The 115,343-nt window shown below is 43.4% G+C and carries 103 protein-coding genes, 1 tRNA gene and 6 pseudogenes (2 of these 110 only partly in view); 62 read left to right on the top strand and 48 right to left on the bottom strand.

The features are described 5' to 3' along the window. Positions 1 to 420, bottom strand: the 5' portion of a protein-coding gene (locus MHUN_RS06895; RefSeq protein WP_011448329.1) for a hypothetical protein. 54 nt of this gene lie to the left of the window's left edge; 420 of the gene's 474 nt are visible here — the first part of the coding sequence; its start codon is at positions 418 to 420; the stop codon falls past the left edge of the window. 103 nt (positions 421 to 523) lie between these two features. Between MHUN_RS06895 and rbr the strand changes: the two genes are divergently transcribed. Continuing rightward, on the top strand, positions 524 to 1,096 hold the full coding sequence (gene rbr, locus MHUN_RS06890) for a rubrerythrin (RefSeq protein ID WP_011448328.1): 573 nt from the start codon (positions 524 to 526) through the stop codon (positions 1,094 to 1,096). 142 nt (positions 1,097 to 1,238) lie between these two features. Here rbr and MHUN_RS06885 read toward each other — a convergent pair whose 3' ends face one another. Continuing rightward, positions 1,239 to 1,802 (bottom strand): YqhA family protein, encoded by a 564-nt coding sequence (locus MHUN_RS06885; RefSeq protein ID WP_011448327.1) that lies wholly within the window; start codon positions 1,800 to 1,802, stop codon positions 1,239 to 1,241. A gap of 199 nt (positions 1,803 to 2,001) precedes the next feature. On the opposite strand from MHUN_RS06885, the gene MHUN_RS17380 reads away from it, so the two are divergent. From MHUN_RS17380 to MHUN_RS06860, 5 genes are all read left to right on the top strand, one after another. Beyond that, on the top strand, positions 2,002 to 3,489 hold the full coding sequence (locus MHUN_RS17380) for a response regulator (RefSeq protein WP_052288834.1): 1,488 nt from the start codon (positions 2,002 to 2,004) through the stop codon (positions 3,487 to 3,489). A 127-nt stretch (positions 3,490 to 3,616) separates the two neighbouring features. Continuing rightward, positions 3,617 to 4,075, top strand: a complete 459-nt coding sequence (locus MHUN_RS06875; RefSeq protein ID WP_011448325.1) for a TIGR00725 family protein — start codon at positions 3,617 to 3,619, stop codon at positions 4,073 to 4,075. 89 nt (positions 4,076 to 4,164) lie between these two features. Further along, on the top strand, positions 4,165 to 5,043 hold the full coding sequence (gene htpX / locus MHUN_RS06870; protein WP_011448324.1) for a zinc metalloprotease HtpX: 879 nt from the start codon (positions 4,165 to 4,167) through the stop codon (positions 5,041 to 5,043). A gap of 100 nt (positions 5,044 to 5,143) precedes the next feature. Beyond that, positions 5,144 to 5,791: a hypothetical protein gene (locus tag MHUN_RS06865; protein WP_143709391.1), complete on the top strand. Its 648-nt coding sequence runs from the start codon at positions 5,144 to 5,146 to the stop codon at positions 5,789 to 5,791. 30 nt (positions 5,792 to 5,821) lie between these two features. After that, on the top strand, positions 5,822 to 6,106 hold the full coding sequence (locus MHUN_RS06860) for a hypothetical protein (protein ID WP_048067348.1): 285 nt from the start codon (positions 5,822 to 5,824) through the stop codon (positions 6,104 to 6,106). A gap of 35 nt (positions 6,107 to 6,141) precedes the next feature. Here MHUN_RS06860 and MHUN_RS06855 read toward each other — a convergent pair whose 3' ends face one another. Together MHUN_RS06855 and MHUN_RS06850 are read right to left on the bottom strand one after the other, a co-directional pair. Beyond that, on the bottom strand, positions 6,142 to 6,435 hold the full coding sequence (locus MHUN_RS06855) for a hypothetical protein (RefSeq protein ID WP_011448323.1): 294 nt from the start codon (positions 6,433 to 6,435) through the stop codon (positions 6,142 to 6,144). 116 nt (positions 6,436 to 6,551) lie between these two features. Further along, positions 6,552 to 7,271, bottom strand: coding sequence for a hypothetical protein (locus tag MHUN_RS06850; RefSeq protein WP_011448322.1), 720 nt, complete (start codon positions 7,269 to 7,271; stop codon positions 6,552 to 6,554). Between the two features lie 108 nt (positions 7,272 to 7,379). Here MHUN_RS06850 and MHUN_RS06845 point away from each other — a divergent pair, with 108 nt between their 5' ends. From MHUN_RS06845 to MHUN_RS06825, 4 genes and pseudogenes are all read left to right on the top strand, one after another. Then, entirely contained in the window at positions 7,380 to 10,079 is a 2,700-nt protein-coding gene (locus MHUN_RS06845) for a UPF0182 family membrane protein (RefSeq protein ID WP_011448321.1), read from the top strand. A 154-nt stretch (positions 10,080 to 10,233) separates the two neighbouring features. Then, positions 10,234 to 10,418 (top strand): annotated as a pseudogene (locus MHUN_RS18645) (AAA family ATPase); the annotation flags it as partial. Between the two features lie 258 nt (positions 10,419 to 10,676). Beyond that, on the top strand, positions 10,677 to 12,713 hold the full coding sequence (locus MHUN_RS06835) for a S9 family peptidase (RefSeq protein ID WP_011448319.1): 2,037 nt from the start codon (positions 10,677 to 10,679) through the stop codon (positions 12,711 to 12,713). A gap of 933 nt (positions 12,714 to 13,646) precedes the next feature. Next, positions 13,647 to 14,135 carry a RidA family protein gene (locus MHUN_RS06825; protein WP_204223046.1) on the top strand — a complete coding sequence of 163 codons (489 nt, stop codon included), beginning with the start codon at positions 13,647 to 13,649 and terminating at the stop codon, positions 14,133 to 14,135. Between the two features lie 36 nt (positions 14,136 to 14,171). Here MHUN_RS06825 and MHUN_RS06820 read toward each other — a convergent pair whose 3' ends face one another. The 4 genes and pseudogenes from MHUN_RS06820 to MHUN_RS19990 all read right to left on the bottom strand — a co-directional run. Next, the gene (locus MHUN_RS06820; RefSeq protein WP_048067346.1) at positions 14,172 to 15,518 is read right to left on the bottom strand and encodes an McrC family protein; all 1,347 of its coding nucleotides are present in this window, start codon (positions 15,516 to 15,518) and stop codon (positions 14,172 to 14,174) included. Continuing rightward, the gene (locus MHUN_RS17375) at positions 15,490 to 18,489 is read right to left on the bottom strand and encodes an AAA family ATPase (protein WP_011448316.1); all 3,000 of its coding nucleotides are present in this window, start codon (positions 18,487 to 18,489) and stop codon (positions 15,490 to 15,492) included. The genes MHUN_RS06820 and MHUN_RS17375 overlap by 29 nt, the downstream gene beginning before the upstream one ends. 290 nt (positions 18,490 to 18,779) lie before the next feature. After that, positions 18,780 to 19,460: an ATP-binding protein gene (locus tag MHUN_RS19995; RefSeq protein ID WP_394296014.1), complete on the bottom strand. Its 681-nt coding sequence runs from the start codon at positions 19,458 to 19,460 to the stop codon at positions 18,780 to 18,782. Between the two features lie 159 nt (positions 19,461 to 19,619). Beyond that, positions 19,620 to 20,047 (bottom strand): annotated as a pseudogene (locus MHUN_RS19990) (AAA family ATPase); the annotation flags it as partial. A 378-nt stretch (positions 20,048 to 20,425) separates the two neighbouring features. Here MHUN_RS19990 and MHUN_RS18640 point away from each other — a divergent pair. Next, the gene (locus MHUN_RS18640) at positions 20,426 to 20,788 is read left to right on the top strand and encodes an alpha/beta fold hydrolase (RefSeq protein ID WP_011448315.1); all 363 of its coding nucleotides are present in this window, start codon (positions 20,426 to 20,428) and stop codon (positions 20,786 to 20,788) included. A 283-nt stretch (positions 20,789 to 21,071) separates the two neighbouring features. On the opposite strand, the gene MHUN_RS19195 is transcribed toward MHUN_RS18640, so the two are convergent. Then, positions 21,072 to 21,338, bottom strand: a complete 267-nt coding sequence (locus MHUN_RS19195) for a hypothetical protein (RefSeq protein ID WP_204223044.1) — start codon at positions 21,336 to 21,338, stop codon at positions 21,072 to 21,074. Continuing rightward, positions 21,316 to 21,948 carry a proline iminopeptidase-family hydrolase gene (locus tag MHUN_RS06800; protein ID WP_204223042.1) on the bottom strand — a complete coding sequence of 211 codons (633 nt, stop codon included), beginning with the start codon at positions 21,946 to 21,948 and terminating at the stop codon, positions 21,316 to 21,318. Before MHUN_RS06800 ends, MHUN_RS19195 begins: the two co-directional genes overlap by 23 nt. Positions 21,949 to 22,180: 232 nt before the next feature. Here MHUN_RS06800 and MHUN_RS06795 point away from each other — a divergent pair, with 232 nt between their 5' ends. Then, positions 22,181 to 23,875 (top strand): cache domain-containing protein, encoded by a 1,695-nt coding sequence (locus MHUN_RS06795; protein ID WP_048067854.1) that lies wholly within the window; start codon positions 22,181 to 22,183, stop codon positions 23,873 to 23,875. Positions 23,876 to 24,002: 127 nt separating this feature from the next. Here the strand turns inward: MHUN_RS06795 and MHUN_RS06790 are convergent, their stop codons facing one another. Further along, positions 24,003 to 24,839, bottom strand: coding sequence for a hypothetical protein (locus tag MHUN_RS06790; RefSeq protein ID WP_011448313.1), 837 nt, complete (start codon positions 24,837 to 24,839; stop codon positions 24,003 to 24,005). 121 nt (positions 24,840 to 24,960) lie between these two features. After that, entirely contained in the window at positions 24,961 to 25,839 is an 879-nt protein-coding gene (locus MHUN_RS06785; RefSeq protein ID WP_011448312.1) for a hypothetical protein, read from the bottom strand. 337 nt (positions 25,840 to 26,176) lie between these two features. On the opposite strand from MHUN_RS06785, the gene MHUN_RS06780 reads away from it, so the two are divergent. After that, positions 26,177 to 33,238, top strand: coding sequence for a mucin 2 (locus MHUN_RS06780; RefSeq protein WP_011448311.1), 7,062 nt, complete (start codon positions 26,177 to 26,179; stop codon positions 33,236 to 33,238). A gap of 57 nt (positions 33,239 to 33,295) precedes the next feature. On the opposite strand, the gene MHUN_RS17365 is transcribed toward MHUN_RS06780, so the two are convergent. Further along, positions 33,296 to 33,934 (bottom strand): response regulator, encoded by a 639-nt coding sequence (locus tag MHUN_RS17365; protein ID WP_011448310.1) that lies wholly within the window; start codon positions 33,932 to 33,934, stop codon positions 33,296 to 33,298. Positions 33,935 to 34,367: 433 nt separating this feature from the next. On the opposite strand from MHUN_RS17365, the gene clpB reads away from it, so the two are divergent. After that, a complete protein-coding gene (clpB, locus tag MHUN_RS06770; protein ID WP_048067344.1) occupies positions 34,368 to 36,959 on the top strand; it encodes an ATP-dependent chaperone ClpB in 2,592 nt (863 codons plus the stop codon). Positions 36,960 to 37,234: 275 nt separating this feature from the next. Here clpB and MHUN_RS06765 read toward each other — a convergent pair whose 3' ends face one another. Then, the gene (locus MHUN_RS06765) at positions 37,235 to 37,654 is read right to left on the bottom strand and encodes a pyridoxamine 5'-phosphate oxidase family protein (protein ID WP_011448308.1); all 420 of its coding nucleotides are present in this window, start codon (positions 37,652 to 37,654) and stop codon (positions 37,235 to 37,237) included. Positions 37,655 to 37,910: 256 nt separating this feature from the next. Between MHUN_RS06765 and MHUN_RS06760 the strand changes: the two genes are divergently transcribed. Next, the gene (locus MHUN_RS06760) at positions 37,911 to 40,718 is read left to right on the top strand and encodes a PAS domain S-box protein (protein ID WP_011448307.1); all 2,808 of its coding nucleotides are present in this window, start codon (positions 37,911 to 37,913) and stop codon (positions 40,716 to 40,718) included. A 6-nt stretch (positions 40,719 to 40,724) separates the two neighbouring features. On the opposite strand, the gene MHUN_RS06755 is transcribed toward MHUN_RS06760, so the two are convergent. Together MHUN_RS06755 and rsgA are read right to left on the bottom strand one after the other, a co-directional pair. Then, entirely contained in the window at positions 40,725 to 41,423 is a 699-nt protein-coding gene (locus MHUN_RS06755) for a hypothetical protein (protein WP_011448306.1), read from the bottom strand. A 363-nt stretch (positions 41,424 to 41,786) separates the two neighbouring features. Further along, positions 41,787 to 42,401 carry a ribosome small subunit-dependent GTPase A gene (rsgA, locus tag MHUN_RS06750; protein WP_011448305.1) on the bottom strand — a complete coding sequence of 205 codons (615 nt, stop codon included), beginning with the start codon at positions 42,399 to 42,401 and terminating at the stop codon, positions 41,787 to 41,789. Between the two features lie 245 nt (positions 42,402 to 42,646). Here rsgA and MHUN_RS17360 point away from each other — a divergent pair, with 245 nt between their 5' ends. The 3 genes from MHUN_RS17360 to MHUN_RS06735 all read left to right on the top strand — a co-directional run bounded on the left by MHUN_RS17360 (position 42,647) and on the right by MHUN_RS06735 (position 43,724). Further along, positions 42,647 to 43,138: a flavodoxin family protein gene (locus MHUN_RS17360; RefSeq protein WP_011448304.1), complete on the top strand. Its 492-nt coding sequence runs from the start codon at positions 42,647 to 42,649 to the stop codon at positions 43,136 to 43,138. Then, positions 43,135 to 43,362 carry a flavodoxin family protein gene (locus tag MHUN_RS06740; RefSeq protein ID WP_011448303.1) on the top strand — a complete coding sequence of 76 codons (228 nt, stop codon included), beginning with the start codon at positions 43,135 to 43,137 and terminating at the stop codon, positions 43,360 to 43,362. The genes MHUN_RS17360 and MHUN_RS06740 overlap by 4 nt, the downstream gene beginning before the upstream one ends. A 122-nt stretch (positions 43,363 to 43,484) precedes the next feature. Then, positions 43,485 to 43,724 carry a hypothetical protein gene (locus tag MHUN_RS06735; protein ID WP_011448302.1) on the top strand — a complete coding sequence of 80 codons (240 nt, stop codon included), beginning with the start codon at positions 43,485 to 43,487 and terminating at the stop codon, positions 43,722 to 43,724. Positions 43,725 to 43,789: 65 nt separating this feature from the next. Here the strand turns inward: MHUN_RS06735 and MHUN_RS06730 are convergent, their stop codons facing one another. After that, positions 43,790 to 44,452 (bottom strand): carbonic anhydrase, encoded by a 663-nt coding sequence (locus MHUN_RS06730; RefSeq protein ID WP_011448301.1) that lies wholly within the window; start codon positions 44,450 to 44,452, stop codon positions 43,790 to 43,792. 182 nt (positions 44,453 to 44,634) lie between these two features. On the opposite strand from MHUN_RS06730, the gene MHUN_RS06725 reads away from it, so the two are divergent. From MHUN_RS06725 to MHUN_RS06715, 3 genes are all read left to right on the top strand, one after another. Further along, positions 44,635 to 45,345, top strand: a complete 711-nt coding sequence (locus MHUN_RS06725; RefSeq protein ID WP_011448300.1) for a 4Fe-4S double cluster binding domain-containing protein — start codon at positions 44,635 to 44,637, stop codon at positions 45,343 to 45,345. Positions 45,346 to 45,456: 111 nt separating this feature from the next. After that, positions 45,457 to 46,305 (top strand): pirin family protein, encoded by an 849-nt coding sequence (locus MHUN_RS06720; protein WP_011448299.1) that lies wholly within the window; start codon positions 45,457 to 45,459, stop codon positions 46,303 to 46,305. A 76-nt stretch (positions 46,306 to 46,381) separates the two neighbouring features. Beyond that, positions 46,382 to 46,864, top strand: a complete 483-nt coding sequence (locus tag MHUN_RS06715; protein ID WP_011448298.1) for a UPF0158 family protein — start codon at positions 46,382 to 46,384, stop codon at positions 46,862 to 46,864. On the opposite strand, the gene MHUN_RS19985 is transcribed toward MHUN_RS06715, so the two are convergent. The 8 genes from MHUN_RS19985 to MHUN_RS06680 all read right to left on the bottom strand — a co-directional run bounded on the left by MHUN_RS19985 (position 46,772) and on the right by MHUN_RS06680 (position 55,591). Then, positions 46,772 to 47,053, bottom strand: a complete 282-nt coding sequence (locus tag MHUN_RS19985; protein ID WP_011448297.1) for a type II toxin-antitoxin system Phd/YefM family antitoxin — start codon at positions 47,051 to 47,053, stop codon at positions 46,772 to 46,774. The two genes, MHUN_RS06715 and MHUN_RS19985, sit on opposite strands and share 93 nt — an antisense overlap. A gap of 91 nt (positions 47,054 to 47,144) precedes the next feature. After that, a complete protein-coding gene (locus tag MHUN_RS06710; RefSeq protein ID WP_011448296.1) occupies positions 47,145 to 47,963 on the bottom strand; it encodes an AAA family ATPase in 819 nt (272 codons plus the stop codon). 40 nt (positions 47,964 to 48,003) lie between these two features. Beyond that, positions 48,004 to 48,846, bottom strand: coding sequence for a 2Fe-2S iron-sulfur cluster-binding protein (locus MHUN_RS06705; RefSeq protein WP_239441583.1), 843 nt, complete (start codon positions 48,844 to 48,846; stop codon positions 48,004 to 48,006). Further along, entirely contained in the window at positions 48,818 to 50,506 is a 1,689-nt protein-coding gene (locus MHUN_RS06700; protein WP_011448294.1) for a NuoF family protein, read from the bottom strand. Before MHUN_RS06700 ends, MHUN_RS06705 begins: the two co-directional genes overlap by 29 nt. Then, positions 50,503 to 50,985, bottom strand: a complete 483-nt coding sequence (locus MHUN_RS06695) for a complex I 24 kDa subunit family protein (RefSeq protein ID WP_011448293.1) — start codon at positions 50,983 to 50,985, stop codon at positions 50,503 to 50,505. Before MHUN_RS06695 ends, MHUN_RS06700 begins: the two co-directional genes overlap by 4 nt. 20 nt (positions 50,986 to 51,005) lie before the next feature. Next, complete coding sequence (cooS, locus tag MHUN_RS06690) at positions 51,006 to 52,892, bottom strand: anaerobic carbon-monoxide dehydrogenase catalytic subunit (protein WP_011448292.1); 1,887 nt, start codon at positions 52,890 to 52,892, stop codon at positions 51,006 to 51,008. A gap of 15 nt (positions 52,893 to 52,907) precedes the next feature. After that, positions 52,908 to 53,513 carry a 4Fe-4S dicluster domain-containing protein gene (locus MHUN_RS06685; protein WP_011448291.1) on the bottom strand — a complete coding sequence of 202 codons (606 nt, stop codon included), beginning with the start codon at positions 53,511 to 53,513 and terminating at the stop codon, positions 52,908 to 52,910. Positions 53,514 to 53,641: 128 nt separating this feature from the next. Then, the gene (locus MHUN_RS06680) at positions 53,642 to 55,591 is read right to left on the bottom strand and encodes an alkyl/aryl-sulfatase (RefSeq protein WP_204223039.1); all 1,950 of its coding nucleotides are present in this window, start codon (positions 55,589 to 55,591) and stop codon (positions 53,642 to 53,644) included. 388 nt (positions 55,592 to 55,979) lie between these two features. On the opposite strand from MHUN_RS06680, the gene MHUN_RS06675 reads away from it, so the two are divergent. Continuing rightward, a complete protein-coding gene (locus MHUN_RS06675; protein ID WP_048067342.1) occupies positions 55,980 to 56,189 on the top strand; it encodes a hypothetical protein in 210 nt (69 codons plus the stop codon). Positions 56,190 to 56,291: 102 nt separating this feature from the next. On the opposite strand, the gene MHUN_RS06670 is transcribed toward MHUN_RS06675, so the two are convergent. Together MHUN_RS06670 and MHUN_RS06665 are read right to left on the bottom strand one after the other, a co-directional pair. Further along, the gene (locus MHUN_RS06670; RefSeq protein ID WP_011448289.1) at positions 56,292 to 56,849 is read right to left on the bottom strand and encodes an HdeD family acid-resistance protein; all 558 of its coding nucleotides are present in this window, start codon (positions 56,847 to 56,849) and stop codon (positions 56,292 to 56,294) included. A gap of 200 nt (positions 56,850 to 57,049) precedes the next feature. Continuing rightward, positions 57,050 to 57,721 (bottom strand): DUF2115 domain-containing protein, encoded by a 672-nt coding sequence (locus MHUN_RS06665; RefSeq protein ID WP_011448288.1) that lies wholly within the window; start codon positions 57,719 to 57,721, stop codon positions 57,050 to 57,052. A gap of 303 nt (positions 57,722 to 58,024) precedes the next feature. On the opposite strand from MHUN_RS06665, the gene MHUN_RS17355 reads away from it, so the two are divergent. The 3 genes from MHUN_RS17355 (at position 58,025) to MHUN_RS06650 (ending at position 61,713) form a co-directional block, all read left to right on the top strand. Then, entirely contained in the window at positions 58,025 to 60,523 is a 2,499-nt protein-coding gene (locus tag MHUN_RS17355; protein WP_052288829.1) for a PAS domain S-box protein, read from the top strand. A 78-nt stretch (positions 60,524 to 60,601) separates the two neighbouring features. Next, entirely contained in the window at positions 60,602 to 61,348 is a 747-nt protein-coding gene (locus tag MHUN_RS06655; protein WP_158498182.1) for a class I SAM-dependent methyltransferase, read from the top strand. An 80-nt stretch (positions 61,349 to 61,428) separates the two neighbouring features. Continuing rightward, positions 61,429 to 61,713, top strand: a complete 285-nt coding sequence (locus MHUN_RS06650; protein WP_011448285.1) for a hypothetical protein — start codon at positions 61,429 to 61,431, stop codon at positions 61,711 to 61,713. A gap of 196 nt (positions 61,714 to 61,909) precedes the next feature. Here the strand turns inward: MHUN_RS06650 and MHUN_RS18210 are convergent. Next, positions 61,910 to 62,251 (bottom strand): annotated as a pseudogene (locus MHUN_RS18210) (PAS domain-containing protein); the annotation flags it as partial. Positions 62,252 to 62,657: 406 nt separating this feature from the next. Between MHUN_RS18210 and MHUN_RS19980 the strand changes: the two are divergent. Beyond that, positions 62,658 to 63,478, top strand: a pseudogene (locus MHUN_RS19980) (EFR1 family ferrodoxin). 43 nt (positions 63,479 to 63,521) lie between these two features. Beyond that, positions 63,522 to 64,148 carry a GNAT family N-acetyltransferase gene (locus MHUN_RS06630; protein WP_011448282.1) on the top strand — a complete coding sequence of 209 codons (627 nt, stop codon included), beginning with the start codon at positions 63,522 to 63,524 and terminating at the stop codon, positions 64,146 to 64,148. On the opposite strand, the gene MHUN_RS06625 is transcribed toward MHUN_RS06630, so the two are convergent. The 3 genes from MHUN_RS06625 to MHUN_RS18960 all read right to left on the bottom strand — a co-directional run bounded on the left by MHUN_RS06625 (position 64,145) and on the right by MHUN_RS18960 (position 65,340). Then, on the bottom strand, positions 64,145 to 64,591 hold the full coding sequence (locus tag MHUN_RS06625) for a hypothetical protein (RefSeq protein ID WP_048067338.1): 447 nt from the start codon (positions 64,589 to 64,591) through the stop codon (positions 64,145 to 64,147). The two genes, MHUN_RS06630 and MHUN_RS06625, sit on opposite strands and share 4 nt — an antisense overlap. Before the next feature lie 162 nt (positions 64,592 to 64,753). Continuing rightward, positions 64,754 to 65,071, bottom strand: a complete 318-nt coding sequence (locus MHUN_RS19975; protein WP_394296013.1) for a hypothetical protein — start codon at positions 65,069 to 65,071, stop codon at positions 64,754 to 64,756. Between the two features lie 119 nt (positions 65,072 to 65,190). After that, positions 65,191 to 65,340 carry a hypothetical protein gene (locus tag MHUN_RS18960; RefSeq protein ID WP_158498180.1) on the bottom strand — a complete coding sequence of 50 codons (150 nt, stop codon included), beginning with the start codon at positions 65,338 to 65,340 and terminating at the stop codon, positions 65,191 to 65,193. Positions 65,341 to 65,405: 65 nt separating this feature from the next. On the opposite strand from MHUN_RS18960, the gene MHUN_RS06615 reads away from it, so the two are divergent. Beyond that, positions 65,406 to 66,071, top strand: a complete 666-nt coding sequence (locus MHUN_RS06615; protein ID WP_011448280.1) for a DUF120 domain-containing protein — start codon at positions 65,406 to 65,408, stop codon at positions 66,069 to 66,071. Beyond that, a complete protein-coding gene (gene ribB, locus MHUN_RS06610) occupies positions 66,068 to 66,787 on the top strand; it encodes a 3,4-dihydroxy-2-butanone-4-phosphate synthase (protein ID WP_011448279.1) in 720 nt (239 codons plus the stop codon). The genes MHUN_RS06615 and ribB overlap by 4 nt, the downstream gene beginning before the upstream one ends. 24 nt (positions 66,788 to 66,811) lie before the next feature. On the opposite strand, the gene MHUN_RS06605 is transcribed toward ribB, so the two are convergent. Further along, positions 66,812 to 67,912: a lysylphosphatidylglycerol synthase transmembrane domain-containing protein gene (locus tag MHUN_RS06605; protein WP_011448278.1), complete on the bottom strand. Its 1,101-nt coding sequence runs from the start codon at positions 67,910 to 67,912 to the stop codon at positions 66,812 to 66,814. Between the two features lie 90 nt (positions 67,913 to 68,002). Here MHUN_RS06605 and MHUN_RS06600 point away from each other — a divergent pair, with 90 nt between their 5' ends. Further along, positions 68,003 to 68,725, top strand: coding sequence for a glycosyltransferase (locus tag MHUN_RS06600; protein ID WP_011448277.1), 723 nt, complete (start codon positions 68,003 to 68,005; stop codon positions 68,723 to 68,725). Between the two features lie 52 nt (positions 68,726 to 68,777). After that, complete coding sequence (locus tag MHUN_RS06595) at positions 68,778 to 69,215, top strand: PPC domain-containing DNA-binding protein (RefSeq protein ID WP_011448276.1); 438 nt, start codon at positions 68,778 to 68,780, stop codon at positions 69,213 to 69,215. Positions 69,216 to 69,224: 9 nt separating this feature from the next. On the opposite strand, the gene cofC is transcribed toward MHUN_RS06595, so the two are convergent. Next, positions 69,225 to 69,878, bottom strand: coding sequence for a 2-phospho-L-lactate guanylyltransferase (cofC, locus tag MHUN_RS06590; RefSeq protein WP_011448275.1), 654 nt, complete (start codon positions 69,876 to 69,878; stop codon positions 69,225 to 69,227). Between the two features lie 79 nt (positions 69,879 to 69,957). Between cofC and cofG the strand changes: the two genes are divergently transcribed. Then, a complete protein-coding gene (gene cofG, locus MHUN_RS19970) occupies positions 69,958 to 71,655 on the top strand; it encodes a 7,8-didemethyl-8-hydroxy-5-deazariboflavin synthase CofG (protein WP_011448274.1) in 1,698 nt (565 codons plus the stop codon). A 153-nt stretch (positions 71,656 to 71,808) separates the two neighbouring features. Further along, entirely contained in the window at positions 71,809 to 72,099 is a 291-nt protein-coding gene (locus MHUN_RS06580; RefSeq protein ID WP_011448273.1) for a ferredoxin-thioredoxin reductase catalytic domain-containing protein, read from the top strand. 194 nt (positions 72,100 to 72,293) lie between these two features. Here MHUN_RS06580 and MHUN_RS19965 read toward each other — a convergent pair whose 3' ends face one another. Together MHUN_RS19965 and MHUN_RS19725 are read right to left on the bottom strand one after the other, a co-directional pair. After that, positions 72,294 to 72,482 (bottom strand): PIN domain-containing protein, encoded by a 189-nt coding sequence (locus MHUN_RS19965; protein WP_052288828.1) that lies wholly within the window; start codon positions 72,480 to 72,482, stop codon positions 72,294 to 72,296. Between the two features lie 190 nt (positions 72,483 to 72,672). Further along, positions 72,673 to 72,801: a hypothetical protein gene (locus MHUN_RS19725; RefSeq protein WP_275039204.1), complete on the bottom strand. Its 129-nt coding sequence runs from the start codon at positions 72,799 to 72,801 to the stop codon at positions 72,673 to 72,675. A gap of 523 nt (positions 72,802 to 73,324) precedes the next feature. On the opposite strand from MHUN_RS19725, the gene MHUN_RS06570 reads away from it, so the two are divergent. After that, positions 73,325 to 74,017 (top strand): DUF4013 domain-containing protein, encoded by a 693-nt coding sequence (locus MHUN_RS06570; protein WP_158498179.1) that lies wholly within the window; start codon positions 73,325 to 73,327, stop codon positions 74,015 to 74,017. A gap of 18 nt (positions 74,018 to 74,035) precedes the next feature. On the opposite strand, the gene MHUN_RS06565 is transcribed toward MHUN_RS06570, so the two are convergent. Genes MHUN_RS06565 through MHUN_RS06555 form a run of 3 tightly spaced genes read right to left on the bottom strand, consistent with a single transcriptional unit; the run spans position 74,036 to position 76,025 of the window. Beyond that, positions 74,036 to 74,491 carry a universal stress protein gene (locus MHUN_RS06565; RefSeq protein WP_158498178.1) on the bottom strand — a complete coding sequence of 152 codons (456 nt, stop codon included), beginning with the start codon at positions 74,489 to 74,491 and terminating at the stop codon, positions 74,036 to 74,038. Positions 74,492 to 74,548: 57 nt separating this feature from the next. Beyond that, positions 74,549 to 74,908, bottom strand: a complete 360-nt coding sequence (locus MHUN_RS06560; RefSeq protein ID WP_239441581.1) for a YunC family protein — start codon at positions 74,906 to 74,908, stop codon at positions 74,549 to 74,551. Then, positions 74,880 to 76,025, bottom strand: a complete 1,146-nt coding sequence (locus MHUN_RS06555; RefSeq protein ID WP_048067336.1) for a glycosyltransferase family 4 protein — start codon at positions 76,023 to 76,025, stop codon at positions 74,880 to 74,882. Before MHUN_RS06555 ends, MHUN_RS06560 begins: the two co-directional genes overlap by 29 nt. 50 nt (positions 76,026 to 76,075) lie before the next feature. Here MHUN_RS06555 and MHUN_RS06550 point away from each other — a divergent pair, with 50 nt between their 5' ends. After that, a complete protein-coding gene (locus MHUN_RS06550) occupies positions 76,076 to 77,302 on the top strand; it encodes a TM1812 family CRISPR-associated protein (protein WP_011448268.1) in 1,227 nt (408 codons plus the stop codon). Positions 77,303 to 77,329: 27 nt separating this feature from the next. Here the strand turns inward: MHUN_RS06550 and ilvC are convergent, their stop codons facing one another. After that, the gene (gene ilvC / locus MHUN_RS06545; protein WP_011448267.1) at positions 77,330 to 78,325 is read right to left on the bottom strand and encodes a ketol-acid reductoisomerase; all 996 of its coding nucleotides are present in this window, start codon (positions 78,323 to 78,325) and stop codon (positions 77,330 to 77,332) included. Positions 78,326 to 78,527: 202 nt separating this feature from the next. Between ilvC and MHUN_RS06540 the strand changes: the two genes are divergently transcribed. The 5 genes from MHUN_RS06540 (at position 78,528) to MHUN_RS06520 (ending at position 84,055) form a co-directional block, all read left to right on the top strand. Next, complete coding sequence (locus tag MHUN_RS06540) at positions 78,528 to 79,223, top strand: TIGR00266 family protein (protein WP_011448266.1); 696 nt, start codon at positions 78,528 to 78,530, stop codon at positions 79,221 to 79,223. Positions 79,224 to 79,377: 154 nt separating this feature from the next. After that, a complete protein-coding gene (locus MHUN_RS06535; protein WP_011448265.1) occupies positions 79,378 to 80,892 on the top strand; it encodes a 2-isopropylmalate synthase in 1,515 nt (504 codons plus the stop codon). Then, positions 80,864 to 82,555 (top strand): biosynthetic-type acetolactate synthase large subunit, encoded by a 1,692-nt coding sequence (gene ilvB / locus MHUN_RS06530; RefSeq protein ID WP_011448264.1) that lies wholly within the window; start codon positions 80,864 to 80,866, stop codon positions 82,553 to 82,555. The genes MHUN_RS06535 and ilvB overlap by 29 nt, the downstream gene beginning before the upstream one ends. A 1-nt stretch (position 82,556) precedes the next feature. Next, positions 82,557 to 83,060, top strand: a complete 504-nt coding sequence (ilvN, locus tag MHUN_RS06525; protein ID WP_011448263.1) for an acetolactate synthase small subunit — start codon at positions 82,557 to 82,559, stop codon at positions 83,058 to 83,060. A 368-nt stretch (positions 83,061 to 83,428) separates the two neighbouring features. Then, a complete protein-coding gene (locus tag MHUN_RS06520; RefSeq protein WP_143709389.1) occupies positions 83,429 to 84,055 on the top strand; it encodes a hypothetical protein in 627 nt (208 codons plus the stop codon). A gap of 57 nt (positions 84,056 to 84,112) precedes the next feature. Here MHUN_RS06520 and MHUN_RS19875 read toward each other — a convergent pair whose 3' ends face one another. Further along, a complete protein-coding gene (locus tag MHUN_RS19875; RefSeq protein WP_338040856.1) occupies positions 84,113 to 84,298 on the bottom strand; it encodes a hypothetical protein in 186 nt (61 codons plus the stop codon). 441 nt (positions 84,299 to 84,739) lie between these two features. Then, positions 84,740 to 85,015, bottom strand: a complete 276-nt coding sequence (locus tag MHUN_RS06515; protein ID WP_011448261.1) for a flagellin (flaB1-1) — start codon at positions 85,013 to 85,015, stop codon at positions 84,740 to 84,742. Between the two features lie 139 nt (positions 85,016 to 85,154). On the opposite strand from MHUN_RS06515, the gene MHUN_RS06510 reads away from it, so the two are divergent. Then, positions 85,155 to 86,360: an aldo/keto reductase gene (locus MHUN_RS06510; RefSeq protein ID WP_011448260.1), complete on the top strand. Its 1,206-nt coding sequence runs from the start codon at positions 85,155 to 85,157 to the stop codon at positions 86,358 to 86,360. A 22-nt stretch (positions 86,361 to 86,382) separates the two neighbouring features. Beyond that, positions 86,383 to 86,973 (top strand): TetR/AcrR family transcriptional regulator, encoded by a 591-nt coding sequence (locus tag MHUN_RS17330; protein ID WP_011448259.1) that lies wholly within the window; start codon positions 86,383 to 86,385, stop codon positions 86,971 to 86,973. A gap of 5 nt (positions 86,974 to 86,978) precedes the next feature. On the opposite strand, the gene MHUN_RS06500 is transcribed toward MHUN_RS17330, so the two are convergent. Beyond that, positions 86,979 to 87,824, bottom strand: a complete 846-nt coding sequence (locus MHUN_RS06500) for an MBL fold metallo-hydrolase (protein WP_052288826.1) — start codon at positions 87,822 to 87,824, stop codon at positions 86,979 to 86,981. Positions 87,825 to 87,862: 38 nt separating this feature from the next. Continuing rightward, on the bottom strand, positions 87,863 to 89,521 hold the full coding sequence (locus MHUN_RS17325) for a PAS domain S-box protein (RefSeq protein ID WP_011448257.1): 1,659 nt from the start codon (positions 89,519 to 89,521) through the stop codon (positions 87,863 to 87,865). A 69-nt stretch (positions 89,522 to 89,590) separates the two neighbouring features. Between MHUN_RS17325 and MHUN_RS06490 the strand changes: the two genes are divergently transcribed. Together MHUN_RS06490 and MHUN_RS06485 are read left to right on the top strand one after the other, a co-directional pair. Further along, complete coding sequence (locus tag MHUN_RS06490) at positions 89,591 to 90,196, top strand: membrane protein (protein WP_011448256.1); 606 nt, start codon at positions 89,591 to 89,593, stop codon at positions 90,194 to 90,196. A gap of 60 nt (positions 90,197 to 90,256) precedes the next feature. Next, positions 90,257 to 91,177 carry a PHP domain-containing protein gene (locus MHUN_RS06485; protein WP_011448255.1) on the top strand — a complete coding sequence of 307 codons (921 nt, stop codon included), beginning with the start codon at positions 90,257 to 90,259 and terminating at the stop codon, positions 91,175 to 91,177. Here MHUN_RS06485 and cls read toward each other — a convergent pair. Then, a complete protein-coding gene (cls, locus tag MHUN_RS06480) occupies positions 91,163 to 92,677 on the bottom strand; it encodes a cardiolipin synthase (protein ID WP_239441580.1) in 1,515 nt (504 codons plus the stop codon). The two genes, MHUN_RS06485 and cls, sit on opposite strands and share 15 nt — an antisense overlap. 94 nt (positions 92,678 to 92,771) lie before the next feature. Here cls and MHUN_RS06475 point away from each other — a divergent pair, with 94 nt between their 5' ends. The 11 genes from MHUN_RS06475 (at position 92,772) to MHUN_RS18200 (ending at position 107,124) form a co-directional block, all read left to right on the top strand. Next, positions 92,772 to 93,617, top strand: a complete 846-nt coding sequence (locus tag MHUN_RS06475; RefSeq protein ID WP_011448253.1) for a GNAT family N-acetyltransferase — start codon at positions 92,772 to 92,774, stop codon at positions 93,615 to 93,617. A 191-nt stretch (positions 93,618 to 93,808) separates the two neighbouring features. Continuing rightward, the gene (locus MHUN_RS06470) at positions 93,809 to 96,298 is read left to right on the top strand and encodes a PKD domain-containing protein (RefSeq protein WP_143709387.1); all 2,490 of its coding nucleotides are present in this window, start codon (positions 93,809 to 93,811) and stop codon (positions 96,296 to 96,298) included. Positions 96,299 to 96,410: 112 nt separating this feature from the next. Beyond that, on the top strand, positions 96,411 to 97,019 hold the full coding sequence (locus MHUN_RS06465; RefSeq protein ID WP_011448251.1) for a hypothetical protein: 609 nt from the start codon (positions 96,411 to 96,413) through the stop codon (positions 97,017 to 97,019). Positions 97,020 to 97,194: 175 nt separating this feature from the next. Further along, positions 97,195 to 98,190, top strand: coding sequence for a hypothetical protein (locus tag MHUN_RS06460; protein ID WP_048067334.1), 996 nt, complete (start codon positions 97,195 to 97,197; stop codon positions 98,188 to 98,190). A gap of 115 nt (positions 98,191 to 98,305) precedes the next feature. Next, positions 98,306 to 99,325 carry a hypothetical protein gene (locus tag MHUN_RS06455; RefSeq protein ID WP_011448249.1) on the top strand — a complete coding sequence of 340 codons (1,020 nt, stop codon included), beginning with the start codon at positions 98,306 to 98,308 and terminating at the stop codon, positions 99,323 to 99,325. 119 nt (positions 99,326 to 99,444) lie between these two features. Next, positions 99,445 to 100,464: a hypothetical protein gene (locus MHUN_RS06450; RefSeq protein WP_011448248.1), complete on the top strand. Its 1,020-nt coding sequence runs from the start codon at positions 99,445 to 99,447 to the stop codon at positions 100,462 to 100,464. Positions 100,465 to 100,563: 99 nt separating this feature from the next. Further along, positions 100,564 to 101,571 (top strand): hypothetical protein, encoded by a 1,008-nt coding sequence (locus MHUN_RS06445; RefSeq protein ID WP_011448247.1) that lies wholly within the window; start codon positions 100,564 to 100,566, stop codon positions 101,569 to 101,571. A gap of 114 nt (positions 101,572 to 101,685) precedes the next feature. Continuing rightward, positions 101,686 to 102,705 (top strand): hypothetical protein, encoded by a 1,020-nt coding sequence (locus MHUN_RS06440; RefSeq protein ID WP_011448246.1) that lies wholly within the window; start codon positions 101,686 to 101,688, stop codon positions 102,703 to 102,705. Between the two features lie 114 nt (positions 102,706 to 102,819). Next, positions 102,820 to 103,803: a hypothetical protein gene (locus MHUN_RS06435; RefSeq protein WP_011448245.1), complete on the top strand. Its 984-nt coding sequence runs from the start codon at positions 102,820 to 102,822 to the stop codon at positions 103,801 to 103,803. A gap of 114 nt (positions 103,804 to 103,917) precedes the next feature. Next, positions 103,918 to 104,952 (top strand): hypothetical protein, encoded by a 1,035-nt coding sequence (locus tag MHUN_RS17320; RefSeq protein WP_011448244.1) that lies wholly within the window; start codon positions 103,918 to 103,920, stop codon positions 104,950 to 104,952. Between the two features lie 1,236 nt (positions 104,953 to 106,188). Continuing rightward, positions 106,189 to 107,124 (top strand): IS66 family transposase, encoded by a 936-nt coding sequence (locus tag MHUN_RS18200; RefSeq protein WP_011448243.1) that lies wholly within the window; start codon positions 106,189 to 106,191, stop codon positions 107,122 to 107,124. Between the two features lie 355 nt (positions 107,125 to 107,479). Here the strand turns inward: MHUN_RS18200 and MHUN_RS06420 are convergent, their stop codons facing one another. Together MHUN_RS06420 and MHUN_RS06415 are read right to left on the bottom strand one after the other, a co-directional pair. Then, complete coding sequence (locus tag MHUN_RS06420; protein ID WP_011448242.1) at positions 107,480 to 107,866, bottom strand: type IV pilin; 387 nt, start codon at positions 107,864 to 107,866, stop codon at positions 107,480 to 107,482. A gap of 169 nt (positions 107,867 to 108,035) precedes the next feature. After that, entirely contained in the window at positions 108,036 to 108,422 is a 387-nt protein-coding gene (locus MHUN_RS06415; RefSeq protein ID WP_011448241.1) for a type IV pilin, read from the bottom strand. A 597-nt stretch (positions 108,423 to 109,019) separates the two neighbouring features. Between MHUN_RS06415 and MHUN_RS18195 the strand changes: the two are divergent. The 4 genes and pseudogenes from MHUN_RS18195 to MHUN_RS19960 form a co-directional block, all read left to right on the top strand. Next, positions 109,020 to 109,645 (top strand): annotated as a pseudogene (locus MHUN_RS18195) (AAA family ATPase). 20 nt (positions 109,646 to 109,665) lie between these two features. Continuing rightward, positions 109,666 to 109,965 carry an AAA family ATPase gene (locus MHUN_RS06400; protein WP_048067332.1) on the top strand — a complete coding sequence of 100 codons (300 nt, stop codon included), beginning with the start codon at positions 109,666 to 109,668 and terminating at the stop codon, positions 109,963 to 109,965. A gap of 1,292 nt (positions 109,966 to 111,257) precedes the next feature. After that, the gene (locus MHUN_RS18190; protein WP_158498176.1) at positions 111,258 to 111,467 is read left to right on the top strand and encodes a hypothetical protein; all 210 of its coding nucleotides are present in this window, start codon (positions 111,258 to 111,260) and stop codon (positions 111,465 to 111,467) included. A gap of 35 nt (positions 111,468 to 111,502) precedes the next feature. Further along, positions 111,503 to 111,742 (top strand): annotated as a pseudogene (locus MHUN_RS19960) (type II toxin-antitoxin system RelE/ParE family toxin); the annotation flags it as partial. 474 nt (positions 111,743 to 112,216) lie between these two features. Here the strand turns inward: MHUN_RS19960 and MHUN_RS06385 are convergent. Further along, a tRNA-Thr gene (locus MHUN_RS06385) sits at positions 112,217 to 112,289 on the bottom strand. A 139-nt stretch (positions 112,290 to 112,428) separates the two neighbouring features. Here MHUN_RS06385 and rnhB point away from each other — a divergent pair. The 3 genes from rnhB (at position 112,429) to MHUN_RS06370 (ending at position 114,998) form a co-directional block, all read left to right on the top strand. Beyond that, positions 112,429 to 113,067 (top strand): ribonuclease HII, encoded by a 639-nt coding sequence (rnhB, locus tag MHUN_RS06380; protein ID WP_011448240.1) that lies wholly within the window; start codon positions 112,429 to 112,431, stop codon positions 113,065 to 113,067. A 49-nt stretch (positions 113,068 to 113,116) separates the two neighbouring features. Continuing rightward, complete coding sequence (locus MHUN_RS06375; RefSeq protein WP_011448239.1) at positions 113,117 to 114,409, top strand: site-2 protease family protein; 1,293 nt, start codon at positions 113,117 to 113,119, stop codon at positions 114,407 to 114,409. Between the two features lie 67 nt (positions 114,410 to 114,476). Then, positions 114,477 to 114,998, top strand: coding sequence for a hypothetical protein (locus MHUN_RS06370; RefSeq protein ID WP_143709385.1), 522 nt, complete (start codon positions 114,477 to 114,479; stop codon positions 114,996 to 114,998). A 4-nt stretch (positions 114,999 to 115,002) separates the two neighbouring features. Here the strand turns inward: MHUN_RS06370 and MHUN_RS06365 are convergent, their stop codons facing one another. Next, a protein-coding gene (locus tag MHUN_RS06365) for an RDD family protein (RefSeq protein WP_011448237.1) crosses the window boundary here: on the bottom strand, positions 115,003 to 115,343 show its 3' portion. The gene runs 190 nt beyond the window's last position; only the last 341 of its 531 coding nucleotides appear in the window; the start codon falls outside the window, past its right edge; it ends in the stop codon at positions 115,003 to 115,005.

Here is a 115,343-nt window from a genome sequence, read left to right as displayed (position 1 = left end):
GGTAAGAATAACTGGTTTTTCACTTTGAACCTCATATTCATACACATGTGTCCAGAATGCACTGCTTTTTTGTCGGTACCGTAATGATCCCCAGGGGATGAGGGCACTCTTTCCACTCTCTGAATGAATGAGGGATAAAAGTCTGAAAGGAAACCCTAATGAGATGAAGAGTCCTTCCCTGGAGATCACGATCTTCACACAGTTCTTATACCAGACCTTTCCCAGCCCAAGGGTCTGACGTGAAAACAGCGTGCCCGTAGGTTCCTGACTTGCTGGCCATTGCTCAACCAGTATGCTATATCCACCCGATTTATCAAGGTTTTTTAACATATAGAAAACAACGAAAAATAGGACGATCACCAGTATGGAGAGGACGATAAAAAAAGGGGCGATTATAAAGACGAAAGGATCGGCTATCATATAACCTCTATTGTATATCGTTATCTGTCATCTATTTATTGACCCAGAGCAGATTATTATCTGTACGACATAACAGATCATGTTATGGTAGAGGCTGATCAATATGGAGTTAAAAGGAAGCCAGACCGAAAAGAATCTCCTTGCAGCATTTGCAGGGGAATCCCAGGCCCGGATGCGATACAACTACTTTGCAAGTGTTGCTAAGAAGGAAGGATATGAACAGATATCTGCAATCTTCACCGAAACTGCAGATAATGAGAAGGAACATGCAAAGCTCTTCTTTAAACTTCTGCCTGGTGGAGATGCAGAAATAACTGCATCCTATCCGTCAGGAATGATAAAAACAACCCCGGAGAACCTTAAGGCCGCAGCAGATGGTGAGAGCCATGAGTGGGGGGCCCTCTATCCCGGATTTGCAGAAACTGCAGAAAAGGAAGGCTTTAAGGAAATTGCAGAGACATTCCGTCACATCGCGAAAGTGGAAGTATCTCATGAGCAACGGTTCCGCAAACTCCTTGCAGCGGTTGAGCAGGGAACCGTGTTTAAGCGGAACACTCCCACCAGGTGGAAATGCAGAAACTGTGGGTATGTCCATGAAGGATCAGAAGCACCAAATCCCTGCCCGGTTTGTGCACATGCACAGGCACACTTTGAACTCTGGTGCGATAACTATTAATACCCATTTTTCTTATCCCTTTAAATAACTCTTTTTTTCGAATCAGAAGTTCTCTAAACGAAGATAGATCTCCAGTCATACTGGTGAAATGCTCTGATAATTCGTACGATCCAAAAAAGATGTGAGGGTTTTTCCACCCGTTTTAATGTTCTTTTGTCAGGAAGTATGACCCGATACAGAGGGCAAGTATCGCGAGTGCAAGGAGCAGGGCATCACTGACTGCAATCATCTTCATTGATATGACATTCTTGAAGAATGCAACCATCAGGATGATGATGATAACTTTGATGATTTTACTTTTCAGTTCATCCAGTGACGTAATCTGAAGAAGCGGGTGCTCGACGTCATCGCATGCATCACGTGCAACATCTATCTTCGAAATAATCAGCTCGTATAAACCGAAACTGAAGATTAGGAAGAATACTGCAATCAGGTACAGATCAAGTGCACCGATAAAGCCTTTCAGTATCTCTTCATTTTCAAGACTTGCATGTTCTGTTGCAACACCCGCAATACTCAGCAATATTTCCTTAACCGGGTGGATGATCTCCAGAGTGCCCATGACAAACAGGGCCACTGACGCAATGGCACAAAATATGACTGCAAGAAATGATACATACCGGAATTTCCAAAGCCAGTACTCAATCGGATTGAGAATTTTACATTCAAATGATTCTTTATCGGTTGATAAAATCTTCTTGATCATGATATCTTCCTCCATTATGAGGAACACGAGAGCAATAAGTATTTGCCCTGCATGGAGGGAAATGTGAGATCAGAATCCTGATGTATCCGAAAAAATTTTCGAATATTATGTGTCCAAGTCTCCTCTCCTTGGTCGGGAGGCATATGCATATATATTATGAAGGAAAAAAGATGGATAATTTATAATTAAATCCGGGCATGTGAACACGATACAGGGGGATGAAGGGTTCACCAGGTCGGATAAAAGTGGATACGGTGGGGGGAGTCTTTTGGTTTCGGTATTATATGTAGATGACGAAGAGGATCTCTGTATTGCCTCATCTCTTTTTCTGACCCGGAAGGGGTTTTCTGTAACAACCTGTTCTTCAGCAAAAGAAGCATTGGATTCTCTTTCACAGACCCGATATGATGTCATCGTTTCCGATTACATGATGCCGGGAATGGATGGTATCTCTCTCCTTACCGAAGTCAGAAAGAACCATGGGGATATCCCTTTTATTCTCTTCACCGGAAAGGGTGATGAGGAGGTTGTGATCCATGCCATTGAGCAGAAAGCGGATTATTACGTCAGGAAAGGGAATGATCCAATAACGGTTTTTTCTGACCTGGCCTATACCATTGATAAGGTCGTCGAACGGTACAAAACAAAAAAAGACCTTTTTGAGAGTGAGGAGAAATACCGGTTCCTGGTGACCCATGCCTTAGAGCCCATACTCATTGTTGATCTGTACGGAAGGCTTCTCTTTGCGAATAATGCTGCTGCACAGATGATTGAAGTGGCAGATATCCCTGGCAATCTCGGCCGGAATGTCATGGAATTTATCTCTCCTGAATCACATGAAGCGGTCATTCGTGATTTTTCTGAAGTTGCACAGGGGCATGATTCCTATATTGCCGAATATGAAGCGGTTACGTCTCATGGCCGGCCTGTCACGGTAGAGAGTATTGGAAAACTGATTCAATATGAGGATAAGCCTGCAATCCTTCTCTCACTTCGTGATGTTACTGACCGGAAACAGATAGAAAAATCCCTGCGGAAGGCATCACGGCAGATAAATCTCATGAACAGCATCACCAGGCATGATATTCTGAACAAGGTTACCATCATACTGGGTGCAATTGAGATTGCAGAGATGGAATGCAGTGATCCCACAATTTCCCATTACTTCAAAACCCTTGAAGCTGCCACAACTGCAATACAAAAGCAGATTGAATTTACCCGTCTCTACCAGGATCTGGGAATCCATGAACCTGCCTGGCAATCCCCGGCCATGATCATAAAGGGGCTGCAGATTCCCGAGGGCCTGACATTGGATGTTACTCTGGAAGATATTTCTGTTTTTGCTGATCCGATGCTGGAAAAAGTCTTTTTCAACCTCCTTGATAATTCCCTTCGTCATGGGGGAACAATATCTCATATTCTGGTTTCTGGAACCAGGCATCCTGACGGGTACACTATTTCGTGGGAGGATAACGGGACCGGTGTCAGGGATGATGAGAAAGAGGCAATATTTGAACGTGGACATGGGAAACACACAGGTCTTGGACTCTTTCTTGTCAGGGAGATCCTTGCTTTAACCGGGATATCAATTACCGAGACGGGAACAGAAGGGAAAGGTGCCAGGTTTGATATCAGTATTCCAAACGGGATCTATGCAGATGCGATTGCATCACCGGTTATAGTATAGTATTCCGATATCCGGAAAAAGAAGGTTCATGGGTAAATTTTTCGGGTAGTGCATAAACGAATTATAACGTTCGGATCAGCCGGATAGAGGATAAATCTCTTACCATTTGAAGGAGTCGTGGGTGTATATGGGTGACGGGACAAGAAATACTGGAAAACAGGTCGCTGTAATCGGAGGATCCCATGCAGGAGAGCAGGACCTGATCCATGCAGAACGGGTCGGTGTGCTTCTTGCACACAAAGGAATTGTTCTTCTTTCCGGAGGAAGGGGTGGAGTTATGGAGGCCTCATGTCGTGGTGCTTCCAATGCAGGAGGCATGGTGGTCGGGATTGTTCCCGGTTCAGAAGGCAATTCCTATCTATCGGCAATAGTAAAAACCCGGATGGATCATGCTCGCAATGTCATCCTTGTTGGATCAGCTGATGCGGTTATCGCCATTGGTGGAGAATATGGGACACTATCGGAGATTGCTTTTGCTCTCAAATCAGGGATCCCGGTATATGGAATTTCAACCTGGGATATTCCCGGAGTGATACCCTGCGAAAACCCTGATGAAGCAGTGCATCGGGCGATAATTGATCCCTGAATAAATCCTTTCTTCTTGTGTTCCGGCAGGAATCCCCTTTTGGATGGTATAACTCTTTATCCTCAAAGATAAAAGTACCTTAGACCGATATGAAGTGGAAACGTGATGCAGGCCTGACAGGACGAATTTTCCTGACCTGGGCACTGCTCTTACTCGTGTATCTTGTGTTCATGGGTATCCTGATGGCCCTGGGACTTCCGTCCGGATTTATTATCCTGATTGCAGTCGTCATGGGTCTTGTTCAGTATTTCTTCTCCGACAAGCTGGTGCTCATGACCACCGGTTCAAAGATTGTTGAATATGATGAAGCACCGGACCTTCACCGCACTATTGAGAAGTTATGCCAGGAAGCAGATCTTCCAAAGCCACGGATAGCTGTCATGCACTCCCCGATGCCAAATGCATTTGCAACCGGCAGAAGCCCGAATCATGCCGTGGTGGCAGTGACGGATTCCATCATGCAGACCTTAAACCGCGATGAACTTGAGGCGGTCCTGGCACATGAACTCTCTCATGTAAAAAACCGTGATATCCTGACCATGACGGTTGCCAGCTTTGTTGCCATGATTGCATCCATGATCATGAACAATTTCCTGTTCGCATCAATATTCAGTAACCGGGAACAGGGAGGAGCATGGATCATTGCAGGTATTGTTGCAGCAGTGGTATGGGTTATTGCAACGCTTTTGATGATGGCACTCTCCAGGTACCGGGAATTTGCAGCCGACCGGGGAGCCGCATATATTACCAATAATCCCGATGCCCTGATCTCAGCTCTTCAGAAGATCAGCGGTAAGATGGAACGTCTGCCAACACAGGCAAAAGTTCAGGCAGAAGGAGCAAATGCATTTTACATCATCCCCGCTCTGTCTGGAAAAACTCTTGCAGGGCTCTTCTCAACTCACCCGGCTCTTGAGAAGCGGATTGAAAACCTTGAAAAAGTCAGGGCAGAAATTCGCGGATATTAATTTTTTCCTTTTTTTTCACTATTACCGATAGTTATTAGAATTTCCAGATAATATCAGGGATGATATGATCTTCAAGTGGTCAATGTTCATTTGGATACTTATGTTATTGTCTCTCCTGGGATGTTTTGGTACTGCAGATTCAGCCAGTAATGAACTTCAGGTTATATATCCGGTTTCCATCGATTCTCAAATGGAAGGAATTATTGCACTCTTCGAAGAAAACTACCCGGATATCCAGGTTCATCCGGTGAAAACTAACGGGACCGGTGAGCTGGTTTCCATGGTTAAGAACAGTGAATCCGGTTATGATGTTCTCATTGTTCCAGATTATGTGTCCTTTGAAAAAGGGCTGATGCCATCTCAAATCACATGGGATATCAGGTATGGCAATTGTGCTATGGTGCTTTCATACACCTCGGACAGTGCCTGTGCTGAAATGATAACGTCTGACAACTGGTATGATATTTTAAGCCAAAAAAATGTAACAACTGCCATTGTGCACCCTGATGCAGATGCCAGGGGTTGGCGTTCGCTGGTGACTATGAGCCTTGCAGATGATTATTATGAAAAACCAGTCTTCAGTACTATTATTCCATCAGAGTCTGATATAACCCGTTTAGAATCAGAGAATGGAACCGTGCTGTCAGCAGTCACTCCCCACAGTCATGGTAATTTCAGGGTTCTGAATACAACAACCGAGCTCATCGAATATACAAAGAATGGCACGGTAGATTATGCCTGGAATTAACAGGGGGGTGCATTTCAGCATGGTTTACATATGATTCACCTTCCAAAAGAGATCGACCTGTCGGTTCCTGATTTTCAGGAGGAATACTGGAGTGTTGGAGTTGACACCGGTTCAGGAATGAAACACTCTCCACCCATTGTCTTTACAGTTTCCATCCCGGTCAATGCTCAAAACAGGGGTGCCGGAATTGATTTTATCAGGCTCATGCTGAGCGAAAAAGGAAAAGACGTGTTACAGGGATTAGGTCAGGATCCTATCCAGCCTGCTGAAGGTATTGGTGATATACCGCCTGAATTATCCTCTCTTGTACCATAGGGAAAAGGTCCGTCGCAGACCTCACTCCCCTTTTTTTATATCTCCCGTATTTCAAACCAGGGCAGATCATTATCTGCATGAGTCGGATGATTTTCTGAAGGGTAAATAAGATTCTTATTGATTTCAAACCATGGAAATGGTTCATCCGGATGTGTCGGGTGATCAGGGGATGTAAAAATTTCCTGGTTCCGTATTATATACCATGAGACTGGTTCCTGGGGATGAGTCGGATGGTACAGGGTTGTATAAATCTCGTTCTCAACGATTTCATACCATGGAACCGGTTCATCAGGGCTTTCCGGATGAAATGATGTGGTGTATATATTCATCTGTAATAATCATCCCCACTCCCTTCTTAATGTATGCATAAGAGATGATCATACCAAATCCACAGGATTCATTCGATGACGAAACGGGACTCGCAATCACCTGTGGGAAAAAGAGATTATAATCCGGGTGGATACACAATCTGGGACGTATCATAGATGATCTGTGTAGGTATAGGAGTCCTTTTTCCTTCAAATGTCTCCTGATAATCAGTTATAGCATCAAATACCGTGGGCGACCAGCTATCACCACCATCCAGAGAGAATCTGTCATATCCCTGCTCTACCATCCTGTTATTCCACTCACCACTCGTCATTGCATTCCATTCCAGGGTGGTTCCCCCGGTGTATGATCCATTGTTGGTAAATGCTGCTTCCCATGGATCAAAGACATACCAGTTGCCATTATACTGAATCATTGCAGCGATGTGGTTACAATTCATCATGGTAGCCAGACAGTCCGCATCATCTGCAGCAATATAATAGATATCGGTGCTTGGAATTCCAAGTCCTTCAAATAATCCCATGAGGTTTTCGGTGTGGAATTCACAGGTATAATCAGTCCCGTATGTTGCCCGGGTTTCCAGGTTTGAGTTCAGGGGAGCATTCTGGTTTGTCATTGTGGTGCAGTAATAGTTGTACGCCATAAATGCTTTGCCAAATGAATCTAAAGAGGAAATTTTTTGATTCACCAATAAAAGTTCAGTCCCTTTATTTTTCCAAGAGGAGCGGTCAACCGAAGACCCGTACCCGATTGCACTCAAAAGACAGATACAAGTAAGAATCGCGATGATTCGCATCATCGTTTTTCTATGGGAATGCATGTCTCTCTCTTTCATGGTATTCATTCCTGATTGAATACATGATGACCGTATGAGTTTAAATATTTCTTCCGGGGTTTTTCCAAAAACCTTATTTCATCTCAAAGGGAAGATGCATACGTCACTATGCGACTTCGAAAACTTCTGATATTCATCCCGGCAGCAGTCATCCTGCTCTTTTTTCTGCTCACCGATCTGCTCTCCGATCTCTTCTGGTATGCGTCAGTTGGATACTCCCCTGTCTTCCTGACCATCCTGATCACATCGGCAGCCCTCTTTGTGATCGGAACACTGCTCTTTTTCGCGTTCAGTTATGGAAATGTCATCCTGGCCGCCCGCACCGGAGCAGGGGCATTCGGAGTGGAAAAAGAGATCCAGTATCTTGGAGGAATTGCTTGTGCTGTTGCAGCCGGTATTACCGGTCTCTCCCTCTCATCATCATGGGAGATTATTCTGGCATTTCTTGATCAGACACCTTTCCATATATCCGACCCGGTGTTTGGCCTGGATATCAGTTTCTACATCTTCTCGCTTCCGTTCTATACCATTTTGATCCAGTACCTCCTGGCCCTTTTTGTCTTTACTCTCATCATCTCTTCTGTCATGTATGCTGCTCATCGTGCAGGTGTCAGAATTGATGAGTACGGTGTATTCCAGTATATCCCCGGACCTTTTCCGTTCGGATTATCATGGAAAGATACGGTCGGGAGATTCCTTCCCCAGGTGAACTGCCTGTTATTTCTCATCTTCACCACCCTTGCAGCATTTCTCTGGCTTACCCGATATTCAACCTTGTATACCTCGAAAGGGACTGTAATCGGTGCAGGATATACCGATGTTACCATAACCATCCCTGCACTCACTATCCTGACCGTCATAGCCTTCCTTATCGGGCTTCTCTTCCTTTTGAATGAGAAGATAAAGCGTTCGGAGATGATAGCCTACGGAATAGGTGGATTTTTCATAATCGCTATTCTTTCAGCCGGGGCAGGATTTCTGGTTCAGACCCTCATCGTTGAACCGAATGAATTCAATCTTGAACGGACGTATCTTGGATACAATATCAACAGCACGCTTGACGGATACAATCTTGCAAATATCAATGCACGGGATTTTCCCGTTCTTTACAACCTCACTGAAACAGATATCAGGAATAATAATGCCACAATATCAAATATCCGTCTCTGGGACTGGAGGCCGATGAAAACGACCCTTGAACAACTCCAACTCTTCAGGACCTATTATACCTTCAATGACGTGGATGTGGACCGGTATTGGCTGGATGGCAATTATAAACAGGTGCATATCTCTGCCCGTGAGATGAACTCATACAATCTTCCACAGCAGGCACAGACCTGGGTGAATCGTCATCTTGTTTTTACCCACGGGTATGGGGCGGTTATGAGTCCGGTTGACCGGATAACGACCAATGGTCTTCCTGAATTTTTTGTTAAAGATATACCGCCATCATCTCCGTTCCCGTCCCTTTCCCTTGATCATCCACAGATCTACTATGGGGAAGGAGACATCCCTTATTGCATTACCAATACCCGGACTGAAGAGTTTGATTACCCATCCGGCGATGAAAACATCTATAGTTTGTATGACGGGAATGCAGGGGTCGAACTTTCGCTCCTTCCCCGGCTCGTGTATGCCATTCAGTTGGGATCAGTAGAGCTCCTTGTTTCCGGCTCTTTGACACCGGATAGTAAACTTCACCTGTATCGGAATATTCTGGAACGGACTTCTAAAATCGCTCCCTTCCTTACCTATGACTCTGATCCGTATGTCGTCATGAGTGATGGAAAATTATCCTGGATCATTGATGCCTATACCACATCTGATCGGTACCCCTATTCAGAACCGGTCAGAACGGGGGAATTATCTGCCAAATCCATGAATTATGTACGGAACAGTGTAAAAGTTATTGTTGATGCATATACCGGAGATATCAGGTATTATATCGTTGATCCTGATGATCCGGTCATTCAGACCTATGCAAAGATGTTCCCAGGTCTGTTCCGTCCGGTTGATGATATACCTGATGATCTCCGTTCCCATTTACGGTATCCACATGGATTATTTAACATTCAGGCAGAAATTTATGGAATATATCATATGACTGATCCCCGTGTCTTTTACAACCGGGAAGATGCCTGGGTTATTCCTGATGAGATCTATCGGAAAACGCAGCAGCGGTTTGAACCATACTATGTAATCATGAAATTGCCGGGTGAAGAGAGAGAGGAATTCATCCTGATGCTGCCTTTCACACCCCGAAATAAGCAGAATCTCATCGGATGGATGGCAGTGAGATGTGATCCTGACCGATATGGTGAGATGATAGTATACCAGTTCTCCAAGCAGGAGCTGACCTATGGGCCGATGCAGATTGAAGCGAGAATCGACCAGGATACCGATATTTCACAGAGTATTACGCTCTGGTCACAGGCAGGGTCATCCGTCGTCAGGGGGAATACCCTGATCATTCCGGTTGAGCAGTCCCTCCTCTATGTTGAACCCCTCTATCTTGAAGCGACTCAGAAGGGAACTCTTCCCCAGCTCCAGCGGGTTATTGTATCATACGGGGATAAGCTGACAATGCAGCCCACCCTGAATGAGGCTTTGCAGGTCATCTTTGGGGGAAGACAAGCCAGGCAGGATATCACCAAACGAGTGGAACAACCGGGTGATGATCAGTCATCCTCGATTCTCGGGCAGATATCTGGACTGTACAAGCAGGCACAGCAGGCATTGAGTTCAGGAAGTCTGGGAGAATATCAGCAGTTTGTTGACCGGATTGGGACCCTGGTTTCAGGATACTGACCAGTACCCTTTTTCTTGTGAGTACTAATTCTGGCTCCTGATGGGTAATGCCATGGTTCTGTGAATGGTGTATGTGCATCCATGGTGGAGTTTGCTTTGGTTCTTCATTGCAAGCTGATATATTCTCATACTTTCTATATCATCCAAAACGTGCATGGTACTCCATAAACTTCCGATCGGTATCCAGTCTTACTCCGAAATACGTACTGGTGGCTATGTATATGTTGATAAAACTCCATTTCTGGCAGATCTCGTTTCTTCAGGAAAATATTACTTTTTATCACGCCCCCGCCGGTTTGGGAAAGTCTTTTTCTGGACACTTTGGCATATAATTTTACGCCTTCCGGCTGAATACGATGGCCTGGTTGCAGGGGATGCCCTCCTCCGATCCTTTGAACCTGAGCGGATTCGGACTGAAACTCTTCTTTTTCAGGCAGTATATCTGACGATTGAACCTTATATGGTGATAAGGTCTTCAAATATGAGATCCCTCTCCCCCTGATACTTATAAATGATACCATGATGGAGTAGTAATGTATCACTCAACAAGAGGGTAGGGTGGAAGGTATCGTATTATCGTGAAACCGAGGTTATGGCATGTCCAGACTGAACGTAATTTTTATCCTGATGGTAATAATTGGTTGTGGAGCGGTGGTATTCCCGGTTGTTTCAGCTGAGCCTTTTGGAAATCTCGATTATGATGATATCCTGAAGATGGATTCTCTTCGTCATTTTGCACTCACATCTGATGAAGAAAATATTGTGTTCATGCTCATAACCGGAGATGATTTTACACCCCCGGCTGATAACGGGACCCTGATGATGGTGAATACATCAACCGGAAAAGTGGTCACCCTTACCGGTCCTGATGAATCGGTTACGGTATGGGCATTATCTTCATTGAGACCGCTTCTTGCCTACGCATCAATGCCCCGGAATGGCGGGAAAGAGATATTGACTCTCCTTGATCTCTCCACGATGCAGCGGGAGAAGAAACAAAAGGTATCTGATGAGCTCCTCTCCGGTTTTGCATGGCTCGGAGATCATTCTCTGGTATATGCAGGAGCTTCTCCTGATACTCCGGAGGATACCCGGCCTGGTGATGTCATCATCATGGATGAGATCCCTGACCCGGTGATTTTGAAGTCCTATGACATCAGGAGCGGAGCAGTAACAGAGCTGACATCCAATACTGATATTATCTACGCATATCATCCGTCTCCTGACGGGAGGTATATTGCATATAAATCGTCCATCTATCCTGAAGTCTGGACAGAGAAACCATCATTTTCCTATTATGTGCTTGACACGACGACCGGGACTGAAGATGAAGTCATGACCCGTATTGAGGGATACCAGGATGAGAATGAGTTTGCCTGGTCTCCGGATAGTTCAATGGTCTATATCGGACGAAATCTGAATGGCGGCCTTCGATATCCTGTTTCGTATGCGAGTGATATCGTGGTATATACTCCTGCAACCCGGATATTGGAAGAGATCCCTCTCCAATGGGAGAAAAAAATGCACAAAGATCTCTTCAATGATGATGTAGAGATGAGACCTTTTGACGGAGGTGTGTATGTCCTTCTTGCTGACGGAACAAATCCACAGTTGGCAAGGTATGATAAGAACGATACGGGCTGGACAAAGACCCTGCTTTCCGGTGAGCATCAGGGGAACATCTTTGCCCTGGAATCAAGCAGAGATGGTTCACGGATCTTCTATAATTTTAATTCAGCATCAGTGCCGCCACAGATCTATGCAGCGGATGTTATCGCAGGGGAGATACGGAATCTGAAAAGAATGACAAGCCTGAATGAAGACCTTCTGAAGAAACCGCTCGGAACCTCGGAGGTTATTGAATGGACCGGTGCAAGGGGTGATACGGTTCAGGGTATTCTCCGGTTCCCTCCGGGTTACACACCAGGAACACCGTATCCGCTCGTCTTTGTAATCCATGGCGGACCGACATATACTGATTTTGACAGTTGGCGTGATACCTGGGAGTTTCCGTACCATCTGATCACCGACCGGGGAGCAATTACCCTATCTACGAATTATCATGGAAGCAGTAACTGGGGCTTTGAGTTTGCACAGTCCATTGAGGGCGGTCATATCCACGATTACCCGACAGAAGATTTCATGAAGGGTATTGAATATCTCTCAGAACAGGGGATTATTGATAAGAACCGGGTTGGTGTGACCGGATGGTCAAATGGAGGAATTCTCACTCTCTATTGGATTACCCAGGATCCATCCCTCAAGGTAGCGGTTGCTGGTGCCGGATATGCAGATGAGAACTCACAGGTCTCAAATACCAATGGTATTGTGATGAACCTGATGTATCATGAATATACGCCCTTTGAGAATCCTGAATATTATATTCCGATCATGGGGGTGTATAAAGCAGAGCATGTACAGACTCCTCTTCTTATGCTTCAGGGAACAGAGGATAATGCTGTTGCTCCGGCAAGTGCTCTGTCCACGTACCGGGCATATAAGATGGCAAGTAAAGCGGATGTACGGATGATTCTCTTCAAGGATCAGCCTCATCATATGACAACGTATCCAAATCAGCTGAGAAAGGTGAGTGAAGAGATAGACTGGCTATCAAACGGCCTCGGCCTATCTTAATTTAGCCTTCTTTTTAAATCAGAGTGTCAGTTCTCAATCAATAAAATATTTGCTTTTGTGACATAATATCGTTGGTTCATGAATTTTTTCTGATATTTTGCATGTTACGCGACGATACTTCAGATGAGAGTACTGGTAAATATGGATTAGGGCTATACTTGAAATGAGGATCAGGTATCTTCCTCTGATCTGTTTCCTTATCCTTATCTCTCTAGTATTTGGATATGTCTTTTTTTCGTTAGTGTTGTGAGTCTGACGTTTATGCAGCCTGAGGTTCAGTTCGTCTATGCAACATCAGAAATTATGCCCCATCTCCTGAATACCAGTTAGGTTGATGGTTTTTTTTGAGGGGTAGTTCTTCTCATTTTAATCTGTCTCCTTTTCATGTATTCTTTGGTTGAGGTCTTCAAATTCAATCTTTCGCCTCTCGTCTTTCTTTCCTGGCTTTTGGGAATTCTTAATCAATGCTCCTGTGGTATCACCAGAAACATTCAAAGAATCCATTTTTGACCACTGGGTGGTACAGGGTTCCGGGTATTCTCCATCTGTTAAGCATTATCATTGTGCTGCTTTCGGTATACCGGGGTGCTGTGTTTTACCGGATCTTTCTACAGGAGATGGTCTGTCTTGATCCCGTCAATACCGGATTGATCCTGATAATTCATGGAATTACCTTTATTCCCCTGGTTTGGTTGATTGGTTCGTATACACAATTATGGCAATGAAACAATCAATCATAGTATTGATCCCGATGCATCCAGATAGTCTTTTCTGTGGTACTCCCTTCTCCACTCCTAATGAACTGAAAATCTTCAGTCCGGTAGATAAATCCCTTTTCATGATGAGTTTTCTGATATGATGATACTCACATCATTTCTGCATGGTTCTTGAGTGACAGAGTATGTATATTATGAAAGAAATATGACATTCTTTATGGATTTGAAAAACGATAAAAATACTTTCCTGCTCGCAATTGCATGTATTATCCTTGGAATGGTTCTTATGAGTCTGATTATGGTACTGATCAATATGCCACATAAGGAGACTATCTACACCGATCAGGCTCCAAAACCAATCGGGCCGTATAGTCAGGGGGTTGCCGTGAATGATTATGAATATACATCAGGTCAGATCGGGATTGATCCACAGACGGGAGTTCTCCTGGATACATTAGAGGATCAGACTCATCAGGTTATGAAAAACCTCCGGGCAATTCTTGCTGTATCAGGGCTGGAGTTTGATGATGTTGTCAATACTCATATCTACCTGACGAATATCTCTGACTTTCCGACGGTGAATGCGATATATTCCGGCTATATGGGAAATGAAACTCCGTCACGATCAACGGTTGGGGTGGCGAGCCTTCCGAAAGGGGCACTGGTTGAGATTGAGATGATTGCGGAAAAAAGTAAAAATCTGTAAAAATTATGGGTTAATCGTGGTCAATAGGATTTCATGTCATACATGGATCTGGACTGGAATTGATGTATCCACCTGTGCATAGTGGGAAGCCCGATCATACATATCATGCATAATTCCTCTCAGTTCCTCTAACCACATTTCCCATTGCACTGGGTCAGCGAGATCATACGTCAGTGTTATGGACCGTATCAATAATGCAGATAACCGGCAATTGTCATATGAAAATTCCAAGTCAATATCAATTTTCTCTCCAATGTCCGGGTAGAGGAGCATCAGGGCTGGAACATTCTTTTTCGCTCCATATCCAAACATCTGGTAAATGTCGGATTGTTTAATACCAGAATTCGAAGATGATTTTTTAGGCATTTTATATTTCGTGTCAATGATGACCGGAATGCGAGGATGATCAATAAAGATATCAGGCCTCAATTCAAAAATACCTCTTCCGTCAAGGGTTTGAGCGAGATGTCCCCCTGGGTATTGTGAATAAACAGTTGCTCCTTCAGGAAGGAGGTGTGACTGCTCTGATAAAACTCCTGAAATGAATTGTTCAAAGACTCTTTCCATTGGGATAAGAAGAGAGAAGATCTCAACCTGTGATGCCTGTAAGGTAATGGTGCTATGCCTGAGATAAATCTCACAAAACCGGAGCAAAGGGGCAAACTGTTCTGTCAACCGGTCAAGAATGACGAATCTGGTTTCTGATGAGGTAACATGAGTATACGTAACTGGTTCCAGGATCTGTAAAATTCCCTTTAGATGCTCCTTCGTCTCCTCATTTTGTGTGTGCCGGGACATCAGAGTGGCGCAAAACTTAAAGATCCTGTTGAGAAGAGTATCCTGTGTCAGTTCTTTAAAAGTGCAGGGAATTCTCTCCAACTGTGCGGGATTCCAATATTTATTGACCTGAATTCGACCCTTAATAAACTTCAGATGTTCATCCCTGTTCAGATATTGCCGGTGTTGACACCGAAAGAGAAGATGGTGGAGTTGCTCTGAAAAGATCCGGAGGAATAATTCAAGCATGTCTATATCCTCCTGATCCATGGATGTAAGATCGCTCGATAAGGGTTTGAGATTGGTATAACTGAGCATGACTGCAAGGTTTCGAAATATGGTCCCTTTATGCTCATTCAGATGGTCGCGAAATAACTTTGGTAAAATCTGGATAGTTACGTCACCAATCCGAATTACTCCTACCATATTGATGGGGGTAAGCGTTTTTGTCGTTCTTGCAAATATTTGCTGCTTTGGATCACATTCATCCAGAATATCAAAAAATTCCTGGGGAAGAGTTAGAACTCCATCAGTAATCTTTGGGTGGGATCCAATGGTGACCGGATATTCCACCCATTCAAAGAGCGTCAGTGGAGGATAACCCATTCAGATCATAACCCTTTGAGATCGATTTGCATGCAGACAGGAAGGATTCACCTTCTTTTTCCGGGTAAAAGTAGATGCATTTTGGATCTGACTTCATAAACTCAGGTCCTATGACCTTGAATAATTTCCTGGGAGCATCGTAAAAATATTCATGGAGGAGGGGGATGATTTCATGATACCAGATCATGGACAATTCTGATATAGCCTGGTCCCTTGTCCTGGCATCTTTGAGTTTCAGGAGGAAACTATGCCCTATCTGGTGCTCTCTATCATGCTCTTCAAGAATCCTTTGATTGATTGTTCGAAGGAGTGCAATTGCGATGGAATATACTTCAAGAAGACTTTCATCATCGCTGGATAAGGTCCGATAGAGGAGATCATAATCCGGCATCATTTCAATAAATCCGAATCTTCTCCGTAATGCGATGTCAATGAGGGCAATAGATTTGTCAGCGGTATTCATCGTTCCGATCAGGAAAAGGTTAGGGGGGATTCCAAATCTCGTCCGGGATGAGGGAAGTTTTGTCGTGATCTCATGTGGGGCAAGTAAGCGTTTATCTTTTTCAAGCAATGTGATGAGTTCGCCAAAGATTCTGGAGATATCTCCCCGGTTAATCTCATCGATAACAAGGTAAAATGGGACTTTTGGTGCGAGAGAAAGTGCATATTGAGTCTCTTCATCAGTCAGATGTGGAACGTCCTGATCTTCATTCCACCTTTTATCAATGTTTGCAAGCGTAAGTAAGGTGTTGTATGCAGTTCTACATAAATCCTTGAATATTCCTTCTTTCACCGAATAACTGATCCGGCCATCCGCATCGGTTATGGGTCGTAAGCCTTCAATAAATTCTTCATAGGAGAATGATTGATGAAATGTAATGAACTCTGAAGGATATTGAATAATTTCATTTCCAGTTATCTTGATTCCTAATTCTTCATATTTTATTCCAGAAAGGAAAATGAGTCTTTCAAATTCTTCATTCTCTAATATGGTGATGCGTGCATTCCCTTTGGTGCGGATTATCTTTCCTTTGCTAAATTCAGGATCTGACTTAAGTATTCCATATTTCGGTCCATCAAGTAAGGTGATAAATTGATATTGAAAAGATTCTTCATCTTTTTTGATACATTTTGCATATCCAATAATTTTATTCTCATCCCAAAGGTAAATTGCAAAATAGTCTCCCTCATTAATCATGTAGAAATATTTGGAATAATTATAATTTGATTTCCATTGATAGGTGTAAATTGATTTAGAATTTATCGTAGAAATATCGTCATATTTGTCTTTATAGGTAATTAGCCAAAAGAATTGGATATTTCCATAATCCTTTGTAGTTGATATATAGGGTGTTGATGCTGTTTTTTTAATTAATGATTGAACCGAATAAGTTTTTCCAGTTCCAGGAGGCCCATAAAGTATAATCTGTCCCTTTCTCTCTAATAACTGAATTATTGAATCTAGATTAGTAGAAAAACCGCTCTCAATAGATGTAATAATTTTTGAGTAATCATCTAATGATAGTTTATTTAACGCACTAAGAAAATTACCACTTACTTCTGAAGGGATCGGAATATTTAGATCATCATATTCCCAATGCACTTCTCTAATCACAGGACAATCTTCAGAATCTTGAAATAAGACATTCGATTTTATTGTTCCAATGCCATATATTCTACTTTTTCCAGTAGATGCGATAATAGTGTCTCCGATTTTCATTTCATGAAAATAAGACCAAATTGTATTTTGGTGACTAATAGAGAGATCAAAATTTGAATTTTCAGGATGAACTATTCTTGCTAATTCTTTCAAGCGAGTTTTAAATGAGTCCCTGTCAGTTATTTGGTCCAGTTCATTGAAATATGGTTTGTATTCAGGTATGTTTAAAGAACAAATATTCGCATTTCTCCATTCTTCCCAATAAATTCCCTTTTTACCCGGAGACAATCTCCAAATAATTTTAGGTTTTTCACTGCTATTAATAACCTGAAATAATAATTGTAGGGCATTAGAGAGGCTTTGCTCTATATCCTCTTTGAGAGCCTCTAAAGAGGTATCAATATTTTTAATATCAACAGAGAATTCTTTGAAAATTCTTGATTTTGGATATCGATTTGCTATTGCATCAGATACATTAATGTCAGAAAATCTTGGATAAATTTTTTGAATATCGCTAGGCCAATCGTATTTTTCTTGGATGTCTTCTTTAATGCCTAGAACAAGAAAAAGTTTACCGAATTTATCATAATAAAAAGAAACAAAATATCGCTTCTGTTGTTCTGAAGAAACACTTAGTGATAACCATGAAACCTTAGCAGGAGTTCCTTGTCCAAATGATTTTGTTACTTGGAATTCTCCAAAATATTCAATATAACTTTTTGTGGTAAGATCATGCGAATGAGATTGCGCAACGAACTTTTTAATGTCTGAAAAAAGTTTTAAAAAGTCTTCTGAAGAAAAGGGGATGTAATCATTCATAATATCATCTCCAATGAAGTCAATGTTCAATTCATTTTTTTCAAGATTTATGGTAATTTCCATTTTTGGGCCGTTGTCAATTTTCCCTCGATATTCTCTTAATTTTTTCGCAGCATAGGGATATTTGTTTCTTATTTCTACCATGAAGTCGTTATAATATTGTAAAGCCTTGTAACTTTTTTGTGCAGTAAAATATGCTTCAAATTTTTTATTTCTATAGATTATTGTGGTTGGTTTTCTCTGATTTGATTGTAAATTTTCAATTCCAAAATATTTATACGACTTTTTAGGTATTGCTAGGCCACCTGCAAAAAAAGTTGATTTGTCAAGTGTTTTGAGAGCAACATTTGGAGATATAATCTCCAATGAGCTAATTCCATAGGATTCATCATTGTTTTTATCAAAAGCAATCTCTTCTGTCAATTTTTCCCCCTTATTATTGGCAAAATAAAATGGAACATCATCTTCATGGAGAGCGTGTATAAATTTCACGCGAAAAGCAATAAATCGCGAATCTTGAATCTCAATTTTTCATTCATGTTATGCATAGAAAATTTTAAAATTCGACCATGTGCTATAACTGTTATGATTGCTGCTTAGTAAATGAGTTAATATCCAAGTTATTTATATCGATATTTGATTGGTAAGTGATAGATTATGGTGTTCAAAGAGTGAATGATGAACCCTCTGGCATTCGATGAATACCGGGACATGAAATGGACTTGAAATAACCTGTTATATAATTGGGGCGGTAATAGAAAGGATAACAGATCCATTCTTTTTTACTCGGGAATATAGTTCAGGAGCCACCGCCAGACTGGCATAATAATTATTCTAACCTCACCCATTACCAGAAGATCCTCTTCATCGTTGGTCAGAATAAACCCTTCTTTTAAACCAAAGAATTCTATAGCCTCCAATATCCCTCCAATCTCCCGGTCCCGGTTTTCATTCGTCAGTTCGAAGCATACCTGAAGTGCTCCAGTAATATGTGGGCCATCTTTTGTGATAAAATCACATTCTCGTTTTTCCTGAAAATAATACACGTCCATTCCGCGTCGAAGCAGCTCCACATAGACAATATTTTCTAAAAGCCACCCTTTATTAGGTGAAAGTGAGAAACCCCCAAGTATCCCAAATGCAGTATCAATACAATAGCATTTTCTTGGTGAATTGAGTTGTTTTTTTACTGAATAATCAAATCGAGACAGTTCAAAGAAAATGTACGCACTATGCAGGTAGGTGATGTATTCCTTGACTGTAATGGCATTTGTCAGCCCCAGAGTTTTTTTAAGTGAGTTATACGTAAAGGGGAGTGAGATGTTCGATATCAGAATTCCCACGAGTTCACGAATGAGTCGTTGTCTCCGAATTGCATACCTGGCAATAATGTCCCGATACAGGATATTATCATAGAGTGTTTTAATATATTCAGGGTCATAATGAATGAGATATTCCGGCATTCCACCATTCTCAACATATTTTGCGAATGATGTAATCAGGGTGACCCGTTCATTTGGTATGTACAGGGAGTCCTTTCTCACGTTTACCTTTTGAAAGCAGAGGTATTCAGCAAAAGAGAATGGAAATATTTCGAAGAGTTTATATCTCCCTGTGAGCCTGGTTCCAAATTCCCTGCTGAGAAGGGATGCGTTTGAACCGGTGATAACTATCTTTTTTCCCTCGTCGAAAAGCCGCCGCACGAATGTCTCAAAACCGGCAATATTTTGGATTTCATCAAAAAAATAGATATCAGATGGTCCATATACCTCTATCAGAACTTCGTTTAGAATTTCGAACTCTTCTGCAGGAAATGTAAGGAGTCGTTCATCATCAAAATTCACATAACAGGAGTGGATTTTGTCTGCATGATCTGTTTCAGGAGCGTTGATTTCCCGCATCTCCTAATACCGGTAAGAATGATTACCCGGTTATCCTCAAACGAATTAAGGAGCTGATCAAGGATATTACGGCGAACTGAATCATCTTTCTGATCAATCCGTGTCTTCTGCTGGCGAACCAGATGTCTCAGAAGCTCCTTAGAAACCATACTAATTACTAATTAGTAAAATGATATATCGTTTCTCATTAGTAATGAGCACTATATCTATGGTTCATTGACCCAATTTCTGAAATCAGGTTGTTTTTTTCATGCCAGATGGTCCTCTCTCATAATCAAGTGCCATCACTCACTCACTCTCTTCCCCATATTCAGTGTTTGATATTCAGGTTTCCACATGAAAATAATCCGATGGGAAATTTTGAATATAATCGGGGAATCAAAACCGATTTATATAACTGAAGGCATCATTGAATGCATACAGGAGACAATATGGTATCATTCATCTGTGTTCATGGGGGGAATATATCCACAGAGGCCTGGAATGAACGCACCACCTGAGATCCGGTACATACTTCCGATGGCCTGATGGGAGGTAGGATCTGGGATACAGCACTATCTGCCCTTGCTGATCAGGGCATTCAGGGATATGCTCCCACCCTTGGAGATGAGAAGATTTCCAACCTCACTGATCATATAACCCAGATCTGTTCGCTTGTTCATGAGCATGATCTGGATACCATTATCCTGGTCGGTCATAGTTATGGAGGGATGATCATAACTGGGGTTGCAGCCAGAATGCCTGAAAAAATCTCCCACCTGGTCTATATTGATGCAGCATACCCGGAATCCGGACAATCGCTTTATGATATGATGCTTTCAGGCGGTCAGGATCCCTCATCATACGCGGGTTTTGTCCCGGATCCCCCCTATGTAGAGAATTGTATTTGATCCCCAAACGATTGCATCAATACCAAAAACGCATGTGTATTGTTCAAACAGTAATTTCTCCATTCTTTCTCATGCTGTTAAAGAAAAAATTGCATTGTCTGACGGAGAGTGGACCTGGTATGAGGTCCCAGCCTCTCATGTTCCGATGGCTGAAATGCCGGGATGAAGTGAATCGGATTTTGTTTATGGCAGCCTTCGGAAAGTGATTACTTTTTTTGGATTCAATAAGAACTCCCAGGGAAGGCCAAGGAAATGATACATGGGAATGTGAACAATATAAGCATCATTCTCCGGATGACAAAAATTCCCTGACCGTATTGAGATATGCGGCCTCCTGTTCAAGATGGTGGGAATGGGATGCATCCTCAAAAATGACAATTCTGGAGCCTGGGAGCATACTCTGATAATACGTGGTTGATTCTGGGGATGCTTCATCATAACGGCCACACGTAAAGAGAGTGGGTATTGTTATGTTTTTTAAGTCATTAGCCCGCTCATAATTTTTCAGAGTTCCGGTTATGGTATATTCACTCGGCCCACATATGTTCATACACATCAAAAGCCATTTTTTCCATGGACTTTTGAAGACATTCGGGCCAGGAATCCATCCGGCAGACATGTTTCCGGTAAAATACCATCATCGCTTCCTGGTATTCCGGGGTATCACAGGTTCCCTCTCTTTCACTTGTCAGAATTATCTCCCGGACATCTGCTGGAAGTTCATTGATGTACCGACGTTGATCATCATGCCACCGGGACGCTGAAAGACAGGGGGCTGATAGGATAAGTGAACGAACTCCCTGCGGATCCATAGTCAGGATATAATGAACCGCCAGCATGGTACCCCAGGACTGACCCAGAATATGAACTTCTTTCAAATCAAGTGCCCGGCGAATCGCTTCAAGTTCCTGCGTGAAATAGTCCAGGGTATACAGTGATACGTCTGTTGGTTTATCAGAATTTCCACATCCCAGTTGATCATATAGGATGACCGGTCGATCTCCAGAGAGGGCCGAGAGGGGGGTAAGGTAATCATGGGGAACACCCGGTCCTCCATGAAGAATGAGAAGTGGAATCCCGGAATTACGTGCTCCATCCATTCTGAACCAGATATTTCGCCCCTGAAATTCCACGAATCCTTCCCTGTGATCAAGCGTCATACTTCCCTCTTTGCACGTGAAATGATGAAAACCTTCGTTCAGGGAATTGGGAAAAAAAATTTTTTGGGTAGCCAAACGATATGGAAATGGCTGCATCATTTATAATCTACATGGGGAGCCTCCTCATTTTTCCGGATGATATGGGCTTCAATCTTCATTTATGCCCACATGTCCTTTTCATCCCTGTGATCTGAATCGAAGTTTTTATCTCCTGATCAGAAGATGGATGAGTATGAAACGATGGTCCGTACTCATCTTTCTCATATTGATCTTTCTGAATCCCGCGTATGCAGATGATATTGCCCCAGATTCTTCATTAAACCAGAACCTGGTTCCCCCTTCGGATATGCTTTCAGCACTGGATCGAATTACTGGTGAGATATCGAATGATCTGGCAATTATCAGAGAAGAGAACCAAAAAAGTGCTGAATCTCTCCGGACCATTGGAATATCGGGAGAAAATGCAACCTCTGTATTGGAAAGAAAGTTAGAATCCGTTCACTATGGACATTCCTCTCTTATTATTTCTCCAGATAATATCGTTACTGCTGCAGCTCCGGTCACGTTTTCAGGTCTTATCGGTACTGATCTGAGTTATCAGCCAGAAACCAGCTTTGCGAACGAAAGACAAGAACCAGTCATAAGCAATATTTTCTACCTTGAAGAAGGATTTTATGGAATCTCTATCAGCTATCCCATTTTTTCAGAAGGCGATGAATATCTTGGTTATACTGATGTTACCATCCGTCCTGAAGAGTTCTTCAGACCGGTTATCGGTCCCTTTACTGAGCAGACCGGCTATGAAGTTTTTATCCTTCAGACAGATGGTATGACGGTCTATGCAACAAATGAATTTGAGGTTGGGAAAAATTTCCTGACCGATCCCATCTATGATATCCCGGAGATGCGAAATGTATCGCATGCTGTACTAGAGAATGAGGATGGAACCGTCACCTATACGTTCTGGGATAAAAACTCGAACCGACAGGTCCCCCGTCAGGCAATCTGGGATACCCTTTCCCTTGATAATCAGGAATGGCGAGTAGCTGTCGTCAGAAACCTAGAAGAGGCAGAGAAACAGAAGGGGGCCGAAGACCAGGAATTAGGGTCAGATAATCTGAATGCAAGCCTGACCAATCTCACTCAGTTTGTTCAGGATGCAGCCATATTTGCGCGGACAACAGGGCAGGAATCTGCCTGTGCTGCTTTTAACAATCTTTCAGGTCCATATGTCTCCGGAGATCGGTATATCTTTGCTTATACGATGAATAGTACCACCCTCGCCCTACCTTATCAGCAGGGACTGTTAGGAAAGGATCGGCCTGATCTTTTCGATATGAATGGCTTTTCCATCATGCCTGCCCTGATTGATACCGCTGGGCAAGGAGGGGGCTTTATGTATGGGGTTTACCCTAATCCTGATCAGGATTTTCAGAACCAGTTGAAAATCTATTATGTTGAACCGGTAGATTCAGACTGGTTTATTGGCTCCGGATTATATATCCCTTGGATTCAGGCAGAATTCGGATCTGAAGAGATTGATGCCCTTATAAGCAGGGTGAGACAAGCCGTCCGTCATGCAGATCTGGTCGGAAAGGAACAAGCGATTATGGACTTTAATGACCTGAACCAGTCCTTTGCAGATGGCGGGTCATACATCTTTGCCTATGGGTATGATGGGACTACCCTGGCTCTTCCCCATCAGCCTGAACTTATTGGTACGAACCGGATGAACTTAACTGATGTCTATGGAGTTCCGATAATAACTCAGGAGGTACGAGCTGCTGAGCGGGGTGGAGGATTTGTTTATGTTGTGTATTACAATCCGGATTCGGGGAACAATGAACTGAAACTCTGTTATGTTCTTCCGGCAGGGGAGGACTGGTTTGTTGGGTCTGGGATCTACCTGGGAAGAGGTCTTACCTGAACCCTTTTTTATAGTGGAATTATCCTGAAGAAATCTGCTCTGTGAGATATCCGAGTTATTATGCCCTCAAAAAAATAGAATCAGGGTTCTTATCGATCCTTCTTCTTATGATCCCTTTCCATATAAATCAAATTTTTAATCCCGATTCATAGGTGAATTTCTTCTGGAACTTCTCTATTCCACCGGTTGCAGTTGTTGAGTCTTTCCAGGAATTCGTAGCAGAAACATTATTGGACTGATTCCTTGCCTCCATAATGGCCCCTCCAAAGTTTGTCTTAATCGTGCCCGTTGCCGGACTATTCATGCTGGAATCTGGTCTGACTGCTATGAGATAATTCAGAGCCGCCGGGTATTGTGCATAATACGTCACCGCTCTAGATACTCCTTTTGTGGTAAGTTGTCCGGTGTTCAGATTTACAATGCTGCTTCCTGCTTTGACAATGGTACAGAATGCAGGGAAATAATTCGGTTCTATATCTGCGAAGACACATCGGATATTTTCACGCTTCAGATCCCAGTCGCCAGCAACATCGAGCGACCACGACTCCTCACCGAAAAGATGTGATCCTTCTTTTGTCCGGTATGTCAGAACTTTTTCAGCTTGCAGATTATATCGCGAGGATGCCTTATTTTTCGAATTATAGGAGATTTTTTTACCCATTGCGATACTCCCGCCAGAACTACGGAGTGAATCATCCCATTGGAGTATTGCAATGCTCTCGGTTCGATTGAGTTTTCCATCATGGATATTTCCATAATCGTATGTTCCATTCACAAACAACCGCTGATAATCAATTATCCAGTCAACTGAACTCTCCTCACTTATTATTCCAATTGCTTTGATTTCAGTATCAATAGAAAATATCTGGTTTTCATCAGTTTCTGTTGGCAATCGGTCAGCACTGGCAAAAAAAAAGAGGTTTAATCCTACTAAAAAAAATAAACAGACAGAAATTATTTTCATGATATTCTTCTTATTCTCATGATTAGGTTTCCAATTGATAATTGATCGATTCTGTATGTTCTTTTATTGTGTTTTTCCTTTTTTAGCATTTGTTCATAAATGATAATATATAAAAAAGCATTTATGATGTTTTATTCTCCATTGAGTGCATCGTCACCAGATGACGGAATATCATAGTTCCTTTCGGCATTGTTTGTTTTCCGGTGATTGACGAATTTCTAACAAATGGTTCGGTTGCAGTGTGCGTCAATAACCGTGATGTGACTCCGATACCGTCTACCAAGGTTAATTCCTCAACTGATTCTACTGGTACATTTGCGATAACATGAGGTCCGACAATTCTTACCTTATAGCCATCATACGTTTTTCCAGCAAAAGGAACAGGTTCTTCTGATATGGTATAGGTTCTTTTTCTCAGTTTAGATCCATCTTTGTCCGGATTAAATGGCCCCCAGTACTCAACCCAGGTCTGTCCTTCTGCCAAGTGACCACTTATCCAGGTTCGTGGATATAGTGTTCCATCAACAACATACCAGCCAATATTATTTGCAAGATCATTTTCATGAGGAGTTAAATTAGGATTATATTTTCCCTTGGGGGTTGAAGCAACCTGAGCCAACATATCATCTCCAGTCACCGGATTTTTCATCTCGATTAACCATGGCATCGTTTCAATCCCCTCATGATAAATCGCATATGCTGTTTTGTTTGGGAAGAGTGGTGGGTTTTCGTATGCAATTATTCGAATGACATGTTCTTTTCCAACACCATACATCTCCCAGTCTTTTTCAGTAAACGGTCCAAATGCATGATCGACAAGGGGATATCCTGCTTCCAGGGATAAATTTCCAATCCAGGTAATCTGTGGATCCAATGGATACGTTGGAAAATACCCTTCTTTCCATTCAGGGGGGTTGTCTGTGTCTATTTCAACAGTAGTCCCTGTTACCACAAGACTCGCAAAAAAAAATAATGTCGCAAACAGGGTTATTACTTTCATATGGTATTGTTAGAATAGGTCATATAAATTCATATCGCTCACATAGCAATAAAAAGATAATATAAAAATAAATAATTAAAAACCATTCAGCTCATTTTTAGCAAATTTTCAAAAATTGTCGATATGTATTTATGGATTGATAGCCTACTAACAGTTATCGAAAGTTTATGAGATTTCATCCTCTTGTTTTTCCATCCATGACCAACCTTGTATCATGAAATCTCTCTATCCCATGGTCATATCGTGTGAAAATGATAATTTTTTTATTCGAAGTAAGTTCTACAGAAATGAATAGACAAATAGGATGATGGCAAAGGAAACGGAAGGGGTGACCAAAATGAAAATAAATTATTACAAATTATCAGGTCCGCTATTAATATTCTTATTTTTATTAATCGGTAGTTATGCATGTGCTGATAATTTTACTGATGTTCCTACGCCCGAACCAATAGAACCTGAAGGTCAATTTGATTGGAATGAATTAATAGAGGAAGAGTTTGAAGAACCAGTCGATTGGGAGGAGATAGATATTTCCGAATCTCTCGACTGGGATGAACCAGTTCCTTCTCCAGAAACAGAACCCGCTCCGGAAACTGATACTGCTCCTGTAGAAAATCTTGAGTATGAAATCTCTCTTGCTAATGGTGCAGTTTATGGGGTCGGACTGAATGAGGAAGAAGGATTGCTGGAATTTGAATCAATTTCTTCCATTGAGTCTGTTGAAGAGGATTTTTTTGGTTCATGGGCTGATTTCGATATTGATTTTGAGCTCTCTACTGCGAATGGGGCGATATTTGGAGAAGGACTGGCATCCGAAGAGGGTCCCCCTGTAATAGAAGCTCTATCGACGATTGAGCCGGTTTTGATTGTTGAAAAGAGTGAAAATGAAATAGAGCAGGATAACTTTGAATTTTCAACAGCCAATGGAGCAATTTTTGGCGAATCTCTCTCAATACTGGAAGAAGAGTTTCAAAGCGGAATTTCTCCGTTCATGCTTCAGGTTGAAGAGCCTGTAAGTGAAATAGAAAAGAAAGGTGCCCAGGTTACTACTCCTTCCGGTTCTCAGGAGATAACCGATGAAGGTCCAACTCTAGCTACCCCGAATTATGATGGTGCAACCGGTACTAAGCCCGGTGCTCAGGTTTTACTGCCCGATAAGGATAAGAAAGAGAAACCAGAATCCGAAAAGATTTCCGAGGTAGAACCTGTTGTAACGGTCATTCCCGAAGTCACCCCGACTACTGTCCCTGTTCAGGAGACAGAGGAAGATAAGGAGAAGAAAGGTGCCCAGGTTACTACTCCTTCCGGTTCTCAGGAGATCAGCGATGAAGGTCAAACTCTTGCCACCCCCAATTATGACGGCATAACCGGGACTAAGCCTGGTGCTCAGGTTTTACTGCCCAATAAGGACAAGAAAGAGAAACCAGAAACAGAAAAGACTTCTGATGTCGAGCCTGTTGTAACTGTCAGTCCTGAAGTCACCCCGACTACTGTCCCTATTCAGGAGACTGAGGAAGAGAAGGAGAAGAAAGGCGCCCAGGTCACTACTCCTTCCGGTTCTCAGGAGATCACCGATGAAGGTACAACTCTTGCTACCCCGAATTATGATGGTACAACCGGTACCAAGCCTGGTGCACAGGTTTTACTTCCAGATAAGGACAAGAAAGAGAAACCAGAATCCGAAAAGACTTCGGATATCGAGCCAGTTGTAACTGTTAGTCCTGAGCCCACGTCAACTATAATCCCTGTTCAGGAGACTGAGGAAGATAAGGAGAAGAAAGGCGCCCAGGTCACTACTCCTTCCGGTTCTCAGGAGATCACCGATGAAGGTACAACTCTTGCTACCCCGAATTATGATGGTACAACCGGTACCAAGCCTGGTGCACAGGTTTTACTTCCAGATAAGGACAAGAAAGAGAAACCAGAATCCGAAAAGACTTCGGATATCGAGCCAGTTGTAACTGTTAGTCCTGAGCCCACGTCAACTATAATCCCTGTTCAGGAGACTGAGGAAGAGAAGGAGAAGAAAGGTGCCCAGGTTACTACTCCTTCCGGTTCTCAGGAGATCACTGATGAAGGTACAACTCTTACCACTCCGAATTATGACGGCACAACCGGTACCAAGCCTGGTGCTCAGGTTTTACTGCCAGATAAGGACAAGAAAGAGAAACCAGAATCTGAAAAGGCTTCCGATGTCGAGCCAGTTGTAACTGTCAGTCCCGAAGCCACCCCGATTATTGTCCCTGATCAGGAGACAGAGGAAGAGAAGGAGAAAAAAGGTGCCCAGGTTACTACTCCTTCCGGTTCTCAGGAGATCACTGATGAAGGTACAACTCTTACCACTCCGAATTATGACGGCACAACCGGTACCAAGCCTGGTGCTCAGGTTTTACTGCCCGATAAGGATAAGAAAGAGAAACCAGAATCTGATAAGTCATCAAGTGTCGAGCCAGTTGTAACTATTAGTCCTGATGTCACTCCGACTCCTGTTACCGTTCAGGAGACTGAGGAAGATAAGGAGAAGAAAGGAGCCCAGGTCACTACTCCTTCCGGTTCTCAGGAGATCACTGATGAAGGTGCAACTCTTGCCACTCCGAATTATGACGGTACAACTGGAATTAAGCCCGGTGCTCAGGTTTTACTGCCAGATAAGGACAAGAAAGAGAAACCAGAATCTGAAAAGACCTCCAGTGTCGAGCCAGTTGTAACTGTCATTCCAGTGGTCACAACTACAACACCAGTTGTTGTAGCCACTGTGTCTCCAACCTCTACTCCCGTAATCACTACTGGCAATTCCGGGAAATTGAATGACAAAGCCAATGTCAACAGTCAGAGGACTGCCACTCCGACTGTAATGCCCACCGTTACAAGTACACCCGTGGTCACTCCTACAACACCAGTTGTTGTAGCCACTGTGTCTCCAACCTCTACTCCCGTAATCACTACTGGCAATTCCGGGAAATTGAATGACAAAGCCAATATCAACAGTCAGAGGACTGCCACTCCGACTGTAATGCCCACCGTTACAAGTACACCCGTGGTCACTCCTACAACACCAGTTGTTGTAGCCACTGTGTCTCCAACCTCTACTCCCGTAATCACTACTGGCAATTCCGGGAAATTGAATGACAAAGCCAATGTCAACAGTCAAAGGACTGCCACTCCGACTGTAATGCCCACCGTTACAAGTACACCCGTGGTCACTCTTCCAACACCAGTTGTTGTAGCCACTGTGTCTCCAACCTCTACTCCCGTAATCACTACTGGCAATTCCGGGAAATTGAATGACAATGCTAATGTCAACAGTCAGAGGACTGCCACTCCGACTGTAATGCCCACCGTTACTAGTACGCCCGCGGTCATTCATGAATTAGGCGAAGTAGTCACCCCTGAGCCTACGGTTACTCCTGAAATCGGTGAAGAAGTTACCCCCGAACCGACAGTTACTCCGGAATTTGGCGAAGAAGTTACTCCTGAACCGACAGTCACTCCTGAAGTAGGCGAAGAAGTTACTCCAGAGCCTATGTTGACTCCTGAACTCAGCGAAGAGGTCACTGTTGAACCTACGGTCACTCCTGAAGTAGGCGAAGAGGTCACTGTTGAACCTACGGTCACTCCGGAGTTAGGCGAAGATGTTACCCCTGAACCAACAGTCACTCCTGAATTCGGTGAAGAAGTCACCCCCGAACCGACAGTCACTCCAGAGTATGGTGAAGAAGTCACCCCCGAACCGACAGTCACTCCAGAGTATGGTGAAGAAGTCACCCCTGAACCGACAGTCACTCCAGAGTATGGTGAAGAAGTCACCCCTGAACCTACGGTCACTCCGGATTTAGGTGAAGAAGTCACCCCTGAACCTACGGTCACTCCCGTAATCGGTGAAGAGGATACTCCTGAGCCAACAGTCACTCCTGAAGTAGGCGAAGAAGTCACCCCTGAACCTACGGTCACTCCAGAGTTAGGCGAAGAAGTCACCCCTGAGCCAACAGTCACTCCTGAATTCGGTGAAGTGGTTACTCCTGAGCCAACAGTCACTCCTGAATTAGGCGAAGAAGTCACCCCTGAACCTACGGTCACTTCAGAGTTAGGCGAAGAAGTCACCCCTGAGCCAACAGTCACTCCTGAATTCGGTGAAGAGGTTACTCCTGAGCCAACAGTCACTCCTGAAGTAGGCGAAGAGGTCACCCCTGAACCTACGGTCACTCCCGTAATCGGTGAAGAGGATACTCCTGAGCCAACAGTCACTCCTGAAGTAGGCGAAGAAGTCACCCCTGAACCTACGGTCACTCCCGTAATCGGTGAAGAGGATACTCCTGAGCCAACAGTCACTCCTGAATTAGGCGAAGAAGTCACCCCTGAGCCAACAGTCACTCCTGAATTAGGCGAAGAAGTCACCCCTGAACCTACGGTCACTTCAGAGTTAGGCGAAGAAGTCACCCCTGAGCCAACAGTCACTCCTGAATTCGGTGAAGAGGTTACTCCTGAGCCAACAGTCACTCCTGAAGTAGGCGAAGAGGTCACCCCTGAACCGACAGTGACTCCTGAAGTAGGCGAAGAGGTCACCCCTGAACCGACAGTGACTCCGGAGTTAGGTGAAGAAGTTACCCCCGAACCTACGGTTACTCCAGAGTTAGGTGAAGAAGTTACTCCTGAACCCACGGTCACTCCGGAGTTAGGTGAAGAAGTCACCCCTGAACCGACAGTCACTCCGGAGTTAGGCGAAGAGGTCACCCCTGAACCGACAGTTACTCCGGAGTTAGGCGAAGAGGTCACCCCTGAACCGACAGTTACTCCGGAGTTAGGTGAAGAAGTCACCCCTGAACCTACGGTTACTCCGGAGTATGGTGAAGAAGTTACCCCTGAACCGACAGTCACTCCGGAGTTAGGCGAAGAGGTTACCCCTGAACCTACGGTCACTCCGGAGTTAGGCGAAGAGGTTACCCCTGAACCTACGGTTACTCCGGAGTATGGTGAAGAAGTTACCCCTGAACCGACAGTCACTCCGGAGTTAGGCGAAGAGGTTACCCCTGAACCTACGGTCACTCCGGAGTTAGGCGAAGAGGTTACCCCTGAACCTACGGTCACTCCGGAGTTAGGCGAAGAGGTTACTCCTGAACCAACAGTCACTCCCGAGTTAGGTGAAGAGGTTACTGCTGAACCCACGGTCACTCCCGAAATCGGTAAAGAGTTTACTCCTGAGCCAACAGTCACTCCTGAAGTAGGTGAAGAGGTTACTGCTGAACCCACGGTCACTCCTGAAGTAGGTGAAGAGGTTACTGCTGAACCCACGGTCACTCCTGAAGTAGGTGAAGAGGTTACTGCTGAACCCACGGTCACTCCCGAAATCGGTGAAGAGTTTACTCCTGAGCCAACAGTCACTCCTGAAGTAGGCGAAGAGATTACTCCTGAACCTACGGTCAGTCCCGAACCCACCGAAGAGGTCACTGTTGAACCGACAGTCACTCCGGAATTCGGTAAAGAGGTTACTGCTGAACCGACAGTCACTCCAGAGTTAGGTGAAGAAGTCACCCCTGAACCTACGGTCAGTCCCGAACCCACCGAAGAGGTCACTGTTGAACCGACAGTCACTCCGGAATTCGGTAAAGAGGTTACTGCTGAACCCACGGTCACTCCGGAGTTAGGCGAAGAGATTACTCCTGAACCCACGGTTACTCCGGAGTTAGGTGAAGAAGTCACCCCTGAGCCTACGTTGACTCCTGAATCTACAGAAGAAGTTACTCCAGAGCCAACAGTCACTCCAGAGTTAGGTGAAGAAGTCACCCCTGAGCCTACGTTGACTCCTGAACCTACCGAAGAGGTCACTCCAGAGCCTACGATGACTCCTGAACCTACCGAAGAGGACACTCCAGAGCCTACGATGACTCCTGAACCTACCGAAGAGGTCACTCCAGAGCCTACGATGACTCCTGAACCTACCGAAGAGGTCACTCCAGAGCCTACGATGACTCCTGAACCTACCGAAGAGGTCACTCCAGAGCCTACGTTGACTCCTGAACCTACCGAAGAGGTCACTCCAGAGCCTACGTTGACTCCTGAACCTACCGAAGAGGTCACTCCAGAGCCTACGTTGACTCCTGAACCTACCGAAGAGGTCACTCCAGAGCCTACGATGACTCCTGAACCTACCGAAGAGGTCACTCCAGAGCCTACGTTGACTCCTGAACCTACCGAAGAGGTCACTCCAGAGCCTACGTTGACTCCTGAACCTACCGAAGAGGTCACTCCAGAGCCTACGATGACTCCTGAACCTACCGAAGAGGTCACTCCAGAGCCTACGATGACTCCTGAACCTACCGAAGAGGTCACTCCAGAGCCTACGATGACTCCTGAACCTACCGAAGAGGTCACTCCAGAGCCTACGATGACTCCTGAACCTACCGAAGAGGTCACTCCAGAGCCTACGATGACTCCTGAACCTACCGAAGAGGTCACTCCAGAGCCTACGATGACTCCTGAACCTACCGAAGAGGTCACTCCAGAGCCTACGTTGACTCCTGAACCTACCGAAGAGGTCACTCCAGAGCCTACGTTGACTCCTGAACCTACCGAAGAGGTCACTCCAGAGCCTACGTTGACTCCTGAACCTACCGAAGAGGTCACTCCAGAGCCTACGATGACTCCTGAACCTACCGAAGAGGTCACTCCAGAGCCTACGTTGACTCCTGAACCTACCGAAGAGGTCACTCCAGAAATTCAGCCAATAATTACTCCAAATCCGGATGAAGGATTATTAAGCAAAATTCCTGAAGAACCATCCCAAATTGAATCAATAGAAATTGTGAATGGTTCGATCAACCTCTTGGAACAGCCTGAAAATATTGAGGTATACATTAATGGAGAACCCCAAGGATTGACTCCCTTACTGATAACTGGAGTAGATCCAGGGAAATATCTCCTAACCTTTGAACATGAAGATGGATATGAAGACCAGGTAGTTGAGGTTCCAGATACAGGTGGGGAAGTTAAACCTAAAAGAACTGAACCTGTCTATAAGATAGCAGTCCTGGCAGGAGAAAAAGAGCCATGTAAAGATTGCTGCACGATTCAGGAAGTTCATGCAAAAACCTCTCAAATGGATTATTCAGAGGTATTTAAAATAAGTACCGTGGCAATGAAACCTGATGAGTCTGGCAGCATTCCATATACATTGTATTGGAATGGAAAACCCTGGTACAGGGGTACTTTGAAACCTGATGAGGATGAAAAAGCAGAAGGATGCGAAAATTGTGTCGTCATGGAAGATTATATCCGAGAAGTAGCCCCACCTGGAACTTTCGAGTTAAAGTTGGATGATGGCCGGTTATGTACTTCTTCAGATAATATGGGTAGGTTGACCTTCTTTGGGATTGAAGGGATTCCCCTTCCCTCCTCTCCTTAAAGAGAGAAAAATTCTAATCTAATTATTTGATGATACTCATCTGGAAAAACCATGTACCTAAATAGAAAAAACCGGATAGAGAATTTTTATATTGTCTCGCTCTCTCCTCTTTCTTTCTAATATCTCCCTAACCTGGGCCATCCGCCGGTCCATACATTCATCTTCTGACATTGACTCGTCAGGTATGCAGGATGGATTCACATATTCCAACATCTGGGTGATTGCTTTTATCTGCCTCCCAACACGAATCCAGGAAGTACATATATCCGGAGAGACGCCCTGTAATCGTGCAGCATTTGCGTTTGCTATAAGGGGATCATACCAGTCAAAGAATTCATCTATTGCATCACAGAATTCTGTATCTACAAATGGTTTTTCGACAAAACCTGCAAGATATTCACCATACCTGATGACCTCGTCGATATTGAGTTTTTTCGCCGATGCCATTATAACAGGTGTTTCTCTGCCATTTGAGAAAGTTCGGAGATGAGCTAAGGTATCCCATCCATCAACAGGGTCCATCATGATATCAAGGAGAACCAGATCATATGGTTCTCGTTTCAGTCTCATTATCCCTTTCGCTGGATCTTCCTCTGGAACACACCGATACCCGCAAGAGGTCAGCGCTCGTGTCATTGCCTCTCTGAATACCGCTTCGTCATCGATAATGAGTATTTTCTTAGGGTTTTTCCCCATGAGATGTCCCTTACTTTATCCTTATGGAGATTGATAATATTAATATTGTGGGTATGGATAACTAGTGATAATCCGGACGTTTATCAATGTATCTATTAATGTCCGTCTTTACTAGCTATTTGTCCTTATCTCCAATATTTGAGGTCATACATCCTTTTGCGATGGAAATGGAAGAATTGGGAGAAAGGGAGGATACCAGAGGTCTACCAGTTTACCCGGTTTATGAAAATCACAGAATCTGAAGAGAACTGAGAGTTGGTTGTACCTATCCTACTCCCCTTCATAAAAAAACCTTTATATCAATATTTTGGGTTTTTTTGAAAATGTACCCTATTTTATGATATTTAGTGGATCCGTTCTCTTTAGAAAAAATATGAATGGCTTACAATAACTATATATAGAATTACAAATCAATAACAAAGAGATCATGATTATGAACTTCAACAATTTTACACTCAAATCACAGGAAGCAATTCAGAAAGCGATGGATATCGCTGCTGGTAAACAGAACCAGGCGATAGAACCTGCTCATATTCTCAAAGGGATGCTTATTGTAGATGAGAATGTCATCCCCTACCTCCTCAAAAAACTCAATGTCAATCTTGACCGGTTAAACCAGGTTCTGGATCGAAATATTGAGGCATTACCAAAAATTACTGGAGGGGAACAGTACCTTTCACACGATTCATCAAAAGCCCTCCAGAAAGCGAGTGGATATGCCCAGGAATTGAAGGATGATTTCGTCTCGATTGAACATCTCCTTCTCGGTATTCTCTCGGTGAATGAGCCAACTTCGCGACTGCTCAAAGAATTTGGCGTGACTGAAAAGGATCTGAAAGAGGCTATCCGAATTTTGAGGAAAGGGTCCACAGTTAGCAGCCAGACTGCAGAAGAGACCTATAATGCCTTAAATCAGTTTGCACGGAATCTGAATGAACTTGCATTCTCCGGAAAACTTGATCCGGTCATTGGCCGGGATGATGAGATCAGAAGGGTCTTACAGATCCTATCACGGAGAACAAAGAATAATCCGATACTGATCGGTGAGCCTGGTGTTGGAAAGACTGCAATTGCAGAAGGTCTTGCACACCGGATTATTGACGGTGATGTTCCTGATAACCTGAAGACGAAGCAGATCTTCTCCCTTGACATGGGTGCCCTGATTGCAGGAGCGAAATACAAGGGAGAATTTGAGGAACGACTCAAGAGTGTGGTAAAAGAGGTTGTCTCATCAGACGGCGAAATCATCCTCTTCATTGATGAGATTCATACCCTTGTCGGTGCCGGGGCTGGTGAAGGGGCAATGGATGCCGCCAATATCTTAAAGCCCGCTCTTTCCAGGGGAGAACTGCATGTCATTGGTGCAACGACCTTAAAGGAATACCAGAAGTACTTTGAGAAAGATAAGGCCTTGGAACGACGGTTCCAGCCGGTGATGGTAAACGAGCCTGATACCCTGGATGCGATATCCATCCTCCGTGGTATCAAGGAAAAATACGAGACACATCATCATGTCCGGATCAAGGATGAAGCCATAATTGCAGCCGTTGAACTCTCGCAGCGGTATATCTCCGACCGGTTCCTCCCTGACAAGGCGATTGACCTGATCGATGAAGCAGCGTCAAAACTCCGGCTTGAGATAAACTCCGTTCCTGAAGAACTTGAGATAATTGAGCGGAAGATCAGGCAACTGGAGATAGAGCGGGAAGCCATTAAACGGGAAAAGGATCAGGTTAAACTTGATGCTCTCAATGAGGAGATTGGAAATCTTACCGAGGAGCGGAACCGGCTGAAGGCAAAATGGCAGTCAGAGAAGGATATTGTCGAACAGATACAGTTGCTGAAAAATCAGATAGAAGATCTCAAATTTGAGGCAGAAAGTGCCAACCGGGCCGGAGACCTCGGAAAGGTTGCTGAGATCAGATATGGCCGGATCCCTGAGAAAGAAAAGATCATCGAGGGTCTGAAGCAACAACTGACCGACCTGCAGAAAGATTCGGCCATGGTCAATGAAGAGGTGGATGCAGAAGAGATAGCCGAAGTGGTTTCCAGGTGGACCGGCATTCCGGTTAGCAGGATGCTGCAGAGTGAGAAACAAAAACTCCTCACCCTGGAGGCAGAACTTCATAAGCGTGTTGTCGGTCAGGATGAAGCTATCCGGGCGGTATCTGATGCCATACGCCGGAGCCGTGCAGGTCTGTCAGATTCAAAGCGGCCAATCGGATCATTCATCTTCCTCGGAACAACCGGTGTCGGGAAGACAGAACTAGCTAAAGCCCTTGCAGAATTTCTCTTCAATAATGAGAACAGCATGGTCAGGATTGATATGTCCGAGTACCAGGAACGGCACACGGTTTCCAGGCTGGTTGGTGCTCCGCCTGGATATGTCGGATATGAGGAATCGGGTCAGCTGACTGAAGCGGTCCGGAGAAAACCCTACTCTGTGGTATTACTTGACGAGATAGAGAAGGCCCATCCGGATGTCTTTAATATCCTGCTTCAGGTTCTGGACGACGGCCGACTGACTGACAATAAGGGGCGGACGGTAGACTTTAAGAATACCATCATCATTATGACCTCAAACATCGGGTCACATATCATCCAGGAAAACCTGGAACATGTCACTGACAAAAACAGGGAGGAGATCTATGATCAGACCAAAGACCTGGTGTTTGATCTTCTCAAGAAGACGATTCGTCCGGAGTTTCTGAATCGGATTGATGAAGTCATCATGTTCAGGCCACTGACCATGGATGAGATTCGTACGGTCGTCAAACTGCAGCTTGATATCGTCAGGAAGATGCTTGAGAAGAATGATGTCAGGTTCACCGTCACAGAGAAAGCAATCGGTCATATAGCAAACCTCGGGTTTGATCCCCTGTTCGGAGCACGTCCCATCAAACGGGTTATCCAGAGAAACCTGCTCAATGAACTCTCGAAGATGATACTTGCCGGAGAGGTTACGAAAGAGAAAGAGATCATTGTGGATGAAAAGGATGGGTCCCTGGTATTTCGAAATACCTGAACGGTGAGATCTAAAAACAGTCTCCTTTTTTTCCGATGAGTAATCAATCTTCATGATTTGATCCTTTTTGACATTTCTGTTGTGCCCTATTAAACCGGAAAAATATCCCTGTGCAGAGGAGTGTAATCGCTCCGGAGAGGTAAAAGACCATGAATGTTCCATTTGCAAGAGCATGCATGAACTGGTACAGGATCGGTCCCTGAAGGGTTTTATGAAAAATGATCTCTCTAAATTGGGATTGAATAGCCGGTTTTGAAGGAAGTCCGTAAGAGAAACTATATTGATTGTTCCCATCCCTGACCCATGTCTACTATCGGCCGGACTCCAGTGACCTCAAAAGTTACCAGTGCTACCATCATATCTGCAGATTCTTTCCCTATCACCTCAGCGATTTGACTTTTAAACGCATCCAAATCCCCTCCGGAGGTTGCAATCTGTAATGCAACCAGGTAAACTCGAATCCCTTTCCAGTCAGTAATTGTTGTTCCCGGTTCAATGATCAGGTAGACTGCATGGGGATTTTGCTGCAGATTCGCAAGTGTCCGGTTATTTGAAAGTCCCATGATCACCGTTTTCTCATCAGTCATCCGGGGTGATCCAAAAATACCAGAATCAACATGGCCTGATTTATCTGCCGTACTTAGTACTCCGATCCGTGGTGACTTGTTAAAATATTCTATGAGTTGTGTTGTCATAGCAGTACTTCACCTGATTCTGGATTCGGTTGGAATACCATTAAAAGTTTTGGTGATTCATACCGACATGGTCAATGCCTCTTAAAAATATTGAGGGAAATGATATTTAGATAAATCCGGTCATTTTTTTTAATTTTACTTCTGTGATAAATTGGGCAAATCTCTCAGTTCAATCTTATTTTACTCCATAGCCAGGATAAGATGGATATATTTATCCTATTATACTTTGAATGATAGATCTTTACCTACCTGATACATGAACTCTCACGAGATTCCAAAAGAAGGTTCTTCTGATTCTTCAGTTAATGAGTCCGAAGAAACGGTGTTTCAAAAAAGCAGTCATTTTATTGGAAGATTTAAATTACAAACCGTCCTCACCATTAGTTTTGCACTCATAGTTTTCCTTGCTATCTGTATCACCGGATTTTTTTCATTTCAGGCCAGTCAGTTCGCTGTTAATGAACTGGCCGGACAGGTTCAGGGTGAGGTCTCTGATCGGATAACCGATCAATTGAATGAATATCTCAAAACCCCTCATCTGGTAAACCAACTTTGTCTTGACAGTATCAGGCTCGGGCATATACATGTCCATAAAAATTCCGACCTGATCTCGTATTTCAGAGAGTTATCATTTCGATTTGATACGATTGAAGCAGTATGCTATGCTAATCAGCAGGATGGCAATTATACCATCATTTCAAAGGTAGGTGCCCCTGGATTGGTAAACGGAACCGAGCGGTTTTACGGCGTTTCAAACTCACTGACAAATCATTCCTTTATAGAGTACCGCCTGTTACCTGATGGAAGTCTAGGGGAAAAGACACTGACAATACCTGATTATGATCCCCGGACCAGACCGTGGTATCAGGCAGCAGTCAGGGCAGGGGGTCCGGCATGGACACCGATTTATATGTGGCTTGAAGGAGTGGTCAGTATCGATGCTGTTACTCCTGCATATTCTGATCAGGAAACTCTCATAGGAGTCATGGACACATCCCTGACATTGAGTGGGATTGGAGACTTCCTGCAGCAGATCAAGATCTCTGAAAACGGGCAGGCGTTCATTATAGATAAAAATGGTCAGATAATTGCAGCTTCAACCATCAAAGAACCTTATCATCAGGTTAATGGCGAGCTGGTTCGTCTCTATGCTGCTGAATGTACTGATCCGGTCATTCAGAAAGTGACGTATTTTATCAGTCATCATATGGAAAATAGTACCAATATTTCGACCAGAAAACAATTTATTTGTGATTTTGAATCGGGTCCGTTGCGTGTTGAGTTATCTCCATACCAAGACTCATATGGGCTTGACTGGCTTATTGTGGTTGTCATTCCTGAATCTGATTTCATGGGGAGTATTGAAGCTCACAATAAGACTACCCTGCTGATTTTATTAGGTTCCCTTCTTGGAACAATTATCCTCTGTATTCTCCTTGCACGGTACATTACCCGTCCTGTTCTTGCGATGAACAAGTCCGCAAAAGCCCTTGCTGATGGTGATTTCTCCTCTTGGACTGATATTAACCGAAAAGACGAACTTGGTGAACTTTCACATTCCTTCAAATTTATGGCTGATCAGTTAAAGACCATGTTTTCATCGTTGAAAGCCAGTGAAGAGCGATACATGAGTCTCTTTCAGGCCTCTGTAGATGCGATCATCCTCTGTAAAGGATATACACTTCTTGAGATGAATCATGCAGCTGAAGAGATGTTTTCTCTGTCCGGTAACATAGTTTCTGGAAGAGAAATTACTGGTTTATTCGATGAAATTGGCAAGACTATTGCCCAGATGATTGAATCTTCAATGAACGCCGGTTCGGATGGATATGAAAGCCGAACAATATCACGAACCAAAGATAATGCTGAGCAATATCTGAATATCCGAGTAACCAAGGTCACCGAAGATGGTGACATCTTAAGTCTGGTCCACATCCGTGATATCACCATTGAACGTCAGGCAATCATCTCTTTTGCAGAAAAGGAAGCTCTTCGTGATGCCTATTCACGGGTAGAGATGATCCTTGAACTCCTCCCAGATCCTACCTTTGTCATCGATAAGAATGGGGTCATTCTCTTCTGGAACCGTGCAATGGAGAAGTTTACTGGGTATGACTCGGGGTCCATGATTGGTAAAGGGGATTTCCAATACTCATATGCAATATATTCAGAGAAAAGGCCCCTGCTCATAGACTATGCATTACATCCTGAGTTATCTTATGATGGTTTATACCCGGCAATCAACAGGTCTGAAGATCTGTTATCAACAAGTCTTTGGGTTGAAATTAAGGGAAAGATGGCATATATTTCTGTTATCGCTGCCCCTTTGTATGATAAGAATGGGAATGTTGTCGGTGCAATAGAGTCGGTAAGAGATATCACCTCTCATAAGCAGGCAGAAGAAGCACTACTGGTTGCAAATAAAAAGTTAAACCTTTTATCCGGAATTACCCGGCACGATATCCTGAATAAGATTATGATCTCAAAAGCATTCCTATCCTTCCTGGATGATAATGAGTTACACCAGGAACAGAAGGACTATATTGATCGTATTAGGCGCTCATTGACTGAAATTGAACAATTTGTTGCCTTTTCAAAGACATACCAGGAACTCGGACTGAAATTACCTGAGTGGCAGGATATCGGAGAGGTGTTCAGACGGGTTGCTCACCAGATTGATACGGGAGACGTGCAGGTTCGTGTGAATGTAGCCGGGGTTTCAATTTTATGTGATCCCCTTTTTGAGAAGGTCTGCTATAATCTTATTGAAAATGCAATCCGTCATGGGGGAGATCTGACATATATTGAAGTTCGTGGAACCGAGACCAGTACCGGTTTTCTTATCACGGTAGAGGATGATGGAACCGGGATTTTGGATGATCAGAAAAAGTATATCTTTGAAAGAGGTTTTGGTAAGAATACCGGATATGGTCTGTTTCTGACACGAGAGATCCTTGCAATGTCTGATATTACAATTATCGAAAATGGACAGTATGGTACAGGATGCCGGTTTGAGATCGATGTTCCCAAAGGTAAATACAGAAAAGATAGTAAGATGGGTTAGGAAAAATTAAATTTTTATTCCATTCCAGCTATCTGTAACAGCCTGTTCGGTGAGTTCTGTTGTATATGTTCCATTAAATGTCAGACCGTCATCACTCATAATAAACGAAAATTTACCCGTTTCAATCCATGTCCCGTTCATTATTTTTCCATCTTCAGATATGACTCCGTCAATCAGTCCGGGTTCGTCAGAATCAAGGTCAAACGGTATATATGAGCCGGAGAGTGCGGTTCCATTCTGCGTAAGATTATATGTTTTACTCCCGGTTTTCCATGTTCCTGTCCAGGTGTTATTCACATCTTGTCTCGTTCCTTCTCTGGTTCCATGTATCGTATAGGTGAAGGGCTCTTCCATAAGCCCCTCCTGGTTCACCGTTCCTGTGCCGGAAAATGACTCTCCATCATCGGCAAGAATCAAAGAAACAGTGCCTGCTTCAGACCAGATTCCTGAAAAGGTACATCCGTCTTCTGATAAGGTTCCTTTGAGCAGACCAGGATCACGGGCAGTAATGTTATCCGGCGTATAACTGCCAGCGATGAATGAACCATTCTGAAGAATAAGAAGTGAGTATTCATCAGATGCCCAGGATCCATTCCATGAGTTTTGAGTGAGAATATCTATACCGGGTTTTTCTTCTGCAGTAACCATAGATGAGCTGCACAGGAGAATAATCGTTGCAAGGGCAACAAGAAAAATTGTTTTCATCTCAATAACCTCCTCTGAATATCATTCTCATCCGATAAAATGATAATGTTTTCGCCAATCCGCGGGAAGTATCCAGCCTGGCATTCCATATCTATATGAGTGTGTACTCTGATCACCAGAAAAGAAGAGTTGTTTTAAGACAAACCCATATGGCCGGTTGCCATTATACTATCAATAGCATCCGGATTACAAGAATTATGTATGTATGTCCATATGTCTGACTATGTTCTCCTTATGAAGGCCTGAATGTATTGAACCAATCGATCGTCATCCTATCATTTTAGGTAGCAGAAGAATTGAATGAATTTGTTTTTTTAGTTGATCAGTTCTATCCTGGACCGGAGAGTTCGGCTATGTCAGGTATTACCGGTATGCATCCCATTTTTTCTTCTCCCGATATTCATTCGCGAGTTGACTGATTCCTTTGTATCTGATCTTTTCAAACCGTTTTAGCCCTATCTCTGCATTTCCTCTCTCAAATGCTGCTTCTTTCAGCAATTTTTTGTATCGCTCCAGACGACCAGCGGATCTCTCTCCCTCTTCAACGGCTTTTCTGACTGCACATCCTGGTTCCTGTTCATGGGCACAGTCTGAAAACCTGCATCTCTGTGAAAACTTTGCAATGTCTTCAAATGCATCCTGAACAGACTCTTCAGCAGTCCAGATTCGGATCTCCCGCATCCCAGGCGTATCAATCAGACAGCTTCCTGAAGGGAGAGAAACCAGATGCCTGACCATCGTGGTATGCCTTTCCTTTCCATCGTCTTCTCTGATATCCTCCGTTTTCTGAACAGATGTTCCGTTGAGGGTATTGATAAGCGTTGATTTTCCAACTCCGGAAGAGCCAAGAAATATGACCGTGTTCCCTGGTGCCAGAAATGGGTTCAGATGTTCTAGGCCGGTATTATTCAGGGCACTGATGGGGATTACTGCGATTTCACCGATTTCACTAGTAAGCAGGGATACAAATTCAGACATTTATTACTCATAAAATAGGTTATATGAAAAGAATATAACTGATCTCTCTTTTTTGTTTGGATTACAAGAACAAAAACCTAATATAAGAATATAAGCAATTAATTATATGCTTTAGTGATCTTCGTGTCTAACCTGATGCTAACTTTGGATCACGGGAAAGAAAGGAAAACGCTGGGATTATGCTACCATGCCTGTTTCACAGTGGTAACATTCTGTTCAGTATGAACAATGGAAATGGTGGAAATATGAAATCGATAATAATTTATCACTCACACTCTGGTGTTACCCGCAGAGTTGCTGAAAAGATTGGTGAAGAGCTATCTGGAGATCCCATTGAGGTGACTCCGGAAAAAGAATATTCAAGCCTGATGGTGGTTCCAAAAGGATGTTTTCGGGCTATGAAGGGCCTTGCTGATAAAGTCAGACCAGAAAAAATTGATGTTACCGGCTATGATATGGTCATCATCGCGTCACCGGTCTGGGCGGGAAAACCAACCCCGGTTATCAATGGTGCTATTGAAAGCCTGACAGGATGCCAGGGGAAAAAGAGTTATGGAATCCTGACCTGTAAAAGTGCACAAAGTGGCAATGAGGCATTAGTCCCCTTTATTGCCCGGATGAAAGAGAAGGGTCTTGTGATATCGAATACTGCTGTCCTCGACAGGAATACCTCCACTGACAATGCTGCTATTGATACCATCGTTGCCGATATCAAATCCGCATGGAATAATCTATGAAGACTACCCTCTATTATTTTACCGGAAATGGGAATTCTCTCTCTGTCGCCAGAAAAATCTCTGAAAAAATTGAAGATGCAGAACTCATCTCTGTTGTTTCACAGATGAAAACTGATAAGGCAATTACAGCCCCCTCTGGCCGTGTAGGAATTATTTGCCCGGTGTATGATGCAGGAATTCCTGCCATTGTTCGCGATTTTCTCCACCCGACTAAAAATTACTGAGGGTTCATATGTTTTTGGCCCTTTTGAAGAATCTTGGATTTATTCTATGGCTGCAACCATGTTCCAGTTCAGTTTGATCCATATCCTGTTCAGGTTCTACCAGTTGTTTCTCTTGGGAAGGGATGGAATTAGATCGGATTTTCCTGAACTATTTCATATTCGGCCGGGACAGCCTGCTATCTGTTCAGGATCTCTGGAGATATTGTGTTCCGTTTGATGAGTTCAGACAGCAGTATGGTACTATAATTATGAACGGCGGGACCGGTGAATATTCAGATAACCGGATGCTGCTTCCTTATCATGGATATTGGGTATACATGACCGGAGAAGGGGAACTGGCAGGATTAAGGTACAAGCCATGATCCGAATCTTTTTTTGGAAATAATTCAAGTGATATTTGCAGGATATCTATACCTTTACACTCAAATTATCCAATCTGTTCAACTTTTCCTGAAGTCATATTCCAATATAGTCCGATTATTTGCAGGTTTCCGTTACGAAGTCCCAGACTTACGTCCGGATTAGTTTTCAGATGTTCAAGCTGCAGTCGGATATTTTCTTTTTCCAGTTCACGCAGCCATGAATCTAAATCTTCACCTGAATCTGGCTTTTCGCTTCTTGCCAAAAGACTTGAAAGAGCAGGAGCGGAATTTGCAAGCCATCCGGGAACAAATGAATCACCGTCTCCTCCACCGGTCCCGAGAGCCTTCATTGCTCCGCATTTCTCATGACCCATAACGACAATCGTATCTATGCCCAGATGTTTTATTCCGTACTCAAGCACTGTAGCAAGGCTCCAGTCATCCGGCGCTACGATATTACCTATGTTCCGGTGAACAAAGAGTTCTCCAGGACCGCTTGAAAAAATCATTTCCGGTGCACTGCGTGAATCACTGCAACTGATAATGAGTGTGTGCGGACTTTGTCCTGAAAGTAATTGTTCAAATTGTTCCTTTTCTTCGGTAAATGTCCCGTTTACGAATTTCTCGTTTCCTTCCAGTAATGTGCTGATTCCTATAGCAGAAACTCCTGAACATACGAGAAGACTGAAGAGGACCAGATAAATCGTAAAGCTTCGTTTTGCTCCCATGAGAGACCTCTCGTTGTTCAATGACTTAAATTTTATCAGAGTTCCTTACAAGAGAAATTACCTTTTTTTCACTGCGGACACAAAAAAATCCTTAAATCTAATATACATTCTGACCAGGTGATCACCGCTGGTTTTATACTGAAATACCACCCACGGTAGAAAAATTGCTACAGGCAGATAATATGAATAATTGTTTTGAAGAGATCCAGTCTCTTTGCAGGAATCATGGAACAGAATATTTAGGAGTTGCCGATCTTACTCAGGTCCATGATGAAGTGTATAGGCAGGGTGGTGATTTTGTCCGCTCATATTCAAAAGCGATAGTATTTGGAATAGTGCTCCAGGATTCTGTTGTTAATTTGGTTACCTCTGATATACAGGGAGCAAAGAGCATTTATTCCCATCATGCATATCAGGTCATAAATACCCGTCTTGATATTCTTACTTCCAGGGTTGCAGATATTATCCAGAAGAACGGATTTTCTGCTTTCCCTGTCCCTGCATCATTACGGTTTGATAATGAGAGAATATGCTCAATATTTTCACATAAACTTGCAGCACGGCAGGCAGGTTTTGGTTGGATTGGAAAGAGTTGTATGCTTATCACCCCTGAACACGGACCACGAGTCAGGTGGGGGAGTGTTCTGACCGATGCCCCTTTTCCGGCAGTTTCAAAGCCGATGGATGAGCAATGTGGGAAATGTCAGGCCTGTGTTGATATCTGTCCGGTTCAGGCATTTACCGGTGAGCCTTTCAGGGAAGGAGAATCACGAGAGGTCAGGTATGCTGCTGCTCTTTGTGACCAGTATTTCCAGAATATGAAAGAACACCAGGAAGAACCCGTTTGTGGATTATGTTTGTATGTCTGTCCGTATGGGCGTAAAAACCGGTAGCCTTTACAGGTAACACATCATGACATCTCAATACTCTTTTGAAAACTTAACAAAATATAAAAATCATTACGTTTCATTGGTATTTATTAAGTCTCACGTTGATTATGATTTATGGGGTTAAATCAGCCGGTGAAGGAGATTCTTATTGCACGTGAGACTATCGAAGGAGCCGGGGTCAGGCTGCATCGAGCCTTTGGATACCATGAGATACCCCGTTTTGATCCATTTCTGATGCTTGATGATTTCAGGGGGGATTCTCCGGCTGATTACCTGAAAGGCTTTCCCTGGCACCCCCACCGGGGCATTGAAACGGTTACCTACATGCTCGAAGGAAAGGTTGAGCACGGCGATAGTATAGGAAATTCCGGAATAGTTGGAGCAGGAGCGGTTCAGTGGATGACGGCTGGTTCAGGGATTATTCACCAGGAGATGCCAAAGCCAGTTGATGGAAAGATGGGAGGATTTCAGCTCTGGGTCAACCTTCCCCGGTCGCAAAAATATCATGTGCCCCGATACCAGGAGATATCTCCCGATATGATCCCGGTGGATACTCTTGAGAATGGTTCGAAAGTCCGGGTGATCGCAGGTACATATGGACGATTAACTGGTCCGGTTCGTGAGATCATCGTGGATCCGGAATATCTTGACGTGTCAGTCCCAGCGAATTCGAAGTTTTATCATCAGGCCCGGCCTGGTTTTACCGGAATCATGTACGTGTTTGAAGGGAGATGCACGGTAGGGGTTGGAGATCCGGTCTTTTTGAAAAACCGGAATCTTGCACTCCTGGCTCCGGGAACTGTCCTTGATCTTACATCCGGGGAAGACGGCTGTCGGTTTTTGTGGATCTCTGGAAAGCCAATAGGAGAACCAATTGCCTGGGGAGGACCGATTGTCATGAACACAAAGGAAGAGGTGGATCAGGCATTTACCGAATACCAGAATGGGACGTTTATCAAATAACACATCTAAAGTTATAAGCACAGTCTGAATTCCGGATATTTTGCTGATATCTTATTTGGGGATAATGGGGAATTCGATGGTCAAAGATAATGATGTTAATCAACGAGTCGTTCATCTTTCAATCGATGAGATAGCAGAAGCTCTGGATAATTGCACCTTTGACACCAGATATATCATTGATCTGCAGGAGGAGGAAATTATCCGATTATCTGAGTATATGATGTCTTCTGAAGAGATTCAGGAAGTTTTTGATGAGATTGATGACGATGAAACCGGAAGATATGTTCTGTTCCCAATCCGGATAGGTTCACGGGACGGGCATGCAGATATGGAACTCTTTATTGAAGAAATCAAGAATCCGGAAGTTCAGGAACTCACGAATCAGGTCATCAGGGGGCCGAAACCCTTCCGGAGATTCAAAGAGATACTCTCTAGATCCTCCTCTGCTGATTCTGTAATTTCTATCTCAAATGGCGTTATCACGCTTGAACTCTTGGATAAAGGTATGAAACGATCTGGTTTTTCCTTGTTCTACATCCTGTTCTGCAGATGCAAGTAATCTGGCAATATTCCCGGCATGAATTAATTTTTCATACTCTTTTACATCTAGCAATACAGAATCTGCCCGGCCATTGACGGTAAGGAAAACTGGCCGACCAGTTGTATGAATATGATCCAGGATCTCCCGGGTATGACGTTTCAGATCAGTAACCGATCGAATATCTTCAGAAGGTGAGAGTGCAGACATGTGATATGAAATATAGTGTATTATTAGGTATTAAATTTGGCATCTTATCCGGAGAAAAGATAAAATTATGAACTCACTCATCGGTCGTTCTTCACGCTCTCAATAGCCCATGCATCTCAAGTGACATCATCAATTCCCTGACTCCATCCACAAACTCTGACGGTTCATCGAGTATTGGCCGTACATCCGGATCAAATAATGACATCATCTCATCGTACGGAATGTAATATTTTCCAGAGAACAGTTCTTCATGGCCGGCAAGCATCCTGGTTACTTTTGTGATATCTCCTGGGGATCTAACCCGGTTTATGACAAGATGGATATCCCTTATCTCCAGCTCTCTGGCAAGTTCTGCTGCATGTTTTACAACCTGGACCGCATTAAATGTTGGATCTGCAACCAGAATTGCCTGATTAAAGCCTTTTGCAATGGCCCGGCCAAAATGCTCAACCCCTGCCTGGGTATCCATGAGAATTATCTCCCCCTCCCGAAGATTGATATGTCTCATAACTGCGTCAAGCAGGGTGTTCTCCGGACAAAGGCACCCGGTAGCAGCTTTTACTACGGTTCCCATGACCAGGATGTTGACACCGTTCGGGCCTTTCATTCCAAACCGCTCAACTACATCTGAAACATCCGGGTTGAGGGAGAACATGAGACCATATCCGGAATCAGGTCTGGCCCCGGTCTTCTCCTCTATATAATCCAGGTTTTTTGAGAGCGGAACAATCGATTCAGCATCTTCGGGAGAAACCCCGATAGCATAGGGGAGGTTCATCTGGGGATCTTCATCAACCGCTAATACAGAATATCCTCTTCCTGCGAAAAGATGAGAGAGGAGTGAGGTTATCGTGGTCTTTCCAACGCCCCCTTTTCCGGTAATAACTATCCGAAATCCTTGAGTGCTCATTATACTTTTTTACTCCTCGAATGATTTTCGTTCCATGATATTATGACCTTGGGATTCTCCCGATCTCCATTCTGGTGATGTATTTGCGCCTGCATTCAGGGCACAGGGTTCGTAGCTCTTCGATAATTGCAGGGTCGAGTTTGTCCAGCACCTTGTCCATGAGTTTCTCCGGTGCATATGACTTCTTGCATGATGAACATGTTGCAAGAGGGACGGCTGTTCCGGACCATGATTGCATGATCCGTTCTGCATCACTATCTTCAAACACTATCGCTTTCGTCGGACATACCTGAGCACAGGCAGCACACCCTGCACAGTCCGGATTGTGTTCAAAAAACGGCGTATTGATAACCGTGTATGGCCCCCGGTTTATGAAATTAATGGCACTTGTGCCCATGATTTCATTACACACCCGGACACATAATCCACATAATATGCATTTTCCGAATAGCGGGTCATCATGAACAATCTTCTTGAGAAACCGCGTCTTTGTGACTCCGTATTTCGCTGCCATCTCCCTGATTACCTCTGATTTTGGTGCTTCTGCAAGGTAGAGTTCAAAGAGCAGGCGTCGGTGTTTTATGATCTCCGGAGTGTCGGTCAGGATTTCAAGGCCATTGTGAACTTTGATGGTGCATGCGGGAGTCATTGTTGTCTTTCCACAGGTGACCACATCAACCATACAAAGACGACAGGCACCATATGGTTCCAGGGCTTTTTCATAGCAGAGGTGAGGGATGTCAATATTCAGCCTCAAAGCGGTGAGAAGGAATATCTCTCCCTCTTCAGCCAAATACTGATTTTTATTAATGGTGATGGTAACCATCCGGTTCACGGATCCGAAGAGTGACATATCAGGCCTCCGGCGAGATGAGGTCATCATACTCCTCTTTAAAATACTGCATCGTGGTCAGAACCGGATTTGGTGCAGTCTGTCCAAGGCCACAGAGTGATGTCTTCTGAACCGTTTCAGCCAGTTCTCTGAGCAGCCCGATATCCTGGCGGGTGCCTTTACCGGCGACAATACGATTCAGGATAAGAAGCATGTGTTTGAGACCTTCCCGGCAGGGGACACATTTTCCGCATGACTCACCTGAAGCGAAATTGATAAAGTACCGGGCAATGTCAACCATGTTGGTATCCTCATCCATCACCACAAGACCGCCTGATCCCATCATAGTCCCAACCTGATTCAGGCTTTCAAAATCAACCGGTGTATCAAAGAGTCTGACCGGGATGCACCCTCCTGATGGACCCCCGGTCTGGACTGCCTTCACCTCTTTTCCCAATGCTCCCCCGTTTCCGATATCATAGATGATCGAATGCAGGGATGTTCCCAGAGGGACCTCTACCATACCGATATTATCAACCTTTCCGACGAGTGAAAAGACCTTGGTTCCGGTGTTTCCTTTTGCACCGATGGATGAATACCATAACGCTCCTTTGGCTATGATAACCGGGACATTACACCATGTCTCAACATTATTCAGATCAGTCGGCTTTCCAAAGACTCCTTTCTCGGTAAGTCGTGGAGGGCGGAGGCGTGGTCGGCCGGTTTTCCCTTCGATGGATGCTGCAAGAGCGGTTGATTCTCCACAGACAAAGGCCCCTGCACCGGTCGCTATCCGGATATCAAAATCAAATCCTGTATTGAAGATATTTTTCCCAAGTAACCCATAGGTTCGTGCCTGGTCAAGTGCCAGCATGAGACGTTCAATGGCGAGAGGGTACTCAGCCCGGATGTAAATCAGTCCCTCAGAAACTCCCATGGCATATGCCCCGATGAGCATCCCCTCAAGAAGCATGTGGGGATCACTTTCCATCTCGTTTCGGTTCATGTAGGCCCCAGGGTCCCCTTCATCGGCATTGCAGACGATAAATTTCTCTTCTCCTGGTGCTTTTTTTGTGATCTCCCATTTCAGACCCGCAGGGAATCCTGCTCCTCCCCGCCCCCGAAGGCCCGATCGCTTTACCTCATCGATGATAGCATCAGGTTTCATACTGGTGAGTGCCTTATATGCTGCAAAATATCCGCCAATACCGATATACTCGTCAATGTCCTCAGGATTAATAAGGCCGCTGTCCCGAAGGATCACTTTTTTCTGATGAGCGAAGAAGGGTATCTCTCCATATTCTGGAAAAGTATCGAACTCATTCCCATAGACAAGGTTTCCGGTGATATGGTCCCAGTCGGAAATTGTACAGAGCACTCGATCAGATGGAACATCACCATGAAGAGCGAGAGAGATAATTCTCTCTACATCATCTGGTTTCACCTTCCGAAGTAAAACAAGGGCTTTTCCGGGGATGCTTACTGATACAATCGGCTCCTCTTTGCAAAACCCGATACATCCGGTCTTAACGAGAGAGATATCAAGGTTTTTCGTCTGAATTATCTCATCCAGCAGGTTATACAGGGCCATGCCTCCGACTGCTATCCCGCATGATGATGTCCCTACTCCGATCCTAAGCCTCCCCGGCTGGATCTTTTGCAGCCCTTTTTTCCGAATGGAGTCTAGATCTTCGGATGTCTGAATCCTCATCGCTTCCACCCGTACATCTCTAATATCTCCGGGATTCTTTCAGGGGTTACATATCCATGCAGTTCACCGTCAACATGGAGCACCGGAGCCATGCTGCATGCACCAAAACACCGGGCAATCTCAACCGTGAACTTGTTATCAGGTGTTGTCTGAAGATACTTGCCGTCCTGTACCTCTCCTGATAACCCAAGATGTTCTTCCAGTGTCTCTAATATTTTTTCTGCTCCTTTCACATGGCAGGGGGTTCCCATACAGACGGTGATTAGGTGCTCTCCAACCGGTTTCAGACTGAAAAATGAGTAAAAGGTGACAAGAGCAAAGAGCTCGGATAAAGGGAGGTCCAGTTTTTCAGATACCAGTTTCAGGGTATCCATGGGGATGTGTCTTTCCTGTATCTGAATTTCCCGTAAAACTCCTAACGTTCTGCCAGCAGGATAGGGATATTTTTCAATAATTTCGTCAAGCCTCTTTTCATCCATTATGCTCTCCAAAAGGAAGGTTAAATGTTTAGTGCCTTTCTCTTCCGGTTGATCTCTGCTTCAAGGAGATCAGCGGTCTTCAGGGGATCTGGTTCAACCGCGAATGCAGAATTTGTAATCCCCTTTACTCCGTCTGCGAGCAGATTCAGAACATTGCTACTGCCGAAGATCTTCGGCGGTATACCAAGAACTGTATAGACACCGGATGAAACAAAGTAGGTCCCGATTGAGATGGCTTTCTGAGAGTACCATTCCGGAGCTGCTCCACCGATTGGGAGATCCCCGATTCCAACTCCGAGCTCTTTCGCAATATTGGCCGCTAATACCAGAATTCTAGAACAGTCAACACAGGATCCCATATGCAGGACTGGAGGAATACCAAGTAGCCTGCACACTGATGCAAGTCCTTCTCCAGCGAGATCTGCTGCTTCGGGAACTAATAGGCCTGCTTTTCCGCAGGCAATGGCTGAGCATCCGGTCTCGACAACCAGGATATTGCGTTTGATAAGTTCCTTTGCAAGGGTTATATGCCCATAGTCCTGTTTAATCCGTGGATTATTACATCCGACAATACCCACACATCCTTTGATTGTACCGGCAACGATGGCATCGATGAGTGGTTTGTAGGTTCCTCCAAGAGCTTTTCTGATCGTCTCTTCAGAGAATCCTGCCATTACTTTCATAGGCCGTTCAGGGATTCTGACCCGGTCAGGATTTCTGTTCGGGAAGTTCTCTATTGCCAGTTTTATTATCTCATGAGCGGTATCTCGGGCATTTTCTGGTCTGAATTCTTTGTATATAGTTCCAGAGATCTTTCCCTTGGTGCTGGTTGTAATTACTTTGGTATGGTAACAACTGGCTGTCAGCGGAATGGAGTGATATATACATTGATAATCAACAACCATTGCCTCGACTGCCCCGGTTGCAATGGCAAGTTCCTGATCAAAGAATGAACCGGCAAGCGGAATGCCGCTTCTCATGAGGAGTTCATTGCCGGTACAGCACATGCCAACAAGATTGATCCCTTTTGCTCCCTTTTCCTCAGCCATTTTTTTCAGGTCAGGTTCTTCTGCGACATTGACTATCATCTGAGAGAGCAGGGGATTATGGCCATGAAGGACAATATTGACCTTATCCCTGCTCAGGGTAGCAAGGTTTGTGATTGATGTGAGCGGAGTTGGAGTGCCAAACAAGATGTCTGAACATTCCGTTGCTGCCATGGAACCTCCCCATCCGTCAGAGAGCGACGTTCTCATCGCATGTAGGAGCAGATTCACATAATCCGCATCAACTCCCATGTGAATGCGATGCATTGCCTCCACGATTTCACGATCAATACTTCTGGGCATGATCCCGGTTTTTCTCCAGATATCTTTCGTCTTATCCGGGGCCAGTTCCGCCAACTGGATCCTGTTTTTAATAGTACCAAATTCTTCAAGGATACCAAGAGCAAGATCTTTTGCTATATCGTTTGGACTCCGCCCATCTGTCTGAATTCCGTATTCGGTTGCGAGCCGGTGTAATTTTTCAACATCCTTGATCTGGTAGCCTTGTCCATGTCCTTCAGCAGTTTCAAGCAGAACCTGAACAACTTCCCTTCCATGATCTGAATGGGCAGCAGCTCCCACACTTAAGTCATCAAGAAGATTCCGTGCAACAATGGTGTCCACATTCGCACCACATACCCCAAGGGAAGTCTTTCCACCGAATGGATCTATTCTGCAGGGGCCCATGGCACAATTATTACAGCAGACTCCAAGTTGCCCAAACCCGCACTGAGGCTGTTGAAGGGCAAATCTATCCCAGACGGTCTGAACACCCTCGTCCAATGTTTTCCTGATTATCTCCTGGTCGGTCCGGTCTGATGCTCTCCTTTCCGCTTCTATTCTTATATCCTGTTCTGTCATATGTCCACCCTCCTCTTATGATAATGATGCAAGTCTTTCCATTACTGCCTGAAATGCTCTGATGTTCTCTGGAATGACGGGGACTTCGATTTCAGCTCCCCGTGATGTGATCATTTGGGTTGTAAAATCACTCCTCGCTACCCGGATAAGATCATTGATCTCACCAAATTCCAGAGCACCTGTCTTACATGCCTCTGCACATGCCGGAATTTTTCCTTCTCCAAGCCTTTCGATACAATTGTCACATTTTGCATTGACTTCCCGATCCGGTGCTGGCTTGATAACCTTCCGGAACTCAATAATTCCAAAAGGGCAGGCCATGGCACAGACACCACACCTGATACATTTCAGGTAATCAACAAGAACAGAACCGGTACTTTCATCCCGGCTGAGTGATCCGGTCGGACAGACCTGCATACAGGGGGCAGGGTCGCAATGTCTGCACCGGTTCGGAAATTTCAGATAATTGTCAACAGCCTCTACAAAGATGCGTGGGTAAGACTTCATTTCTTCCAAGATTGCCGGAATCAGACTCTTACTTTGCGAATGTGCAATCGCACAGGCAACCTCACAATGCCTGCACCCGACACATCGCTCCTGCCGAACAAAGACGGTTTTCATCCATGGTACCTCTGTTACGTTTTAATTTCACACACCGAATCATGAATCACATTATTTCGAGAGAGAATAATTGTGATTCTGTAGTGAGTTGGGATAAAGGTTGTTATTATCCTGGAAAAAAGGAAAAGTTAGGGAAGGACAATATTGAACCCTGGATCAAATACATCAAGCATACTGACAAACCGGTCAAACAAACCTGAATCTCCGGTTACGGTGACATCTTCCAGTGCAAGTGTCGGATTGAGGGCAAGTTGTTCAAGGGTCTTTCGAGGCATGGTCACCGTTACATCTGCTTCGGATGATTGTACATCAACCCGATAGACAAGCACATCATTTTTTACTTGTATCAAAGCCTTGTCTCCGGAGTCTGATAATATTAAATTCATCTGGTAATTCTCACCGTTGACTTTTTCCTTGTTAACCCTGACAGAGATATAATCAAGTAACTGGCTCATGGTCATGGCCTTCATAATATCTTCGGAAATCCCGCTCATCTCTTTTATCGGCTCTTCCCGTCTGAGATCCTGGGCTGCTGACAGGTATGCATTTCGTGCAGTTCCTGACTCTGTCTGATATCCGAGTTGTTCAAGTGCAGCAGCTTCTATCTCCCGTGCAGCCATATTGGTTGGATCGGCAAAGACGAGGTAATGTGCAATTGAGGCAACCAGTTCATACTCCCCAGCATCATAATGCTCCTGCAGCCGGATCATAGTGGACTCAGCCCCTCCCATGTATTCGGTCATGTATGAGGCAAATTCCTCCGGTGGAAGGCGTTTTAAGTTAATCGGATTGCCATCATAAAAGCCCAGATATTTCTGGTAGGTCGCTTTGACTCCCATGTAGATCTGGCCATAAAATCCGTAAGTGTACCAGAATTCCCTGAGAGATTCGGGAGGTTCAATCATACTCGCGATCTCATCCATGGTATATCCTTTGTTGATGAGATTCAGGGTTTGGTCGTTGATGTATTTGTATAAATCCCTCTGGTTTTCGAGGAGTTCTATAACTTTATCATTCCCGAATCTGGGCCAGTGATGGGAACAGAAGACCACCTCAGCTTGATCTCCGTATAACTGCCTGGCTTCATCAAGAGCATTTGCCCAGGCGAGCGGATCCCTGACCTGTGCTCCACGGAGTGTCAGAACATTATGGAGCGTTGCCGTGCAGTCTTCTGCCATCAGGAGGGCTTTTTTCTGGGGGAACCATATGTCAAGTTCTACCGGTGCTTCGGTATTTGTTGTCAGATGGAATTCCATGTCTATTCCATCAATGGAGACCTTCTGTCCGGTATGGGTGATATCAATGGTAGGAGCGATGAGTGAAGCAACTCCAACAGATGGACTTTTCCCAAGACCTATATCGACATTCCCTTTTGCATCCTTTGGAAGCTGAATACCGTACTGGTAGGTCGCTCTTCGTTGCATGGCATTGCCTGCATATACATTTTCACTGAGAGCATGCTCCATAAAATGCTCGGGTGCGATGATCTGGACATCACCCGTCTTTACTTCCTCCTCGGTAATGACTCCCTTTACGCCCTGGTAGTGATCAGCATGGGGGTGAGAATAGATGACGGCTTTAACGGGAAAATCTCCAAGTGATCTATTCACGAGTTCCATTGCAGCTTGTGCAGTTTCCACGGAAGTCATCGGGTCAATGACTATCCAACCGGTATCTCCTTTGATAAGGCTCATACTGGTGACATCATATCCCCTTACCTGGTATATCCCATCGGTGACTTCAAACAGACCGTTGATGTTATTCAACTGGCTCTGTCTATACAAAAGCGGGTTAATCGTATCCGGACGGGTATCATTATTCAGATATTTATATGCCTCCATGTCCCATGAAATATACCCGGGATATACCGAAGGGATAGTCAGCGGATCATCCGTCGCAATAAAACCCCTGGTTGCAAAATCAAAATCTTCATCATTGTTATCCCAGGCTGGAGTGTCATTCATTTTTTCATGGATAGCAATGGTGTACTCTGATGCATCATTCCTGTTATCCGCAAATCCTGTCCCGCATATCAAAACGAGACAGAGAATACTGATCAAAACCCTGAAAAATTTCATATGTGAACATAGCATGATTAATTTTTGTGGGTATAATAGGATCGGTTTTCTACCTGGAATCAGGAGATTTTGAGTATATACTATTTCATTGATCAAAGGTGTAAAGGATTATTATATCCAAAAACAATAGGAAACTGTGAAAATTTGTATGAGAACAAGTCTGGTTTTTGTTATTATCCTATTTATTATAGGATGTTCGTGTGGTATTGCTTATCAGCCTGCTGTTGATGAAGATCCTTCAGACATCCCCAGTCTGGTTGGTTACTGGATTGTCGAGTCAAAGGGGGCAGTTTTAATGTAAGAGGATAAAAGTGGTGATTTCACGCATCACGAAGGAAAGTTTAGCAACCTCACTGCTCATGCAGAGATCACTGAGCAGGAAGGCCGTGTGTTATATTGCGAATTCTCATCTGACAAAGGATTAAATGAGACAATTATCGGAGTAATCGGTCTTGATGATAAAACAGTTCACTTTGCCGATATGGATGTTTTTACCTCATGCGAATTAATTTCTGATGATTTCATGTATGCTATCTATGGCCATGTTACTGATAATGACTCGGTCGTTGCTGCAGGGACCTGGACACGGGTACCATAAAAACCCTCTTTTATCTTTTCTCACCGAAAAATAATGCATAGTTGAAATCAAGAAAAAAGGCTGGTTAATATTTTAAAAAATTCCGAAAAAAAAGGAGAGGGTTCAGGCCTGTGCCTTCTTGACCTGAAAAGCCACTCCTACAGAACATATCCCCGCAAGTAATGCAAATGCTCCAGCAATCAGTGGAAGAGCAAGTGCTGCTCCCCATGGGAAGATGAGTAGGATGATACCAAAGACAATACTGAGTGCTCCAAGAATACCTGCTCCGGCATCTTTTGATCGCATCGCTTCATAGAGTTTTGTTCCACCAATGAGTATACCCCAGAATCCGATGAAAAACACCAGCATTGTCACGACAATAATTGATCCAAACAGGGGTTGTGCCATGATTGCGATTCCAGCGAGGATACTGATGATTGCAAGAAAAATCTTCCATCCCATGTTTGTTTTATCACTGAACAAACTCGCAAGGGTGAATATTCCTCCAACAAACCAGTATACTCCCATGAATAGAACCAGGTAATAGGTGGTGATCAGGGGAGTAGTGATAAACATCAGACCAATTATGATAGCCATTATTCCCCAGACAAGAACGAGCCACCAGGGCATACTCCTGACAGCCGCATCTATTTCTGCGTTGGTAATATCTTCTTCGCTCATGATATCTGTCGTATATGGACTTGTATAAGAAATAAGACTTTGCTTTTCTAACTTTTCAAGACACGGTGTTCCGGGTTATCGCAGGAAGAATGCACCGCTTATTGAGAGTCGGATGAGAGAAGCTATGGAAAGGGAGAATGAGTATCTTACCAATTATTCCTCCTCCAATTAGCAGAAATGAATATGAGAACTGCTCCGATTTACCCGTTAAAATGATGATAATCGTAGATATTCTTAATATACTCCTGCTTTCGATGTTTACTTCCCTTTATTGGTGGCTTGAGATATCCGATATCCGGGGTCTGTTCTGCCGGGCAAAACGGGCAAAGGGCTGCATCAACATCATGTGACTTGGTTCGGACCGGGCAATAATACTTCCCGTCTATGAAATCGACTTTATCTCCTCCGGGGAAGGGCATGCCAACCGGATGACCTGGTATCTCCTGGACGAACATACAAAAACCTGAAAGGAGAAATTTTAAAAAACGAAGTCGGTTTCCAGGTATATCTCCGGTTGAGCATCGGTCTGCAACCATCATCCAGTATTCTTTCGCTTGATCTGAAACTGGTTCCTGAATCGTTGCAAACGAACCCTGCTGGTTCATGAGTCGGATGTTCTGGTATGTTCCGTCAAGGAATACAGCAATCGTCTCTTCAAGTTCTTTTTTATAATCCGGAGAGAGTGAATCGATCTTTCCAGAAAAATTCACTTTCATCTGTTTCAGATCGTTGGGTGAGTATGTAAGGACGATATCAGCAATTGCAAGACCTAAATCTCCTCGCATCAGGAGCGAAGAAAGTCTCCTACACGCATCAGCAATTGAATGAGTGCCGGTAACTTTCCCTTTATCGAATGTGAGTAACTTAACCATTCTATTTTATTACTCCTTTTCTTATCGGTGATTGTATATCTGAATCGAAGAATGGGAATACATCTCCTCCTAATCATATTTATAGTGCTGAGTATCTGAAAGGATATCATATACAATTCTGATTGGATGGAAGGAGTATATTTTCCATTTTAATATTTTTTGAGTAAATATTTCAACATAAAAATAAAATTAGAAATTCTTTTTTAGCACTCTTTTGAGATAGCAGATATTTTAAACCCTGTAAATGATTATATGTGTGTATCAGTTGAATTGCAGGTATGCATTCACAATTTGGAATCATCTATGATATCAGTACTCTATGTGGATGATGAGCCAGTGCTTCTTGACATATGCAGATTGTTTCTGCAACGTTCAGGAGATATGCAGGTTACCACATCGACTTCAGCTTTGGAAGGTCTAAGTCTTCTTACTTCTGGGGCCTTTGATGCGATCATATCTGATTACCAGATGCCCGGAATGGATGGAATTGAATTTTTAAAGGCGGTCAGAAGAGATAACAAAACGATCCCCTTCATAATTTTTACCGGAAGGGGTCGTGAAGAGATCGTCATTGAGGCTTTGAAAGAAGGAGCTGATTTATACCTCCAAAAGGGAGGAGACCCCCATTCTCAGTTTGCAGAACTTAAAAATAATATTGAACAGATTGTGCGGCAACGAAAAGCAGAAGCGGATCTTATTTACAGTGAGACATTATATCATACTCTCTTTGAGGCAGCACAGGATGCCATATTTCTCATGGATGGCAACCGGATCATCGAATGTAATCACCGCACTGAAGAACTGTTGTCAGCGGATATGAAGGATATCATTGGGAAGAGCCCGGTTGCTTTCTCTCCGGAATATCAGGATGACAATACATTATCCATCGATAAGGCAGGTATTCTGATACAGGAAGCTCTTGATGGTAATCCCCGGTTTTTTGAATGGAAACTTAAAAAAACAGACGGAACGTTTATTCCAGTAGAAGTGAGTCTAAACAGAATCGAAGTAAAGGGAAATTATCTTCTTTTGTCGATCATTCGTGATATCTCCGAGCATAAACGAATTCTGAATGAATTAGAAAGAAAAACAGAGGATTTGGGGGCATCATATGAGGAGATACTGGCAACAGAGGAGGAATTGCGTCATCAATACATTGCTATCTCCCAGAGTGAGAAGGCACTTCGCCAAAGTGAGGAAAAACTTCGTTCTACGCTCGCTTCGATGGATGATCTGGTCCTGACTCTGGATACACAGGGTGTATTTCTTGATGCCTATAATGAAAATACCGGGCAATATTTTATTCCTCCCGAACAGTTTATCGGGCATCATTATCGTGAGATACTCCCGCCTGATCTGTCTGATCTTTTAGGATCTGCGATGAATGCGGTGATTGTAAGCGGTCGAACCGAACAAATATACTATGACATGCATGTGTCAGGAGAGAATCGGTCATATAGTGCCAAAATGTCAATTCGTCTGGATGAAGATGATACCATATCCGGCTTTACTATTGTTGCACGGGACATCACCGATGAAAAGAGAGCACAGAGAGAACTTATCGAGAGTAAATCCAAACTTGAGGCGGTTATTCAGGGCAATCCTATTCCTCAGTTTGTAATTGATAAAAACCATATTGTGACTCATTGGAATGAGGCTCTTGCAGCGTACAGTGGTATTCCCTCATCCAGGGTTATCGGAACCAAAAATCATTGGATGGCATTTTATCTCAACGAAAGGCCATGCCTTGCAGATCTTCTTGTGGATGGTCAGGAGGATAAAATAGCACAATGGTATAAGGGGACATATTCCCGGTCTGGCCTGGTGAAAGATGCCTATGAGGCGGTTGATTATTTTCCCCGGATGGGAGAGTCAGGAAAATGGCTCTATTTTACTGCTGCCCTCATCAGAAATGAGGATGGAGAGATCATTGGTGCAGTAGAAACCCTTGAGGATATCACAGAGCAGAAAGAAGCCTACCGGAAACTGGAACAGGAGGGTCTCATATTGAACGCAGTTATTCACGAATCTCCGGTTCCGGCATTCGTGATTGATAAAGATCATAAACTTATGTTCTGGAACCTGGCACTTTCCAAGCATAGTGGCATCTCTTCTTCAGAGATCGTTGGATCCACGCAGCAATGGCGGGCTTTTTATAAAGAAGAGAGGCCTTGTCTTGCAGACCTGCTGGTTGATAATGTTCCTGATCAGATTGAAAAGTGGTATGCCGGTAAATACTCCCCATCAAAATTAATACCTGGAGCCTATGAGGCGGTTGATTTCTTCCCGTCTCTTGGTACGCATGGAAAATGGCTCTATTTTACTGCAGCTCCTATAAGAAATGAAGATGGTGGGATCATCGGGGCAGTTGAGATACTGGAGGATATTTCAGATCAGAAGAAAGCCCAGGAAGAGCTGCACTCAATCAAGCAATACCTTGAGAGTGTCATTCAGAATGCCCTGGTATGGATCATGGTTCTGGACAAGGAAACAAATATTGTCATCTGGAATAAGGCCGCTGAAGAGATAAGCGGTTATACAGCCGATGAGGTGGTCGGAAAAAAGTGGATATGGAAATCCCTGTATCCCGATGCTTCATATCGGAAAGAGATAACCAGTGAAATTGTTCATATCATTTCTGATGATAGTTATTTTTCAAATTTGAAGACACAGATACATGCAAAAAATGGAAGACTGCATACTATCACCTGGAATACCCGGGCATTACGGAACGAAAAAGAGGAGATAACCGGGTATGTGGCCGTGGGTATAGAGAACCTATGTAGTGCAGAGATACGCTGAAAATCTTACATTCCTTTCATTGGTAAAAATATGCCTTCCTTTCAAAACAGGAAATAGAACTCTGGACTCACCTGGTCCGTGAAATTGTTCAAGCCGGAAAAAAACCGAAAGAATATCGAGCAGTTTTCTCATTCGATTCCGGAATTCGATCATCCGATTCGCTTCATGGATATAGGATGTGGAGATGGTGCACTTACCTGCCGTCTCCTGGCTCATCTCATGGAATCTAAGAAAGTGCCGGAAATTGGTGAGGTCCTGCTCATTGATCCATCTCCGGCGATGATCTCCATGGCAACAGAAAAGGTGAGGAGTGCCTTTCCTGATGTGATTATTTCAACGGATAATGCTAGGATTCAGGATTGTTCATTATCGTTTGACAGACATTACGATATTGCGATGAGTTCTCTTGCATATCATCATATGCCGGTTGAGGATAAACGAATTCATCTCTCAAGGTTAAAGCCATGGATTAGCCACTTTCTTCTGTTTGAACTGGATGCGAATAATGATACACCGGAGATGTATTCCCCGGAACTTGCGGTTTCGGTGTATCAGTCATATGGGAGGATCATGGATTTTGTTTTTGCTCATGATGCCCCGGTTGAGGTTGTCACTGACTGTATCGATTCGTTCCTCATGACTGAGGTTGTATCAATTTTATCTGAACCGAGAGGGATCAGAACCGATTATCATATGCTTCGAAAAGAGTGGTTAGATCTGTTCAGTCAGGTTCTTGAACCGGAATTCTCTCTTCGCTCTGATTCGACCTGTTACGGAGATGAGTATGTCGGATTATTCACATTGCATTATGGAAGGGATGGATAATGATCTCTCAATTATTCATTTTCTGTGCTGGTTTCATGAAAGGGCTTGTACTGTCGTAACTGCGTAATCCGGAGGAAGGTATGAATAAAAAAGTAGTATATCTTACTGGTTTGGGATTTATTATCGTTGCGATTATTGTTGCGGGTATTCTTCTTACTACTTCCACCCGTCATAGCCCTTTACCGGAAGAACATGATATTCGAAATATATCTCTGTCAGTTTCTTCACTTATCAGCATTTCGGAGAATGGAGATCTGGTTACCCTGTCATATGTCCTTGAAACTTCACGGTTTGGAGAAGATGAATTAACTTTGACACGAGTTGAAGTGCTTAATAAGGAAACCGGAGAAGTATCCATGTTTTAGAAAAAGATAATCTTCAAAAAGCTCTTTCACAGGGTGATGATAGAGATAATCCCACCATCACTCTCGACTTTCAAATCAGTTCAGATATAATTCCAGCCATGATAACACACCGGTTGTACTTCATATCGGATGGCAGGGCTATTTTGCCTTTTTCGGTTCTGGGTGGAGAGATTCAGATATAAATGGTTGATAAATTTTAATGATTATCTGTTGGCACTATCTGGAAAAAAACCGCCATCGCATTTTTTCCGGTCTGAAATGCCGTTACCTTAAATATTGCACTCACGATATTCTGCCCATCATCATTAACCTGTCTTTTTCTGACTCTTTCTCCAGTGCGTACTACCTGCCGGTACAGGTCCGGTATATTCGTTTTTGCCAATTCCGGAAATGCCTCTTCAATTGGTTTCCCAATAAATCTGTTATTATCAATCCCAAGAATGGTATCCGCTGCCGTGTTGGATCCGGTAAAGATTAAACGTTTATCGTCCAGAAGTTTATAACTATGGATGCCGAATGGTGCATTCTGAATTATCGTCTCAAGATGTTCTTATCCATAAGTACCATATCAATCTCCTTTCTCAAAGAAATATCTTTGAAAATTCCCTCAACACCGCGATATTCCCCTCATTATCGTAGTAATAATGACTTGAGACTTCAACAATAAAAGGAGTTCCGTCTTTTTTTCTAACGGTTATCTCTTCATTCTCAAGATATCCTGTCTCCTGAATCTTCTTTAAAATGATGTTCCGATAATCCGGATGATCGCTTCATTATAGAGGGGGATGTAATTACCCATGCAATCATGGGAAGGCCCTGCTTTTTCGAATATGCAGTTTCTGCAGAGATTTTTCCTTCCTGATAGATATTGTGGTATCTTATGATTTGTATATCTGTGATAAGTAGCCAGTATTTATTTAAACTCTGCCGTGGATTACCCACGTATGACAACAACTCTGTATGTATTTACGGGAACCGGAAATTCTCTTGCAGCGGCAGAGTTCCTTGCACAAAAACTCGGTGACACGGTCATCGAGTCGATTCCTATTCGGATGAAAAAGGCGGGTGTAGTGATTCCTGATACGAATAAGGTAGGTTTTGTATTTCCGGTTAATTACTGTGGTGTACCATTTATACTGTCAGAATTTATTCCACGAGTCTCCCTCTCTCATGTCCCCTATATTTTTGCCGTTGCAACAGCGGGAGGTATTGGAAGATATGCCCTTCTTCAACTTGACAAGATGCTGAAAAAAAATGGGTCTTCACTTCAGGCAGGATGGCTGGTCCGGATGGTTGATAATTATATTCCGTATGGGGGAGCTCCGGATGAAAAGACTCAAAAAATCTTCTTTCAGATGCAGAGAGCTTGCTTGCCAACATCGCAAACTCCATTCAGGCAGAAAAGAAGGAGATGCCAGGATTTCCTGTACTGAGTCAGCTACTCCATTTCCTGCTTTATCCCCGGTTCATCAGGAGTCTTTCAGAAATTGATACCCGGTTTCATGTTGATGACACTTGTAATGGATGTGGTATATGCAATCAGGTTTGTCCTGCTGATAACATCCGGATAATTGACAATAAGCCGGTTTGGCAGCATCATTGTCTCTTCTGTCTGGCATGTATCAATCTCTGCCCCAAAGAGGCGATTCAACTGGAAGAGAAACACAGGAATAAACGGAGGTACCATAATCCATCAGTCCCTCTGAAAAAATTGATTCAGATCCAGAGTGCTTTTGACAGTCCCTCTGATCAGTACTATGGATAGCCCATTCATGAATGCTACTGATATTCTGAAGAGATGAAATGCGATGATATCTGGTAAAATCCCTGGTTTAATGCCCCTACGGAGAGAACAAATCACTGTTGCTGCTGACATCCTCACATCAGCCTTTGAGAATGATCCAAAAATTGCTTATCTCTTCTCTCAAAAAGGAGAAGGCCATACCATCCAATCCGAGCTCTTCCGGTTTGAATTAACATATACCCTGCGATATGGATGGGTATATACTACCCCGGATCCTTTGAGAGGTGTCGCCTTATGGCTTCCATCAGACAAATCAGAGATTACTACCTTCAGAGGTCTTATCAGTGGTGGAATACGACTTCAGCGGAAGATCGGAAAAGAAGCTATGAACAGGGTTTTGGAGTTTTCTCATCACATTGATAAAAAGCATATGACAGAGATGCCCTATATTCACCTCTATCTTTTTGTACTTGGTGTACATCCCGATTATCAGAATCAGGGTGTTGCAGGGCGACTTATCAGACCTGTTCTTGATCATGTGGAGAAAATTGGAATTGACTGTTATCTCACTACGCAGAATGAAGAAAATATCGGTTTTTATGAACATTTCGGATTTGAAATGATCTCAAATGAGTACCTGGAGTTAATGCAAGTTCCAGTAATTACTATGAAAAAAACGGGGAAATATTAGGATACTCCGGTGATACCGCTCAGTTTCCCTCTGAACTGGTTCATGTATAGGTTATAGTAAAGCCCTTTCTTATCCATCAGTTCAGTATGGGTTCCCCGCTCAATAATCTCTCCCTGATGTATGACCAGAATACAATCTGCATGTCGGATGGTGGAGAGCCGATGGGCGATAATAAACGATGTTCTTCCTTCCTGCAGATGAAATAGACCATTCTGGATAACTTTCTCTGTTCGTGTATCAACATTACTGATCGTTTCATCAAGGATGAGCTTATGGGGATGGGCGACCATGGCTCGGGCGATGGTCAGCGTCTTTTTTCCCTGAGAAAGATTGGCCCCTCCGTCTGTCAGGAATGTATGAAAAACATCGGGTTGAGCCAGGATAAATTCAAATGCCCCGGTTTGTCGTGCTGCATTGATGCAACATATCCTGACCGCTGCCACATGAAGGACAAAGAATATGAGGATGTGCTGCAGTTCTACAAGTGATTCCCAAAATTCTGGTCTAAGATGAATTTGCCTGGGTGATAAACGACAAGACAATAGTAATAATCAAAAGTGGCATCATCAGGATGAGAATGTACTGGGCAGCTGGGGTTACGTTTGTCAAATCATGTGATATGTTAAAGGGGGGTTGAGAGAAAAGTCCGAATCTAATACTGGGTCCCAAGGTTCATGGGATTTTTCATTCCCTCTGCATCTCTCACACAGATACATGCGGCAAAGATCAGGCCGTGTCTGATGGACTGTGCACATGGCAAGCTGTTCGTCATCAAACCGGAGGAATGGGCAGGCAAGTGGTCTTTGATCGAGAATTGTCGTAGAGGAAAAAATTTCTCTTTTGTCCTGATCAATGATTACAACCTGCCGAACACCGGTGATAAGGTATTGTATAAGATATTCAAACGGTCCGATCTGTTCCATGATGCCAAAAACATCGCCCATGTAACTGCAGCAATAGCCACATCGGTTGCAAGTATATGGTGGTGAATTAACTGCGGGCATGGTAGCAAATGAGATAGTCGTGTTCACTGAACTGGCAATTACCTCTGGTTTTTAGTGACATTCGCTGTGACTTCACCAATGACAGAGATGGCAGATGAGAATTTCATAGTACTCATGTTCATGGTGATATATGAAGGGATGTGTGATATGTAGTCTGGTTGGAACTCCGGAATCAATACCTGGATCATATCACTTATGATATCCTCTCCATATATGGAAACACATTAATAGGATCCATCTCACATATGATATCATGGTTACTCCGGAGGATCTGGAATGTCTGAAACGGATCGCCCTCATGGGCGGTCTGAACACTCCGGTTTTCCTCAAAACGATAAGCCTTGGTTCTGAACTTGGATTCAGTCCTCAGACGGCATCCCGAAGATTACGCTCGCTTGAGCAGCAGGGTTTTATCAGCCGGACTTTGGGAACTGACGGACAACAGGTGACCATAACACATGGCGGCGAAGATGCTCTCCGTCAGGAATACTGTGATTACTACCGCCTGTTTGGCCGGCAGGAAAAATCTCTGATGCTGAATGGAACCGTTCAGTCCGGTCTTGGAGAGGGGGCGTATTATATGAGCCTTCAACCCTACGCTGATCAGTTCCAGAGAATCCTTGGGTTTACCCCATTTCCCGGTACTTTGAATATCCGCCTTCTTCCTGGAGCAACCCTTCAGAGGAAGCGTCTTTCAAGTGCAGAGTGGAAGGTCGTGCAGGGATTTGAGTCAGAAGGACGGACATTTGGAGATGTCAGGTGTCTTCCCTGTTTTATCAGGGACGTTCCCTGTGGCATTATCATTCCCGGGCGGACCCATTATCCTGAAGAACTTATCGAAGTTGTCTCTCCTGAAGGCCTTCGAAAACGATTTTCTTTAAAAGATGGCGATGAAGTAACAATTGAGGTGACATTATGACAAAAGACGCATTTACTGCACTCAGGCAGGGTGAGATGGTCCTGCTGTATGACTTTGATGACCGTGAACGAGAGACCGATTTTGCCATGCGGTCTGATATGATAACTCCCCGCGACATCTGCCGGATGCGAAATGATGCCGGCGGACTTATCTGCACGGCAATACCCTTCCAGGCAGCTAAGAAACTAGGTCTTCCATTTGCCCGTGAAGTCCTCCGAAACTGTGCCATGGTTGAAAAACTGGGAGATATCCCCTATGATCCGTCCAATAATTCCTCGTTCTCGCTCTGGGTCAACCATAGGGATACCTTCACCGGGATTACCGACCGGGACCGGACGAAAACTGTAAATGCACTTGCTGAAGTAGTTCAGGCAGTCATGAATGGAGAGCCTTCATCATTCAAGGAACATTTCAGAACTCCGGGTCATATGCCGGTTCTCATCGCGGCTGAACATCTCTTGTCCCAGCGTCATGGTCAGACCGAACTGTCGATTGCCATGGCAGAGATGTCTGGTATTATCCCAAGTATCACCATCTGCGAAATGCTTGATGATGATTCAGGATATGCTCTCTCTAAAGAAGATGCAATACGATATGCAAAACGTCATGACCTTGCGTTCATAGAGGGTTCAGAGGTTCTGGACCGGTGGGAAAAGGTGGCATATCCAAAACCACAATGCACCGGACCAGTAACAGCAGCAGTAAACCGTATTTAATCCTCTTCGTCACCTCTTTTGATCCTATGGTTGTGGTTTGTCAGGGGTAATCTCTTTTGAATATTCTGTTCTGCAGGATATCTCCCGGTGAACAATACACATCCCTGCAATAACTCCCAGGATAATATTCAGGTAAAACGTCACAAATCGCCAGAGCAGGACAAAAATTCCGAGCATTCCTGCCGGAACAATCAATGCATACAGAGAACTGGTGGAGAGTTCGGTAATACCTGATGATCCTGGAGTGGTCGGGATCATCATGATGATGGCAATGAGAATCTGAAAGAAAAAGGAGAGGATAATATATGGGTCCAATCCGAGACCCATCAGAATAACAGATGCAACCATAAATTCAGTCACCCAGAAAAATGCTGTTGCACTTCCTCCGATAAGAAGGCCCCATCGTGCCGGTCCTGCAAACCGTGAAAAGCACGTAAAAAAGTTATCAATCTCTGTATCTGCACAGGCACAGATCTTTGACGATGAAAGCCGTGTATGCGATAATTTTTCAGTAATCCACGATACAAGACGGAGAATAAGACATTTCATGGGGACCGGGTACCGCATGGCAAGGAAGGGAATGAAAAGAAAGCTGAGTAGAAAGACCCAGGCGGCGATGATGAGGATAATAAGACTTGTGCTGAATGTGCTCCAGATCTCTCGTGTCATGAACATGATGATAACTCCCATGCCAGTCAGAACGATACCGTCCAGTACCCGCTCCATGATGACGACAGCAGTCGCATCTCCTACCTTTACTCCGGTCCGATAGAGTTCATGGACCCTGACCGGCTCTCCTCCAGCCTGACCGGGGGTTATTGTTCCGGCCAGCAATCCTGCAAGAACCATGTTCAGAGAGTAGAAAAACCCTACATGATACCCGAGAGATCGGGACATGAGGACTATCCGAAGCCCCCAGAGCGCCAGGGCCAGGATACGAAAACCGATGGCCAGAATAAGGAAGATTAGGTTAAATGAGAGAATATATTGAATAGTCTCTTCGGTGAACGTTGCTCCAAATACAATGAAAATGACCGATAAACTGAATATAAGTGATATTGCAAACAATCCACGGGATGAAATCTTCACATCATTCTCCTTCCGGACAACATCCGGATGTGTCATGAATACGGTTTCTGAATAAACCTTCTATGTAAGAGAGTAGCAGTATAAGATAATACTGGAGCATTCATATCCTTACATGCATATGATATCATGATATCCGTCGTAATTCCTGCATATAATGAAGAGAAAAGAATAAAAAGAAGCCTTGAAGCATTATCTCATCAGACCATCCCGCGTGATGAATATGAAATAATCGTTGTAGATGGGGGTTCGCATGATAAAACATATGATATTGCCGAGGATTATGCTGATATGGTCTTTGTTCAGGAGTCTGAACGGGTTGCAGGGGCAAGAAATGATGGGTTTCTTCGTGCCCGTTCCAACCTGGTTGCGACGACCGATGCAGATAGTATTGTTGCACCGGACTGGGTTGAGCATGCTGTCAGGTCTTTGTCTGATCCTCGTGTAGTTCTCTCCTTTGGGCCTGTCACACCGATTGAGAAAAATGATATTAATAAACGATATGCACTCCTGTTTAATGGCCTTATAAAATTCGGAGCTCATTCAAAACTGTATTATTATACACTTGGATGCAATACTGCTTTCAGGAAAGATGCTCTTCTTAAGGCAGGAATGTACCGGATAATGGACGCTGGAGATGACCTGGAAATTGCTGTCCGGATGCGGAAGATGGGAAAAGTAAAATTTGCTCCGGATATGAAGGTCGGGTTTGATTTCCGCAGGTATCATGAGTTCGGGTTTTGGAACACCCTGTATGAGTGGTATTATATCGTCCTCCAGGGTGGGATATCAGACAAGTACTCCTATACCAGACGGGAGTATCATGATGACGTCATCATGCAGGAAAAATGATCCTTTCTGATAAACCAGTGAACTAAAATCGTCTCATGAAAAATAATTATCGATGAAATATACATCCGGAACCTGTGGAAGGATCTTTTACCTCCATATAGAGCATGGTGAAGATCCGATACAGACAATGAACGCATTTGTCAGGGAACATGAGATCAAGGCAGGTATCATCCACTTCATTGGGGCAGTAAAGAACGCAAAGCTGGTAACCGGCCCTGAAGTTGATCATCTCCCTCCAATACCTCACTCAGAATCAGTTGTTCTGGCTCACGAACTGATCGGGACCGGTTTTATCAGAACCGGAGATGATGGTCCTGCCATACACCTCCACATCTCTGCAGGAAGACGAGATCAGGTACTCACCGGGTGTCTCAGGGGTGAGGCTAAGGCATTTATCCTGGTTGAAGTGATGATCATCGAATGTCAGGGAATGAATATCCCGATGATTTATAACAAAGATACCAAACTTATGCTGCCCGCTCCGAAATAGACGGGATGTTTACTCATACCCAGGTCTTTTCACTCCGATTCTACTCTTTTTCATAGCGATCTCAAATCCATGACTGATAAGCCATTCCCGCGAATATCCGGTATTATGGATGAACACCTCGATGAGATCATCTTGCTCATCAATATCACAATAGAGTCTGAATGAATCGATGATCTTAACCATCAGACCAGCATCAGTTCCATATCTGACATGCTTCTCATAGCTCATGCCATAATACTGGGCCTGGAACATTTTCGCAGATCGTACATAAATTGCATTGGTTCCCCCTCCCCGACCTGGAGCAATAGCAAGATCACCTCCTGATGTGAGAAGGGTAAGGATTGCTGAACGGTCTGCAAGAGCAAGATCTGCCATGACAATTGCCAGAGGCTCATCATTTCCTTCGCAAAACCCATTTATTGTTTCATTGAGACCTTCTTCCAGTATTCTGACCGGCACATCGTCAAGTTCGACCGGTGCGGTTGCAAGGATGAGGGGAGAACAGCCTGCATTTTTTACGGCATTAACCACATCCCGAAGCATCATGAAAGCAAAATCTTCCCGTTCTTCATCGGTCAGAATACAGGAGAGCCGGGTCTTGGGCTGAATGGGCTTATAGGGAATGACAACAGGTATCCGCATCTCTGAAACAAACGTTACCATCAGGAATGGAAATAAGGATCGGCATATCCCTGCAGGTTCAAAACCACCATAAGGATCTCATGCACAAAGCTGTGGTATCATGTCACCGGTAATTACATATTCGCGGAATGTTTTTGTGCCACTCACCTTTGTCTGCAGAAATATCTGCGGGTACTGTATATTCCGTCGCCCGCCTGGAGAAGGTTGTGTTCTTTCACCTGACGAGGTCATACGGGTACTGAGGCGCGGGGCAGAGGCCGGATGCACAGAGGCCCTCTTTACCTTTGGTGAGCATCCTGAAGAGGTGGCAGGTTTTATGCCTTTCCTTGAGCAGTATGGTTTCGGTTCGATCCTGGAATACTGTCATGCAATGGCAGAAGAGGCGCTCCGTCTCGGTCTTCTTCCGCATACCAATGCCGGGATCATGACTGCTGACGAGATGAGCTACCTTGCTGATGTCAATGCCAGTATGGGACTTATGCTTGAGACCACCGCCGACATCCCAGCGCACCGGAACTGCCCGGGGAAAGAACCTGCACGGCGTATCGCCATGATTGAGGATGCCGGCAGACTTAAAATACCGTTCACTACCGGCATTTTACTTGGAATTGGTGAAACCCGGTCAGACCGGCGGGAATCATTAGAGGTAATCGCCGGTCTTCACCGAAAATATGGCCATATCCAGGAGATCATCATTCAGAACTTCTGCCCAAAGCCAGGTACTGATATGAGTGCATTTCCTGGAGCAACCCTTCGTGATATGCAGGAGACGGTCCGGATGGCGAAAGAGATCCTTCCTTCTGATATTGCCATTCAAATCCCTCCAAATCTTGCCGACGCTGCACAAATCCTCCCTTGTGGGGTAACAGACCTTGGTGGCATCTCCCCGGTGACGATTGACTATGTAAATCCTGAGCATCCCTGGCCGGCTTTTGATGAACTTGCGGCCTTAACGAAAGGGTACACGCTTAAAGAACGGCTCTGTATTTATCCTGAATATATACGGAGAGGGTGGTATCACCCACGGCTCAGGGATTGTATCATCAGCCTTGAGAACACAATACATATGAGAGGTACATCCGTGATACCGGCAAAACCCCTGTATGAGGGGAAAGCAAAATCAGTTTATGCCAGTGAGAATCCTGATGAACTGATTGTTGTCTTTCGAAATGATATGACCGCCTTTAACGGGGTCAAGCATGACCAGTTTACTGACAAGGGAAGACTTAATGCAACGGCGTCGGAATTCTTCATGAAGATGCTTGAGGCCGAAGGAATTCCAACTCATCATATCCGGATGTCTGCACCTGATACTATGATCGTCCGTCGACTGGAGATGATCCCGCTTGAGGTCATTGTCCGGAATGTTGCTGCCGGTTCCATGACCAAGAAATATCCGGTTAAGGAAGGAATGGTGCTGGATCGCCCGGTGGTCACTATTGATTATAAAGATGATGAGCGCGGCGATCCAATGATCAATGATGATCTTATTGAGGTTCTGCACATTCTGACTGCTGATGAACTCCGAAAGGTTAAGGAGATGGCCTTACATGTAAACAAGGTCCTTACCCGGTTCTTTGATGAGTGTGGTATCAGACTTGTCGACTTTAAGCTTGAGTTTGGAAAGGCAGACGGCACTATCTACCTTGGTGATGAGATCAGCATGGATTCCATGCGGCTTTGGGACAAAAAAACCGGAGAGTCATTTGATAAGGATGTGTACCGGTTTGACAAGGGCGATGTCATTGCCGCGTACCGGAATGTTCTCAAACGGATAATTCCGGATTCCGGAGTATAACAGTCTGGGTATCCTACTAAGATGAACCATACCCTGACAAATCTCTTTTCTCGAAGATATGAGAATGATCTGATTCCCTGGTTAAAGTGTGTCTATAAAAAGTTTTTTACCTTATGGTCCATTATATTGAAGTCTGTGTGAGTTGACACTTACATGGGAGATCCTGTGGCAGAAACTGAAGAAGAAATAAGAAGTTGGGCTCTGGAGTATTCCCGATCGCACGGATGGGTCCTGAACCCTGATGAAAAGCAGACAAATGCCGTGATAAAAGGGCTATCCCGGAATTCTGAAAAGCATGGAGAACGATATTGTCCCTGTCGCATCAGGTCCGGGGATAAGGAGAAAGATAAGGCTATCATCTGTCCCTGTGTGTATCATGTGCATGAGCTTGAGCAGGCTGGTCATTGTACGTGTAATTTCTTTTACGATCCTGAATACCTGTGATATTCCGGTTAATCCGGAATAATTCTTTTATCTCATCTTTTCAATACCTGAAATGATAATAACAATTAAATAATTTCGCTCTAGCATGGTATTTGATTGTTGTTTTTTATGGGCTTATATGATTGAAATCTAATGTTTTTTGTATACGAAATAGTATTTTATAAATAAATAGTGGTAAAATATTTAGTAAATATTCATAGAGATTCAAAGGGGTTCATTATCTCTATCCCTTTAACTGATGTAAAATCTTTGTAATTCCTTGTTACCAGTGTCGCTGACAGGTTCATGGCTGTGGCAGCAATTACAGCATCAGGAAGTTTGATATTCGAATTTTGTCGAATATGAATGGCGTGATTTGCAACCGCTTCATCAACTGGAATCACAGTACTAAAAGGAGGTCATGAGTCATTCTGTAACTCTTTTCGGTATGTTTATTCCATCCTAAAACTTCTATCCTGCTAATTATTGAGGTAAAAAATGAGGATATCAGTATTTTCTTAATAGTCATAAGCACCTCATCGGATGCAGAACCGGTAATAAAATAAATGATGATATTTGAATCGATAAAATATCTCATAGCCTTTCCCATTCATTTCTAAGCTGTTTGACCTCTTTATCAAGATCCTCAGATGAACCAGTATAATGCACAATTCCAATATAATCTGCAGGATCGAATTTCTCCTTATTTGTAATTTTTCCCATAATAATCTGTGCAATATCCTCACTCCATGCTCATATTGGAATAACAACATCTGTCCTATTTCCATTCAGATCATACAAATACCGAATCTCTGATGCCTGGCCCATATAGTCTCAATTATTAATATTATTTTAAGCAATCCTATGTTTTGTTACCGAAAAAATTGAATGAATCGAATGTTCAAATTGTTCGGTAATTATAATGAGAATATTTCTATGTCTCTCAAAAATTTGGTTATATGAACTGATGCGATTTATTATGTGTGGGTAAGGTAAAAAAATCTCAAAAGGTTCCCTTTTCTTTTTCAGAAACAATATGAAATGTGATTTTTGTATTTCTGATACACCCTGAATCAGCATATCTCCCAAAATCCAATCAAAAAACCCAATTTACGTTCATTGACAGGTTCATGGCATACCTGGAATGCCATTGATATTTTCTCATGCTCATATATCCCTCATAATAGCACCGGATCAGAAAATTTACTATAAATACTCTTTTACCTTCAAAAATGTACTTTGTATCATGGCATCGTATTCCGCAATTATTACGAATGCATCTGATTACGTTAAAACCGGCCTTATCGATCACTGGAAACGATGGATTGTTCTCGTCATTCTATCCATTATCCAGATAATCACCATAAACATCGTGCCTCTGGTAAGTGGGTACCTTGTTCGTGTGTATGCAAATCCGGATGACATCGCCCCTGAAATTGATGAGTATGGAAAATTATTCATCGACGGCTGGAAGATGAACATTGTAACCATTCTCTACCTGATACCGGCATTTATTGTTGCGATAGCATTTGGTGCAATCGGGGTCATATCTGCTCTGGCTGGCCTTTTCTCCGAAGGAAAGATCACACACCTTGCCGGTCTTATGGTCGGGAGTATCGGCATCCTCCTTGCATTTCTGGTATTTCTTCTGATTACCCTCATCATGAATATGGCATATGTTCATTTTTCCAGATCCGGAAGAATTCTGGATGCATTCAGTATCGGTGCTATCACACGACAAATCTCTGATGGAATCGGATGGGGAGGCTACATCATCATGTGGATTATCGTCTGGATACTGATGACCGTCCTGTTCCTCATCGTATCCGGTCTTGCGATGATTCCGATCATCGGCTGGCTGGCATTAATCGTCTTAACACCACTCTGGTCAGTATTTATCGCAAAAATCAACAGTAATATCTATGACAACAGGCCCTGAAAAGGGCAAAAAAGTTTTTCAGGCTTCCGGTTTTGTAACCAGGACCGGAACAGGACTTTTATGAACGATGCCGGTGCTGACACTCCCAAGAATTAACCGATCTGCCATCCCTTTTCCTGATGATCCGACAACAATGAGATCAACTCCGGATGTCGACACATATTCTATCATGGCATCAACCGGATCACCAACGCGGGTATGAAATCCAATGGTCAGTCCTTCTTTTGCTGCAATATCCTGAACAAGATCCCGGATATGATTCTCTTCCTGCTGAAGCATACTGATAAATTTCACATCACCACTAGGCTCTTCAATTTTTACCTCACGCTCGGCCAGCTCTGCATATACCCGGGGAGGAATGGAATACATGACATCACATGTTCCGTTAAACTGCTTTGCAAGAGTCATCGCATAACTCAGTGCCCGAAAGCTCTCTTTTGAGCCATCCACTCCTATAAGAATGTGGGAAAACATACTCTTCATTCTCTCATTCTCCCATAAATAAGTGCCTTATGTACGATATTGCAAAAATTACATGAGGGTCTTGAGTGCTTCTTCACCACTCATATCCTGCATAACACCCGATTTTTGAGCAAAAGTGTTGATAACTGCAACTTTGCCGTTCAGGAGATCATCGATGTTCCTGATCGAGTCGCCTGAAGACGGACGAACTTTTACTGCAGGTATCTTAAATTTTTCAAGAGCGATGACATCAATGGCACCACACCCGACAAGACCCTGTGATGTCCGGGCAAAAACAAGATTTACGTCACCGATAGGAATGACATATCCGGTTATTTCATGTCCTTTCAGTGAGAATTTTACTTCTTCCATGATAGTATTCAACCCTGGTTTTATAAGATCATATCTTCCGGCTTCGTAGGTTTTCATCAGCCACCCGATAATATGTCTCTTCAACTGAACTGGTTATCCGGTCCCAGTCATGATTTTTTGCATATTCATTTAACAGGGGTACATCCGGAGATTGTGTGAGGAACATTCGTATACCCGTTGCAATGTCATCTGCACAAGCTCGTGCACAATACCCGCACCCCGGGAGAACATGATCGAGTGCGGCATTCAACGGATATTGTGTCGTGACAATGGGAAGTCCGCATGCCATCGCTTCAACACATACGATCCCAAAACCCTCCCGTTCACTTGGCAGCACAAACACACGGGCGGCTTTCATCAGTCTGATCACTTCCTGGTAATCACTCACAAACCCGGGCAGGTGAATGTTTTCAGATAAGCCATAATCATGTATCATCTCCACTATTCTGGTCATCATCGGACCATCTCCGATCATGGTACAGGTGAGATCATGGTAGTCCCTGATAAGAACCCGGACCGCTTCTACCACCAGTTCTGGATGCTTTTCCGGGATAAACCTGCCAATGAAGATAATGTCGGTAGTCTTATCCGCTGGGTTTATAGCCCGGATTTCCTGCAGGGGTATACCGTTCGGGATGATCTCCGGAATTCCATAATACCCTTCATCTCTCATCCGGTCTGCGGTATGATGTGATACTGCAATGGATGAACTGGAAAGGAGAAGTGCAATCTTTTCAATCACCCGGCCTCCAATTCCGGATAGTCCAAGGTACTGGTACCAGTATGCCCCCCATGCCTCATGCCAGGTAATGATACACTTTTCCTTTTTTAAAAACCCGATCAAGCGGGATACTATCACGGGAAAATAGGGAAAATTCTGACAATCGATGATGTCTACTTTCATTTTTAAAAGGACAGGAAACAGGTGAAAGGAATACCTGAGTGCCTGAATGATCGATCGCCGCCCGCCGGTGTACAATCCCATCGGCCGACATACCGGATGGATGATGAGCCCATCCCGATTTATTATGCTCACATCAGATCCATCGAACATGGGAAAAAGATGAACTTCATGTCCTCGCTCTGCAAGTCTTGTTCCAATCTCGAAAATACGTTTTTCAACCCCGCCGATAGTCTCCGGGTACAGGACATCATAGACAAATGCAATTTTCATGGACCGGCTGTGTAGTGTCTTCAAGTACATATAGGCCTGTATACAAATGAATGAATCAGATGCGATGTATCTCCTTCGCGGGTCCGGGGCGGTTCATAAAAAAACGATATTGCAGGGATACTGTCTGCATTGAAACAGAACTGGTTCAGGAAGCGATATTTCACCTGTATGGGCCTGATGAAATCATCATCTGTCTCTCTGATCCCTCTGCGGCAGGGATAGCATCTGATTTAGAGGGGCGTAATATCCCGATTCAGAAGCTCTGGATACCATTCGGGACCGATGAGCCCCAGCTCTGGGAGATATTCAGCACGATCTGTGGTGCTGTAAAAGATAAAGAAGTGGTTCTCTTTGACATCACCGCCGGGTGCCATTCCCTTCCATTCATGACATTCCTTGCAGCCTCATATCTCCAGTCTGTCTGCCATGTCACCATAGCAGGAGTGATATATGCACCAGTCACAGGAGATGATGGATTTTGCCGATTTGTCGATTTGAAACCGATGATGGGCATTCTGGACTGGATTGCCGGAGTAAAGGCAGTTACGAACTATGTTGATGCAGAGCCGATGTATTCACTCGTAAAAGATCTTCAGGGGAATATTCACCGGTCAGGCGAACATCCTGAGCCTCCCGTCAGACTTACAAGCTGGGCAAGTCTTTTGTGGCAGTTTAGTGATGCGGTCAGACTGGCCCGTCCGGTTGATGCGTTGTATGCAGCATCCGGTGCCATTCATGACATTGATGGAATAAATGAAGAACTACTTCGTTTTGCTCCCTCCCTTATCCCTGTCCTTGCAGCGACACGGGATCTTTCAGACCTGGCCGCAGAGCCGGAAATGGCGCGAAACATGGGCGAGTATGTCAGAAAACAGATCCGACTGATCGGGTTTCAGCTCGATAAGGGATTGTTTCTTCAGGCCGTCACGCTTGGCAGGGAAGTTCTGATAACGTTGCTCATGATCCGGATGAATCTTGATGCTGACTGGAGAGATGCGGATATCCGTCATGAAGTCTCACGGACCCTGACTGGTGGATCTCTTGCCATGCAAAACCGGCCCTATGAGAAAACCCGGTATTCGGATGATTTGATCCGGTATGATGACTGGAAAGAGATGGTACTGATATGGACCAGAATTTCTGATCTTCGAAATAATCTTGCACACTGTGGGATGAACCAGCGGGATGACAGTGTCAGATCGATTCGGAAACGGGCATCAGATATACTCCCGGATATCGAGCGGTTTTACCATCTCTGTCTCCCGGAAAAAAGATAAGATAGTATCCAATACCTTATTTTCGAATTACTTCAGGTCTTTAAACTGGGGCATGGTCGCCCTGATCTCTTTTCCGACCTCTTCAATCAGATGCTCTTCATCAGCACGGGTAAGAGCGTTAAATACCGGGCGGTTTACCATATTCTCAAGCATCCATTCTTTTGCAAAAGCGCCGGTCTGGATCTCCTCAAGGATCTCCTGCATGGCAAGGTATGATTCCTGTCCGATAACCCTGGGTCCGCGGGTCAGGTCTCCAAACTGTGCGGTGTTTGATATGGAGTTCCGCATCTTGGTAAACCCGCCTTCATAGATGAGATCAACAATAAGCTTGGTCTCGTGCAGCACTTCAAGATATGCCATTTCAGGAGCATATCCTGCTTCCACCAAAGTCTCAAATCCTGCCTTGATAAGCGATGTCATCCCACCACACAGGACAGCCTGTTCTCCAAAGAGATCTGTCTCGGTCTCCTCACGGAAGCTGGTCTCAAAGACCACCGCACGGGTTGCTCCGATACCTTTTGCATAAGCAAGGGCGGTTTTTTTACCATTTCCTGAGACATCCTGATGAATTGCGATAAGTGCAGGAACTCCCTTTCCTTCGGTATAGGTCCGGCGAACCATATGTCCGGGTCCTTTTGGTGCTACCATGATAACGTCCACATCTGCCGGGGGGACAATCTGACCAAAATGGATGTTAAATCCGTGAGAGAACATAAGAGTCTTACCCTTGGTAAGTCCCTGTGCAATCTGAGTCTTGTATACTGCGCCCTGTTGTTCATCCGGAATGAGGATCTGGATTATATCGGCTTTCTTTGCGGCATTAGCAACGTCCATCACTTCAAAGCCTTCACTTTTGGCCAGATCCCAGCTCTTACCCGGCCGGAGTCCGATGATTACCTTCAATCCGCTGTCCTTGAGGTTCAATGCCTGTCCTCTTCCTTGTGATCCATATCCGATGACTGCGATCGTTTTAGAGGAGATTGCAGACATATCGGCATCCTTGTCATAATATTTCTCTAACATGATAGCCTCTGGTAATGTTCTCTTTACAATCATTTGGGTGGACGTGATATCTTTTTTCCTTTCATCCGAGTATATCTAGGGCCCCGGATATTCTGCACCCGAGGTGTGGTGCATTGTCGCGCACTATTTGCACCACTGTATAAGGGGGATGGGATCAGAGTACTTATCGTATCATACATCAAGGTCATCATACAGGATTACTATGGAGTATGAGATCAAGTATAAGCCATCATATGCGATGCTTGAAGTGACCCTGGCGCCAGGGGAGTCAGTCACCGCAGAAGCCGGTTCTATGAGCTGGATGCAGCCAACCATCGAAGTTCATACCCGCATGAGGAAAAAAGGTCTCCTTGGGTCGATTGGGATGGCCCTCATAGGAGGACAGTCATTCTTTGTGAATGATTTTACTGCTACCAATGCCTCCGGAAAAGCGGGATTTTCAGCAGCACCACTCGGTGACGTTGACACAATGCAGGTTGCTCCGGGGAAGGGATATATCATTCAGAAGGCGGCGTACCTGGCATCTGAAAAAGATGTCAATCTGGATGTTGAATGGCAGGGATTTACCAAGGGGCTCTTTGGTCAGGGTCTGTTTATGATCAAAGTTTCAGGTCAGGGTCTGCTCTTCATCAATACCTTTGGAGCCATCGACAAGCATGTGCTTGCACCTGGAGAGCGGCTGATTGTTGATAACTTCCACCTGGTTGCCTTTAGTGATACCTGCCAGTACCAGGTTACGAAATTTGGCGGATGGAAAGAGACTCTGCTTAGTGGCGAGTTTCTGGTTACCGATATCACCGGTCCTGGTGAGGTATATATCCAGACAAAGAACATCCGCGAGATGGCTGACTGGATATGGACTTTGATTGAGCCCCGGGTTCAGGCTAAAGCCAGGTAAATCTGCTATCATAATCTTCGGCTGACAGATTTTTGGGCCGAGGGTGCACCATATTTCTTACTTTTTTGCACCAATATTTAAAACATACACCATTTTCATGGAAAATTTATATGCATTCTGACGACGACATAGATTTGGGAGTGACATCCTATGAGTGATTGTTTTATTGCGCGATAAAAAGTTTCGATTCCTGGATACAACGCTTCGTGACGGTGAACAGACTCCTGGCGTCTCTCTCTCTCCTGCAGATAAAGTTGAGATAGCCACGGCATTATCGGATATCGGAGTTCACGTCATTGAAGCAGGGTCTGCGGTTGCATCAGAGGGAGAACGGGAAGCCATCCGCCTTATCGCACAGGCAGGTCTGTCTGCTGAATGCTGCACCTATGTCCGGGCTTTACCACAGGATATTGATTGTGCTGCAGATGCAGGGGCAGATTCAGTTCACCTGGTAGTGCCGGTTTCAGATCTGCATATTGAGCGGAAGATGCAGAAGACACGGGAGCAGGTCTTTTCGATGGCGATGAATGCTGTTGAATATGCCAAAGAGCGTGGTCTTATTGTGGAACTCTCCGGTGAAGATGCATCCCGGGCGGATATGGAGTTTCTCAGATCCCTGTATGCAGCAGGCATTGAGCATGGAGCTGACCGGCTTTGTTTTTGTGATACGGTCGGGGTGCTGACACCTGAGGCTACCGCGGAGATCATTCCGCCACTCTGTCTTGCACCACTGAGTATCCATTGTCATAATGACCTTGGTCTGGCCCTTGCAAACACACTTGCCGCACTCAAGGCCGGGGCAAGCTGCTGTCATGTGACCGTAAATGGTCTTGGTGAACGGGCGGGGAATACTCCCCTTGAAGAGGTGGTCATGGCACTAGAGCATTTGTACAAGGTTGATACGGGAATTGAAACCCGGAAGATATACCCCTTGTCAACTCTGGTATCACGGCTGACCGGAGTCCCGTTTGCAACCAACAAACCGATCGTCGGTACAATGGCGTTTACCCATGAGAGTGGTATTCATGCTCATGGGCTCTTCCGTGATTCAAGGACATATGAACCGATAGCACCAGAACTTGTCGGAAGAACCCGGCGGATTGTTCTGGGTAAGCATTCTGGTTCAGCTTCGGTAAAGGCGGCCCTGACTGAACTTGGGTACTCACCAAATCCACGACAACTTGAGGAGATGGTAAAGCGTATCAAGGCGCTTGGAGATGAAGGGAGAAGAGTCACCGATACTGATGTTATGGCAATTGCTGATGCTGTCATGCTTCTTGAATGCAGGCCGGTCATCTCGCTCAAGCAGTATACCGTGGTTTCAGGGACGAATGTAATTCCGACAGCCTCTGTTACGATGCAGGTGAACGGAAAGGAAGTGACTGGTGCAGCAACCGGTGACGGACCGGTGGATGCAGCATTGCGGGTATTGCAGCAGTCAGTAGCTGTAGCCGGGGATATCAGACTTGAAGAGTATCATGTCGATGCGGTCACCGGTGGAACAGATGCAATGGTAGAAGTTACCGTAAAACTGAGAAAAGATGGACAAACCATAACATCACGCGGAGCCAGAACCGACATTATTCAGGCCAGCGTGGAGGCGGTCATCACCGGGATGAACCGTCTGCTGAGGGAATATCATGAAAAGCGGAGCACAAATACTGATTGAAGGTTTAAAAGAACAGGGAGTTGACATCATCTTCGGGTATCCGGGTGGTGTTGTTCTTCCGATTTATGACGAACTCTATGATGCAGATATTCGCCATATCCTCGTTCGTCATGAGCAGGCCGCTATTCATGCTGCAGACGGGTATGCACGGGCCAGCGGGAAGACCGGGGTCTGTCTTGCAACATCTGGTCCCGGTGCCTGTAATTTGGTCACCGGTCTTGCCACCGCATACATGGACTCAATACCGGTGGTTGCAATTACCGGCCAGGTCCCGACATCACTCCTGGGAAATGACGCCTTTCAGGAGTCTGATATTACCGGGATTACTATGCCGGTTACCAAGCATAATTACCTGGTAACTGACGCACGTGACCTGAGACGCATCATCCGGGAGGCATTTCATATTGCAAGTACCGGACGGAAAGGGCCGGTTCTCATCGATCTTCCAAAAGATGTATGCACTTCGATGGTACCGGATGTAGACGGCCCGGATGAGCAGCCACGACTCAGGGGATACAAACCCAAGTACCAGGGTCACAGCAAGATGATCCAGCGGGCAGTAGATCTCCTGCTTCAGGCAAAACGACCGGTCATCTATGCCGGGGGTGGTGTCATCTCATCCAATGCATCTGCAGAGCTCGTCGCCCTTGCTGAGAAGATGTGCATGCCGGTCACTACTACCTTGATGGGTCTGGGGTGTATACCGACAGATCATCCGCTCAACCTTGGTATGCTTGGGATGCATGGGACTGAGTATGCAAATTATGCCATCACCGAATCAGATCTGCTCTTCTCCATCGGAGTCAGGTTTGATGACCGCGTAACCGGAAAGATAGAGGCTTTTGCACCACAGGCAAAGATTATTCATATAGATATTGACCCCGCCGAGATCGGGAAGAATAAACAGCCGGATGTTCCCATCGTCGGAGATGCAAAGAGTGTTCTTTCTGATATTCTCAAAAAGATTCCTGAGTCATGCCCGCATCCTGAATGGTCTGAAAAAGTTGCGATGTGGAAGAAGAATCATCCACTCAGATACCGGTCTGATGGGAAACTGTATCCCCAGTTTGTAATCAAGACTCTGGCTGATATATTAGGCGAAAAAGGAATTATTGTCAGCGAAGTTGGGCAGAACCAGATGTGGACCGCTCAGTGGTTTAAGTTTACCCGGCCACGTCAGTGGATCAGCTCAGGTGGCCTTGGGACCATGGGCTATGGGTTTCCAGCTTCAATGGGGGTTCATTTTGCCTGCCCGGATCAGCCGGTTTTCGTCCTTGCCGGTGACGGTTCATTCCAGATGAACATCCAGGAACTGGGGACGGTGGCACAGTACAACATCCCGGTAAAAGTAATCGTCCTCAATAATCAGTTCCTTGGCATGGTCAGGCAGTGGCAGCAGCTCTTCTATGAGCGTCGGTATTCATACACCGAACTACCGGAAGTTCACTTTGAACGAATAGCAAAAGCTTACGGAATAGAGGCTGCTACGGTCAGGAATGCTTCTGATGTGGAAGCAGCCATAAGAACCGCACTTGCTCATCCCGGGCCGTATGTTCTTGATGTCAGGGTTGAACGGGAAGAGAATGTGTTCCCCATGGTTCCTGCAGGGGCAAATATCAGTGAGATGATTGTCGGCCACCATGCCGAGCATGAGGAGAACTAACATGACTGCACATATATTCAGTGTCCTTGTAGAGGATAGTCCGGGTGTTCTCTCACGGGTTACCGGTCTCTTCTCACGACGGGGTTTTAATATCGAAAGCCTGGCAGTTGGTCATTGTGAGCAGCCTGATACCAGCCGGATCACCATTGTTGTCACGGGAAATGATGTCCAGATTGAACAGGTGAAAAAGCAGCTCAACAAGCTGATAGAGGTTATTAAAGTTCTTGATGTATCCGAATCAGAGCATGTGGAACGAGAACTGGCTTTGATTAAAGTCAGGGCAGGGCCTGGTGAAGCTCGTTCTGAAGTAATGCAGATTGCAGGGATATTCAGAGCAAAGATCATCGATGTCGGAAGTGATACGCTGGTTGTCGAAGTGACGGGAGATAGTGGAAAAATTGCTGCAATTGAAGATCTCCTCAAACCATACGGAGTTCTCGAATTAGTCAGGACCGGAAAGATCGCTCTGCAGCGGGGATCTGCAACGGTAAGTTCTGGGAGATAATCCCTTTTTCATACCGATTTCTCCCCTCAATTGTACAAATTTTTATTGCATATATATGACTATTGAGTCTATGCACTTTTTCAGATTTGTAATCGTTTTCTTCTGAGTATAGGGGCTGGTTTTGGTTTTATCACAACCTGACTTGTATTTGATGAGTTTGAATGGGATATCTTTACTGATGAACGGGTTTTATTTATCATCCCAGTTTTACTTACCGTTACTGGTACGGAAGTTGTGGGAGGTTTAATAACAAATGACATTTTTCATAAGATAAGAAACCCCTTATGGAAACAGAACTGATTCTTATAGAGTTCAGGTTTACCGAAAAACACAACGGTATGTTATCACATGAAACAGGTGATAAATCCATGTTTCTTAAACAATTCATCATAATTGCCATGGTCATCATTGGTATGACCGGATTTGCTTGTGCAGAGGCAAATATCTCCGTGGATCCCATTGGCTCCCTTGCCGCCGGAGAAAAATTTAACATCAGCGGAACAACGACAATTGACAAAGTCAAAAAGATCGGAATTGAGATCTTCCCAAAAGAGTTCTGGGACAATCTGGTTGCATATGCAAAAGAAGATAATGCCGGAAAAGTCCGATTCAAGGAGTTGGCTTCATCAGGTGATTCAGCAAACCAAACCGGGATAAACATGGTACGATTCAATCCGGATGGAACTCAGGCATATCAGACTGTCGATATTCCTGATGATTATGCTCTGGTCATTGTTCCGGTAAAGAAGGACCCTTCAGGAAAAGTGACTTTTAATGTTGAAATCAATGAAAAGGTGAAAAAGGTCCCCTTCCAGAAGGGAAAATATCACATGAATGTCTATGATGCATCAATGGAGATAGAACGTCCAGGGACGGTCATGCCAAATGGATGGGATGTAATAAAAAAGAAAGCCTATCCAAGTACTACTCTCTCCAATATCTGGGATCCAAAGAATGAGAAAGAACTGGAATATGTTGAGTTTACAATCCGGTAATACTCAAATCTCTATTTTTACAATAAGATAAGAACAGATCCTCTGCCATCGGTCGGATTATCCTCTGATTTGAAATCCGCGAGGTGGTATTATCATTACAAATCTGACTCCCTTTCCGTACACACCAGTCTCTTCAATTGTTATTTCGGTGATAGACAGGATCTCCCTGATTAAAAACAATCCATTCCCTGTATTCTTCCCATAATTCTGGTCAAATATTCTGGTTTCTTCTTCAGGAGCAATGCCTGTTCCATCATCTTCATAGATGATCTCTGCATAATCGCCATTGATCCTGACCGAAGTTAAGACCGGGTTTTGTATGTCATAGAGTGCAGGAAAATGCGTTGATTATCCCACAATATCTCATTGGTTTGGGGTATACATTATACATCCGATTGTTCAATCTCGGGTTGTGATAAGGGGTGGATAAATCAAGAGATATACCCACCATTATACCCGGAAGGAAGTTTTCGTTGTAATAATGTTGATGCACCAACCGGCGGCTTAATTTCAAGAGTGAAAGAGCCAACGGCAAGGGGCCCGGCAAGTCCTGCACCTTGTAAATTAAGTCTGACTCTGGTGTTCTCTCCTGATTCAATTATCCCGGAATTCGGACATAATTGAGTGGTACTGGATTGCCCCCTTCATTTCCTCTGACATAGTAATAGACCATTTTTGACAGGTCTATGCTTCTCCGGTTTCAGGAACGGATATCGAAAATGTAAGTGATATCAGGCCTCCCTGCCCTTCATTATAATGTCCACGAATAAGGCCGTCTGTTATCGCTACTGATGCACTCTGTTTTATCCTTGCATAGGTGACTTCCTGGACTTTCTGCGTTGCAAACATTCCGGTACTGATCATGCTGTACCCGAAAACTGCAGCAGCAACAACAAAGGCAATCATGACAATTGCTGCCTCAAGCCCTGAAAATGCGTTTTCCCTCTTGCGATTGTCCATGAGTCCACCCCGTACTACCAGATAGAACTGGTATTATTTAAGGATGTAGCTGATCAGTATACATGACCGGATGACCTATATAATTTAACTGACTAATCAGTCTAGACTAACCAGTCAGTCAAATACTATGAGGTCAACCATGCAATACCGTACTGTTTCAAAAAATGGTGATAGCCTTTCAGCGCTCGGATTCGGGGCAATGAGACTCCCGACAAAACGAGGCCGGATTGATGAAGAGAGAACCACCCGGCTTATCAGGAATGCAATCGATAACGGGGTGAATTATATTGATACCGCTTTCCCCTATCATGGTGGTGAGAGTGAAAAAGTCCTGGGGAGAATTCTCAAAGATAAATATCGGGAAAAGGTACGGATAGCCACGAAACTTCCTCCCTGGAATGTCCATACCCGAGAGGATATGGATAAAATCCTGTCAATTCAATTAAAACGCCTTCAGACTGATTATATCGATTATTATCTCCTTCACTCGTTAAATGCCGGAATCTGGAAAAAACTTCTGGATCTTGGTGTCATGGATTTTTTGGAAGAAGCAAAAAAATCCGGGAAGATTATCAATATCGGGTTTTCATTTCATGGTGACCGAAAGACGTTCAAAGAGATTATTGATGCATATGACTGGACTTTCTGTCAGATCCAATATAATATCCTGGATGAGGAAAATCAGGCAGGAACTGAGGGGCTCAGATATGCTGCCTCAAAAAATATCGCCATTATTGTCATGGAACCGCTTCGGGGTGGGATGCTTGCACAGAACCTGCCAATAGAGGTTTCCCGGATTTACAATGAGTCAGGCTTGAACAGGACAGCGGCTGAATGGGCCCTTTCCTGGGTATGGAATCATCCCGACGTGACCGTGGTACTGTCAGGACTAAATGATGAACGACATCTTGCCGAGAATCTTGCGACCTGTGAAAAAGCCGTACCCGATTATCTCAATTTGAACGATCTGGAGACGATAGAAAAGGTAAAAGCGGTATATTCACGACTCATGAAAATTCCCTGTACTGGGTGTTCATATTGTATGCCCTGTCCATTCGGCGTCAACATACCTCAGTGTTTTTACTTCTATAACCAATACCACATGCTCGGTAATAAGATGATTACTCGGGGATTTTATGGGATGCAACTGATGGGTGGCATGGGAACTTCTGCTAATGCGTCATTGTGCAGGCAATGTGGAAAATGTGTCCAGGCATGTCCTCAGCACATCAATATACCTGGTGAGATGAAAACCGTTGCAAAGACGATGGATAACTGGATCACAAAATGTGTTCTCATTATTGCGAAGCGGATGTTTTCTTCACAGGTTAATGATGAAGACTAATCCCATCGTTTTGGTGTTGTGAATGGCTCAATACGATTCATCTGACCAGAAGAATGTCTCTGGCTCTGATAAACGAGAACGTATCCTAAAGGCTGCTCTCCATCTCTTCACAACCCAGGGGTTTCATGCAACACCGACATCACAGATAAGTAAAGAAGCACAGATATCGACCGGGACATTATTCCATTATTTTCCTGACAAAAATACGATCATTGATGAGTTATATCTCACGATAAAAAAAGAGATGGGTGATGTTGTCAGGGGCACTGATGATGCTTCCCTGCCGGTGAAAACCCTTCTTGAACGCGGATTTATCCGGTATATACACTGGGCCATTGAGAATCCAGAAAAAGCACGGTTTTTAATGCAGTTTCATCATTCACCCAACATCAGTGAGAGAGTCCAGAGCCAGGCATTTGACGAATTCAAATGGATGCATGATATCTATACCCGGGCTATCGGGGAAGGACTGCTTACCGATCACCCGGTACATTATCATCTCGTAATGACCCAGCAGATACTGAATGGCATAGTTGAACTCCTATCAATCAAAGATGATGAGGTACATACCGATGAAATTATCTCTGCAGGAATAACCAAAATATGGAAATAAACAAGCTACGGGAATCCCTTTCTTTTTCGGATTTCATGGAGATATTCATTTAGAAAATTCTCCAGCGACTCCTGATCTGATCCTTCCTGGTCTGGAATGCCGGACCAGAATGTCTCAAATGAAAATGTATCCCCGAGTATCTCCCGTGCTAGTGCCTCATATCTGAAAATGATGAGTGTATTGAGATTTGCCTGATGAACTGCTTTATATACTCCGAATGAACTCATATCAACCTCCTTCCCGGTGAGAACTGCATTGAGATAAGAGATATTCGATCTGATGAGGTCCCGGGTAATTATCCCCGAATGTGATGAGATGAAGACTTGTATAGATGATGATACAAGCGATTCAAGAGTTTTTATATATCCATCGATCCGGTCATAATCGATATAGGGTATGGGATCTTCAACCAGGTCTCCTACATAGAGGATTTCTCCCTTACGATCAAGACAGACGGATGAGTCAATGGTATGACCGGGAGCATGCATGAATTCAATATCATCATTTTCAAGACACAGCCTGGAATCAAATGTAAGATTGGGGAGGAGAATCTGCACCGGTCCTCTTGTTTTTCCCCCGTTTCGAACGAGATCGAAGGCACTCCGTTCGCTCATACGTTTCCGACAGGTTGTATGTGCTGCAATAATTGAATCCGGAAATGCACAATTACCCCAGATATGATCCCAATCAGAATGGGAGTTAAAAATGAACAGGTTGTCTGGATGATCAATTGATGCAAGAAAGCCATTTATCTCCTGAATAGAATCAGGGCCTAAATGTGTATCACAAAGAACAGTATGCTGTGTTCCTATGATGATCATGACCGAAATATCGTCATCAAATGTCAACATCCATGTCCGATCTGATACCCTAATGGAGGATAGTAAAGTCATATATAAGACTGATCCTTATTGGTAGCAGAAATTCGATAGGAACCTGCCGGGATGAGCATATCAAAGATAACTCCTGTTCCGTGTATCCCATGTTCGGTAATTGATATCCCGGTCAGGCTAAGAATCTCCCGTATCAGAAAAAGGCCTAATCCTGTATTCTTCCCAAAACCTTTTGTGAAAATTTTACTCTTGTCTTCATCTGCTATTCCTGTTCCATTGTCGGTGTATCGCAAAATGAGATCTGAATTTCTTTTTTCATATGACAAAGCAATCTGTGTCACCTTCTCTCCATGACGGATAGAATTTTCAATGAGATTATACAGGACTTTTCCAAACATAGGATCAGCATATACTTCATAGGATTCATCAGGCAGAGATACTGAAATATTGGTCAGGAACGTTTGAATTTCCTTCTTTTTCATAATTCTGTCAATCCGCTGCCACACCGGCGGATGAATCCCAAGATCCTGGTACTGGCGGGTGAATTCGATAAGTGTCTGAATATCGTCTCCGGCTTTTTCGATATTATTCAGCCAGGTAATATCTGGTTCCTTTTGTATGGAGTGTCGCAGCAGCTCACAATAAGAGATGACGGCCATAACTCTGTTTAAAATATCATGGCGGGTGACACTGTTCAGTATGAGCAATTGATTGTTCGCCTGTGTCAATGCATTTTGTCCTCGTTTTATTGCATCAATATCCTGAATAAGAAGAAGGGTATGCAGACTTTCACCATATTGAATGGTCCGGTAATGAAGCATGACAAATTTTTTTTCACCGTTAGGAAGGCTTGCTTCATACTCCCATGTATTCTGATCTTCAAACTCTCTTGGCCGTTTCTTAAGAGCAAGGTCTGTAAGAAAGTTCACTTCCAGAATTGAGAGTGAAATGAGATCCTCTTTTCTCATGTGGAAAAACTGTTCAAACCCATGATTCACATCAATTATGGTATCATTTTCCGATAGGATCATGAGCGGGTTTGGCACTTCGTGAAAAACAACAGAGAACTTCTCTTCCCTCCTGATAATCTCCTGTTCCAGAGCAACACGTTCTGAAATATCTACAAACGCAGCAAAAACTGCTTTTTCTCCCATATAATCGATTATATCTGCGGAGAGGGAGATGTAAACCCGATCTCCTGTTTCCTTAAGAAAGGTAATTTCATATCCCGACACATGGTTTTTGCTGGCAAGAATTTCATTTATCCGCTTCTGGTCATCAGGTCCGATGAACTGAAAACTAACCGGGTTTCCGATTCTCTCTGATGGATCAACAGAAAAAAGTTCGACTGCTCTTTTATTCATGACAAGGATGGTATTATCATCTAATTTTGTAATAGTGATTGGAAATGGAGCATTTTCAATCAGCAGCCGGTAATTTTCTGCCCCTTTGTGAATCTCAAGTATTGCTGAGGCGAGTTGATTCTTCTGTCTAATCTGATAATACCTGATAAGAAAGGCACTATCAATAATTGCCAGAACAAGGAGAAAGGTCGTTGAAGTAAAGGCAAACCGGGTAGGTGAATCATGAATCAGAGTGGCTGACCATTGCACTGCCAGCCACCAGTAGGGAAGCAGAATGAGAGCAGACAGGATGGATATGAAAAATGCGCCATATAATGGATTGTTTTCCCATTTTTCTGGTATCACCTGCATTAATATTGCTCTCCTGAGTATGAATAGCCGGTAATTGTTTATATTCGCTTCTTACATAATTACTATTCTGTGAAACCAGCAGTACGGCTCTATCCTGTCGATTCATTCACCCGTCCCCCTTTTATTATTTACCTATCTCTCTTTTTCCTGCTTGTCTGTATCAACTCACTCGGAGCCAAATATTTTGTCTTTTCATATCCGATAGTGACCGGAGTCTCATCATTTTACCTGATTGTCGCTTTCATGATAGTTTTTGCCCTCTGGTTTGGAATATGGGGTGTTCTGGCTGCATATACCGGTTGTGTTATTGGTGCAGGAGTCCTAAGTGGTCTTCCGGTTGATGTCTCCTTATACTGGTCTTTTGCTGATTTATGGCAGGCACTCATCCCATATGTGGCATTCCGATACTTTCATGCAGATCCGGCTCTTTCAACCAGGCGTGATCTTATGATTTTCTTCATTTTTGGAGTCATGATAAACAATATTGCCGGGGCGGTCTGGGGTTCGTATACGCTTGCATATGGGGGCATAATTGAGATCAATCAGATTATGATGACTATGATTGGGTGGTTTTTAGTGAATCTGGCTGTTTGTAGTATTCTGTCTCCGATTATTCTGATTTTCGTGACTCCATGGATAAAAACCCAGGAACTCTATATGGGGGAATATGTGTAATAATAAAGGTAATAAAACAGCTGAATTTCAGGTATTCAGATCTATCAAGGGTATTTCATCATGAACAATTATGTACAGGGGGATGTAATCCGGTGTTGTACACCTGACATCTCTCACCTGATTTCAGAGGGCTATTACCCGGTTGACATGCACCTGCATACGAATCATTCTGATGGAATGACGAAGATATCTGACCTTCTCACGTATGCTAAAAAAAGGAACATTGGAGTTGCAATCACCGATCATAATGAGATCAGCGGGTCTCTTGATGCACTATCCCACTCGTCTGATGTCCTGGTAATTCCTGGCATTGAGCTTGAAACTGAGGAGGGCCCCCATCTGCTTTTTTATTTTTATTCTTCCGGTGATATGGAGGATTTCTTTAAGATTTTCTCTCAAAAAAGGGTGGAATACAGTCCGGGTCTTCTCCAAAATCTGCCGGTCATGGAATGTCTGCATCTTGCTGAACCATTTGACTGCCTGAGGATTGCTGCTCATCCGTACGGCTATTATGGCATAAATCGTGGGGTTCTCAAATGCGTGGAGAAAAAAATGATTCCCAGTGTTTTAAGTCATATTGATGGCATTGAGGTGATATGTGGGGGCATGATAAGAAGTCTGAACCAGAAAGCGATAACCTATGCCCAAAACCATATCATTCCCTTTACCGGCGGGTCTGATGCTCACATCCTTTCAGATGTTGGTAATGTGGTTACCGCTGTACAAGCTGACTCAACCGATGAGTTCCTGGACGGCATACGAAAAAGAAAGAACATAGTTATCGGGAAACCGGGTAGTTACCTTGCAAAAGGAGCGACGGCCGGTGTTATTGCCTGGAGCTTTGTCCCCTATTCAGCCACACGGCTTCTTGCACATTATTCTGTGCATAAAAGAAGAATGTCTCACCGAATATCTTCATGCAGAGGTAGATTTTGCGAAAATCTCTCTGGTGAAAAAGAGGAAAAATCAGAGGAGCGGTGAGAAGAGTCGTGATATCGATAGTTTTAATTTTATCTTTTTTGGCATGTTTGCAAACCGTTCCGCTGTGAGTTCTGAACAGACATTGAGATCTGCCAAAAAGTATTCTTTTAATTCCCGTGCAATTTTATGATCATACATGATGGCATTTGTTTCAAAGTTCAGTCTGAAACTTCTAACATCCCAGTTTGCACTTCCTACCGATGCAGCAGCCTCATCAACAACTATCGTTTTTGCATGAATAAACCCGGTATCATAGGTATATGCCCTGACTCCTGCATCCAGAAGTTGTTCAATGTAAGAATACCCTGCCCAGTATACGAACATATGATCAGGCTTTGCCGGCATCATGATCCTGACATCAATTCCTGAAAGAGCCGCCATCCGAAGAGCATCCATAATACTCTCATCCGGTATGAAATAGGGTGTCTGAATGTACACCGATTCTGATGCCAGGGTAATCAGTTTCAGATATGATTCTTTGATCGGGTTCCAATAGGTGTCCGGCCCACCTGATACGATCTGTACTGGAAGCCATGCATCTTCCATTGCTCCCTCATCCGGGAAATATCGTGCAGCATATTCCACCTTATCCTCTTTCGCTGCATAATTCCAGTCAAGGAAGAACCGTATCTGCATGGCAAGAACTGCATGACCGGTAACCTGAACTGCTGTGTCCCGCCAGGGTGCCCATTCCGGGACTCTGCTCAGATAATCATCACCGATATTAAATCCCCCAATGAATCCTACTTTTCCATCAATAATTGCTATCTTTCGGTGATTCCGGTAGTTCAGACGTGGATGAGAGATGTTCATCAGTGATGGAAAGAAGAACGCCAGTTTTCCTCCTGCATTCAGATATGGTTCATAGAATGATTTCCGAGGCCCTGCTGACCCAAGTCCGTCTCCAAGGAACCTGACGGTAACTCCTGCCCTGGCCCGTTCGGTAAGTGCAGCAAAGACTTCATTTCCGATTCCATCATCCTTCAGGATGTAATACTCCATGTGGATGTGATCTTTGGCACCCTGTATAGCCTCAATAAGTGCTTTGAATTTTTCATTCCCATCAACAAAAACCCTCACATTATTGCTTGTTGTTACCGGTGCCTTATTGCTCTCCATGAGCATCAACATCATTCGCTTATATGAATCAGAAATGGGATGTGTAGCTGGGACTGAATGTACAAACAGCTCTTTTTTTTGTGACTCGATAATTTGAGTCAATTCATCATCATCTTCTTTCTTCACATGAAACATCCGATCCCGGTAAAAACTCTGTCCTATGAAGAGATAAAGCACAAATCCGATGACAGGGAGAAGCAGAAGGGCCATCAGCCATGCAATTGTGGTTGTGGGGTTTTTCCGCTCAATAAATACGACGGTAATAGCAAAAATGATGTTAATTATGAATATTATTGGCACAAGGAAGTTATGAATAACGAGGATCAGGTCATGTATCATGCTTGTCACATCCTGGTACTGGTGCATTGAACCTGCCAGCATAGAATAGTATTCTTGGGAGTTGAAGAGGATGGGCAGATCAAATTGAATCCACCGGTTTTAATACCTATTTCATCATTGTTATCCGTATATAATTATGAGAGTTTCATATGTGATCAGGAATTTACGAGAAGATGAGGTGAATATTCCCATCGAATGGGCACGGGAAGAGGGTTGGAACCCTGGTCTTCATGATGGAGCATGTCACTACCAGGTGGATCCCTCCGGCTGGTTCTGTGCAGATTATGATGGTGAAGTTATCGGGGTCGGGGTAGCGACAAATTATGATGAAACTTTCTGTTTTGGTGGGTTTTACATTGTAAAGGATAACTGCCGGCATCATGGAATCGGATGGGATATTTGTTCCGCCATTTTCGCTCATGCAGGAGATAGAAATTTCGGTGTCGACGGGGTGTATGAGATGCAGGATAAGTATACTGAGAAGATGGGTCTTCGGTTTGCGTACCGGAATATCAGATGGCAGGGGGTTGCAGCTGGGATAGAGCAACCCGACCTTATATCTTCACAGGATGTTCCCTTTGAAGAGCTACTGGCATATGACACTGCTCATTTTCCGGTAGAGAGAAGAGTATTTCTTGAAAAATGGATTCATCAGCCAGAAGCAACCGCTCTTGTAAAACTGGATAAAGATGAGAAAATATCCGGGTACGGAGTGATTCGAAAGTGTTATGAGGGGTACAAAATTGGCCCCATTTTCGCAGATACTCCGGATATTGCCAATGAGATATTTGAAGGGCTTACTGCACCTATTCCTGGGGAGGTAATATTTTACGATACTCCTGAACCGAATACTGCAGCGGTCCGCATGGCACAAGAAAGATCAATGGTGGAGGTATTCGGGACAGCCCGGATGTATACGAAAATGGCTCCTGCTTTACCTCTCAATGAAATTTTTGGTGTCACTACCTTTGAGTTGGGATAATTTTTTTAATTTTTCCTCTGCCATAATATATTAATCCTGACATTCTATCATTAATATAAAATCGAGAGATTCATATTCTTACATTTCCTATCATCTCGGCTCATTAAATGAAAGTGAATCGTAGATGTCTTCAGCTATTTATAATTCTGATTGTTTTATGGCTTTCTTTCATCAATTCGGTTACTGCGGAGATGGTTATTACTTCCTTCAGCCCGGAGTCCGCGATAAATACTGGTCAGGTTATAATTACCCTTCATGGAACCGGATTTCAATCAGAGCAGATCTCAAATATACTGCTGGATCAATCGGTAACAAAGCGCTATACCTGCTCGAAGATAGTGGTGAGATCAGACACAGAACTTGCTGTTACCTTTTCATTAATTTCTATAGAACCCGGCCCATATACAATTGTCATCAAAACCACGAAACCTGCAAGTTATGCGTCTCAAATGCAGTTTAAAGTTTTATTTGCAACCTCCCCTCATGTTGTTAGTATATCTCCGGGTATAGGTCATCTGGGGGAAGGACCGTTTTCTTGTATGATAACAGGAAGCGGATTCATGTCCGGATGTACGGTAGAGATGGAAAGCAAGGGAGGTGAAATTTTCCCTGCGACTGTAAGCTCTGTTCTATTGAATTCAATTCAGTGTTCTTTTACCGGACGGTTGGACGGTGGGGACCGATACCTGGTACGAGTCAGGAATACTGATGACCAGATATCCCAAGAAGAGGTGTATTTTGTTGTGTATGGTCCTCCTCCGATGGTTACCGGGATTAACCCAAATATTGGAAGAATTGGCGATGGTGCTTTGGATATTTCGGTAACCGGTTCCGGTTTCACTGATGGGTGTCGTATTCATCTTCGTGATCTTGTGAGTGGTTCGTCGATCACCAACTATAGTTCTACAGTTGTGTCTGATGAAGGTCAGGTGGTTACTGGTTTATTTGATTTAACCGGAGCCGGTGCTGGTTCGTATGGTGTGTATGTTGAGAACCCTGATGGTCAGGAGAGTGTTGATGAAATTACATTCACGGTGAAACACGCCGCTCCTACAGCAGTTTCAGTCAATCCTCTTTTTGGTCTGATTGGTGATTCAAGTCTTTCTTTGTCTGTAACCGGTTCCGGTTTCACCGATGGGTGTCGTATTCATCTTCGTGATCTGGTGAGTGGTTCGTCGATCACCAACTATAGTTCTACAGTTGTGTCTGATGAAGGTCAGGTGGTTAATGGTTTATTTGATTTAACCGGAGTCAGTGCAGGTTCGTATGGTGTGTATGTTGAGAACCCTGATGGTCAGGAGAGTGATGATGAAATTACATTCACGGTGAAACACGCTGCTCCTACGGCAGTTTCAGTCAATCCCCCTTTTGGTCTGATTGGTGATTCAAGTCTTTCTTTGTCTGTAACTGGTTCCGGTTTCACCGATGGGTGTTCTATTCATCTTCGTGATCTGGTGAGTGGTTCTTCGATCACCAATTTGAGTTCTACAGTTGTGTCTGATGAAGGTCAGGTGGTTACTGGTTTATTTGATTTAACCGGAGCCGGTGCTGGTTCGTATGGTGTGTATGTTGAGAACCCTGATGGTCAGGAGAGTGTTGATGATGTAATCTTCACCGTCAGACTTCCTGTTCCTGTAGTTTATTCGGTTCATCCCTCTTCTGGGATAGCAGGTGACTCGAGTCTGTCGTTGTCTGTAACCGGTTCCGGCTTTACCGATGGGTGTAGCATTCATATTACGGACATATCACATACCATTACCTTGGTAAATATCAGTCCCACAATCACAGTTGCGGACGGGACGTGTGTTCAGGGTTCTTTTGACCTGTCCCATGTACCGGTTGGTTCATATCTGGTTCATGTTGTCAATCCTGATAACCAGGTGTCAGATGAGAAAATTATCTTTCAGATATGCGAACCATCAAAGCAAAAACATGATATTCATATAACAGCGGGCCAGGGTGGTTCCACAATCCCGAATGGTCTCATTCAGGTACCTGTTCATTCTGATCTCAGGATTCATATTCAACAGGATTCTGGATACAGAATTCAAAATGTCTATCTTGATACCACACTTCAGGGACCTCTGAACGAATTATTATTAACTGATATTATTACCAATCACAGCGTATTTGTAGATTTTTCTAAAAATGATCCTCATCCAACACCATTTCCAACCGTCATTCCAACCCCTCTTCCTACGAAAGAGCCGGAATTCTGCAATTTGTATGTAACCGCTGAATATGGTGGGATAATTATGCCGAATGGAACAATACGGGTGAAACGAGGATCAGATGTTCCATTCGAATTCGTGTCGCATAAGGATTTCACACCTTCATATCTTCAGGTTGATAATGATACAATTCCGGTGAATATTTCCTGGACCCTTCAGTCAGTGCAATCAGATCATACTATCAGGCTCATATCAGACCGAAAAATCTCCCCGTATTGGGCTGAATTCAATGTGAGTAGTGTAACAGAAAATGGCACACGGGAGATCATGTTTACATCAGATTATTATCCGGATTCTTTGTGGGAATCCTGGAGTTATGGCGATGGATCAATTACTTACGGTAGACCAATGAATCATTCGTATACATCTCCTGGTACTTATTTGGTATCTCACCAGATCATGTTCAGAAATAGTACTTCCAGTAAAAAACTGGATTTGATTGTTGAATGATTTAAATTCTCTTCAATATTGCAAGATGGCGATGCAGGGTTGGTATAAAATCATACCCTCTCAAATTATGAAAACCCACTGAGAAGAAATATCAAGAAATTATCCTGTTAAAATGAAACTAATACGGCTTAAAATGCGATATGATGAAGCAGATTCATCCTCTCATGGAAATATTCTCCTGGTTGCAATTGTAATTATTGCCGGGGTTCTGCTTCTTGCGTACCTTTTGGGATTCTTAAACTTTTTTCCGGGTGATGACTCACTGGCACCTCCAATTATTCAAATCATTGGAGTAAACCATGGGACAAAATTTGAAAGTCAGGTAACCATACGTTCATTCGGGAAGGAAGATCTTGAAAATGATAAACTCCGGGCAAAAATATTTGTCAATGATGAGGAGTTGCTTGCATGCATTTATTCCCTTAACGGCCATAATTTTATTCCCTCTCACCATTATGGTGTCAAATACATAGGTGGCTCCGGGTGCAAGGGATTATATTTCTCATATAAAGAGAGTATCGTAATCGATCTGAAAAACGGGTACATCAAACCTGGAGATGAAGTTGTCCTGTATATTTATCAGAAATATGACGGAGATATATCCTGCCCAATACCTGCAAATATGCTGAACCGAAAATATATGGAAAAGTATTTGGATGAATTTGTTTTCAAAGGGATGGAGGGGTATCGGCTATATTCTGAACATCGTTATAAAGCCTGATACATGATGAAAGAATGTTTTCGGATATAATATATAATCTGGTAAAATTGGGATATAATCTCTCCCTTTCTTCTCATTTAGTGTGAGTATTTATCTCAATTACTTTAATATTTATTCTTGTATAAATCCTCACGATCCCATAAATTTCAAATGTCCCCTGAACATACTCATTCGGGTGAGTCAAGATAATTCCCGTGCTGCAATAGATGAGACTGCCAAGTTCTTATTTGATGCATCAGATCATGCAATAATCGATTTTATCAGCAGGATTTTTTCGATTCACATAGACAAAGCAACTGCAGAAATCACCCGTGTCTCTTCAGAATACATATCCCACCCTGGCTTTTCCCGCCATCTCCCCGACATCGTCCTTGCCGTGCATGACAAAACCGATCCTAAGCCCCTCTTTCACATCGAAATCCAGACTGAACATGACGGGATGATGGATCTCCGAATGGTGAAATACGGATACCTCATCGGTGCGTCACGGTCACAGATGGATGAAAATGATACCCGAATTATCTCAATCCCACATCAGGTTGTGATATACCTTGAGGAGCATAGGAGGATACGTGATGAACTGAAAGTAAAGATCATTTTCCCTGATGAATCTGAAGTAGGTTATATTGTTCCGGTTTTCAGGTTGTATGCATACTCAGCATATGAACTTAGCGAAATGGATCTCTATCTGGTAATTCCGCTGATACTTGTGAAGTACAGAAAGAGGTTTGATATAATCTGCAGACGGAAAAACCTGAACCAGGAAGAGTTTGATGCACTTGTTCAGGATGTATTGCAGGACATTGAACAGATCACCACAATTACAGGAACGTATGAAGAAAATGGTGTAATGGATGAGAAAACAAAGGATATTATTCTCTCAGCGACAATTGAGTTATATACACAGTTGCATCAGAAATATATCCGTGATAGGAAGAGTAAGGAGAGGGTAGAGAATATGATAGAGAGCGTCACACAGAAGATCAGTAAAAAATGGCATATGATCGGGATTAAGGAGGGGAGACAAGAAGGAAAACGTGAAGGTATTGCCGAAGGTGTTAAGATTGTAGCAAAAAATCTGTTAATGATCGGAACTGCTGATGAAGTAATTCTGAAAGCCACAGGCCTTACACCAGATGAGCTCGATACTATCAAACGGGAAGCGTTGTAAATTAAAGTTCTGTTCCTTTTTTTATCACAATTCCTTCATTTTTTGATAATTCATTCCGGCGTAATTTCACCACCATTTCACAAATTTCAAATGCCCCCTGAACAGACTCATTCGGGTGAGTAAAGATAACTCCCGTGCTGCAATAGATGAGACTGCCAAGTTCTTATTTGATGCACCAGATCATGCAATAATCGATTTTATCAGCAGGATTTTTTCGATTCACATAGACAAAGCAACTGCAGAAATCATCCGTGTCTCTTCAGAATACATATCCCACCCTGGTTTTTCCCGCCATCTCCCCGACATCGTCCTTTCCGTGCATGACAAAACCGGTCCTGATCCCCTCTTTCATATCGAAATCCAGACTGAACATGACGGGATGATGGATCTCCGAATGGTGAAATACGGATACCTCATCGGTGCGTCACGGTCACAGATGGATGAGGATGATACCCGGATTATCTCAATCCCACATCAGGTTGTGATATACCTTGAGGAGCATAAGCGGATACGTGATGAACTGAAAGTAAAGATCATTTTCCCTGATGAATCTGATGTAGATTATATTGTTCCGGTTTTCAGGTTGTATGCATACTCAGCATATGAACTTAGCGAAATGGATCTCTATCTGGTAATTCCGCTGATACTTGTGAAGTACAGAAAGAGGTTTGATATAATCTGCAGACGGAAAAACCTGAATCAGGAAGAGTTTGATGCACTTGTTCAGGATGTATTGCAGGACATTGAACAGATCACCACAATTACAGGAACGTATGAAGAAAATGGTGTAATGGATGAGAAAACAAAGGATATTATTCTCTCAGCGACAATTGAGTTATATACACAGTTGCATCAGAAATATATCCGTGATAGGAAGAGTAAGGAGAGGGTGGAGAATATGATAGAAAGCGTCACACAGAAGATCAGTAAAAAATGGCATATGATCGGGATTGAGGAGGGCATTCAGAAAGGAATCGAGAAAGGAATCGAGAAAGGTAAAGAAGAAGGCATTGCTGAAGGTGTTAAGATCGTAGCAAAAAATCTGTTAATGATCGGAACCGCTGATGAAGTAATTCTGAAAGCCACAGGCCTTACTCCAGATGAGCTTGATACTATCAAACGGGAAGCGTTGTAAATTAGACCTCCTACCCGGGTTTTTCCCATCACAATTCCTTCATTTATTGATGATTCATTCCGGCGTAATTTCGCCACCATTTTACAAATTTCAAATGCCCCCTGAACAGACTCATTCGGGTGAGTAAAGATAACTCCCGTGCTGCAATAGATGAGACTGCCAAGTTCTTATTTGATGCACCAGATCATGCAATAATCGATTTTATCAGCCGGATTTTTTCGATTCACATAGACAAAGCAACTGCAGAAATCACCCGTGCCTCTTCAGAATACATATCCCACCCTGGCTTTTCCCGCCATCTCCCCGACATCGTCCTTTCCGTGCATGACAAAACCGGTCCTGAGCCCCTCTTTCACATCGAAATCCAGACTGAACATGACGGGATGATGGACCTTCGAATGGTGAAATACGGATACCTCATCGGTGCGTCACGGTCACAGATGGATGAAAATGATACCCGGATTATCTCAATCCCACATCAGGTTGTGATATACCTTGAGGAGCATAAGCGGATACGTGATGAACTGAAAGTAAAGATCATTTTTCCCGATGAATCTGAAGTAGATTATAATATTCCGGTTTTCAGGTTGTATGCATACTCAGCATATGAACTTAGCGAAATGGATCTCTATCTGGTAATTCCGCTGATACTTGTGAAGTACAGAAAGAGGTTTGATATAATCTGCAGACGGAAAAACCTGAACCAGGAAGAGTTTGATGCACTTGTTCAGGATGTATTGCAGGACATTGAACAGATCACAACAATTACAGGAACTTATGAAGAAAAAGGTGTAATGGATGAGAAAACAAAGGATATTATTCTCTCAGCGACAATTGAGTTATATACACAGCTGCATCAGAAATATATACGTGATAGGAAGAGTAAGGAGAGGGTAGAGAATATGATAGAAAGCGTCACACAGAAGATCAGTAAAAAATGGCATATGATCGGGATTGAGGAGGGAAGGCAGGAAGGAAGACAAGAAGGAAGACAAGAAGGAAAACGTGAAGGTATTGCCGAAGGTGTTAAGATCGTAGCAAAAAATCTGTTAATGATCGGAACTGCTGATGAAGTAATTCTGAAAGCCACAGGCCTTACTCCAGATGAGCTCGATACTATCAAACGGGAAGCGTTGTAAATTAGACCTCCTACCCGGGTTTTTCCATCATAATTCATTCCGGCGTAATTTCACCACCATTTCACAAATTTCAAATGCCCCCTGAACAGACTCATTCGGGTGAGTAAAGATAACTCCCGTGCTGCAATAGATGAGACTGCCAAGTTCTTATTTGATGCACCAGATCATGCAATAATCGATTTTATCAGCAGGATTTTTTCGATTCACATAGACAAAGCAACTGCAGAAATCACCCGTGCCTCTTCAGAATACATATCCCACCCTGGCTTTTCCCGCCATCTCCCCGACATCGTCCTTTCCGTGCATGACAAAACCGGTCCTGAGCCCCTCTTTCACATCGAAATCCAGACTGAACATGACGGGATGATGGATCTTCGAATGGTGAAATACGGATACCTCATCGGTGCGTCACGGTCACAAATGGATGAAAATGATACTCGGATTATCTCAATCCCACATCAGGTTGTGATATACCTTGAGGAGCATAAGCGGATACGTGATGAACTGAAAGTAAAGATCATTTTTCCCGATGAATCTGAAGTAGATTATATTGTTCCGGTTTTCAGGTTGTATGCATACTCAGCATATGAACTTAGCGAAATGGATCTCTATCTGGTAATTCCGCTGATACTTGTGAAGTACAGAAAGAGGTTTGATATAATCTGCAGACGGAAAAACCTGAACCAGGAAGAGTTTGATGCACTTGTTCAGGATGTATTGCAGGACATTGAACAGATCACCACAATTACCGGTAACTTTGAAGAAAAAGGTGTAATGGATGAGAAAACAAAGGATATTATTCTATCAGCGACAATTGAGTTATATACACAGTTGCATCAGAAATATATCCGTGATAGGAAGAGTAAGGAGAGGGTGGAGAATATGATAGAAAGCGTCACACAGAAGATCAGTAAAAAATGGCATATGATCGGGATTGAGGAGGGCATTCAGAAAGGAATCGAGAAAGGTAAAGAAGAAGGCATTGCTGAAGGTGTTAAGATCGTAGCAAAAAATCTGTTAATGATCGGAACCGCAGATGAAGTAATTCTGAAAGCCACAGGCCTTACTCCAGATGAGCTTGATACTATCAAACGGGAAGCGTTGTAAATTAAAGTTATGTTCCTTTTTTTTCACAATTCCTTCATTTATTGATGATTCATTCCGGCGTAATTTCGCCACCATTTTACAAATTTCAAATGCCCCCTGAACAGACTCATTCGGGTGAGTAAAGATAACTCCCGTGCTGCAATAGATGAGACTGCCAAGTTCTTATTTAATGCACCAGATCATGCAATAATCGATTTTATCAGCCGGATTTTTTCGATTCACATAGACAAAGCAACTGCAGAAATCACCCGTGCCTCTTCAGAATACATATCCCACCCTGGCTTTTCCCGCCATCTCCCCGACATCGTCCTTGCCGTGCATGACAAAACCGTTCCTGATCCCCTCTTTCACATCGAAATCCAGACTGAACATGACGGGATGATGGATCTTCGAATGGTGAAATACGGATACCTCATCGGTGCGTCACGGTCACAGATGGATGAGGATGATACCCGGATTATCTCAATCCCACATCAGGTTGTGATATACCTTGAGGAGCATAGGAGGATACGTGATGAACTGAAAGTAAAGATCATTTTTCCCGATGAATCTGAAGTAGATTATATTGTTCCGGTTTTCAGGTTGTATGCATACTCAGCATATGAACTTAGCGAAATGGATCTCTATCTGGTAATTCCGCTGATACTTGTGAAGTACAGAAAGAGGTTTGATATAATCTGCAGACGGAAAAACCTGAACCAGGAAGAGTTTGATGCACTTGTTCAGGATGTATTGCAGGACATTGAACAGATCACCACAATTACAGGAAGGTATGAAGAAAAAGGTGTAATGGATGAGAAAACAAAGGATATTATTCTCTCAGCGACAATTGAGTTATATACACAGTTGCATCAGAAATATATCCGTGATAGGAAGAGTAAGGAGAGGGTGGAGAATATGATAGAAAGCGTCACACAGAAGATTAGTAAAAAATGGCATATGATCGGGATTGAGGAGGGAAGGCAGGAAGGAAGACAAGAAGGAAGACAAGAAGGAAAACGTGAAGGTATTGCCGAAGGTGTTAAGATCGTAGCAAAAAATCTGTTAATGATCGGAACCTCAGATGAAGTAATTCTGAAAGCCACAGGCCTTACTCCAGATGAGCTCGATACTATCAAACGGGAAGCGTTGTAAATTAAAATTCTGTTCCCTTTCCATTATAATTCCTTCATTTATTGATGATTCATTCCGGCATAATTTCGCCACTATTTCACAAATTTCAAATGCCCCCTGAACATACTCATTCGGGTGAGTCAAGATAACTCCCGTGCTGCAATAGATGAGACTGCCAAATTCTTATTTGATGCACCAGATCATGCAATAATCGATTTTATCAGCAGGATTTTTTCGATTCACATAGACAAAGCAACTGCAGAAATCACCCGTGTCTCTTCAGAATACATCTCTCACCCTGGCTTTTCCCGCCATCTCCCCGACATCGTCCTTGCCGTGCATGACAAAACCGGTCCTGATCCCCTCTTTCACATCGAAATCCAGACTGAACATGACGGGATGATGGATCTCCGAATGGTGAAATACGGATACCTCATCGGTGCGTCACGGTCAGAGATGGATGATAATGATACCCGGATTATCTCAATCCCACATCAGGTTGTGATATACCTTGAGGAGCATAAGCGGATACGTGATGAACTGAAAGTAAAGATCATTTTCCCTGATGAATCTGAAGTAGATTATATTGTTCCGGTTTTCAGGTTGTATGCATACTCAGCATATGAACTTAGCGAAATGGATCTCTATCTGGTAATTCCGCTGGTTCTGGTAAAGTACAGAAAGAGGTTTGATATAATCTGCAGACGGAAAAACCTGAACCAGGAAGAGTTTGATGCACTTGTTCAGGATGTATTGCAGGACATTGAACAGATCACAACAATTACAGGAACGTATGAAGAAAATGGTGTAATGGATGAGAAAACAAAGGATATTATTCTCTCAGCGACAATTGAGTTATATACACAGCTGCATCAGAAATATATCCGTGATAGTAAGAGTAAGGAGAGGGTAGAGAATATGATAGAGAGCGTCACACAGAAGATCAGTAAAAAATGGCATATGATCGGGATTAAAGAAGGAAAACGTGAAGGTATTGCCGAAGGTGTTAAGATCGTAGCAAAAAATCTGTTAATGATCGGAACTGCTGATGAAGTAATTCTGAAAGCCACAGGCCTTACTCCAGATGAGCTCGATACTATCAAACGGGAAGCGTTGTAAATTAAAGTTCTGTTCCCTTTCCATCATAATTCCTTCATTTATTGATGATTCATTCCGGCATAATTTCGCCACTATTTCACAAATTTCAAATGCCCCCTGAACACACTCATTCAGGTGAGCCATGAAAACTCCCGTGCTCTGATCGATGAGACTGCCAAGTTCTTATTTGATGCATCTGATCAGGCATTACTTGATTTTATCTGCCGGATTTTTTCCATTCAAATAAACAAAGAAACCGCAGAAATCATCCGTGTCTCATCAGAATTCATATCCCACCCTGGCTTTTCCCGTCATCTTCCCGACATTGTCCTTGCCGTGCATGATGGAACCGGTCCTGATCCCCTCTTTCACATTGAAATCCAGACTGAACATGATGGGATGATGGATTTACGTATGGTAAAATACGGATATCTCATCGGTGCATCACGGTCACAGATGGATGATGATGATTCCCGGATTATATCGATCCCTCATCAGGTTGTGATATATCTTGAGGAGCACAAACGAATTCGGGATGACCTGAAAGTAAAAATCATCTTTCCGAATGAATCGGAAGTACATTATACTGTTCCGGTTTTCAGGTTGTATGCATACTCCGCATGTGAACTTGGCGAAATGGATCTCTATCTGGTAATTCCGCTGGTTCTCGTGAAGTATAGGAAGAGGTTTGATCATATCTGCAGACGGAAAAACCTGAACCAGGAAGAATTTGATGCAATTGTTCAGGATGTGTTACAGGACATTGAGCAGATTACAACAATCACCGGAACGTTTGAAGAAAAAGGAGTAATGGATGAGCAAACAAAGGATATTATTCTCTCAGCGACAATGGAGTTATATACACAGTTGCATCAGAAATATATCCGGGATACCAAGAGCAAGGAGAGGGTGGAAAATTTGATAGAGAGCGTTACTCAGAAGATCAGTAAAAAATGGTATACGATTGGGGTTGAAGAGGGCATTGAGAAAGGGAAAGAGGAGGGAATCGAGAAAGGAATCGAGAAAGGAATCGAGAAAGGAATCGAGAAAGGTAAGTTAGAAGAGGCACGAAATATTGCCCGAAATCTCATTAAATTAGGGCTGGAAGATGAGTATATTGTAAAAGCTACCGGATTATCAGCAGAAGAGATAAAAAAGCTGAAGATCTAATCGGCCAGCACCAAATTATTGAATATCCTGCTATCACTATCACTCCGGTGGATATTATAGTATAATGCAAAATTTTCTGAAATAATTCAGAAATTTTACTTATTCCTATGAAGTGCAATTCGAATGCACGTCTTGGAATAATCTTTTTTTCAAACCGATTATTCCAATACGTTTTGCTGGGCACTATAATATCCTCATACCATACAGATATAGGAAAAAAATTTGTTTCATTGCCGTTCTTATGAAAGAAAAATCTGAAATTCTATGGTCTGGTATATTTTTTCTCTCGTTATGTGATATTTTTCGCTGAAAAATCAATTTTGAACTCAAATTTTGATATAAATTTCAAAATACTTGTAAATTTCGGTATTTAAAATGTTTCAATAGACAAATGCTATTCGCATATCATGGGTTGGACATATAAATTAAGGGGGTACAATTTATCATCCAATAGCGTTGTGATATGAGTGTCTGAATTAGGAGAATAATAGAAAAATATGCCCGATTTGAGGAAATTTTTTAATCTTGAAGTGGTCTGCATAAATTCTTTGATATAAAGGTATTAAGAGGGTATTTTCCATCAGATTTTTATTTCAATAAGGGGGTCAGAAATGATTAATTTATATATATTTATATTTGTCGAATATTTGTATTGTATGCACTCTCTGAAGGAAACTTGATACAGGAAAAAAATCGTTAAACTATTCTCATCCTCCATCAGGGTTTTCTATGGTGTTTATGGCATAAAACAGTAGGGTCAGTAAAAATCCGGTAATGGTTTTTAAAAACCGTATCTGTCGGTTACGATTGAGATAAGGTGTACTCGGGTTACTCCTGGAAAAGATTTGAATAGGAGTTGTTCTTGGTTTTCTTGTGATGCCTAAAAATCACATGAATGCAGGGTATGGGGAGGGGTCAAACTGGTGCGGCACATGAATGTTTCATCTCATGCAGGAGGAATATTGAATCTTCGAAAAATGCGATACTCTATTTCCTGAGGGGGAGAGTTAAAACAATAAGTTAATTAAACCAGGATCATTTACTCTGGTTATGTTTCGTTTTTAATCTTTCATTAAGTAAGGCTCGTTTGGGATGGAATCATTCATAAAATACTTGTTACTATCCAGCCATACTAGAAATAAAATAAATTACATTTGATTCTCAACAACTAATTCGTCCTTAATTGGCCGAAAATTCTTAGTAATATGAGCACAAATCTATTATTCAGATTTCAATATGGAATTTAGTGATGAGGAACAGGATCATATCCGAAAATCTCATCCAATCATTATCGAACTCATCGCTCGTTTAATATCAATAATTCAATTATTACGAGAACGTAACCATGAACTAGAAAACCGGAATCGAGAATTAGAAAATCGTTCCAACCTCAATAGTTCGAATAGTAGCATTCCCCCATCAAAGAATCCATTAAATCACAAGAAAATACCGAATAGTCGTGTTCGGAGTGGAAAAAACCCTGGAGGGCAGATTGGGCATATCGGAACCACATTATCGCCAGCTGAAAAGCCCGACATAATAATAGAACATGCTCCAAAAGTTTGTTCAAGATGCGGTGCCACAGTTCAAACTAAGCTTTTACAATTCCTTGATGAAAGACAGGAAGCTGAACTCCCTCCAACAACTATCCTATGGATTGCTCACCGTCTCTTTTCTTACCACTGCCCTGATTGCCATACTGTCACAAATGGAGAGTTTCCGAGACACGTCACTCAAAAAGTCCAATACGGCGTTCGTTTAACTGCATATGTTGCTTATCTCTCTGTTTATCAATTGATCCCAGTAAAAAGGCTCACACATATCCTTTCAGATCTTCATGGATGTTCGATCAGTCCAGGTACTGTTATCAATATGGTTGAACGGGTTGGAGGGAATCTTGAGGGATTCACGGATAAAATTAGAGAATTGCTGATTGAATCACCCGTCGTCCATACAGATGAAACGGGCATGAAAGTGGGTAAAAAGAAATCCTGGCTCCATGTTGCCTCAACCAAACTACTGACATTATACGGGATATTTGGAAGTCGCGGACATGCAGGAATCGAAGCTCTTGGAGTTCTTCCACATTATTTTGGGATAGCAGTACATGATTTCTGGGATTCATATCACAAATATCCCTGTAATCATGCATACTTCAATGCTCACATATAAGGATGTTTAAACTAATCAATAATGCTGGAAAGAGTGTTCAGTTCAAGTAGAACACACTGTTCAACTTTTACGGAAATGCGATTAGGTTCAAATGGACATTGTGATTAATTTTAGCGGAATATATAAATTCTAGGGTATATAGATAACTTCACCGAAACTATGATCTAATCAGAAATATTTCTGAACCTGCCATGAAGTATTAAAATAGTGTACATTTTCACGTTTGGTGGTCATAAATCTGTGTTTTAATTCAATAAGTCAGGATTGGGAGATCTAAACAGAATATTGAGAATCGTAAGGAGCAATATTGTTTTAATATTTAAATGATAAGATGGAAAATCAATCTTAATATCTTTCAGACTGTGGTATCAAGTATTACTTGCTCTTTTTCATCGTTAAATCTTGCAATAACAATAACACGATCTTTACCGGATGTTCCAGTCATTGAATGGAACGATTGGCCAACCTTCAAATTAGGGGCGGATGCAACCATAGTGGGGGCAGCTCCTGGCCATGTAATTGACAAATTCGTTACATATCCCACATCTTTTCCTCCATGATATGTCACAACAATTCCTGTTGAGTTAACCTGTTCAGCAACAGCTGCAACATTTTTTGCACTATGAACACCTCCAGCCATACCAAATACGAATGCTGCTATCACTGCAGCGAGAATAACTGTGATGGCCACCATAAGGATAACGCCGATAACCGGTGATACTGCATCATTATGATTATACATGTTAATGCTCCCTTTTTTGAATTAATTTACGTGTCTCATAATTATTTCTCGCGAGTATAGTAGCAAAAAATCTTTACATTTTTTTTAATTTAGTTTATTTGAGTTATTTTTTTAAGATATTCTCATAATATGAGTAAATTTGAGCTAATATAATTGAAAAAAAGTAAGGTTATACAGTTGTATCCAGTATTACCTGCTCTTTTCCATCATTAAATTTGGCAATTGCAACAACACGGTCTTTACCTGATGTGCCAGCTACCGAGTGGAACACATCTCCAACCTTCAAATCGGGATAAGATTTTACGATAGTTGGTGATGCACCTGCAAAGCCAATTGATAAATTAGCTACATCAGGATGGTCTTTTCCACCATGATACGTAACAACAATCCCAGTTGCGTTTACCTGCTCTGCCACAGCCGCCACATTTTTTGTGCTCTGGACGTTCCCAGCCATACCAAATACGAAAGCTGCAATCACTGCAGCGAGAATAACGGTGATCGCCACCATCAGGATAACACCGATAACCGGTGATACTGCATCATCACGTTTGTACATATCACACCTCCTGAGTGCGTACGAATTCTATGTATCGATACCATAAGAAAGTTTTTGTATGTGTGTCATTCAATAAAAATCACCTGAATACCTGTTCATCGTAGTTCTATTCCTCATCTCTTATCTAAATAAAGATATTTTCTGACACAATCCTATTTAGGCACTTTATATTAACATCGATTTTCTGATATTTTTTGACTGAAAATATCAAAGGACTTTGCTACATAAACAACTGAAAATTGATTGAATATTGGATTAGGGTGTGATTTATTTCCAAGTTTTCTAACAAAATTCAAAATGATATCTATTTTTAAAAAACAAGAGAATTTTACCACCACTGGTGAGATCATTATATTCTGTCGATATGCCACGCGATTGGTATCTCTTCTATATACATCTCTCATCGATGATGTCACATACTGAACACCCGAAGCAGGAGATAGGAATTACACTGTCCCTGAACAAATAATGAAATACGGAGATCTCCTGATATGTCTGTTCGAAATATCTCTGAATCTTTTTGATCATTCAACACGACATCCTTTTTAATTATATGATAGTAAAAAGATTACACGAATAGTATATCCGGAGAACAATATGCAGCGGCAGATACCATATGGAATAATGAATTATGCTGAATTAATACAGGAAAGCCGTTATTTCATTGACAAAACCCATTTCATTGAAAAACTGGAAGCAATAAAAACCCGGTTTTTCTCCGTCCGAGAAGATTTGGCAAATCCCTGTTCTGCTCGAGGCTCCAGTATTATTATGACATCCGTGAGGCCTCAAGGTTTGAAGAGCTCTTTGGAACCACTTGGATTGGCAAGAGCCCGACTCCATCGCATAACTCCTTCATAGTCCTCAAACTGGATTTCTCTGAACTATCCTCATCTGACACGAAAAACCAACTCGAACAAAATTTTAACCATTATTGTAACTGTCGATTGATTGGGACTGCGACTCTTTATTCTGATTACCTGCCCAATATGCCTGATATCCGGATAGATGATCCCGCCTCACTGAATCTTTCAACCTGGCTGGGCCATGTAAGAACCTCAAGTGCCCTCCCGGTCTATGTGATAATAGATGAGTATGACAATTTCTTCAATCAACTCATAACCCGACACCACGATCATTTATATTACGAAATTACATCCGGGGATAGTTTCCTCCGGACCTATTACAAAGTTCTCAAAGCAGGCAGACAAACCGTTCTGTAACCAATATTTTCATCACTGGAGTGCTTCCTGTCGCCATTGATGATGTATGTTCTGCATACAATATTGCCACGTTCATCACACTCGATCCGGTCTATGAACACATGCTTGGTTCTACCCAGGAGGAAGTCGATAACCTCATGGATGTGGTATACCGTGATTATGGCATTGATCCATCCACGCGAAATCAGGTTGATGAAGTTATCAAGAATATGTATAACAGGTCCCATTTTGTGAAGACCAGCACTCCGGCGGTCTACAACTCAAATCAATCCCAAATAATCTCTTTGATAAAAACCTTCGAACAGATCTGGATCTTGTGACTTTTCTCGTTCAAAACCTGGTTAACAAGCCGATTAACGTTTTCTTGTCGTGCTGTCCCTAATTTACTTTTTCCTGTTCCTGTGAGTGAAGTCACAGATCAGGAGAAGAAAAAAATTCTTCCCATAAGTGTGCATCGTTCAATTAGCACAAGAAGAGCACATTAGCCGGCGAGGAAATAATTTTAATTTATCCGGAGTTTTCGTATGCCCTTCTGAAAAATTGAGAGGATTGGGTTATCAAAGATTATTCAACTTTTGTCCAGGGGGGTAGAAATAATTATTCTTGAGGGGTTCGTCAGTCGGCTTACCGTTCATGAAATCGTTTCATATAGTCGGAAAGCACTATCTTCACAATTTATTCTGCATGATTTTTTTGAACCGGCATTTTACCCCGTTTCCCTCTTTTATCTTGGGATTCTAACCCTGAAGGATGAGTTTGCATGAACAATTCCCGACCTTTCCATGAAGGAGATGGGAGTGGAATATTTTAATGACATATTCCGCATGGATTTGGGGCAGGAAAAGTATGAGCAGAGAATGAGAGAATTTGTTTCTCATCCAGATCTCCCCTGGTTTTTTTCTGATTACTGGCGCCTTTATATTGGTCAGCTTCCTGAATCCGTCTTCATGCAGGTTAATGAGAATTTTTACTGGACAACCTTTTATGAATTATAAAGCCGGTACCTGTCTCCCTGGTTTACCTGGAATGTAGAGCGTTCCTATCCGGAGGGAAGATCAGATCTTGAGTTTGTGGGTAAGTTCAATGAGCGGTTTGCCGGACTCCGGGGATAATCGAGTTTAAATATTATTCCGGGGCTGAATTTTCACGGTTTAATAAGACTCCTGAAACCTTTGAACTCCAACCTGAACATGAACAGCAGGTTCAGGGATATGGAAAAGGCTTATCGAGGAATATCCACAGGTGGATATCAGGCTGTTTGTGATTTATTGTTTTGGTAACATAGGATTTCGGGTATTTGAAGTTGAGAAGTAATTATTTTAATCAGAAAAGAAATCCTCGAGCCGCTTTTGGGTTTTATCTTTCACAGGGATAACAACCCTTTCAAGGTTACTCTGAAGGTCATCATGGTATTGATCATATATCATTGCGGAAAAATCACGAAGCATTTCGGAAAATTTCTCATTATTACCTGATATCAATGCACGGATATATCGTTCACGATGTGTATTTGGGTAATAGAATTTTGGATATCCGTATTGAGATAACAGGTAGTTTTTGAATTACATCTGATCTCTTCCCTAATTGTTCGTACTTGTGTGAGTCTATCTCTGTGTCAGATGATCTAAAAATACGGTTAAATCAGATAATGAAACCCGGTGAATCATATGAAGATGTTATTGCAATGCTTCTTGAAGAACATCAGGAAGAAGAGAGCCTTTGCGAAGGGTGGGCATCCAGGGCAAAAGAAGCCATTGAAGAATTTCAAAGAGGGGAAACACTGACAGAAGCGGAGATAATGCGTAAATATGGCATTACATGATTTATGAAATCCATTATTGAAAGGCAGCAGATCGGGATCTCACAAAGCTCCCAATTGAAATCTCTCGTAACATTGTTCAGTCAATGCATAAAATCAGAGATGATCCTTTATCGCATATTAAAAAGATGAAAGATAGGAACAGTCCCCCACAATATCGATTGAGAGTTGGAGAGTACAGGGTGATCATGATTCTTGACAAATCAAGAATAGTCCTTCTTGTGGATGGTGTAGGTCACAGAAGCACGATATACAAAAGGTATGGTGTAAAGGGGTGAACTTCTTTTTTTTTAAAGACGGTGTAACTGGAACAAGAACAACAAAAATTCGTGTTCCATTTTTCAAATGTTCTAGTCTTGGAAAATCTATATCTGTGACGGATGTGATCTGATTTTAATTGAGTAATCCATGGCAAAACTTAGGATAAAGACATGAAGTCTGATCTGATAGGAAAATGCTCTGGAAGGTTGCCTCTACTTCCTCTGGGCTAGAAGTAAGAGATATATCCGTAAGAATAAGAAACGCTTAAAAAAATCAAAAAAAATTTCAATCAGGCATACAAAGAAGACTAATTTTTTCATTCAAAACTTGTGACCTGACATCATCTGTAATTTACGAAAAAATACGAATAATTTATCTTTCTTCTTATGAAGAACCTTCGGGAAATTCAGAAGGTATAATAAAGAAAAATTTTTGAGAAAATGAAAGGCTATTTAAATCCAACAATTCAGGGCTTAAAAAATGGGTATTAAAGCCTCAGGCGAGATTTGAACTCGCGACCTCGTCCTTACCAAGGACGCGCTCTGCCGGCTGAGCCACTGAGGCGAATGCTTGTGCCTCTACAAGTATGCATGATGCATATTTAAACATTTTGAACTGTTACTGCACGTTCCTTTCATTTGAAATTGCGGTCAGATTTTTACTTACATCAGATTTTTCAATCAATCGGTTCAAATTTTAATTGATGATCTGTGGTGTTGATGAAGCTGGAAAAGGATCTGTTCTGGGTCCCATGGTGGTCGCCGCGGTCGGATGTACGGATATGGATGATCTGATCGCACTTGGAGTGGCCGACTCGAAAAAATTATCCTCGAAATCAAGAGAAAAGATTTCAGCAGATATTAAAGCCCAATTCCCATTTTCGATCGTTATCCGGACTGCACATGACATAGATGAGCTCCGCCGGACAATGACCATGAATGAGATAGTCGCCCGCTCTCATGCAGAGGCTCTCATTCCTCTGAACTGTACATGCGCATATGTTGATGCATGTGATGTGAGCGAAGAACGGTATGAAGAGACGGTTTCATCATTCTCACCACCTGATTGCACCATCGTCGCCCGTCATAAAGCCGATTCTCTTTTTCCACCAGTATCAGCCGCATCAATCATAGCGAAAGTCGAACGGGACCGGATCATAGAAGAACTCTCCAAGGAATATGGTGATATCGGGAGTGGCTATCCATCAGACCCGGTAACAATTACCTATCTCACGAAGTACATCAGGCATCATAATCAACCCCCGGTCATTGCGCGTTCAAGCTGGGAGACCGTAAAGAATCTTCTCCATCAGAAAAACCAGAGTTCTCTTCTAGATTTTTAATATCCGTTCCATAACCTTTTCTTCTTGTCAGGGCCACCTGTAAACATTCATGGATTGGCTTCTAATTCTGCTCGGCTGTATTGCCGGCTATGTCCTCCTTCTTGCATATATCCGGACATATAATCCCTATCCCCGTTTCATCACACTGTATGGTCCGATTATCGGGCTGAAGACAGATCAAGTAGGATTTTTCGACTACTTCAGAAAGTTCTCCGGTTTTTTACGTATATATGGAACGATTGGAGTAGCTATGGTGATCATCGTGTCCGTTGCGATGGTTGTGATGCTCCTCCTCTCAGTAAACCTGACCCTCGAATTAAAACCTGAACCGACATCCCTTCATAAGCCTCAGAATATCTTTCTCATTCCTGGTGTCAATGAGTTTGTCCCATCAACCTTTGCGGTCTGGTTTGCGTTTATCCTGACTTTAGTGGTTCATGAGTTTGGTCATGCAATTCTCTGCAGGGTTGAACAGATTGCAGTAAAGAGTATGGGCGTGTTGTTCCTGATAATTCCCATCGGTGCCTTTGTTGAGCCTGATGATGAGGAGGTAAAGAAAGCATCTCCCTGGCCACGGATGCGGATGTATGGGGCGGGAATCATCAACAACATCCTTATTGGCCTTATCAGTTTTGGTCTCATGGTCAGCATGATCGGGATGGCAGTGCCAATCCAAGAGCCGGTGGTTGTGGGTCTTTATCAGAATTACTCTGCAGCACAGGCAGATGTCCCGACACCCTCCATTATCAGGACAGTCAATGGCGAATCAGTATCAACCACACAGGATGTATCTGACATTCTGAATACAACCCGTCCGGGAGATACGGTCATCGTGGGATTTGATCATAATGGAGAACGAAAATACTATTCGCTCAATGTATCACCCTGGCCTGAAGCACTCGGCAGTCGTGAATCCGGTTTCATGGGGGTCTTTTACTACAACGGTCAGGGGATCATCGATACCGTGCAGAGCATGTTCTCCCCGGTCGGAATTTTCATGCTTCTTTCCGTTCCGTTTAACCCGACCATGGAAGGGCAGTATATGAAGATACTGGGATTTGATGTTACCGATACCGGGTATTATCAGGTGCCGTTTCCAGGGTATTGGGAGCTCATACACCTTCTATTCTGGAGTGGATTTATTAACCTGGCAGCCGGTCTTTTCAACGCTCTCCCCATGATCCCTCTTGATGGTGGTTTTATCTTTAAAGAAGGGACGGAACGGATCCTGACCCGCAGGGGACTTGCACGATATACGGATCATATCGTCGGCTTTGTCAGTACCGGTATGGTCGTTCTGATGGTGGCGATATTCACCCTGCCATACCTCTTCCATCTGTAATTGCGAAAACCGTCAATTTTTCTTTTTTCGGTGGTATAAGAAAGTATATGCAGTATCGATCGTGAACATGTATAGGATTGATATGCAGGTTCATTATCGATTCATTGCGTGCGCAATAATGGGTATTTTTCTTCTCATTGGATTTGTAAATGCTGCTTCCTCAGCAGGAACAAACCCGGGTTTTGGATCACTGCCAACATCATTTGAATGGGAAGGAGATAAGATTCTCAATGGTGAAGATCCGACCAGTTTGTTTACTGAGACAAAAAACGGTATTCTGGATGAGCTGGCTGGAGCGGGGATGGTCATGAATTCAACAAGCGGGCTTGGCAATAATACCACGACTGCAAATGCCACAGTAAACAAAACATCCGCAGTTCCCGGGACAAACGATCCCCTCTCTGGTTATGCGTCGGTGGGTGATATCATCAGGGCACAGGATTGGGCTGCCCTTCAGCGGTATACATCCTCTATTAATGCAACCTCTGAAATCCCTGACTCTTCGTTATCGCTTGGAAACAGAAATAGTAACTGGGATAAATTATTCAAGGATCCCGAACCCGTGGGAATATCCTGTGGTCCCTGTTAAATAATCACTCAATTTTTTCCGGTCGGTAATACACCAGGCAAGCTGCAATAATATCATGAAAACCCTGTGAATGACGGGTATATGCGATTGCAAAAATTCCTGCGAAACAGGTGATTATTGATATAAATTTTGAAAAGTGTCGCAGTGATGCCCGGGCAAAGGTTATCTGGTTTCCATGCAGGTCAGTAACAACCGCCCGTGCTGCCATCTTTCCTAACGTGGCCTGATTTTTAGAGGACTCAAGAATTGCATAATAGAGCCAGGGGATTACAATGACGGTGACCAGGAGGAAGGTTGCTACCTGACCAGGAAGAGCGGATGTGACCAGAATCCCGTCCATGGTTC

The organism is Methanospirillum hungatei JF-1 (assembly GCF_000013445.1).
Taxonomy (GTDB): domain Archaea; phylum Halobacteriota; class Methanomicrobia; order Methanomicrobiales; family Methanospirillaceae; genus Methanospirillum; species Methanospirillum hungatei.
Note: the sequence above shows the minus strand (reverse complement) of the source record. Positions and strands in the feature narration are given on the sequence as shown.

What these genes read in the sequence shown, in the direction of transcription:
- MHUN_RS17365 (WP_011448310.1), bottom strand. Translation starts at nt 33,934, where the DNA reads ATGGGGAAAAACCCTAAGAAAATACTCATTATCGATGACGAAGCGGTA.
- MHUN_RS18200 (WP_011448243.1), top strand. Translation starts at nt 106,189, where the DNA reads ATGGAATTTAGTGATGAGGAACAGGATCATATCCGAAAATCTCATCCA.
- MHUN_RS06565 (WP_158498178.1), bottom strand. Translation starts at nt 74,491, where the DNA reads ATGTTTTCCCACATTCTTATAGGAGTGGATGGCTCAAAAGAGAGCTTT.
- MHUN_RS06755 (WP_011448306.1), bottom strand. Translation starts at nt 41,423, where the DNA reads ATGAAAACAATTTTTCTTGTTGCCCTTGCAACGATTATTCTCCTGTGC.
- MHUN_RS06550 (WP_011448268.1), top strand. Translation starts at nt 76,076, where the DNA reads ATGAATCAGATGCGATGTATCTCCTTCGCGGGTCCGGGGCGGTTCATA.
- MHUN_RS06420 (WP_011448242.1), bottom strand. Translation starts at nt 107,866, where the DNA reads ATGTATAATCATAATGATGCAGTATCACCGGTTATCGGCGTTATCCTT.
- MHUN_RS06630 (WP_011448282.1), top strand. Translation starts at nt 63,522, where the DNA reads ATGATATCTGGTAAAATCCCTGGTTTAATGCCCCTACGGAGAGAACAA.
- MHUN_RS06520 (WP_143709389.1), top strand. Translation starts at nt 83,429, where the DNA reads ATGTTTCTTAAACAATTCATCATAATTGCCATGGTCATCATTGGTATG.
- MHUN_RS06850 (WP_011448322.1), bottom strand. Translation starts at nt 7,271, where the DNA reads ATGAAAGAGAGAGACATGCATTCCCATAGAAAAACGATGATGCGAATC.
- MHUN_RS06795 (WP_048067854.1), top strand. Translation starts at nt 22,181, where the DNA reads ATGAAACGATGGTCCGTACTCATCTTTCTCATATTGATCTTTCTGAAT.
- MHUN_RS06370 (WP_143709385.1), top strand. Translation starts at nt 114,477, where the DNA reads ATGTATAGGATTGATATGCAGGTTCATTATCGATTCATTGCGTGCGCA.
- MHUN_RS06760 (WP_011448307.1), top strand. Translation starts at nt 37,911, where the DNA reads ATGAACTCTCACGAGATTCCAAAAGAAGGTTCTTCTGATTCTTCAGTT.
- ribB (WP_011448279.1), top strand. Translation starts at nt 66,068, where the DNA reads ATGACAAAAGACGCATTTACTGCACTCAGGCAGGGTGAGATGGTCCTG.
- MHUN_RS06720 (WP_011448299.1), top strand. Translation starts at nt 45,457, where the DNA reads ATGGGGTTAAATCAGCCGGTGAAGGAGATTCTTATTGCACGTGAGACT.
- MHUN_RS06685 (WP_011448291.1), bottom strand. Translation starts at nt 53,513, where the DNA reads ATGAAAACCGTCTTTGTTCGGCAGGAGCGATGTGTCGGGTGCAGGCAT.
- ilvN (WP_011448263.1), top strand. Translation starts at nt 82,557, where the DNA reads ATGACTGCACATATATTCAGTGTCCTTGTAGAGGATAGTCCGGGTGTT.
- MHUN_RS06860 (WP_048067348.1), top strand. Translation starts at nt 5,822, where the DNA reads ATGATTCACCTTCCAAAAGAGATCGACCTGTCGGTTCCTGATTTTCAG.
- MHUN_RS06500 (WP_052288826.1), bottom strand. Translation starts at nt 87,824, where the DNA reads ATGTTGACATTTGATGACGATATTTCGGTCATGATCATCATAGGAACA.
- htpX (WP_011448324.1), top strand. Translation starts at nt 4,165, where the DNA reads ATGAAGTGGAAACGTGATGCAGGCCTGACAGGACGAATTTTCCTGACC.
- MHUN_RS06650 (WP_011448285.1), top strand. Translation starts at nt 61,429, where the DNA reads ATGAATAAAAAAGTAGTATATCTTACTGGTTTGGGATTTATTATCGTT.
- cofG (WP_011448274.1), top strand. Translation starts at nt 69,958, where the DNA reads ATGTCACCGGTAATTACATATTCGCGGAATGTTTTTGTGCCACTCACC.
- cofC (WP_011448275.1), bottom strand. Translation starts at nt 69,878, where the DNA reads ATGGTAACGTTTGTTTCAGAGATGCGGATACCTGTTGTCATTCCCTAT.
- MHUN_RS06595 (WP_011448276.1), top strand. Translation starts at nt 68,778, where the DNA reads ATGAAATATACATCCGGAACCTGTGGAAGGATCTTTTACCTCCATATA.
- MHUN_RS17330 (WP_011448259.1), top strand. Translation starts at nt 86,383, where the DNA reads ATGGCTCAATACGATTCATCTGACCAGAAGAATGTCTCTGGCTCTGAT.
- MHUN_RS06820 (WP_048067346.1), bottom strand. Translation starts at nt 15,518, where the DNA reads ATGGGTTATCCTCCACTGACGCTCTTTGAATGGGTGGAATATCCGGTC.
- MHUN_RS06605 (WP_011448278.1), bottom strand. Translation starts at nt 67,912, where the DNA reads ATGACACATCCGGATGTTGTCCGGAAGGAGAATGATGTGAAGATTTCA.
- MHUN_RS06680 (WP_204223039.1), bottom strand. Translation starts at nt 55,591, where the DNA reads ATGAAATTTTTCAGGGTTTTGATCAGTATTCTCTGTCTCGTTTTGATA.
- MHUN_RS19995 (WP_394296014.1), bottom strand. Translation starts at nt 19,460, where the DNA reads ATGCCGGAATATCTCATTCATTATGACCCTGAATATATTAAAACACTC.
- MHUN_RS06665 (WP_011448288.1), bottom strand. Translation starts at nt 57,721, where the DNA reads ATGGTTAAGTTACTCACATTCGATAAAGGGAAAGTTACCGGCACTCAT.
- MHUN_RS06725 (WP_011448300.1), top strand. Translation starts at nt 44,635, where the DNA reads ATGAATAATTGTTTTGAAGAGATCCAGTCTCTTTGCAGGAATCATGGA.
- MHUN_RS06730 (WP_011448301.1), bottom strand. Translation starts at nt 44,452, where the DNA reads ATGGGAGCAAAACGAAGCTTTACGATTTATCTGGTCCTCTTCAGTCTT.
- cls (WP_239441580.1), bottom strand. Translation starts at nt 92,677, where the DNA reads ATGCTGGCAGGTTCAATGCACCAGTACCAGGATGTGACAAGCATGATA.
- MHUN_RS18640 (WP_011448315.1), top strand. Translation starts at nt 20,426, where the DNA reads ATGGGAGGTAGGATCTGGGATACAGCACTATCTGCCCTTGCTGATCAG.
- MHUN_RS06475 (WP_011448253.1), top strand. Translation starts at nt 92,772, where the DNA reads ATGAGAGTTTCATATGTGATCAGGAATTTACGAGAAGATGAGGTGAAT.
- MHUN_RS06865 (WP_143709391.1), top strand. Translation starts at nt 5,144, where the DNA reads ATGTTATTGTCTCTCCTGGGATGTTTTGGTACTGCAGATTCAGCCAGT.
- rnhB (WP_011448240.1), top strand. Translation starts at nt 112,429, where the DNA reads ATGATCTGTGGTGTTGATGAAGCTGGAAAAGGATCTGTTCTGGGTCCC.
- MHUN_RS06555 (WP_048067336.1), bottom strand. Translation starts at nt 76,025, where the DNA reads ATGAAAATTGCATTTGTCTATGATGTCCTGTACCCGGAGACTATCGGC.
- MHUN_RS06845 (WP_011448321.1), top strand. Translation starts at nt 7,380, where the DNA reads ATGCGACTTCGAAAACTTCTGATATTCATCCCGGCAGCAGTCATCCTG.
- MHUN_RS06515 (WP_011448261.1), bottom strand. Translation starts at nt 85,015, where the DNA reads ATGGACAATCGCAAGAGGGAAAACGCATTTTCAGGGCTTGAGGCAGCA.
- MHUN_RS18960 (WP_158498180.1), bottom strand. Translation starts at nt 65,340, where the DNA reads ATGATCCAGGTATTGATTCCGGAGTTCCAACCAGACTACATATCACAC.
- MHUN_RS06735 (WP_011448302.1), top strand. Translation starts at nt 43,485, where the DNA reads ATGGAATTAGATCGGATTTTCCTGAACTATTTCATATTCGGCCGGGAC.
- MHUN_RS06570 (WP_158498179.1), top strand. Translation starts at nt 73,325, where the DNA reads ATGGCATCGTATTCCGCAATTATTACGAATGCATCTGATTACGTTAAA.
- MHUN_RS06835 (WP_011448319.1), top strand. Translation starts at nt 10,677, where the DNA reads ATGTCCAGACTGAACGTAATTTTTATCCTGATGGTAATAATTGGTTGT.
- clpB (WP_048067344.1), top strand. Translation starts at nt 34,368, where the DNA reads ATGAACTTCAACAATTTTACACTCAAATCACAGGAAGCAATTCAGAAA.
- MHUN_RS06885 (WP_011448327.1), bottom strand. Translation starts at nt 1,802, where the DNA reads ATGATCAAGAAGATTTTATCAACCGATAAAGAATCATTTGAATGTAAA.
- MHUN_RS06580 (WP_011448273.1), top strand. Translation starts at nt 71,809, where the DNA reads ATGGGAGATCCTGTGGCAGAAACTGAAGAAGAAATAAGAAGTTGGGCT.
- rsgA (WP_011448305.1), bottom strand. Translation starts at nt 42,401, where the DNA reads ATGTCTGAATTTGTATCCCTGCTTACTAGTGAAATCGGTGAAATCGCA.
- MHUN_RS06375 (WP_011448239.1), top strand. Translation starts at nt 113,117, where the DNA reads ATGGATTGGCTTCTAATTCTGCTCGGCTGTATTGCCGGCTATGTCCTC.
- MHUN_RS06670 (WP_011448289.1), bottom strand. Translation starts at nt 56,849, where the DNA reads ATGAGCGAAGAAGATATTACCAACGCAGAAATAGATGCGGCTGTCAGG.
- MHUN_RS19975 (WP_394296013.1), bottom strand. Translation starts at nt 65,071, where the DNA reads ATGGAACAGATCGGACCGTTTGAATATCTTATACAATACCTTATCACC.
- MHUN_RS06800 (WP_204223042.1), bottom strand. Translation starts at nt 21,948, where the DNA reads ATGACGCTTGATCACAGGGAAGGATTCGTGGAATTTCAGGGGCGAAAT.
- MHUN_RS06765 (WP_011448308.1), bottom strand. Translation starts at nt 37,654, where the DNA reads ATGACAACACAACTCATAGAATATTTTAACAAGTCACCACGGATCGGA.
- cooS (WP_011448292.1), bottom strand. Translation starts at nt 52,892, where the DNA reads ATGACAGAACAGGATATAAGAATAGAAGCGGAAAGGAGAGCATCAGAC.
- MHUN_RS06855 (WP_011448323.1), bottom strand. Translation starts at nt 6,435, where the DNA reads ATGAATATATACACCACATCATTTCATCCGGAAAGCCCTGATGAACCG.
- MHUN_RS06415 (WP_011448241.1), bottom strand. Translation starts at nt 108,422, where the DNA reads ATGTACAAACGTGATGATGCAGTATCACCGGTTATCGGTGTTATCCTG.
- MHUN_RS06615 (WP_011448280.1), top strand. Translation starts at nt 65,406, where the DNA reads ATGGTTACTCCGGAGGATCTGGAATGTCTGAAACGGATCGCCCTCATG.
- MHUN_RS06785 (WP_011448312.1), bottom strand. Translation starts at nt 25,839, where the DNA reads ATGAAAGTAATAACCCTGTTTGCGACATTATTTTTTTTTGCGAGTCTT.
- MHUN_RS06790 (WP_011448313.1), bottom strand. Translation starts at nt 24,839, where the DNA reads ATGAAAATAATTTCTGTCTGTTTATTTTTTTTAGTAGGATTAAACCTC.
- ilvB (WP_011448264.1), top strand. Translation starts at nt 80,864, where the DNA reads ATGAAAAGCGGAGCACAAATACTGATTGAAGGTTTAAAAGAACAGGGA.
- rbr (WP_011448328.1), top strand. Translation starts at nt 524, where the DNA reads ATGGAGTTAAAAGGAAGCCAGACCGAAAAGAATCTCCTTGCAGCATTT.
- MHUN_RS06740 (WP_011448303.1), top strand. Translation starts at nt 43,135, where the DNA reads ATGAAGACTACCCTCTATTATTTTACCGGAAATGGGAATTCTCTCTCT.
- MHUN_RS19985 (WP_011448297.1), bottom strand. Translation starts at nt 47,053, where the DNA reads ATGTCTGCACTCTCACCTTCTGAAGATATTCGATCGGTTACTGATCTG.
- MHUN_RS06705 (WP_239441583.1), bottom strand. Translation starts at nt 48,846, where the DNA reads ATGATGACCTCATCTCGCCGGAGGCCTGATATGTCACTCTTCGGATCC.
- MHUN_RS06560 (WP_239441581.1), bottom strand. Translation starts at nt 74,908, where the DNA reads ATGAAAACCTACGAAGCCGGAAGATATGATCTTATAAAACCAGGGTTG.
- MHUN_RS06695 (WP_011448293.1), bottom strand. Translation starts at nt 50,985, where the DNA reads ATGGATGAAAAGAGGCTTGACGAAATTATTGAAAAATATCCCTATCCT.
- MHUN_RS06600 (WP_011448277.1), top strand. Translation starts at nt 68,003, where the DNA reads ATGATATCCGTCGTAATTCCTGCATATAATGAAGAGAAAAGAATAAAA.
- MHUN_RS19725 (WP_275039204.1), bottom strand. Translation starts at nt 72,801, where the DNA reads ATGGGAAAAATTACAAATAAGGAGAAATTCGATCCTGCAGATTATATT.
- MHUN_RS06715 (WP_011448298.1), top strand. Translation starts at nt 46,382, where the DNA reads ATGGTCAAAGATAATGATGTTAATCAACGAGTCGTTCATCTTTCAATC.
- MHUN_RS06710 (WP_011448296.1), bottom strand. Translation starts at nt 47,963, where the DNA reads ATGAGCACTCAAGGATTTCGGATAGTTATTACCGGAAAAGGGGGCGTT.
- MHUN_RS06485 (WP_011448255.1), top strand. Translation starts at nt 90,257, where the DNA reads ATGAACAATTATGTACAGGGGGATGTAATCCGGTGTTGTACACCTGAC.
- MHUN_RS17360 (WP_011448304.1), top strand. Translation starts at nt 42,647, where the DNA reads ATGAAATCGATAATAATTTATCACTCACACTCTGGTGTTACCCGCAGA.
- MHUN_RS06470 (WP_143709387.1), top strand. Translation starts at nt 93,809, where the DNA reads ATGGTTATTACTTCCTTCAGCCCGGAGTCCGCGATAAATACTGGTCAG.
- MHUN_RS06700 (WP_011448294.1), bottom strand. Translation starts at nt 50,506, where the DNA reads ATGAGGATTCAGACATCCGAAGATCTAGACTCCATTCGGAAAAAAGGG.
- MHUN_RS19195 (WP_204223044.1), bottom strand. Translation starts at nt 21,338, where the DNA reads ATGAACATATGTGGGCCGAGTGAATATACCATAACCGGAACTCTGAAA.
- MHUN_RS06510 (WP_011448260.1), top strand. Translation starts at nt 85,155, where the DNA reads ATGCAATACCGTACTGTTTCAAAAAATGGTGATAGCCTTTCAGCGCTC.
- MHUN_RS06780 (WP_011448311.1), top strand. Translation starts at nt 26,177, where the DNA reads ATGAAAATAAATTATTACAAATTATCAGGTCCGCTATTAATATTCTTA.
- MHUN_RS06875 (WP_011448325.1), top strand. Translation starts at nt 3,617, where the DNA reads ATGGGTGACGGGACAAGAAATACTGGAAAACAGGTCGCTGTAATCGGA.
- MHUN_RS17325 (WP_011448257.1), bottom strand. Translation starts at nt 89,521, where the DNA reads ATGCAGGTGATACCAGAAAAATGGGAAAACAATCCATTATATGGCGCA.
- MHUN_RS17355 (WP_052288829.1), top strand. Translation starts at nt 58,025, where the DNA reads ATGATATCAGTACTCTATGTGGATGATGAGCCAGTGCTTCTTGACATA.
- MHUN_RS06825 (WP_204223046.1), top strand. Translation starts at nt 13,647, where the DNA reads ATGGATTTGAAAAACGATAAAAATACTTTCCTGCTCGCAATTGCATGT.
- MHUN_RS06465 (WP_011448251.1), top strand. Translation starts at nt 96,411, where the DNA reads ATGAAACTAATACGGCTTAAAATGCGATATGATGAAGCAGATTCATCC.
- ilvC (WP_011448267.1), bottom strand. Translation starts at nt 78,325, where the DNA reads ATGTTAGAGAAATATTATGACAAGGATGCCGATATGTCTGCAATCTCC.
- MHUN_RS06540 (WP_011448266.1), top strand. Translation starts at nt 78,528, where the DNA reads ATGGAGTATGAGATCAAGTATAAGCCATCATATGCGATGCTTGAAGTG.